Annotated in this window: 72 protein-coding genes and 2 other RNA genes (2 of these 74 only partly in view); 29 read left to right on the top strand and 45 right to left on the bottom strand. The window is 35.7% G+C overall.

Features of this window, described 5'->3' with window-relative positions:
* Both K5V07_RS06045 and bglX read right to left on the bottom strand, forming a co-directional pair.
* Positions 1-3,514, bottom strand: partial view of a two-component regulator propeller domain-containing protein gene (locus K5V07_RS06045; RefSeq protein ID WP_221916775.1) — the 5' portion only. The gene continues 647 nt to the left of window position 1, outside the view; the window shows 3,514 of its 4,161 coding nt (coding positions 1-3,514); it begins with the start codon at positions 3,512-3,514; its stop codon lies off the left edge, out of view.
* Between the two features lie 242 nt (positions 3,515-3,756).
* Positions 3,757-6,057: a beta-glucosidase BglX gene (bglX, locus tag K5V07_RS06040; protein WP_221918148.1), complete on the bottom strand. Its 2,301-nt coding sequence runs from the start codon at positions 6,055-6,057 to the stop codon at positions 3,757-3,759.
* Between the two features lie 877 nt (positions 6,058-6,934).
* Here bglX and K5V07_RS06035 point away from each other — a divergent pair.
* Positions 6,935-10,183, top strand: coding sequence for a LodA/GoxA family CTQ-dependent oxidase (locus K5V07_RS06035; RefSeq protein ID WP_221916774.1), 3,249 nt, complete (start codon positions 6,935-6,937; stop codon positions 10,181-10,183).
* 21 nt (positions 10,184-10,204) lie between these two features.
* A complete protein-coding gene (locus tag K5V07_RS06030) occupies positions 10,205-11,368 on the top strand; it encodes an FAD-dependent oxidoreductase (protein ID WP_221916773.1) in 1,164 nt (387 codons plus the stop codon).
* 90 nt (positions 11,369-11,458) lie between these two features.
* On the opposite strand, the gene K5V07_RS06025 is transcribed toward K5V07_RS06030, so the two are convergent.
* Positions 11,459-12,148 carry an SIMPL domain-containing protein gene (locus tag K5V07_RS06025; RefSeq protein ID WP_221916772.1) on the bottom strand — a complete coding sequence of 230 codons (690 nt, stop codon included), beginning with the start codon at positions 12,146-12,148 and terminating at the stop codon, positions 11,459-11,461.
* A gap of 49 nt (positions 12,149-12,197) precedes the next feature.
* On the bottom strand, positions 12,198-12,836 hold the full coding sequence (locus K5V07_RS06020; protein WP_144892077.1) for a rhomboid family intramembrane serine protease: 639 nt from the start codon (positions 12,834-12,836) through the stop codon (positions 12,198-12,200).
* A gap of 113 nt (positions 12,837-12,949) precedes the next feature.
* Here K5V07_RS06020 and K5V07_RS06015 point away from each other — a divergent pair, with 113 nt between their 5' ends.
* Entirely contained in the window at positions 12,950-13,819 is an 870-nt protein-coding gene (locus K5V07_RS06015; protein ID WP_221916771.1) for a lysophospholipid acyltransferase family protein, read from the top strand.
* Between the two features lie 86 nt (positions 13,820-13,905).
* On the opposite strand, the gene K5V07_RS06010 is transcribed toward K5V07_RS06015, so the two are convergent.
* The 3 genes from K5V07_RS06010 to glmM form a co-directional block, all read right to left on the bottom strand.
* Positions 13,906-15,390 (bottom strand): aminotransferase class V-fold PLP-dependent enzyme, encoded by a 1,485-nt coding sequence (locus K5V07_RS06010; protein ID WP_221916770.1) that lies wholly within the window; start codon positions 15,388-15,390, stop codon positions 13,906-13,908.
* Positions 15,391-15,621: 231 nt separating this feature from the next.
* Positions 15,622-16,401 (bottom strand): membrane metalloprotease, encoded by a 780-nt coding sequence (locus tag K5V07_RS06005; RefSeq protein WP_221916769.1) that lies wholly within the window; start codon positions 16,399-16,401, stop codon positions 15,622-15,624.
* A 183-nt stretch (positions 16,402-16,584) separates the two neighbouring features.
* Positions 16,585-17,973: a phosphoglucosamine mutase gene (glmM, locus tag K5V07_RS06000; RefSeq protein ID WP_221916768.1), complete on the bottom strand. Its 1,389-nt coding sequence runs from the start codon at positions 17,971-17,973 to the stop codon at positions 16,585-16,587.
* A 118-nt stretch (positions 17,974-18,091) separates the two neighbouring features.
* On the opposite strand from glmM, the gene K5V07_RS05995 reads away from it, so the two are divergent.
* Genes K5V07_RS05995 through K5V07_RS05980 form a run of 4 tightly spaced genes read left to right on the top strand, consistent with a single transcriptional unit; the run spans position 18,092 to position 22,894 of the window.
* Positions 18,092-18,676 (top strand): ACP phosphodiesterase, encoded by a 585-nt coding sequence (locus K5V07_RS05995; RefSeq protein WP_221916767.1) that lies wholly within the window; start codon positions 18,092-18,094, stop codon positions 18,674-18,676.
* Positions 18,673-20,358: a gamma-glutamyltransferase gene (ggt, locus tag K5V07_RS05990; RefSeq protein ID WP_221916766.1), complete on the top strand. Its 1,686-nt coding sequence runs from the start codon at positions 18,673-18,675 to the stop codon at positions 20,356-20,358. The genes K5V07_RS05995 and ggt overlap by 4 nt, the downstream gene beginning before the upstream one ends.
* Before the next feature lie 44 nt (positions 20,359-20,402).
* Positions 20,403-21,086, top strand: a complete 684-nt coding sequence (locus K5V07_RS05985; protein WP_221916765.1) for a DNA alkylation repair protein — start codon at positions 20,403-20,405, stop codon at positions 21,084-21,086.
* A gap of 23 nt (positions 21,087-21,109) precedes the next feature.
* Entirely contained in the window at positions 21,110-22,894 is a 1,785-nt protein-coding gene (locus K5V07_RS05980) for a chloride channel protein (RefSeq protein WP_221916764.1), read from the top strand.
* Between the two features lie 19 nt (positions 22,895-22,913).
* On the opposite strand, the gene rnpB is transcribed toward K5V07_RS05980, so the two are convergent.
* An RNA gene (rnpB, locus tag K5V07_RS05975) (RNase P RNA component class A) lies at positions 22,914-23,243 on the bottom strand.
* Between the two features lie 120 nt (positions 23,244-23,363).
* On the opposite strand from rnpB, the gene K5V07_RS05970 reads away from it, so the two are divergent.
* Complete coding sequence (locus K5V07_RS05970; RefSeq protein ID WP_221916763.1) at positions 23,364-23,663, top strand: hypothetical protein; 300 nt, start codon at positions 23,364-23,366, stop codon at positions 23,661-23,663.
* Between the two features lie 251 nt (positions 23,664-23,914).
* Positions 23,915-25,000, top strand: coding sequence for a DNA polymerase III subunit gamma/tau (gene dnaX / locus K5V07_RS05965; protein WP_221916762.1), 1,086 nt, complete (start codon positions 23,915-23,917; stop codon positions 24,998-25,000).
* 28 nt (positions 25,001-25,028) lie between these two features.
* Here dnaX and K5V07_RS05960 read toward each other — a convergent pair whose 3' ends face one another.
* Positions 25,029-25,226, bottom strand: coding sequence for a hypothetical protein (locus K5V07_RS05960; protein ID WP_221916761.1), 198 nt, complete (start codon positions 25,224-25,226; stop codon positions 25,029-25,031).
* 49 nt (positions 25,227-25,275) lie between these two features.
* On the opposite strand from K5V07_RS05960, the gene K5V07_RS05955 reads away from it, so the two are divergent.
* Positions 25,276-25,650: a DNA polymerase III gene (locus K5V07_RS05955; protein ID WP_244289553.1), complete on the top strand. Its 375-nt coding sequence runs from the start codon at positions 25,276-25,278 to the stop codon at positions 25,648-25,650.
* A 16-nt stretch (positions 25,651-25,666) separates the two neighbouring features.
* On the opposite strand, the gene K5V07_RS05950 is transcribed toward K5V07_RS05955, so the two are convergent.
* From K5V07_RS05950 to K5V07_RS05940, 3 genes are all read right to left on the bottom strand, one after another.
* A complete protein-coding gene (locus K5V07_RS05950; protein ID WP_182650966.1) occupies positions 25,667-26,557 on the bottom strand; it encodes a Ppx/GppA phosphatase family protein in 891 nt (296 codons plus the stop codon).
* A gap of 74 nt (positions 26,558-26,631) precedes the next feature.
* Positions 26,632-28,719 (bottom strand): polyphosphate kinase 1, encoded by a 2,088-nt coding sequence (ppk1, locus tag K5V07_RS05945; protein WP_221916760.1) that lies wholly within the window; start codon positions 28,717-28,719, stop codon positions 26,632-26,634.
* The gene (locus K5V07_RS05940) at positions 28,716-29,201 is read right to left on the bottom strand and encodes a histidine phosphatase family protein (RefSeq protein ID WP_221916759.1); all 486 of its coding nucleotides are present in this window, start codon (positions 29,199-29,201) and stop codon (positions 28,716-28,718) included. Before K5V07_RS05940 ends, ppk1 begins: the two co-directional genes overlap by 4 nt.
* Before the next feature lie 448 nt (positions 29,202-29,649).
* Here K5V07_RS05940 and K5V07_RS05935 point away from each other — a divergent pair, with 448 nt between their 5' ends.
* Complete coding sequence (locus K5V07_RS05935) at positions 29,650-56,388, top strand: Calx-beta domain-containing protein (RefSeq protein WP_221916758.1); 26,739 nt, start codon at positions 29,650-29,652, stop codon at positions 56,386-56,388.
* Positions 56,389-56,785: 397 nt separating this feature from the next.
* Here K5V07_RS05935 and K5V07_RS05930 read toward each other — a convergent pair whose 3' ends face one another.
* From K5V07_RS05930 to pyrR, 6 genes are all read right to left on the bottom strand, one after another.
* A complete protein-coding gene (locus K5V07_RS05930; protein WP_221916757.1) occupies positions 56,786-57,289 on the bottom strand; it encodes a CAP domain-containing protein in 504 nt (167 codons plus the stop codon).
* 161 nt (positions 57,290-57,450) lie between these two features.
* A complete protein-coding gene (gene pdxH / locus K5V07_RS05925) occupies positions 57,451-58,095 on the bottom strand; it encodes a pyridoxamine 5'-phosphate oxidase (RefSeq protein WP_221916756.1) in 645 nt (214 codons plus the stop codon).
* 40 nt (positions 58,096-58,135) lie between these two features.
* Positions 58,136-59,041: a ribonuclease Z gene (locus tag K5V07_RS05920; RefSeq protein WP_221916755.1), complete on the bottom strand. Its 906-nt coding sequence runs from the start codon at positions 59,039-59,041 to the stop codon at positions 58,136-58,138.
* Between the two features lie 70 nt (positions 59,042-59,111).
* Positions 59,112-59,444 (bottom strand): ribonuclease Z, encoded by a 333-nt coding sequence (locus tag K5V07_RS05915; protein WP_221916754.1) that lies wholly within the window; start codon positions 59,442-59,444, stop codon positions 59,112-59,114.
* A gap of 67 nt (positions 59,445-59,511) precedes the next feature.
* On the bottom strand, positions 59,512-60,438 hold the full coding sequence (locus K5V07_RS05910; protein WP_221916753.1) for an aspartate carbamoyltransferase catalytic subunit: 927 nt from the start codon (positions 60,436-60,438) through the stop codon (positions 59,512-59,514).
* Between the two features lie 35 nt (positions 60,439-60,473).
* Positions 60,474-61,019, bottom strand: a complete 546-nt coding sequence (gene pyrR, locus K5V07_RS05905; RefSeq protein ID WP_086454975.1) for a bifunctional pyr operon transcriptional regulator/uracil phosphoribosyltransferase PyrR — start codon at positions 61,017-61,019, stop codon at positions 60,474-60,476.
* A gap of 199 nt (positions 61,020-61,218) precedes the next feature.
* On the opposite strand from pyrR, the gene K5V07_RS05900 reads away from it, so the two are divergent.
* Positions 61,219-61,392: a hypothetical protein gene (locus K5V07_RS05900; RefSeq protein ID WP_176330745.1), complete on the top strand. Its 174-nt coding sequence runs from the start codon at positions 61,219-61,221 to the stop codon at positions 61,390-61,392.
* Positions 61,393-61,459: 67 nt separating this feature from the next.
* Here K5V07_RS05900 and K5V07_RS05895 read toward each other — a convergent pair whose 3' ends face one another.
* From K5V07_RS05895 to K5V07_RS05875, 5 genes are all read right to left on the bottom strand, one after another.
* A complete protein-coding gene (locus K5V07_RS05895) occupies positions 61,460-63,079 on the bottom strand; it encodes an ABC-F family ATP-binding cassette domain-containing protein (RefSeq protein ID WP_221916752.1) in 1,620 nt (539 codons plus the stop codon).
* Between the two features lie 221 nt (positions 63,080-63,300).
* Positions 63,301-65,370 carry a beta-N-acetylhexosaminidase gene (locus K5V07_RS05890; RefSeq protein ID WP_221916751.1) on the bottom strand — a complete coding sequence of 690 codons (2,070 nt, stop codon included), beginning with the start codon at positions 65,368-65,370 and terminating at the stop codon, positions 63,301-63,303.
* A gap of 98 nt (positions 65,371-65,468) precedes the next feature.
* On the bottom strand, positions 65,469-67,406 hold the full coding sequence (gene nagB, locus K5V07_RS05885; RefSeq protein WP_221916750.1) for a glucosamine-6-phosphate deaminase: 1,938 nt from the start codon (positions 67,404-67,406) through the stop codon (positions 65,469-65,471).
* 339 nt (positions 67,407-67,745) lie between these two features.
* Positions 67,746-69,326, bottom strand: coding sequence for a RagB/SusD family nutrient uptake outer membrane protein (locus K5V07_RS05880; protein ID WP_221916749.1), 1,581 nt, complete (start codon positions 69,324-69,326; stop codon positions 67,746-67,748).
* Positions 69,327-69,336: 10 nt separating this feature from the next.
* The gene (locus K5V07_RS05875; RefSeq protein ID WP_221916748.1) at positions 69,337-72,363 is read right to left on the bottom strand and encodes a SusC/RagA family TonB-linked outer membrane protein; all 3,027 of its coding nucleotides are present in this window, start codon (positions 72,361-72,363) and stop codon (positions 69,337-69,339) included.
* 278 nt (positions 72,364-72,641) lie between these two features.
* On the opposite strand from K5V07_RS05875, the gene K5V07_RS05870 reads away from it, so the two are divergent.
* The 3 genes from K5V07_RS05870 (at position 72,642) to K5V07_RS05860 (ending at position 75,999) form a co-directional block, all read left to right on the top strand.
* The gene (locus tag K5V07_RS05870) at positions 72,642-73,694 is read left to right on the top strand and encodes a sensor histidine kinase (protein WP_221916747.1); all 1,053 of its coding nucleotides are present in this window, start codon (positions 72,642-72,644) and stop codon (positions 73,692-73,694) included.
* Positions 73,684-74,391 carry a LytTR family DNA-binding domain-containing protein gene (locus K5V07_RS05865; protein WP_221916746.1) on the top strand — a complete coding sequence of 236 codons (708 nt, stop codon included), beginning with the start codon at positions 73,684-73,686 and terminating at the stop codon, positions 74,389-74,391. Before K5V07_RS05870 ends, K5V07_RS05865 begins: the two co-directional genes overlap by 11 nt.
* Positions 74,392-74,559: 168 nt before the next feature.
* Positions 74,560-75,999, top strand: a complete 1,440-nt coding sequence (locus tag K5V07_RS05860) for an MFS transporter (RefSeq protein WP_221916745.1) — start codon at positions 74,560-74,562, stop codon at positions 75,997-75,999.
* A gap of 231 nt (positions 76,000-76,230) precedes the next feature.
* Here K5V07_RS05860 and fsa read toward each other — a convergent pair whose 3' ends face one another.
* The 4 genes from fsa to ffs form a co-directional block, all read right to left on the bottom strand.
* Complete coding sequence (gene fsa / locus K5V07_RS05855) at positions 76,231-76,887, bottom strand: fructose-6-phosphate aldolase (protein ID WP_144892153.1); 657 nt, start codon at positions 76,885-76,887, stop codon at positions 76,231-76,233.
* A 152-nt stretch (positions 76,888-77,039) separates the two neighbouring features.
* Positions 77,040-77,240 carry a hypothetical protein gene (locus tag K5V07_RS05850; RefSeq protein WP_221916744.1) on the bottom strand — a complete coding sequence of 67 codons (201 nt, stop codon included), beginning with the start codon at positions 77,238-77,240 and terminating at the stop codon, positions 77,040-77,042.
* A gap of 3 nt (positions 77,241-77,243) precedes the next feature.
* Positions 77,244-78,047: an SDR family oxidoreductase gene (locus tag K5V07_RS05845; RefSeq protein WP_221916743.1), complete on the bottom strand. Its 804-nt coding sequence runs from the start codon at positions 78,045-78,047 to the stop codon at positions 77,244-77,246.
* Between the two features lie 81 nt (positions 78,048-78,128).
* Positions 78,129-78,226: signal recognition particle sRNA small type (gene ffs / locus K5V07_RS05840), an RNA gene on the bottom strand.
* Between the two features lie 87 nt (positions 78,227-78,313).
* On the opposite strand from ffs, the gene K5V07_RS05835 reads away from it, so the two are divergent.
* Together K5V07_RS05835 and hutI are read left to right on the top strand one after the other, a co-directional pair.
* Positions 78,314-79,387: a glutaminyl-peptide cyclotransferase gene (locus tag K5V07_RS05835; RefSeq protein ID WP_221916742.1), complete on the top strand. Its 1,074-nt coding sequence runs from the start codon at positions 78,314-78,316 to the stop codon at positions 79,385-79,387.
* Positions 79,388-79,398: 11 nt separating this feature from the next.
* Positions 79,399-80,637, top strand: coding sequence for an imidazolonepropionase (gene hutI, locus K5V07_RS05830; protein WP_221916741.1), 1,239 nt, complete (start codon positions 79,399-79,401; stop codon positions 80,635-80,637).
* A gap of 48 nt (positions 80,638-80,685) precedes the next feature.
* On the opposite strand, the gene K5V07_RS05825 is transcribed toward hutI, so the two are convergent.
* Positions 80,686-81,570, bottom strand: coding sequence for a hypothetical protein (locus K5V07_RS05825; protein ID WP_221916740.1), 885 nt, complete (start codon positions 81,568-81,570; stop codon positions 80,686-80,688).
* A gap of 99 nt (positions 81,571-81,669) precedes the next feature.
* Between K5V07_RS05825 and K5V07_RS05820 the strand changes: the two genes are divergently transcribed.
* Both K5V07_RS05820 and K5V07_RS05815 read left to right on the top strand, forming a co-directional pair.
* Positions 81,670-82,716 carry a formimidoylglutamase gene (locus tag K5V07_RS05820; RefSeq protein ID WP_221916739.1) on the top strand — a complete coding sequence of 349 codons (1,047 nt, stop codon included), beginning with the start codon at positions 81,670-81,672 and terminating at the stop codon, positions 82,714-82,716.
* Between the two features lie 102 nt (positions 82,717-82,818).
* A complete protein-coding gene (locus K5V07_RS05815; RefSeq protein WP_221916738.1) occupies positions 82,819-84,072 on the top strand; it encodes a DEAD/DEAH box helicase in 1,254 nt (417 codons plus the stop codon).
* Positions 84,073-84,342: 270 nt separating this feature from the next.
* Here the strand turns inward: K5V07_RS05815 and K5V07_RS05810 are convergent, their stop codons facing one another.
* The 3 genes from K5V07_RS05810 to aroC form a co-directional block, all read right to left on the bottom strand.
* Positions 84,343-85,404 (bottom strand): lipopolysaccharide assembly protein LapB, encoded by a 1,062-nt coding sequence (locus K5V07_RS05810; RefSeq protein ID WP_221916737.1) that lies wholly within the window; start codon positions 85,402-85,404, stop codon positions 84,343-84,345.
* Between the two features lie 289 nt (positions 85,405-85,693).
* Positions 85,694-86,971: a dicarboxylate/amino acid:cation symporter gene (locus tag K5V07_RS05805; protein WP_144892169.1), complete on the bottom strand. Its 1,278-nt coding sequence runs from the start codon at positions 86,969-86,971 to the stop codon at positions 85,694-85,696.
* Between the two features lie 104 nt (positions 86,972-87,075).
* Positions 87,076-88,134 (bottom strand): chorismate synthase, encoded by a 1,059-nt coding sequence (aroC, locus tag K5V07_RS05800; protein ID WP_221916736.1) that lies wholly within the window; start codon positions 88,132-88,134, stop codon positions 87,076-87,078.
* Positions 88,135-88,320: 186 nt separating this feature from the next.
* Here aroC and K5V07_RS05795 point away from each other — a divergent pair, with 186 nt between their 5' ends.
* The 4 genes from K5V07_RS05795 (at position 88,321) to K5V07_RS05780 (ending at position 91,179) form a co-directional block, all read left to right on the top strand.
* Positions 88,321-89,163 carry a UDP-2,3-diacylglucosamine diphosphatase gene (locus K5V07_RS05795; RefSeq protein WP_144892172.1) on the top strand — a complete coding sequence of 281 codons (843 nt, stop codon included), beginning with the start codon at positions 88,321-88,323 and terminating at the stop codon, positions 89,161-89,163.
* A gap of 115 nt (positions 89,164-89,278) precedes the next feature.
* Positions 89,279-89,785 (top strand): hypothetical protein, encoded by a 507-nt coding sequence (locus K5V07_RS05790; protein WP_221916735.1) that lies wholly within the window; start codon positions 89,279-89,281, stop codon positions 89,783-89,785.
* A gap of 99 nt (positions 89,786-89,884) precedes the next feature.
* Entirely contained in the window at positions 89,885-90,313 is a 429-nt protein-coding gene (locus K5V07_RS05785) for a hypothetical protein (RefSeq protein WP_221916217.1), read from the top strand.
* 14 nt (positions 90,314-90,327) lie between these two features.
* Positions 90,328-91,179 carry an IS3 family transposase gene (locus K5V07_RS05780; protein ID WP_221916371.1) on the top strand — a complete coding sequence of 284 codons (852 nt, stop codon included), beginning with the start codon at positions 90,328-90,330 and terminating at the stop codon, positions 91,177-91,179.
* A gap of 20 nt (positions 91,180-91,199) precedes the next feature.
* On the opposite strand, the gene K5V07_RS05775 is transcribed toward K5V07_RS05780, so the two are convergent.
* From K5V07_RS05775 to K5V07_RS05730, 10 genes are all read right to left on the bottom strand, one after another.
* Positions 91,200-91,655 (bottom strand): protease complex subunit PrcB family protein, encoded by a 456-nt coding sequence (locus K5V07_RS05775; protein ID WP_221916734.1) that lies wholly within the window; start codon positions 91,653-91,655, stop codon positions 91,200-91,202.
* A 34-nt stretch (positions 91,656-91,689) separates the two neighbouring features.
* Entirely contained in the window at positions 91,690-92,823 is a 1,134-nt protein-coding gene (bshA, locus tag K5V07_RS05770) for an N-acetyl-alpha-D-glucosaminyl L-malate synthase BshA (RefSeq protein WP_221916733.1), read from the bottom strand.
* Positions 92,824-92,997: 174 nt separating this feature from the next.
* On the bottom strand, positions 92,998-93,621 hold the full coding sequence (locus K5V07_RS05765) for a phosphatase PAP2 family protein (protein ID WP_221916732.1): 624 nt from the start codon (positions 93,619-93,621) through the stop codon (positions 92,998-93,000).
* Between the two features lie 53 nt (positions 93,622-93,674).
* Complete coding sequence (locus tag K5V07_RS05760; protein ID WP_221916731.1) at positions 93,675-94,157, bottom strand: ABC transporter ATPase; 483 nt, start codon at positions 94,155-94,157, stop codon at positions 93,675-93,677.
* Positions 94,158-94,191: 34 nt separating this feature from the next.
* Positions 94,192-94,818, bottom strand: a complete 627-nt coding sequence (locus tag K5V07_RS05755) for a hypothetical protein (protein ID WP_221916730.1) — start codon at positions 94,816-94,818, stop codon at positions 94,192-94,194.
* A gap of 2 nt (positions 94,819-94,820) precedes the next feature.
* Positions 94,821-95,612, bottom strand: coding sequence for a (Fe-S)-binding protein (locus tag K5V07_RS05750; RefSeq protein WP_221916729.1), 792 nt, complete (start codon positions 95,610-95,612; stop codon positions 94,821-94,823).
* A 77-nt stretch (positions 95,613-95,689) separates the two neighbouring features.
* Positions 95,690-97,021, bottom strand: coding sequence for a (Fe-S)-binding protein (locus K5V07_RS05745; protein ID WP_221916728.1), 1,332 nt, complete (start codon positions 97,019-97,021; stop codon positions 95,690-95,692).
* A gap of 10 nt (positions 97,022-97,031) precedes the next feature.
* Positions 97,032-97,991: an MlaD family protein gene (locus K5V07_RS05740; RefSeq protein ID WP_144892190.1), complete on the bottom strand. Its 960-nt coding sequence runs from the start codon at positions 97,989-97,991 to the stop codon at positions 97,032-97,034.
* Between the two features lie 44 nt (positions 97,992-98,035).
* Positions 98,036-99,142, bottom strand: coding sequence for an N-acetylmuramoyl-L-alanine amidase (locus K5V07_RS05735; protein ID WP_144892192.1), 1,107 nt, complete (start codon positions 99,140-99,142; stop codon positions 98,036-98,038).
* Positions 99,143-99,232: 90 nt separating this feature from the next.
* Positions 99,233-100,402, bottom strand: a complete 1,170-nt coding sequence (locus K5V07_RS05730; RefSeq protein WP_221916727.1) for an N-acetylmuramoyl-L-alanine amidase — start codon at positions 100,400-100,402, stop codon at positions 99,233-99,235.
* 83 nt (positions 100,403-100,485) lie between these two features.
* Between K5V07_RS05730 and K5V07_RS05725 the strand changes: the two genes are divergently transcribed.
* Together K5V07_RS05725 and K5V07_RS05720 are read left to right on the top strand one after the other, a co-directional pair.
* Positions 100,486-103,233, top strand: a complete 2,748-nt coding sequence (locus K5V07_RS05725; RefSeq protein ID WP_221916726.1) for a putative LPS assembly protein LptD — start codon at positions 100,486-100,488, stop codon at positions 103,231-103,233.
* A gap of 28 nt (positions 103,234-103,261) precedes the next feature.
* Entirely contained in the window at positions 103,262-103,642 is a 381-nt protein-coding gene (locus tag K5V07_RS05720) for a RidA family protein (RefSeq protein ID WP_221916725.1), read from the top strand.
* Between the two features lie 111 nt (positions 103,643-103,753).
* Here the strand turns inward: K5V07_RS05720 and K5V07_RS05715 are convergent, their stop codons facing one another.
* From K5V07_RS05715 to K5V07_RS05700, 4 genes are all read right to left on the bottom strand, one after another.
* A complete protein-coding gene (locus K5V07_RS05715; protein ID WP_144892200.1) occupies positions 103,754-104,605 on the bottom strand; it encodes an N-acetylglucosamine kinase in 852 nt (283 codons plus the stop codon).
* Between the two features lie 129 nt (positions 104,606-104,734).
* Positions 104,735-105,739, bottom strand: coding sequence for a type I glyceraldehyde-3-phosphate dehydrogenase (gap, locus tag K5V07_RS05710; RefSeq protein ID WP_221916724.1), 1,005 nt, complete (start codon positions 105,737-105,739; stop codon positions 104,735-104,737).
* A 72-nt stretch (positions 105,740-105,811) separates the two neighbouring features.
* Positions 105,812-106,798, bottom strand: a complete 987-nt coding sequence (pfkA, locus tag K5V07_RS05705) for a 6-phosphofructokinase (protein ID WP_086454612.1) — start codon at positions 106,796-106,798, stop codon at positions 105,812-105,814.
* A 308-nt stretch (positions 106,799-107,106) separates the two neighbouring features.
* Complete coding sequence (locus tag K5V07_RS05700) at positions 107,107-111,513, bottom strand: translocation/assembly module TamB domain-containing protein (RefSeq protein ID WP_221916723.1); 4,407 nt, start codon at positions 111,511-111,513, stop codon at positions 107,107-107,109.
* Between the two features lie 222 nt (positions 111,514-111,735).
* Here K5V07_RS05700 and tsaD point away from each other — a divergent pair, with 222 nt between their 5' ends.
* The 4 genes from tsaD to K5V07_RS05680 all read left to right on the top strand — a co-directional run.
* Positions 111,736-112,758, top strand: coding sequence for a tRNA (adenosine(37)-N6)-threonylcarbamoyltransferase complex transferase subunit TsaD (gene tsaD / locus K5V07_RS05695; RefSeq protein WP_221916722.1), 1,023 nt, complete (start codon positions 111,736-111,738; stop codon positions 112,756-112,758).
* A gap of 7 nt (positions 112,759-112,765) precedes the next feature.
* Positions 112,766-113,473 carry a 16S rRNA (uracil(1498)-N(3))-methyltransferase gene (locus K5V07_RS05690; protein ID WP_221916721.1) on the top strand — a complete coding sequence of 236 codons (708 nt, stop codon included), beginning with the start codon at positions 112,766-112,768 and terminating at the stop codon, positions 113,471-113,473.
* 10 nt (positions 113,474-113,483) lie between these two features.
* A complete protein-coding gene (locus K5V07_RS05685) occupies positions 113,484-114,122 on the top strand; it encodes a DUF4159 domain-containing protein (RefSeq protein ID WP_221916720.1) in 639 nt (212 codons plus the stop codon).
* A 483-nt stretch (positions 114,123-114,605) separates the two neighbouring features.
* A protein-coding gene (locus tag K5V07_RS05680; RefSeq protein ID WP_221916719.1) for a zinc metalloprotease crosses the window boundary here: on the top strand, positions 114,606-115,343 show its 5' portion. It continues 213 nt past the right edge of the window; 738 of the gene's 951 nt are visible here — the first part of the coding sequence; it begins with the start codon at positions 114,606-114,608; its stop codon lies off the right edge, out of view.

Below are 115,343 nucleotides of genomic sequence, written 5' to 3'. Positions count from 1 at the left end.
CGTAACCTTTTTTACCATTTTCGGCGGTAATAACTTTATATGATTTACTCAATTCCGCTTTCAGATAATTTCGTAACTCAAGATTGTCCTCAACAATCAAAACGGTATATTCTTTTGCTGTATCGGTAACAATTTCTGTTATTGACTCGTTAGCAATCTGTTCATCATCTGCCTGATATTTATTCGACTCAAACAAGAACTTATTTTTATTTTTTTCTATTTCAAAAACTTCATTCACTACTTCATTTTCCTTGTAAAAAGAATTGCCTAAAGGAAATATTACTATGAATTTTGTTCCTTCTCCCAATGTGCTTTCAACATCAATATTTCCTTTGTGAAGCTCTACAAATTCTTTTACTACTTCTAAGCCAATTCCAGTGCTTCCGTAGTAATCTTTATTAAGGTTATTGACCTGATAAAATCGATCAAAAATTCTTTTCAAATCTTCTTTGTGGATTCCTGAGCCAGTGTCTGAAATTGTTATTGAAAAGGATGGAACTTTATTTCCATTAATTAATAATGAATCCTGTGAATTTAATTCATCTATAGAAATGGTAATAAAACCATTATCAGGAGTAAATTTAAAAGCGTTTGAGATGATATTAAATATTATTTTTTCCAGCATTTTAGGATCTAACCAATCTTCAAGTTTTTCCAGTTCTGAATCGAAATCAATAGTTATGTTTCTCGCGGCTGCTTCCTCATCAAAATAGCCTATTATTTCTTGTACAAACGCAATTACTTCAATTTTTTTAACCTGAAGGAAAATTTTATTGAACTCTAATTTGTTAAAATCCATCAGCTCATTAATAAGCCTTGAAAGCCTGTCTGAACTTTTGTGTACAATTTTTAATTTATTATGTATTTCGCGCGATACGTTCTTACTTCTTAAAATATCTTCAAGAGGATTAATAATCAAGGTTAATGGTGTTCTGAATTCATGCGAAATGTTAGTGAAAAACTGTAATTTTTTATTATTTAATTTCTCTACCTGAATTGTTTTTTCTCTTTCTAAAATTATGGCTTGTTTGGCTTTGAAACGATTTTGATAAATTTTGTTGAAATATTTAATCAAGAAAAGTAATATCGCTGCATATATCAAATAAGCCCAAATGGTTTTCCACCAAGGAGGAAGTATTTTTATTTTTAGCTCTAACTGAACATTGCTCCAGGAACCATCTGCATTGGCCGATTTTACTTTAAAAACATAAGTACCAGGCTCCAAATTGGTGTATGTCGCGGTTCTGTTATTGCCTACATAATTCCAGTCTTTCTCAAAACCTTCAAGGTAATAGGCATATTGGTTTTTTTTAGAATAATTGTAGTTTATCCCAACATATTCAATCGTAAAAACAGATTGTGCATGATTGAGAACAATTTCTTTTGTTTGAGAAATTACTTTGGTTAACGGAGCATTTTCTTCATTTGGTTTTACAGATTTATTAAATAATTTGAAATCACTAAAATACAGACTTGGAGCTTTTTCTGTTTTTTTAATTTCATTTGGATTAAAATAATTTACTCCTTCGTAACCACCAAAATAAAGCTCGCCATTTCCATCTTTAAAAACCGCATTATTATTAAATTCGTTATCAACAAGACCATCATCTTTATTGAAATTGGTGCTTTGTTTCTTTTTAAAATCGAGTTTGGTTAGACCAGATCCACCGCTTATCCATAAAGATCCATTATTATCCGAAATGATAGCACGAACGGATTTTTCTTCAAAACCTGGAAAATCATCATAATTAGAAAATATCTTGCTTTTTTTTGTATAACTAAACAGTCCTTCGCCATCCGTACCTATCCATATTTTTTTATCGTTTGACTCATAAATTGATAAAATGGTCTGTATACCATTATACTTCGTTTTATCGTTGAACATTTGATCCCGCATTTTTGTAACTCTAAAACTGGAATCAGCAAGCAAGTTTACCTGATAAAGTCCTAAAATCGTTCCTACCCATAAAATATCATCAGAGTCTACAAAAACTTTTCGAATAAATGCTTGGTCCAAAGCATTTTCAGTAAATGGTTTAGTGTTGCAATGCACAAAAGTGTTGCTTTTATTGTCAAAATAATGAAGTCCTTTAATGAAAGTTCCTATCCAAATTCGCCCTCTTGAATCTTCAGAAAAACTAAAAATCCGATTCGATTTTAATCCGGCAGTATTTGTCGTATTGTAGTTTATGAATCGGGTAGTTCCATTTTTCAAAAAATAGATGCCACGATCCCAGCTTCCTACCCAAATATTTTGTTTACTATCTATAAAAATCGTCTGTATATCAACGGCATCCAGACCAGAAAAGTAGTTTTGGTTATTTTTGTTAACATGGATATAAGTTTTAGCAGAAAGATTATAAATATCAAGTCCACCACCTTCAGTACTGAGTATCAGATTACCCTTTTTATCTTTTACAATTGAAGTTACATAACTAGTCTGCAAGGAATTATCATTATTAACCAGCGACTCCAGTGAATTGAATTTATTATTAGGCTTATCAAATACGCCAAGCCCTTTATTGAAATAACCCAGCCAAAGTCTTTGTTCTTTGTCTTCGTATAATGACCACACGGAATTCGACTTTAAACTAAAATTATTGTATTTACTGTGAAGGTATTTTTTCAGTACTTCTCCTTTGTTATTTACAACTAATAAGCCATCATTTTCTGTACCACAAAGTATATAATCCTGACTGCTTTGTATAATGGATAGGATTTTATTTTTGGTAATAAAAAAATTCTCAAATTGATAATTATCTGTTTCAGGTTTAATCTTTATAAGCCCATTTTCAGTGGTTCCCAGCCATAAATATCCAAATTTGTCTATGACAAGACTTTCTATATCATCTAATAAAGGTTCTCTTTTAAACTTGTCTTTATAAACCTGCTTTACTTTTCCGTTTATATCGATCTCTAAAAGTCCGTAACTGGTTCCTAAATAAAGTATTCCCTGTTTGTTTTTTACGGAACATTTGATTAAAAAGTTTGGTTTTTCCAGAACTTTTGAGTGTATTAAAGATGCTTTTAAAGTTTTTACATGTAATTTAAATAATCCAAAACCATACGATCCTAGAATGATATTGCCGTTGTTATCCTCAGTAATGGTTTTAATAGTGATTGGCTGTTCGTAGCCTTTTACAATTGCATCCTGAATATTGATTTTAGTAAAGTTATCCAGATCCCGATTGTATAAACACAAGCCTTCATCAGTACCAATCCATAAATTATTCTTAGAATCAATAAAAGTGGCATAAATAAAATTACTGTTTACTGAACCTTGTTTTTTATCATGTTTGTATCCAAAATAATTTACCCCGTCATATCGATATAAACCTGCGCCATTTGTACCTACCCAAATAAAACCATTTTTATCCTGAACTATAGAAGAAATAGCTCTTTTCGAAGTAGTTTCCTGTATACTTCTAAATTGATAATTTTCAAATTTATCCTGTGAAAACAAACAATTTATAAGACCAAAACAGCACAGAAGAATATATTTGATATCTTTCATTTTACATTTTAATATTTATCAATTCCATTTGAAACAAACTTTACAATTTATTTATTTAACCATATCGAAAACAATATTAATAAAACTAAACAGAAAACTTACTCTTTTTTGCTGCATTACCATATTGCTAAAAACCTGAATAGATTAAGAACCTCATAAAGGTCAATCTACTCAGGCTATAAATTGCTTAAAAACAAATCGAATAATACAGACTATCTTTTTGTTTTTAAGTTCATTAGTATTTATTTTAGTTCGAATTTACTGGTAAGACCTTCATTTGAATTCCAGCCAACCATAACATTAAACAAACCCGATTCTGTCAAAAATTTACCATTGTTGTCATAAAATCCAAGTTCCTTATCTGTTAAAGTAAACTGAACGGTTTTCGTTTCTCCTTTTTTTAATGCAATAAGTTCAAAACCTTTTAATTCCTTTACGGGTCTAACCACACTGGCAAAAGCATCATTCACATACAACTGAACTACTTCCTTTCCATCAACATCTCCAGTATTGGTAACATCAACACTTAGTTCAATTTTTTCTCCTTTTTGGAAGGAAGTTTTTGCTAATTTCAGATTTTTATATTCGAAAGAAGTATAGCTTAATCCATAACCAAATGGATATAATGGTGTTTTTTCTACATCAATATAATGAGACCAAAAAACATTTTGATCTTTATTGGTTGGTCGTCCCGTATTGTACAAATTGTAATAAATTGGACATTGCCCAACGTTTCTCGGGAACGACATTGTTAGTTTACCACTTGGGTTGTAATCTCCGTACAAAACCTGAGCAATTGCATTTCCAGCTTGAGTTCCTAAATGCCACGCTTCAACAATAGCAGGAATATTTTCTTGTGCCCAAGGTAACGCCAACGGACGCCCGTTATTTAAAACTAAAATGATATTAGGATTTACTTTATAAACTTCCTCTAATAATTGCTGCTGATTTCCCGGCAGACCTAATTCAGTTCTACTGCGTCCTTCACCGCTTTGAAAACCAATTTCTCCTAAAACCATGACCACAACCTCAGACTCTTTTGCGACCTTCTTTGCGGCTTCAAATCCAGAAAAATCGGTGGTATTAATTTGGACTTCATCAACAAATAATTGTTTATTTAAAGTCACATCAGTTCCTTTTTCATAAACAAACGTATTGTTTTTGTATTGTTGCATTCCTTCAAGAACGGATACTGCTGTATTATCATCAGCAGCAATTCTCCAACTTCCGAGTGGACTGTTCTTGTCATTTGCCAAGGCACCAATTAAAGCGATTTTTACTCCTTCTTTTTTTAATGGCAACAGTTTTTCATTCTTCCCAGACGGACTTGTATTCTTCAATAAAACAATTGATTTTTTAGCCATTTCCAAAACAGCATCGTTGTTGGACTTGTTACCAATACTTGACTTTTCTCGGGCTTCATCGCAATATTTATAAGGATTATCAAACAAACCTAATTCAAATTTCACTCTAAGAATTCTACGAACAGCATCGTCGATCACGCTTTCTTTCACCAATCCTTTTTTTACCAACTGAGCTAATTCAGTTACATACACATTTGATTCCATATCCATATCAGAACCTGCAATGACGGCTTTTTGAGCCGCATCGGCTCCATCGGCTGCGTAACCGTGTGTAATCATTTCGGCTATAGAAGCCCAATCAGAAACGACAAAACCATTAAATTTCCAAGCTCCTTTTAAAATATCTCGTTGCAAAAAACTATTTCCCGTTGCTGGAATTCCGTTTAAGGTGTTGAATGAATTCATGAAAGTACGAATTCCTGCTTCGACTGTCGCTTTAAAAGGTGGCAATACACTATTGTACAACTTAGAATTACTCATATCAACACCATTATATTCTCTTCCTGCTTCTACAAAACCATAGCCTGCAAAATGTTTGGCGCAAGCAATAATAGCTGTAGTAGCGCTTAAGCTCTCTCCCTGAAATCCTTTAACTCTGGCGGTCGCAATTTTGCTGCCTAGATAAGGATCTTCTCCTGCACCTTCCATCACTCGTCCCCATCTTGCATCATTGGAAATGTCTACATTGGGTGCAAAAGTCCAGTTTAATCCCGAAGAAGAAGCTTCGACAGCAGCAATATGTGCCGAATTTTTAATGGCTTCTAAATCCCAACTTGCAGCTTCTGCTAATGGAATAGGACTTATCGTTTTATAACCATGTATCACATCAAAACCAAAAAGCAACGGAATCCCAAGACGGGTTTCTTCAACTGCCATTTTTTGCACGGCTCTTACTTCTTTAACGCCTCTAATGCTTAGCATAGAACCTACCAATCCTTTTTTTATATTATTATATTTTTCTTCGTTAGAACCTGATTCCGGTTTTGGACCTGTAACATCCCATGATCCATTGTATTGATTCATTTGACCTATTTTTTCTTCTAATGTCATTTCTTTCATCAAGAGTGAAATCCGGTCTTCAATTGGTTTATTGGCATCCAAGTGTTTTTTTGATTGGGCATATCCATTTCCTAAAACGATTAGCATTAGAAATGCATAATTCTTAAATTTTCTTTTCATCATTTTTTTAGTTTTTTGTAGCGTTGTTAAAAACACCTAGTAAAGTGTAGATTGTAATTTTTTACTATTATGTATTTTGAATAAAATAATTTTACAATCTTATTTGTACGAAATCAGTAAATTCTTAGATTGTAAATGTAGATTTCAGGGAATAGATAGCATATAACATTTGAAGCATTCTATACTACAAATGGTGTATTTACATAAATCTAAACATCATAGTGATTCCTTTTACTGGCATCAATGAACACTATTTGTGATTCGCTGTATTTTTTTAGTAGTGCTATAAATGTGAAAAAAAGTTAGTTTTAAAATTTTGAAAAAACTGTAATTGCAAGATCCATAAAGACAAGTATAAAAGAACAATTGGTTATTTAGTTTTAAAAGATACAAGTGTTTTGAATGAAATAATGAGACCTAAAGGCTATGCAAATCCTCGTTTATTTAATGTTTTCGGCTGTCAAATCTTCAAAAAACACTAACAATTTAAAGTATTGCATGCGAAATAATTTGTAACAACACTTTATACCATTAACTCTGGCTGCCCATTCCTGCTATACACTACAAGTCCGCGGGAATCGCCTTAAAAAACATAAACCCAAAACGAGCATCCGTTGGTCGCTGTTTTGGGTTTTGTTTTTATTAGGCTCCTACCCTTGCGGGCTTTTCGTTGCTATCAGGGGCAGAGTGACGAACTACTGTAGAAAACTATCAGATATTCGTTTCTTATCTCATTTTTTAAACTACAAATTAGCATTCCTTTATTTTCTTAGAATTAAAAAATTTATTCTGTTTTTTAAAAATCAAGTATTTATACGCAAGGATAAGCTTGCTAAAAATACTTACTTTGGTATACAAAAAACTAAACAATCACTTTATGACTAAAAAAGCAAACAAACCAGAAAAACCAAGCACTACAAGCACAGCTGAAAAAAAATCAGCTTTATTAAAAACAAAACCTACAGCAAATAATGTTGCCTGTTGGGATAGTGATGGCAACATAAATGTAGTGACGCAACGACTCGAGGAAATGTTTGTCGAACTTGGACAAAAAACCCGTATCGAAAGCGGACAGCAGCCAGCTGAACGTCCCGTTTTTCTAAAACAACACGGCATTGGTTACGGAACTTTTACAATAAATAAAGATATTGATCCAAAATATAAAATCGGTATTTTTGCAGGTAGCTCATACGAATGTGCTGTTCGTTTCTCTAGCGATACCAGCCCTTCTTCACCAGATTTACACTCTACTTTAGGTATTGGCTTAAAGCTTTTTGGTGTTGATGGTCCTAAACTTTTAGGTACTGGAACTAACGCTGATTTCATTTTCCAAAACATAGATCGTTTTTTTGCTCGTGATGCGCAACAAATGTGCAGTTTTACTACCGCTGGAGTTATCGACAAAGATTACGATTCGTACATCAATAAACATCCAAAGCTGGCGTCCATTCTTAACGCCATGAACAAAGAGGAAGCCAGCTGTTTGAGTGCCACGTATTGGGCAATTCTTCCTTTTAAGTTAGGGGAACAACAAATTGTAAAATACCGCCTAGTTCCCGAAGATACCTATCAGGGAGCACCTTTTGACGATAATAATTATTTAGCACTCGACTTACAGCAACGCCTCCGAACTAAATCAGCAAAATTTCGTTTTGAAATTCAGTTACGCACCAATGACAAAACCATGCCTCTAGACGATGCGCAAGCCGTTTGGAGCACAGAGGAAAGTCCGTATATAGCTATTGCAGAATTGTATTTCCCTGAACAGGACATTTGTGCAATTGGTCAACCTGAATTTGGCACAAATCTTTCGTTTAATATTTTCCGCACACTAAAAGAGCACGAACCACTGGGTTCTATTGCAGCGGTTCGAAAAGTAGTTTATGCCGCTAGTTCAGAGGTTCGACATCAAGCAAACGGACAATCGACTCAAGAACCAGAGAAAGTTAACCGCCCTTTCAAAGGCAATGTGGACGAAAATAGTGATTGCATTGTCAAAGCTGGAATTTATCCTCCCATAGGTGTTACGCGTGTAGGAAATAGTGAAAACGAGTACTTTATCGGCCCATTGGTTTCTGAGCCTCTACCAATGTCAAGCGATAATGCGTACCGCGATGCTACTGGCGCCCTAAAACGACAAGCCGCACAATTTAGAATATACGGTTTCAATGCAGCAGGAAAAGCCATCAAGGAGTTAACCGCTGAGAATTCTAAAATTGTTTGGCATTCCCATTTAGCCAATCAAAAGGCCTCTTGGTACCAATTCCAAATTGCGTTGGACATTCCAGATGCTGCTGATGCGCCACCTTCATTACTTCGAAATATTGATGTAAAAGATAGAAACTCACTCATTATTGATGGTGGTTTACAAACAATAAACAAACCAAATGTAACCTCAGGACATCCGTTTGTAGGTAAATTTCAAGAAAAACCAGTATATCTAGGCGAAATGCGCACTGATGAAAAAGGACGTTTACTTATGCTAGGTGGGCATGGAGTTTCTGAAAATTTAAAAGGAGATATTGCCATAACTTTTGCCAATAACGAAGGCTGGTATGATGATATCTCAGACGGACCTGTTACTGCGGAAGTAGAATATAATGGTGTGGCGCTTAAAGTAGATCCAGCTTGGGTTGTTTGTGCACCTCCTGATTATGCTCCTATGCAAAAATCAGTAAGAACCATGTGGGATTTAATGCGAGATGTAGCTGTAAGTTCAGGTATGATGCCACGCCCAGTTCGACCTTCATTTACTAAGGACATCTTGCCCATTTTTGAACGAATGACAAATTTACAATGGGTCAACGCAGCTTTTGCAGCAGCTTTTGGTTGGGGCGGACAATTTGACTACACCACCTCTAAATGGAAAGTAAGATTGAACGATCCTTCTTCTGCCAATATCGAAATGCGACGCACGATTTCAAATAATTTTAGAAGATACGGCACTTCAGGAGCAGAAGCACCTCAATTATGGCCTTGGCTTTATGGTGATGCCATTAGCATTCCATCAGTAGGTTCTATGAGACAAAACTCTGTTTTATCAGATTTACAATTGTCTTTTATTGACCAATGGGTCAAAGGAGATTTTGATGCTGATTACATAGACATGACGGGTTGTCCACATGTACCTGAACCCATAACTTTAGATAAATTACCCGTTGCCGAACAACCAGATATGATGACTAAAGCCGCAATGGAATTTTGTTTGGCAGATGCTTTTCATCCGGGATGCGAAATGACATGGCCTATGCGAACTGCTGGTATGTACTCTGCACCATTTAGATTACTTCATGCTCCAAAAACTCCTTTGGTTGACAGCAGTTATTATGGCCCAATGATGAATAGCGATGTGTTTACCTTAGCCAAAGGACCTTTATTAGGCGGGCAAGTTGCTGGTGGAATTAGTCGCTGGATGGCTATCCCTTGGCAAACAGACACTGCTAGTTGTAGAGATGGATATACCTCATCGTACGACCCTTATGTTCCTACGTTTTGGCCGGCTCGTGTACCCAATAATATTTTAGACGAAGAACGTTACAAGGAAGTTATAAATGACAATAATGCCGAAGAAACACGCAAGCAAGCCTTTGCTTTCCGTAAAATGTGGTTAGACGATTTACCTCTTGACGGCCAGGATCCAACCTACACGAATCAAATTAATAGTATGGTAAAATACTTTGACAAACTGGCGGTTGTACAACCTAGAAAAGGAGTCCCAAACAATGAGAATTTCCCACCTGAAATGCAAGTAGGTATTACACCTTCTCCGGAGCAAGAAGCCACTTTACTTAAAGAAGCTATCAAGGATTTAGAAAATATCTTAAAAAGCAAAAAATCATTTAGTAAAGGTGTTCAGGATACACTTAAGGCCGCAGCAACAGAATTATCACATAAAGAATTGTTTACAGAACAAGACGTATTATCTAAGGCAAAAGATCAATTGATTGCTTTAGTTGAAAACGAGTTGTCTGATGATTTTGCCTCTACGCCAAGTGTACAAAAATTACTAAATTTATTGACTTCAAAAGCTTCTGTATTGACCAAAGCCAAGCATCCTGGTAGCAATAAAATAAGCTTAGCAGGCACAGACAAAGGGAACCGTTTCAGACGTTATTCACCAAAATAATTACACAAAGGCATTTTACCAATGAATAAAAAATTGGCTACAAAAGTAGATATTGCTATTATAGGCGGTGGCATTGCAGGTTGTACTGCAGCCATCGCTTTATCTAAAAAGTATACAGTTGCTTTAATTGATAAAGCAGCACAACCTGTTGATCGTATTGGCGAATGTTTACCTCCCGCTGCACGACGCATTTTAAAACAGCTAGATCTATTAGAAGGTTTAGAAAACAAAACTTATCCTACTAACCAACAAATACAACAGCAAAACACAGGAACGCAATCGTATTGGGGTAGTGACACGAGCACAATTGTAGATCATTTGCGCAATCCAGATGGTTTTGGCTGGCAATTGAACCGAAAGGAATTTGAAGTCTATTTACGATCCAATGCAGAGGAACGTGGCGTTAACTGCCTTTTTGGACATAAACTTCAAACTGCTGCTTATGATAATGATCTGTGGACTATTGACATCAAAACCTACGAAACGACTCCAGAACCTATTGAATCATCCATAACTGCAAAATTTGTTATAGACGCTAGTGGTAGACAATCCCATTTTGCTCGAACGTTAGGTATCAAACGCGACATAATTGACAAACTTGTAGCCACTTGGGCCACAGTAGAGAATCACGAAACGATTACAATGAGCACTATTTCATCATGTGAGGAAGGCTGGTGGTACAGTGCACCATTGCCTAATAATAAAAGGGTTATTGCATTTCAAACCGATGCTGATTTAATAGAACGAACTCAAATAAAAAGTGCCGATTCCTTTTTACAATTGGCAACAGCCAATAAACAGATGGCTAGTATTCTTTCAAAAAATAAGCAACCCATACAATTTCATGGTACGGTGGCTGCTAATTCTAGTAAGCTTCATGAAGTAGCAGGAAAGCAATGGGCAGCACTTGGCGATGCTGCAGTAAGTTTTGATCCACTTTCTTCCCAAGGCATGTTTAACGCCATGGCAAGTGCGCTACAGCTTACAGATCTCCTGCAGAACTATCAAATAATTGAAGAGACAAACAAGGCTCAAGAGGCAGTATTTCAAGAGATATACACGCAACAAATGAATCACATTTGGGATTATTACCTCAAACATAAGTCTTATTTTTATGGACAAGAACAACGCTGGCCTCAGTCTGAATTCTGGAAGAGAAGACAATTAGCACCATCAAATATTTAAAAACTTTGAGTGAAAGTAAATCGTTTAATCTATTCACAAAAAAAATCGGAACTAAAATAGTTCCGATTTTTTTTTAAAGTATATGACTTTTTATTCCAATATAAAATTCACCGTAACATTAGCTGTAATATTTATTTCTCCTATTGCTAAAGTTTCTCTAGGTTCTGATGCATCCATGCGCTCCATGCTTTTCATTGAAGCATACATAGGCTGTGGGTAATAAGTTTGAGAATTATCTGAAATTACGAGTGCCTTCCCTACTTTTTGCCCTAAAACTGATACATAATCTTCAGCTTTTAATTTGGCGTCTTTCATAGCAAGCTTTCTTGCTTCTGATTGATATTGCGCTAGCTTTGAGGATTGAAATACTACGGCATCTATTCTATTAATTCCTTGTTCTACTAAACCTTCCATCAATTCATCATACTTTGATAAATCTCGTATAACAATTTCTATGGTTTGAACCGCATTGTAGCTGTGTTTCTTTTTTTCATAATCATACTGCGGATTTAAAGCTACACGTTGCGTTTTAAAATCCCCTGCCGGTATGTTCATTTTTTTTATAAACTTGATTACAGCATCAATTTTTTCATCATTTCCTTTTTTCACGTCCTTAGCTACATTCCCTTTGGTTTCAACCGAAACATTAATAGTAGCTTGGTCTGGGATAACTTTTACTTTTCCTTCTCCATTTACATTTATTTGGGGCGTAGGTTTTACTTCTTGACCATAAGACATAGAGATAAAAAATAGGCTGAATGCTACAATTGCTTTTTTCATTTTTACAAAATTTAAGGTTATCGTATTTTACTTACCAAAAGTTATGCCACTATAACTTACCTAGCTTTACCATTATAAAAAGAATTACAATAGGAATAGCTAAAATAATGACCATCATCGTATTATCTACAAACATAGTAGGTTGTTTTATTAAAGTAATTAGATAACCGCCTACAGCTCCACCAAAATGTGCCGTATGGCCAATGTTGTCATTCTTAGCGCGCATACCATAAATTGAGTACAATAAATACAAGATCCCAAAAATATAGGCAGGCATTGGAATTATAAAAAATATTCCTAACATCATATCGGGTTGCAATAAAATAGCTGAATACAATACTCCTGTAACAGCTCCAGAAGCGCCTACAGCTCTATACCCATAATCATTGTTATGAAAAACCATAGTAAGTAAACTGCCAAATATTAAACTGCCGAAATAAATTAATAAAAATGAAAAGTTACCCAGCTGCCCTAATACTACTGGAGCAAACATCCACAGGGTAAACATATTAAAAAATAAATGCATCATATCTGCATGTAAAAAACCAGAGGTAATCATTCGGATTTGCTCTCCAGCTTTGATACTTCCTACATGAAATTCATATTTTCTAAAAAAAGACAAGTCGTTAAATCCTTTATAACTAAATAATACATTAACAATTATTAATGCTAATAAAACAGTATTCATATTCCGTATTTTTTGTGATGGGTAAAGATAGTAATTCTCAAAATACTGATTCATGTGTAAGGGAAATTATATACACAATCAAAATTAAGTTATATTTGTAAAAAAAAATTTGCATGCAGTTACTTGTTTTCATATTAGCGTACCCTTTTCTTTGGTTCATCTCTATTTTACCTTTTCCTATGTTGTATGGCATATCGAATGGGGTTTATTTCTTAATGTATTATGTCATTGGTTATCGTAAAAAAGTAGTTCGTGCTAATATTGCATTGGCTTTGCCGCATCTTAACCAACAAGAACGTTTGCTTATTGAAAAGAAATCATACCATCATTTATGTGATATGTTTCTTGAAATGACCAAAACACTTACAATTTCTTCTGAAGAAATGAACCGAAGATTTGTAATCACAAACGTAGAACTCATTCAAGAATATGAAAAAAAAGGCAAAAGTATTATGCTTATAGCTTCACATTATGCAAGTTGGGAATGGTTAATCACGCTTAATCAAAAAATAAGTATTCAAGGAGTTGGTGTATATAAAAAACTAGGAAATATTTATTTTGACAAATTGGTTCGAGATATTCGATCTAAGTACAATACGCAATTAGTTCAAACCAACAAAACGATTCCGTTAATATCAGAGAATTACACCAATAATATTCAATGTGTATATGCACTTGCCAGCGATCAATCACCAAAAGCAGATCGAATATTTCACTGGGAATCCTTTATGGGTGTTGAAGTTCCTGTACATACTGGTCCTGAAATGCTATCAAAAAAGTATGATATGACAGTTGTATTTGCAAAGGTTAAAAAAATCAAACGTGGTTTTTATGAACTGACTATAATTCCTATTGCAGAAAATGCAAAAGAGCTACCTGATTTTGAAATCACACACCGTTACATCAAAGAAGTTGAAAAACAAATAATTGAAGCACCTGAATACTATTTCTGGACTCATAAACGATGGAAATATAGAAGATAAGTCTAACCGTCTTCGATTTTCAGTCTTCAGTATTGAGTCTTATTTTTGGTCTAAAGTTTTTTTACAAATAGCAATAGTGTAATTTATTAAGAGAACCAACTTGTCACAAGATTATCCTCTAGTGGCTGAGCTTCTTTATGAACAAACTCATTGCTAATTGGGTTGTAATCATAATCTAATGCCCATGTTGCATGATTTTCGGCTAACGCTTTGATTCCGTTACACACGTATTCAATTTCAGCAGTTGTGGTAGTGGGATGAATTGACATCCTGATCCATCCTGGCTTTCTAATTAAATCTCCTAGCGAAATTTCATTGACTAACTTATTAGAGGTTTCTTGGTCAACATGCAGTAAAAAATGTCCGTATGTGCCTGCACAACTGCATCCTCCACGTGTTTGAATTCCAAATTTATCATTCAATAATTTCACGCCCAAATTAAAATGCAGGTCTTCAATAAAAAAAGAAATAACACCCAGTCTATCTTGATGTTGTGGGGCTAAAATTTTAATATTGGAAATCAATCCTAATGAAGAAAAAATATAATCTACAATTTCGTGCTCCCTTTTCAAAATTTGATCTACGCCCATTTTTTCTTTGAGTTGAATGGCCAGTGCACTTTTTATAACCTGAAGAAAACCGGGAGTTCCACCATCTTCTCTATCCTCAATATTATCTATGTATTTGTGTTCCCCCCAAGGATTTGTCCAACTTACGGTTCCACCTCCTGGATTATCTGGCACTACATTTTGATATAATTTTTTATTAAAAACAAGGATACCACAAGTTCCTGGACCTCCTAAAAACTTATGTGGAGAAAAGAAAATAGCATCTAAATAAGACTCTCGATCTTCGGGATGCATGTCTATTTTTACGTATGGGCCTGAACAAGCAAAATCAACAAAACATAATCCGTTGTTTTGATGCATCATTTTGGCTACCGCATGATAAGGCGTTTTGATACCCGTAACATTAGAGCATGATGTTATGGATGCAATTTTAAAAGGTCTTTCTTTATATTTATCTAATAATTTTTCTAGATTTTCTAAACTAAAAAGTCCATCCTCAGTAGCTGGAATTACCTCAACATCAGCAATTGTTTCTAGCCAAGACGTTTGGTTTGAATGATGTTCCATGTGCGAAATAAAAACAATCGGCTTTTTTTCGGCAGGAATCGTGATAAAACTCTTTAGATTTTCAGGAACTTTTAAGCCCAATATTCTTTGAAACTTGTTTACCACACCTGTCATTCCGGTTCCATCTGTTATGAGAACATCATCAGCACTAGCATTCACATGATGTTTGATGATGTGACGTGCTTTGTGATAAGCCTTTGTCATGGCAGTCCCAGAAATGGTGGTCTCAGTATGTGTATTGGCTACAAAAGGGCCAAATTCATTCATTAATTTTTCTTCAATTGGTCGGTATAACCTTCCGCTTGCGGTCCAATCAGTGTAGACAATTTTTTGTTTCCCGTAAGGTGATTCAAATTCTTGGTTTAAACCAATAATATGATTTCTAAATTGATCAAAATAAAGTTCTAACTCCGTTTTAGTTGCTACTACATTCATGGCACTCTTAATTTACATCAAAGATAAAGGTTTTATTGTAATTTCTCCAAATTGAAATCCCTAACAGCTTTGATTTATTTAAATTGAGTCATTTTCACTTCATATTAATTCAATTGAAAGTAACATTTTAATGATTTTAATGTTGCCAACAAAAATCCAGAAAAAGTGTACTTATGAATCATAATTATTTTTCGAATTCCTGAAAATTTAAGAAAATAAATTATTTGCCTACTATCTTCCTCCATTGGCACGAAGGTCCGCAATACATTGGGAGTCAAGTTGCGGTATAGTACTTGAAGAACCCATACTACCTATTGCAGCACTCAAATCAAATGTCCAATACATTAGGCACGATTTGTTATTACAATGTTTAGGATTATCAGTGTCTTCATGATTGCTTTGCATTGCAGTTCCAAAATTTGTCAAACCTAAAATATGTCCAAATTCATGAGTAATTACTGTGGTTTCCAGCACGCTTCTATTGGGTTCAAAAGCACTATCACTCAAACCATGGAGCGTTTGTTCATAAATAACAAATGAAGTATTGCGATAAGCAGTTCCTAGTACAAATGAATTTCCGGCATCTTTATCTGATTTTCCATCTGCAAAAAAAGCCCAAACAGCAATTTGGTCTCCCGAATTGTATTTAGTTCTATTAGCATCCTCAATAGCTACTATTTCCTCGTTTGAATATGGTGCCGTTCCTGGTGAAGGGATCCCGCGTTTCACGACCGTAATACCTACTGGCTTGAAAGTTCTAGCATTTAAAAAATTAACAAAGTTTGTTATGGCCGCAGTACTAGGCTCAAAACCATTTACATAAACAACTTCAATTACCAAACTTTTAAATTTCCTATCAGATAATAAATCATTTGCAGAGCTACCGGTTTGCTGTTTGTTCAAATTTTTATCAACTGTAACAGCATCAGGACTAGAATTATTTTCATCACTTGAGCAAGAAGCAACAAATAGAAATGAACACAAAACCAGAAGTGCGGAAATTTTTTTCATAAATATAAATTTTAAATCTTTTTTATTTCGTTTTACAATTCATCTTTATTATACAACAGAAAAATCGAAAACCCTTTTCAAACTAAGTATCATCTACGAAAAAAACACATCTTTAGACTTACAATTGTATTATTTTTAAAAAACCCTTTTGAAAAATACAAAAGGGTTTAAAAATTCTATTCATTAAATACCAGCAACTGCTTTAATTTCATCTATTATTCGTTCTGCAAGTTCATCTGCTTTTTGTTGAGTAGCGGCTTCAGTATATATTCTAATAATAGGTTCTGTATTTGATTTTCTAAGGTGAACCCAATTTTCGGAAAAATCAATTTTAACACCATCAATAGTTGTGATATCTTCGTTCTTGTATTTCTCTGTCATCGCAACAAGAATAGCATCTACATCAATTTGAGGTGTCAATTCAATTTTATTTTTGCTCATGTAATATTCGGGATACGAAGCACGCAATGCCGAAACCGTCATTTTTTTGTTAGCCAAATGCGTCAAAAACAATGCTACTCCTACCAAACTATCACGTCCGTAATGAAGCTCTGGGTAGATAATTCCACCGTTTCCTTCACCACCAATAACTGCATTATTTTTTTTCATCAATTCTACTACATTCACCTCACCTACGGCACTGGCTTCGTAGTTTCCGTTATGTGCGTTTGTAACATCGCGTAAAGCACGAGAAGATGACATATTAGAAACCGTATTTCCTTGAGTTTTACTCAAAACATAATCGGCACAAGCCACTAACGTGTATTCTTCGCCAAACATTTCGCCATCTTCACAAATGAATGCCAAACGATCTACATCAGGATCTACAACAATTCCTAAATGTGCTTTTTCTTTTACAACCAGTTCCGAAATATCGGTTAAATGCTCTTTCAAAGGCTCTGGATTATGAGGAAAATGACCATTAGGTTCGCAGTAAAGTTCTACCACTTCAACGCCCATTAATTCTAATAATCTAGGAATAATAATTCCACCTGATGAGTTTACTCCATCAACAACAACCTTAAATTTTGCTGCTTTTACAGCTTCAATATCTACTAATGGTAAGTTTAAAACCTCGTCAATGTGTATGTCCATGTAGGCATCATTGATTGTGATAGTTCCTAAATCATCCACATCCGAAAAATTAAAACCTTCGCTATCCGCAATTTCAAGAATTTTAAGTCCCTCTTCACCATTTAAAAACTCCCCTTTTTCGTTCAATAATTTCAAAGCATTCCATTGTTTTGGATTATGCGATGCCGTTAATATTATTCCGCCCTCAGCTTTTTCAAGTGGTACAGCAACTTCAACTGTTGGAGTAGTTGAAAGTCCTAAATCAATCACATCAATACCCAAACCAATCAAGGTGTTTACTACTAAATTATGAATCATTGGTCCAGATATACGAGCATCACGTCCTACAACTACCGTGATTTTATCTTTCTTACTGTAGTTTTTTAACCAAGTTCCATAAGCCGATGCAAATTTCACAGCATCAACAGGAGTAAGGTTATCCCCTACATTTCCACCTATTGTACCTCGAATTCCTGATATTGATTTTATTAAAGTCATTGATATATATTTTATAAATTGAATTTTAAATTTTAAATTGCTGACAAATATAAGAATTGAAGCCTATAAAATAGAAATGAACGTAAAATTTCATTCTATAAATCTTTAAAGCAATCTCATGAATTTCCTAGCACACATTTACCTTTCTGGCGAAAATGATTTACTAAAAATTGGCAATTTCATGGCTGATGGAATTAGGGGTAGTCAATATGAAAGCTACCCGTTAGAAATTCAAAAAGGTATTGTTTTACATCGAGCCATTGATACTTTTACTGATGCGCATCCTATCTTTAGACAAAGTACAAAAAAACTTCATGAAAAATACCATCATTACGCTGGAGTGATTGTGGATGTTTTTTACGATCACTTTTTAGCCAAAAACTGGACGCATTATTCTACTGAAAAACTAGAAGATTTTGTTGCCCGTTTTTACGACTCCCTGCACCATAATTACAGCGTACTATCAGAGAAAACAAAAGGTATGTTACCTTACATGATAGATCAAAATTGGCTTGTAAGTTACCAAACAGTTGAAGGTATACATGGAATTTTAACCCAAATGGACAAACGCACTAAAAACCAATCCCAAATGAGATTTGCAAGCAATGAATTAAAAGAATTCTACAGCGAATTTGAAAATGACTTTATTCTTTTTTTTACTGAATTAATCTCATTTGTAAACCACAAAAAATCAACATTATGAAAAAATTATTTCCGTTACTTTTCCTAATTGCTATTGGATGTAAATCCCAAGAAAAAGCAGTAAATCCCACCGGACTTGTGACTTCCAAAGCAATGGTGGTTTCTGCGCGTGAAGAAGCCTCACAAATAGGAGTCGACATAATGAAAAAAGGAGGTAACGCATTTGACGCTATGGTTGCTACCGAATTAGCCTTGGCTGTAGCCCATCCGCAAGCGGGAAATATAGGTGGCGGAGGTTTTATGGTTTACAGAAAAGCAAACGGCGAAACTGGCTCTATTGATTATAGAGAAAAAGCACCTTTGGCGGCAAAAAACGATATGTTTTTAGACCAAAATGGAAATGTTATAAAAGGTAAAAGTACAGCAACAGCTCATGCATCAGGTGTACCCGGAACCATTGCAGGCATTTTTGAAGTACACAAAAAATACGGATCACTTTCTATTAGTGAAGTATTAAAACCTGTAATTGCTCTCGCAGAAAGAGGCGTAGTTGTAACACCCAATCAAGCTAAAAGTCTAGCAGATTTTAGAGCGGTTTTTATTAAAGAAAACGGACCAAACAGCTTATTCTCTCAAGTTTATAAAGCTAACGATACTATCAAATACATAGCGTTAGCGAATACTCTAAAAAGAATAGCTAACAATGGAAAAGAGGAATTTTACAGCGGAGAAACAGCAGAGAAACTGATTGCTTTTCTCACTCAGAAGAACGGCGCTATGACTCTTGAGGATTTAAAGAAGTACGAAGCAAAATGGAGAAAACCAATTACATTTGATTATAAAGATTTAAAAATAACATCTATGTCGCCACCCAGTAGTGGTGGAATCTGTTTGAATCAGATTATGAAAATGGTAGAACCTTATCCGCTTTCGCAAATGGGACACAACAGTCAAAAATCGATTCAATTGATTACCGAAGCCGAGCGCAGAGCGTATGCTGATCGTAACTTTTTTCTTGGAGATCCTGATTTTGTAAAAATTCCAACTTCTCAATTGCTTGATGCTAAGTACTTAAAAAACAGAATGAATACTTTCAGCTTTGACAAAGCCACCAAATCTTCAGATGTTGCACACGGTGAAATAACAGGATATGAAAGTGATCAAACCACACACTACTCTATTGTAGATTCTTTTGGGAATGCGATAGCCGCAACAACAACCTTAAATGATAATTATGGTTCCAAAATATATTGTGATGAACTGGGTTTTTTCTTGAACAATCAAATGGATGATTTTAGTGCAAAACCAGATGTTCCAAATCTTTACGGTCTTACCGGAAGCAAAGCCAACAGTATTGCCCCTGAAAAAAGAATGCTAAGTTCCATGACTCCCACCATCATCGAAAAAGATAAAAAACTTTACATGGTAGTAGGAACTCCGGGAGGTTCAACCATTATCACATCGGTTTTACAAACTATTTTAAACGTATATGAATTTAATTTAAGTATGCAAGAGGCAGTAGATGCACCTCGTTTTCACCATCAATGGTTGCCTGATGAAATTATTTTCGAACCAAATTCTTTCAACAAAGATTTGCTATCGCAACTCAAACAAAAAGGCTACTCTATCAATGAAAAAGACAAAGAAATCATAGGTGCTGTAGATGCCATTTTAGTTTTACCGAATGGCAAACTTGAAGGCGGTGCTGATAGAAGAGGTGACAACAAAGCGGTTGGGTTTTAAGTTGTAACTAAAAAACCGAAACAATCTTTTTAAATTCTGTCTCCATGAACTTTATCTCTACACTCGAAAACGCGTTTGAACAAAATAGAAATACAGAAAAAGCTTTTGCAATGTCGCAATACATGCGCAATAAGTTTTCCTTTTTTGGTATTCGCACCACCGAAAGAAGAGAACTATTTAAAGAAATTTGGAAACAAAATCAACAAGAAGTACACCATCATTCTGTACAAATTGCTCAAACTCTTTTTAAAAAACCAGAACGAGAATTCCATTATTGCGCCATTGAAATTATAATAAAAGAAAAGAACAAGGCTTATAGTATTTCAGATATAGAATGGATTGAAAAACTAATATTGCAGCATTCTTGGTGGGATAGCATTGATACCATAGCAAAATACATTTTGGGAGACTATTTACAGCAATTCTCCACCGAAACTGAGAACGTTATCACAAGATTTTCAAGTCAAGAGAGTATATGGTTGCATCGTAGTTTGATTCTTTTTCAATTGGGATACAAACAAAAAACGAATTCAGATCTCCTTTTTTGGCTCTGTTTAAAATACGCCAATTCCTCTGAATTTTTCATTCAAAAAGCCATCGGTTGGGCGCTACGTGAATATGCTAAAACAAATCCTGAAGCGATCCTTTTTTTTGTAAATTCGAATAAATTAAAACCTTTAAGCACAAAAGAAGCCCTTAAAAATAGTGGTTCGCTTAAAATAATGTAGCTTTGTGAATCATTTAAAAAATCATGTTTAAAAAATATATTTCAAGGTTAGAAACCGTTATTTCAGTAGCGCAATCTATATTGACTCCCAAACAATTTATCTTTTTATCAGCAGTATTAGTGGGTATTTCAGCTGCTTTTGCAGTAATTGTATTGAAAACTTTTGCACACTGGGTGTTTATTTTTGCAACGTACGTAAGTGGCATTTTAAAACTTGGTTTTCTGACTAGTATATTACCCATAATTGGAATTTTACTAACTATTCTAGTGGTAAAAAAAGTATTGGGCGGAAGCATTCAAAAAGGAACTTCTCAAATACTATATGCTGTTGCAAAAAAAGCAAGTATAATTCCTAGGAAACAAATGTATGCCCAAATTGTAACGAGCTCACTAACTGTTGGACTAGGCGGATCAGCAGGTCTAGAAAGTCCTATTGTAATTACCGGTGCTGCTTTTGGATCAAATTATGCTCAAAACTATAAATTAAGCTACAAAGACAGAACTCTTTTGATAGGCTGTGGTGTAGCTGCAGGAATTGCAGCTGCGTTCAATGCACCCATTGCTGGAGTTCTATTTGCCATTGAAGTTTTATTAGTTGATGTTAGTATAGCTGCCTTTACCCCCATCATGATTGCCGCTGCTACGGGAGCACTCGTATCTGTAATTGTATTGGATGAGGAAATTCTTTTGTCGTTCAAACAACAACAAAGTTTTGATTACCACAACATTTTATACTATGTACTTCTTGGTATTTTTACAGGATTAATAGCCGTGTACTACTCTAGAAATTTTCAAAGAGTAGAACATTTTTTTGGACGCTTAAAATTTTCTCCCTTCAAGAAAGGGCTCTTTGGCGCAAGTATTTTAGCTTTATTAATCGTCGTTTTCCCCACTCTTTTTGGTGAAGGTTATGAAAGCATCAAAACCCTTTCAGAGAGTGATCCTGGTAAATTACTAGAACACACTCTTTTTAGTGACTTTAGAAACAATAGTTGGGTGCTTTTACTATTTGTGGGTGCCACTATGATGCTCAAAGTTTTTGCAACCAGTATCACTATCAATAGTGGTGGTAACGGAGGTAATTTTGCTCCTTCCTTGTTTTTAGGTTCTTATGTAGGATTCTTTTTTTCTAAATTTCTAAACCTCACAGGACTCACAAAATTACCCGTTAGCAATTTCACACTAGTAGGAATGGCGGGAATATTAAGTGGATTATTTCATGCGCCCCTAACCGCTATTTTCTTGATTGCCGAAATAACTGGGGGTTATAATTTAATGATTCCTCTTATGATTGTGGCTTCTATCAGTTTTGCTATTTCTAAACGTTTTGAAAAACACTCTATGGATGTTAAAAATTTGGTCGAAAAAGGGCATGCTTTCACCAGTAACAAAGACACGAATATACTTTCAACATTAGAGACTAACACTATCATTCAAACTGATTTTTTAACGGTAACTCCTGATGAAAATTTGGAACGCTTGGTCGACCTCATTTCGCATTCGAATCAAGTCATTTTTGGTGTCATTGATACCCAACAAAACTTACTTGGAATCGTCCATTTTAATGATATTCGCGAAATCATTTTTAACACTTATCGTGTCAAATATACTTTGGTGAAAGAAATCATGATGGCACCTGTAGAAACTATTGCACCCTTTGACAGTATGGAACAAGTCATGAATAAATTCGAAAAGTCGAAAAAAGCATTCTTACCTGTACTTAAAGAAGGAAAATATTATGGTTTTATATCAAAGTCGGTTGCACTTGAAGCCTATAGAAGCAAACTAAAATCTATGACGATAGAGTAACAAAAAAAAGTGGAAAAAGAAAAAAAGCAGACCTATAAGCCGGATTCTGTATTTCGATTACTCAAAACCCTTATCATTTATCTAGATCCAAAATTACTCTTGGACTCAAGCTATCTACCCTTCAGCAACGGACGAGATACCCTTAAATGCTGATATACTTGATATTTCACCGCATAGAGTTTACCTGGTTTCACTACAGCATTACCTGTACATACTTTCTGTTGCACTTGTCCTAATTTCATCCGTAAAGACGAAACCGACGGGTGTTACCCGCTATGCTTCTCTGTGGTGTCCGGACTTTCCTCCCTCTCGCCCAATAAGACAAGACGACGATAAGGCGGTCTGCAACGGCAAATTTAGCATTATTAAATCTTTTTATCTCATTTTCTACCACTTACTTTAACAAGACCTTCACAACCAATTCATAATAAAACAGTTACCTTACCATCTTATCTATAAAAACAATACTATGTCAAAAATGTATCATTACGCCAGCGTTTCAAAAGCCTTAGACGAATTAAAAAAAAAAGGATTTACTGTTGATTTTAACATTAACGACCAAGACATTATACAAAACCCAAGTCATTACGAAATCCAACATATTTATAGATACGAAGGGGAATCAAATCCAGATGACGAAGCAACAGTTTATGGTATACAATCCGTTTCAGGAGAGAAAGGAGTTTTTGTAGCAGGTTACGCAGCAAATTCAGATAATGATGCTGCCAAAGTTTTACTAGATCTCACCATCAAAGATAGAAATTCTTAGTGTTTTTTATCTGTTCAAAACTTGAAAATCAAATTCTAAACATCACTTTTTATCAGGAGCTTTCTTTAGCTATTCGTTACAATCTTATCCGCCATCCCGAGGTTTCGGGACCGGCGTATAAGGATTTTCACTTCTATCTGGGCTAGGAAATTTCGTCAAAAGGAAGTGCACTTTAAAATATAAAATCTTTCAATCTTTAAATTTTTGCATCTTTAAATTAAAGCCTATATTTGCTATCCAATAAAAATGCTATGGAACAATTTGTTGTATCGGCCCGTAAATACCGTCCACAAACTTTTAAAGATGTTGTAGGACAAAAAGCCATTACAAGCACTTTGCTCAATGCTATAGAAAGCAACCATTTAGCATCTGCTTTATTGTTTACAGGTCCTCGTGGTGTGGGTAAAACCACTTGCGCACGTATCTTAGCTCGCAAAATCAATCAGCCTGGATATGATGATCCTACTGAAGATTTTGCTTTCAATGTATTTGAACTAGATGCCGCTTCAAACAACTCTGTAGATGACATTCGTAATTTAATTGACCAAGTTCGAATCCCACCCCAAACAGGGCAATATAAAGTATACATTATCGATGAGGTGCACATGTTGTCGTCGGCAGCTTTTAATGCTTTCTTAAAAACATTAGAAGAACCGCCTAAGCACGCCATTTTTATTTTGGCCACGACCGAAAAACATAAAATCATCCCTACAATACTTTCTCGTTGTCAGATATTTGATTTCAAAAGAATAACCGTAAAAGATGCCAAAGAACATCTTGCCGAAGTCGCTGCTAGTCAAGGTGTAGTTTTTGAAGACGATGCCCTGCACATTATAGCGCAAAAAGCGGATGGTGCCATGCGTGATGCCCTTTCTATTTTTGATAGAGTCGTTTCCTTTTGCGGGAAAAACTTAACCCGTCAAGCCGTTACGGAGAACTTGAATGTGCTTGATTACGAAACGTACATCAACATGACCAACTTGATTTTGGAAAATAAAATTCCAGAATTATTAATGGCTTTTAACGAAATCCTTGCCAAAGGTTTTGATGCGCATCATTTTGTATCAGGACTAGCATCGCATTTTAGAGATTTGTTAGTATCTAAAACTCCGGCTACTTTAACTTTGTTAGAAGTAGGAGAACAAGCCCAGCAAATGTATGGTGCACAAGCTCAAAAATGCAGTCAAGATTTTTTATTGAAAGGAATCGATATTACTAACGATTGTGATTTAAAATACAAATTGAGTCAAAACCAGCGATTGCTTGTAGAACTTTGTTTGATGCAACTTGCCTCTATCACTATTGATGGAGAAAAAAAAAAGTTGAGCAATATATAATTCCACCCACATATTTTAGAAAAAACGACTACTCCATAAGTGTCGCAAAAAAAATAGAAACGGCGGTAACCTCTACTTCTGCACCTGAAAGTAAACCAGAAATTCCAGCTGAGGTATTAGTACAACAGCCAGCTAAAGTAATTCCAATTCCTGTTGTAGCTACTCCCGTTTCAACCACCGGAGAACCAAAAGTCTCAGCGTTTTCACTCGCTAGTATCCGAGCCAAAAAAGCATTAGAGGAGAGCAGTAAAGGAATCGTAAAAGAAACTGTTCACTTGCCAACCGAATCTTTTACAGAGACTGAAATGTTAGTGTATTGGAACAAATATGCACAACGATTAGGCGACAAGGGATTTAAAATAATGGAATCCTTACTTCTCATAAACGATCCTAAACTCGACGGAACAACCATAACAATTGAGTTGCCAAACGAAGGATCTAAGCTAGATTTTGAAAAAGAATTACACGGATTGTTAGGCTATTTAAAAGGCCATTTACACAATCATGACATTACTATCAATGTAGTTGTCAACGAAACTATAGAAACAAAAAGAAGTTTTAACGACCAAGACCGCTACAACAGGTTGCTACAAATAAATCCAAATATAGAGCTTTTACGCACCACATTTGGATTAGATTTAGACGCTTAATTATAAAAGAAAAACGTTATATTTTACCGTAATACATGGCTTTTACAATTCCATCAGAAAGACCTATTTTGGGTACATAAATATTTCGGGCACCACTCCATTTCATAGCATTCATATAGATACGCGTTGCAGGAATAATTACGTCAGCTCGATCTGGATTTAATCCCAGTTCTGATATTCTTTGCTCATAAGATAATGAATTCAAGAAAGAATATTGTGAATTCATGTAAATGTATGACAATGGTTTCTCCTGAATTTTACCCGATAATTTAAATAATTTATTGATATTCCCACCTGAACCTATGAGTGTAACCTCGTCATATTCTTGCGTGTTGGTTTTAATCCATTTTTCAATTTCGTCCCACACTACATCACAAACCATGTTATTGAGTAAGCGCACTGTTCCTGCTTTGAAAGACCTAGAAGTTATCATTTTACCATTAGAAAATAGTGTAAATTCCGTACTCCCACCACCCACATCTACAAAAAGATAGGTTTGATCTGATTTTAATAAATGGTGTAAATCAGTTGAAGCAATAATGGCAGCTTCTTTTTTGCCATCAATAATTTCAATTTTTATATCGGCTTTTTTCTTAATGATAGCAACTACCTCTTTGCCGTTGTACGCTTCGCGCATAGCCGATGTTGCAAATGCCATATAACGCTCTACTTTGTGCACCTTCATTAGCAAGTTAAAAGCTTTCATCGCATCGCACATTCTATCGATATTCTCTGCAGAAATTTCACCCACTGTAAAAGCATCTTGCCCTAAACGGATAGGTACCCTAACAAGGGAACTTTTATTAAATTGCGGTTCTTTACCGTCTTGTTCCACAATATTGACTATTAACAATCGCATTGCATTTGAGCCAATATCAATTGCAGCGTATTTTTTTATTTGAATCATATTTCTTGTATTTGAAACTCCTGATCAAGGTGACGGATCTTATTCAGGTTAAATTGTAATTGGTAAAACAAAAACTATGCTAAATTTTCTTTCTTAGTAGCATCCTCTAGTTTTTTTTCATAATAACGGTACGTTTCTAGCTGCGCTCTAAAGATAGGATTATGGTTTCTAGGGCGGTATTTGTTATCAAATTTATGAGAATGAAACCTTGCTTTTACGTTTCCTTTCCAGCCAATATCAAAATTATCAATCAGTTCTTTTTTAATATCTTGATCATAAATAGGACAGGTAACTTCTACCCTACCATCTAGATTTCGAGACATAAAATCAGCCGATGAAATATAGACTTCTGTTTGTCCCGCATTCCCAAAAATATACACTCTTGAATGTTCTAAATAATTATCAACTATACTAATTGCCTCTATGTTATCACTCATACCAGGAATTCCAGGAATTAAGGAACATATCCCTCGTACTTCTAGTTGAATTTTCACACCGGCTCGACTGGCTTCATAAAGTTTATCAATCATGGCAAAGTCAGACAAACTATTCATTTTTAGTTTTATATGTGTTTTTCTTCCTGCCAGTGCATGAATAATTTCCCTGTCAATTAATTTTACAAACTTAGTTCTTGTGTAATGTGGGGAAACAATTAAATGTTTGTAACGATGTACTCTATAATTAATATCAAAAAACTCAAAAATTCGCATGATATCTTTCAAGATCTGCTGATGACTAGTAAAAAGTGTTACATCTGTATAAACCTTTGCGGTTGACTCGTTAAAATTCCCCGTTGAGATAAAACCATAACGTTTTATTTTATAGTTTTCTACTCTTTCGATAACACATATTTTACTGTGTACCTTTAATCCTTTAATACCAAAAATAAGTTCAATACCCTCAAGCTGCATTTGCTCAGCATAAGATATATTTGATGCTTCGTCAAAGCGAGCTTGCAATTCAATTTGAACCGTAACTTTTTTTCCGTTTTTGGCAGCATTAATTAAGGAACTAATGATTTGCGAATTTTTGGCTAAACGGTACAACGTAATTTTTATTGAAACCACTTTTGGGTCTAACGCGGCTTCTCTCAAAAACTTGGTTAAGTATGAAAAAGACTGGTATGGAGCATTCAGCAAATAATCTTTTTCGCTTATTTTTTCTAGCATACTTCCCTCTAAACTTAATCCAGGAATAGGCAACGGCGGTTTCGATTCATACAATAAATCAAATCTCCCTAAATTAGGAAAATCCATATAATCCCTTCTGTTATGATATCGACCACCTGGAATAATACTGTCTGTAGATACAATTTTCATTTTATCCAAGAAAAAATTCAATGTATCCTCTTCAATCAATTGATCGTAAATAAATCGTACTGGCTCTCCTATTCTCCTATCTTTTACGCTCAAGGAAATTTTCTCAATCATACTTTTACTCAAATCACTATCAATGTCAAGTTGCGCATCTCTAGTGATTTTTATCATGTGTGCCGAAACACTTTCATAATCAAAAATGTTGAAAATATTATTTAAATTGTGTCGGATCACATCATCCAGAAGGATTATATATTGCTTTTCATCGTGAGATGGCAAGACCACAAAGCGGTTGATGGTTTTTGGAATTTCAATGACTGCATAACGTACTTCATCGTCCTTTTTCATAACCAATTTTATAGCTAAATAACCAGAGGTATCCTTGAGGACAGGAAATTCAGCCAAATCATTCAAAATAATAGTCACCAATTCAGGACTCACTTTTTGAATGAAAAAATCTTTCAAGAAAATTTCTTGCTCAATAGAAATATCTGCTTCAGTGATGATGAAAATATTTTTTGTTTCTAGTTCACTTTCTATAATATTTAGAATTCGTAAACTTTCAGATTGTTGCTCAATAACAATCTCTGTAATATCCTTTACTAGTTGTTGTGCTGAAATTCCGCCAAGATACTTTTCACCTGTAATTCCGGTTAAGCTTAATCGTCTAATGGCTGCAAATCGAACTCTAAAAAATTCATCTAAATTATTCGAAAATATGCCTAAAAATCGCAAACGATCCAATAATGGAACCGAAGTGTCACCCGCTTCTTGCAAAACTCTTGCATTAAAAGCCAACCAGCTTTTTTCTCTATCAATATATTTGTATGCTAACGTTTTATTCATTTTAAATCTTTCGGAAATAGTATATGTTCTGTTTTAGCTTTTTTAATGGTTTTCCAATGTGGCGAATCAAACTTTAAAAAAACAAAGCCTGAAGTAGGAACGTTATCTATGGACACATCCCCGTACCGATTGACAAAATCAGTGATGGCTTCGTTGTGACCAAAAATCATCAAACTCTCTATGTCATCTTGACAAGATTCAACCACTTTTTGGAGCTGTTTTCTATCAAAGGTATAAAGGTCGTCTTTGTAAATGATACTGTCAAGCGGAAACAAAAAATTTTGTGCAAAAATTAACGCCGTATTTGTAGTTCTTTTGGCAGTACTGCACCATATAGTAAATGTTTTTGGCAACAAAGACTTGACATGACCTGCTACAAGATGAGCATCTTTCATACCATTACATGTTAAAACTCTATCTTTATCCTGAACGGGAACTTCCCAACTCGACTTTGCATGCCTAACCAAAATTAAATTTTTCATATTTTACATTATTTGGCATTTATTAACTGATTAAACTTGAACTAAAAGTAAAACCAAAGTACAAAAAAAAAACGTATTTATTTGTAAGGCAAGTTATATATTACAAATATTTGATTTTCAAAGATTTAGCAAATTAATTAACTATCACTTTATAGTTTATAAAAATCAAAAAAACAATAAATATAGATTTTAATCAATTTTTTAAAAACAAGATAAAATTAGATCTTAATTTACATAGAACAATATCATTTACCCTCAAAAACTAGTCATTTATCGGCTATTTAGGTCATTAAAAGAGTATTATTTGTATTAATTAAATAATAGTTACCTTTGTTAATAAATATTTAATAACGTAATTGCTTTTTTTACTAAGTAAAAAAGACAACTGAAATATAAAATCAAATCCTTTTAAAGAGGATTCAAGCAAAATATAAGAATATCAAAAAATATGGAAAACCATTACTTTCATTTTTCTGCGAAATTTAAAAAAAACTTATTTGGTCTTTTTTTAAATTTTATTTTTTTACTTTCTCTTACCGCCTCTTTTGGGCAAACACCCCAACCAAGTCAACGTTATCAAGGTGTAATAAAAGGTGGAGTTACACTATTTGGAAATTCATGGTATTATAGTGCACCAGCAAACAACACTGCACGACTAACTCCTGATATCGACGGTGATGCTACCACATCACTGTCCACTAGTAGTGACTTAATTTTACCTGCAGGCTCTAGAATTGAAAAGGCTTTTTTGGCTATTGAAAAAGGTCTAGATGGAGGTAATTTTACGTCTGTTAAAATCAAAACACCTGGTTCAGCAACATATACAACTTTAAACACAACAACAGCTTTAGCAAATAAAAATGTTTTAGGATCAGGATCCAGATATTATCAAGCTATTTGGGATGTTACTTCGTTAATGCCTGCAAACGGTTTTGAAAGCATAGCAGGAGGTGGACCTGCTGGACGCTATTTCCTTGCAGATCCATTGCCAGGTTCATCGAGCCTTCCTATGGGTGGCTGGTCAATAATTGTGATCTACAGTAATGCAAATTCACCTTCCAGAAATATTACAGTAGCTGACAATTGGCAATTTTTCAATAATGCAACCGTTGATTCAGATGTACTTAACGTTACTGTTCCTGCATCTGGTTCAGTCACAGCTGTTGTTGGATTAACTGGTACGTATGGCGATAGAACCTTTGCTGATTTTCTTCGTTTTGGAAGAACAACAGGGACATTAACAGATTTAGCAGATCCAAGAACTGGAGTAACAAATGACGCTTTGAACAGTAGTATTGCTATGACGGCTAATAATAATGTTTCAGCAGATGGAGGACCTCCAATGGCTGGTAATATAACTACTCGAAACCCAATTAGTGCTGGACATATTTATGGTGCTTCCGAATCTTGGGATTACGATGCTGATATTTTTAATGCTTCAGGTATTTTACCTAATTCTTTAACACCTATAAATGTCAGACTAAGACAAAGTTCAACGGGAGGAGATTACCTAGCTTCAGGTTCCTATTTTATTTCTATAGATGTAACTGCTCCTTCACTAACAAAAACGCTTTCCCCCACAACAATTATTGACGGACAAACTGCAACGTACACTTGGGTGGTTTCTAATAATGGTGGTGGTGCAGCTTTATTAACAGGATTAGGTTTTGTAGATACTTTACCCTCAAACATTAGAGTGGCGGCTACCCCTAACGTAACCATTAATTATACTGGCGGTGGAACTTTAGGAACGGTAACTGCAAATCCAAATACGGGAAGTGTTTCTCTTTCTGGATTAACGTTACCTGCAGGAGCAACAGCAACAATTACAGTAGACATTACCAATAGTCCTGGGCAACTCAATCCATCTTGTACAGGAAATCCTGGTCCTTTTACTAACAGCAACGCTAATTTCACAACTTCAGGAGGAGTCTCTACTAACGTTGTACCACAATGTTTAATTGTGCAACCTAATTGTTCTGCATATACTTTAGTTGTTAATAATCCAGCTGCAGTTTGCTCGCCAGCTACGGTAAACTTAACAGCAAATGCAGTCACTGCAGGTTCGTCAACACAAACATATACATATTACACTGATTCAGCTGCAACAAATGTTTATGCGACACCAAATGCTGCAACTGCTGGAACCTACTATATTAAAGGTACAAATTCAATAGGCTGTACGGATACAAAACCTGTGGTGGTAACGGTTACACCATTGAATACGATCGCAGCAGGTACAAGCCAAACGGTTTGTATCAACTCGGCAATAACCAATATCACGCTTGCTACAACAGGTGCTACTGGAGCTACTTTCTCTGGTTTACCAGCAGGGGTAACAGGTTCATGGGCAGCCAATGTGGTGACTATAAGTGGTACACCTACAGCTTCTGGAACGTTCAACTATACCGTAACTACAACTGGTGGATGTCCTCCTGCAACAACAACTGGAACCATTACCGTTACACCTCAAAATACGATCGCAGCTGGAATTAACAGAACCACTTGTATCAACTCGGCAATAACCAATATCACGCTTGCTACAACAGGTGCTACTGGAGCTACTTTTTCTGGTTTGCCAGCAGGGGTAACAGGTTCATGGGCAGCCAATGTGGTGACTATAAGTGGTACACCTACAGCTTCTGGAACGTTCAACTATACCGTAACTACAACTGGTGGATGTCCTCCTGCAACAACAACTGGAACCATTACCGTTACACCTCAAAATACGATCGCAGCAGGTACAAGCCAAACGGTTTGTATCAACTCGGCAATAACCAATATCACGCTTGCTACAACTGGTGCTACTGGAGCTACTTTTTCTGGTTTACCAGCAGGGGTAACAGGTTCATGGGCAGCCAATGTGGTGACTATAAGTGGTACACCTACAGCTTCTGGAACGTTCAACTATACCGTAACTACAACTGGTGGATGTCCTCCTGCAACAACAACTGGAACCATTACCGTTACACCTCAAAATACGATCGCAGCAGGTACAAGCCAAACGGTTTGTATCAACTCGGCAATAACCAATATCACGCTTGCTACAACAGGTGCTACTGGAGCTACTTTTTCTGGTTTGCCAGCAGGGGTAACAGGTTCATGGGCAGCCAATGTGGTGACTATAAGTGGTACACCTACAGCTTCTGGAACGTTCAACTATACCGTAACTACAACTGGTGGATGTCCTCCTGCAACAACAACTGGAACCATTACCGTTACACCTCAAAATACGATCGCAGCTGGAATTAACAGAACCACTTGTATCAACTCGGCAATAACCAATATCACGCTTGCTACAACAGGTGCTACTGGAGCTACTTTTTCTGGTTTGCCAGCAGGGGTAACAGGTTCATGGGCAGCCAATGTGGTGACTATAAGTGGTACACCTACAGCTTCTGGAACGTTCAACTATACCGTAACTACAACTGGTGGATGTCCTCCTGCAACAACAACTGGAACCATTACCGTTACACCTCAAAATACGATCGCAGCAGGTACAAGCCAAACGGTTTGTATCAACTCGGCAATAACCAATATCACGCTTGCTACAACAGGTGCTACTGGAGCTACTTTTTCTGGTTTGCCAGCAGGGGTAACAGGTTCATGGGCAGCCAATGTGGTGACTATAAGTGGTACACCTACAGCTTCTGGAACGTTCAACTATACCGTAACTACAACTGGTGGATGTCCTCCTGCAACAACAACTGGAACTATTACCGTTACACCTCAAAATACGATCGCAGCAGGTACAAGCCAAACGGTTTGTATCAACTCGGCAATAACCAATATCACGCTTGCTACAACTGGTGCTACTGGAGCTACTTTTTCTGGTTTACCAGCAGGGGTAACAGGTTCATGGGCAGCCAATGTGGTGACTATAAGTGGTACACCTACAGCTTCTGGAACGTTCAACTATACCGTAACTACAACTGGTGGATGTCCTCCTGCAACAACAACTGGAACTATTACCGTTACACCTCAAAATACGATCGCAGCAGGTACAAGCCAAACGGTTTGTATCAACTCGGCAATAACCAATATCACGCTTGCTACAACAGGTGCTACTGGAGCTACTTTTTCTGGTTTGCCAGCAGGGGTAACAGGTTCATGGGCAGCCAATGTGGTGACTATAAGTGGTACACCTACAGCTTCTGGAACGTTCAACTATACCGTAACTACAACTGGTGGATGTCCTCCTGCAACAACAACTGGAACCATTACCGTTACACCTCAAAATACGATCGCAGCAGGAATTAACAGAACCACTTGTATCAACTCGGCAATAACCAATATCACGCTTGCTACAACAGGTGCTACTGGAGCTACTTTTTCTGGTTTGCCAGCAGGGGTAACAGGTTCATGGGCAGCCAATGTGGTGACTATAAGTGGTACACCTACAGCTTCTGGAACGTTCAACTATACCGTAACTACAACTGGTGGATGTCCTCCTGCAACAACAACTGGAACTATTACCGTTACACCTCAAAATACGATCGCAGCAGGTACAAGCCAAACGGTTTGTATCAACTCGGCAATAACCAATATCACGCTTGCTACAACTGGTGCTACTGGAGCTACTTTTTCTGGTTTGCCAGCAGGGGTAACAGGTTCATGGGCAGCCAATGTGGTGACTATAAGTGGTACACCTACAGCTTCTGGAACGTTCAACTATACCGTAACTACAACTGGTGGATGTCCTCCTGCAACAACAACTGGAACCATTACCGTTACACCTCAAAATACGATCGCAGCTGGAATTAACAGAACCACTTGTATCAACTCGGCAATAACCAATATCACGCTTGCTACAACTGGTGCTACTGGAGCTACTTTTTCTGGTTTGCCAGCAGGGGTAACAGGTTCATGGGCAGCCAATGTGGTGACTATAAGTGGTACACCTACAGCTTCTGGAACGTTCAACTATACCGTAACTACAACTGGTGGATGTCCTCCTGCAACAACAACTGGAACCATTACCGTTACACCTCAAAATACGATCGCAGCAGGTACAAGCCAAACGGTTTGTATCAACTCGGCAATAACCAATATCACGCTTGCTACAACTGGTGCTACTGGAGCTACTTTTTCTGGTTTGCCAGCAGGGGTAACAGGTTCATGGGCAGCCAATGTGGTGACTATAAGTGGTACACCTACAGCTTCTGGAACGTTCAACTATACCGTAACTACAACTGGTGGATGTCCTCCTGCAACAACAACTGGAACTATTACCGTTACACCTCAAAATACGATCGCAGCTGGAATTAACAGAACCACTTGTATCAACTCGGCAATAACCAATATCACGCTTGCTACAACTGGTGCTACTGGAGCTACTTTTTCTGGTTTACCAGCAGGGGTAACAGGTTCATGGGCAGCCAATGTGGTGACTATAAGTGGTACACCTACAGCTTCTGGAACGTTCAACTATACCGTAACTACAACTGGTGGATGTCCTCCTGCAACAACAACTGGAACCATTACCGTTACACCTCAAAATACGATCGCAGCAGGTACAAGCCAAACGGTTTGTATCAACTCGGCAATAACCAATATCACGCTTGCTACAACTGGTGCTACTGGAGCTACTTTTTCTGGTTTACCAGCAGGGGTAACAGGTTCATGGGCAGCCAATGTGGTGACTATAAGTGGTACACCTACAGCTTCTGGAACGTTCAACTATACCGTAACTACAACTGGTGGATGTCCTCCTGCAACAACAACTGGAACCATTACCGTTACACCTCAAAATACGATCGCAGCAGGTACAAGCCAAACGGTTTGTATCAACTCGGCAATAACCAATATCACGCTTGCTACAACTGGTGCTACTGGAGCTACTTTTTCTGGTTTACCAGCAGGGGTAACAGGTTCATGGGCAGCCAATGTGGTGACTATAAGTGGTACACCTACAGCTTCTGGAACGTTCAACTATACCGTAACTACAACTGGTGGATGTCCTCCTGCAACAACAACTGGAACCATTACCGTTACACCTCAAAATACGATCGCAGCAGGTACAAGCCAAACGGTTTGTATCAACTCGGCAATAACCAATATCACGCTTGCTACAACTGGTGCTACTGGAGCTACTTTTTCTGGTTTACCAGCAGGGGTAACAGGTTCATGGGCAGCCAATGTGGTGGCTATAAGTGGTACACCTACAGCTTCTGGAACGTTCAACTATACCGTAACTACAACTGGTGGATGTCCTCCTGCAACAACAACTGGAACCATTACCGTTACACCTCAAAATACGATCGCAGCAGGTACAAGCCAAACGGTTTGTATCAACTCGGCAATAACCAATATCACGCTTGCTACAACTGGTGCTACTGGAGCTACTTTTTCTGGTTTGCCAGCAGGGGTAACAGGTTCATGGGCAGCCAATGTGGTGACTATAAGTGGTACACCTACAGCTTCTGGAACGTTCAACTATACCGTAACTACAACTGGTGGATGTCCTCCTGCAACAACAACTGGAACCATTACCGTTACACCTCAAAATACGATCGCAGCAGGTACAAGCCAAACGGTTTGTATTAACTCTGCAATAACCAATATCACGCTTGCTACAACAGGTGCTACTGGAGCTACTTTTTCTGGTTTGCCAGCAGGGGTAACAGGTTCATGGGCAGCCAATGTGGTGACTATAAGTGGTACACCTACAGCTTCTGGAACGTTCAACTATACCGTAACTACAACTGGTGGATGTCCTCCTGCAACAACAACTGGAACCATTACCGTTACACCTCAAAATACGATCGCAGCAGGTACAAGCCAAACGGTTTGTATCAACTCGGCAATAACCAATATCACGCTTGCTACAACTGGTGCTACTGGAGCTACTTTTTCTGGTTTGCCAGCAGGGGTAACAGGTTCATGGGCAGCCAATGTGGTGACTATAAGTGGTACACCTACAGCTTCTGGAACGTTCAACTATACCGTAACTACAACTGGTGGATGTCCTCCTGCAACAACAACTGGAACCATTACCGTTACACCTCAAAATACGATCGCAGCAGGTACAAGCCAAACGGTTTGTATCAACTCGGCAATAACCAATATCACGCTTGCTACAACTGGTGCTACTGGAGCTACTTTTTCTGGTTTGCCAGCAGGGGTAACAGGTTCATGGGCAGCCAATGTGGTGACTATAAGTGGTACACCTACAGCTTCTGGAACGTTCAACTATACCGTAACTACAACTGGTGGATGTCCTCCTGCAACAACAACTGGAACCATTACCGTTACACCTCAAAATACGATCGCAGCAGGTACAAGCCAAACGGTTTGTATCAACTCGGCAATAACCAATATCACGCTTGCTACAACAGGTGCTACTGGAGCTACTTTTTCTGGTTTACCAGCAGGGGTAACAGGTTCATGGGCAGCCAATGTGGTGACTATAAGTGGTACACCTACAGCTTCTGGAACGTTCAACTATACCGTAACTACAACTGGTGGATGTCCTCCTGCAACAACAACTGGAACTATTACCGTTACACCTCAAAATACGATCGCAGCTGGAATTAACAGAACCACTTGTATCAACTCGGCAATAACCAATATCACGCTTGCTACAACTGGTGCTACTGGAGCTACTTTTTCTGGTTTACCAGCAGGGGTAACAGGTTCATGGGCAGCCAATGTGGTGACTATAAGTGGTACACCTACAGCTTCTGGAACGTTCAACTATACCGTAACTACAACTGGTGGATGTCCTCCTGCAACAACAACTGGAACCATTACCGTTACACCTCAAAATACGATCGCAGCAGGTACAAGCCAAACGGTTTGTATCAACTCGGCAATAACCAATATCACGCTTGCTACAACAGGTGCTACTGGAGCTACTTTTTCTGGTTTGCCAGCAGGGGTAACAGGTTCATGGGCAGCCAATGTGGTGACTATAAGTGGTACACCTACAGCTTCTGGAACGTTCAACTATACCGTAACTACAACTGGTGGATGTCCTCCTGCAACAACAACTGGAACCATTACCGTTACACCTCAAAATACGATCGCAGCAGGTACAAGCCAAACGGTTTGTATCAACTCGGCAATAACCAATATCACGCTTGCTACAACTGGTGCTACTGGAGCTACTTTTTCTGGTTTACCAGCAGGGGTAACAGGTTCATGGGCAGCCAATGTGGTGACTATAAGTGGTACACCTACAGCTTCTGGAACGTTCAACTATACCGTAACTACAACTGGTGGATGTCCTCCTGCAACAACAACTGGAACCATTACCGTTACACCTCAAAATACGATCGCAGCAGGTACAAGCCAAACGGTTTGTATCAACTCGGCAATAACCAATATCACGCTTGCTACAACTGGTGCTACTGGAGCTACTTTTTCTGGTTTGCCAGCAGGGGTAACAGGTTCATGGGCAGCCAATGTGGTGACTATAAGTGGTACACCTACAGCTTCTGGAACGTTCAACTATACCGTAACTACAACTGGTGGATGTCCTCCTGCAACAACAACTGGAACCATTACCGTTACACCTCAAAATACGATCGCAGCAGGTACAAGCCAAACGGTTTGTATTAACTCGGCAATAACCAATATCACGCTTGCTACAACAGGTGCTACTGGAGCTACTTTTTCTGGTTTACCAGCAGGGGTAACAGGTTCATGGGCAGCCAATGTGGTGACTATAAGTGGTACACCTACAGCTTCTGGAACGTTCAACTATACCGTAACTACAACTGGTGGATGTCCTCCTGCAACAACAACTGGAACCATTACCGTTACACCTCAAAATACGATCGCAGCAGGTACAAGCCAAACGGTTTGTATCAACTCGGCAATAACCAATATCACGCTTGCTACAACTGGTGCTACTGGAGCTACTTTTTCTGGTTTGCCAGCAGGGGTAACAGGTTCATGGGCAGCCAATGTGGTGACTATAAGTGGTACACCTACAGCTTCTGGAACGTTCAACTATACCGTAACTACAACTGGTGGATGTCCTCCTGCAACAACAACTGGAACCATTACCGTTACACCTCAAAATACGATCGCAGCAGGTACAAGCCAAACGGTTTGTATCAACTCGGCAATAACCAATATCACGCTTGCTACAACAGGTGCTACTGGAGCTACTTTTTCTGGTTTGCCAGCAGGGGTAACAGGTTCATGGGCAGCCAATGTGGTGACTATAAGTGGTACACCTACAGCTTCTGGAACGTTCAACTATACCGTAACTACAACTGGTGGATGTCCTCCTGCAACAACAACTGGAACCATTACCGTTACACCTCAAAATACGATCGCAGCTGGAATTAACAGAACCACTTGTATCAACTCGGCAATAACCAATATCACGCTTGCTACAACAGGTGCTACTGGAGCTACTTTTTCTGGTTTACCAGCAGGGGTAACAGGTTCATGGGCAGCCAATGTGGTGACTATAAGTGGTACACCTACAGCTTCTGGAACGTTCAACTATACCGTAACTACAACTGGTGGATGTCCTCCTGCAACAACAACTGGAACCATTACCGTTACACCTCAAAATACGATCGCAGCAGGTACAAGCCAAACGGTTTGTATCAACTCGGCAATAACCAATATCACGCTTGCTACAACTGGTGCTACTGGAGCTACTTTTTCTGGTTTGCCAGCAGGGGTAACAGGTTCATGGGCAGCCAATGTGGTGACTATAAGTGGTACACCTACAGCTTCTGGAACGTTCAACTATACCGTAACTACAACTGGTGGATGTCCTCCTGCAACAACAACTGGAACCATTACCGTTACACCTCAAAATACGATCGCAGCAGGTACAAGCCAAACGGTTTGTATCAACTCGGCAATAACCAATATCACGCTTGCTACAACTGGTGCTACTGGAGCTACTTTTTCTGGTTTGCCAGCAGGGGTAACAGGTTCATGGGCAGCCAATGTGGTGACTATAAGTGGTACACCTACAGCTTCTGGAACGTTCAACTATACCGTAACTACAACTGGTGGATGTCCTCCTGCAACAACAACTGGAACCATTACCGTTACACCTCAAAATACGATCGCAGCAGGTACAAGCCAAACGGTTTGTATTAACTCTGCAATAACCAATATCACGCTTGCTACAACAGGTGCTACTGGAGCTACTTTTTCTGGTTTACCAGCAGGGGTAACAGGTTCATGGGCAGCCAATGTGGTGACTATAAGTGGTACACCTACAGCTTCTGGAACGTTCAACTATACCGTAACTACAACTGGTGGATGTCCTCCTGCAACAACAACTGGAACCATTACCGTTACACCTCAAAATACGATCGCAGCTGGAATTAACAGAACCACTTGTATCAACTCGGCAATAACCAATATCACGCTTGCTACAACAGGTGCTACTGGAGCTACTTTTTCTGGTTTGCCAGCAGGGGTAACAGGTTCATGGGCAGCCAATGTGGTGACTATAAGTGGTACACCTACAGCTTCTGGAACGTTCAACTATACCGTAACTACAACTGGTGGATGTCCTCCTGCAACAACAACTGGAACCATTACCGTTACACCTCAAAATACGATCGCAGCAGGTACAAGCCAAACGGTTTGTATCAACTCGGCAATAACCAATATCACGCTTGCTACAACAGGTGCTACTGGAGCTACTTTTTCTGGTTTGCCAGCAGGGGTAACAGGTTCATGGGCAGCCAATGTGGTGACTATAAGTGGTACACCTACAGCTTCTGGAACGTTCAACTATACCGTAACTACAACTGGTGGATGTCCTCCTGCAACAACAACTGGAACTATTACCGTATTAGCACCTACTGTTGCTCTAGCTGGTACAACTTCAATTGCTGAAAATTCTGGTATTGGAACCATTTTAACAGCTACTTTATCAACTGCAACTATTAGTGATGTGATTATCACAATTTCTTATTCTGGAACAGCAATTTCAGGTTCTGATTACGCTGCGAATAGTACAACTATAACCATACCTTCAGGATCAACTACTGGTACTGTAACCATTACTCCTATAGATGACAATATCAATGAAGGTTCAGAAACAGTTATTGTAAATATTGACAGCGTAACTGGAGGTTGTGCTACAGAATTAGGTACTCAATCTGCAACTGTAACCATTACTGATAATGACAATGCGCCAACAGTAACTATAGCAAATGCGAGTAATACTGAAGGTGACTACTTGAATTTTGTAGTTACTTTGAGCAACCCATCGGCTACAGACATAACCCTTATTTTAGGATTTACCAACGAAACAACAACTAACGGAGATTACACCAATACGCCAGTAACGGTAACTTTCTTAGCGGGTACTACTATAGCGACTGCATTAATACCAACTACTGCTGATACTATTGATGAGAACAACGAAACCTTCACCGTAGCTATAACTAGCTCTACAGGAACAGTTGGATCTACAACCGATACCGCTACGGGTACGATTTTCGACAATAACAATGCGCCTACTGTGGCAACGATCACTCCTGCTTCGGCTACTGAAGGAAGTGCTGCTGTATTTACTTTTACATTAAGCAACCCTTCTGATCAAGCCATTACCTATACTTTTGTATTGACTAATGGTACCGCTGGAAGTGCGGATTACACCACTACAAACGTTGATGTACTTGTTCCTGCGGGTGCAACTACTGGAACCGTATTGGTACCTACAACTACGGATGCTATTGATGAAGTAAATGAGGACTTTAGCATTGCCTCTGGAGCTGCTTCGGCTACGGGTACCATTATCGACAATAACAACGCGCCTACTGTGGCAACGATCTCTCCGGCTTCGGCTACTGAAGGAACTGATGTGGTATTCAACTTTACATTAAGCAACCCTTCTGATCAAGCCATTACCTATACTTTTGTATTGACTAATGGTACCGCTGGAAGTGCGGATTACACCACTACAAACGTTGATGTACTTGTTCCTGCGGGTGCAACTACTGGAACTGTTTCGGTACCTACAACTGCGGATGCGATTGATGAAGTAAATGAGGACTTTAGCATTGCCTCTGGAGCTGCTTCGGCTACGGGTACCATTATCGACAATAACAACGCGCCTACTGTGGCAACGATCTCTCCGGCTTCGGCTACTGAAGGAACTGATGTGGTATTCAACTTTACATTAAGCAACCCTTCTGATCAAGCCATTACCTATACTTTTGTATTGACTAATGGTACCGCTGGAAGTGCGGATTACACCACTACAAACGTTGATGTACTTGTTCCTGCGGGTGCAACTACTGGAACTGTTTCGGTACCTACAACGGTAGATGCGATTGATGAAGTAACTGAAAACTTTAGTATTGCCTCTGGAGCTGCTTCGGCTACGGGTACGATTTTCGACAATAACAATGCGCCTACTGTGGCAACGATCACTCCTGCTTCGGCTACTGAAGGAAGTGCTGCTGTATTTACTTTTACATTAAGCAACCCTTCTGATCAAGCCATTACCTATACTTTTGTATTGACTAATGGTACGGCTGGAAGTGCGGATTACACCACTACAAACGTTGATGTACTTGTTCCTGCGGGTGCAACTACGGGAACTGTTTCGGTACCTACAACTGCAGATGCGATTGATGAAGTAACTGAAAACTTTAGTATTGCCTCTGGAGCTGCTTCGGCTACGGGTACGATTATCGACAATAACAATGCCCCTACGGTGGCAACGATCACTCCTGCTTCGGCTACTGAAGGAAGTGCTGCTGTATTTACTTTTACATTAAGCAACCCTTCTGATCAAGCTATTACCTATACTTTTGTATTGACTAATGGTACGGCTGGAAGTGCGGATTACACCACTACAAACGTTGATGTACTTGTTCCTGCGGGTGCAACTACGGGAACTGTTTCGGTACCTACAACTGCGGATGCGATTGATGAAGTAACTGAAAACTTTAGCATTGCCTCTGGAGCTGCTTCGGCTACGGGTACCATTATCGACAATAACAATGCGCCTACTGTGGCAACGATCACTCCTGCTTCGGCTACTGAAGGAACTGATGTGGTATTCAACTTTACATTAAGCAACCCTTCTGATCAAGCCATTACCTATACTTTTGTATTGACTAATGGTACCGCTGGAAGTGCGGATTACACCACTACAAACGTTGATGTACTTGTTCCTGCGGGTGCAACTACGGGAACTGTTTCGGTACCTACAACTGCGGATGCGATTGACGAAGTAACTGAAAACTTTAGTATTGCCTCTGGAGCTGCTTCGGCTACGGGTACGATTATCGACAATAACAATGCCCCTACGGTGGCAACGATCACTCCTGCTTCGGCTACTGAAGGAAGTGCTGCTGTATTTACTTTTACATTAAGCAACCCTTCTGATCAAGCTATTACCTATACTTTTGTATTGACTAATGGTACGGCTGGAAGTGCGGATTACACCACTACAAACGTTGATGTACTTGTTCCTGCGGGTGCAACTACTGGAACTGTTTCGGTACCTACAACTGCGGATGCGATTGATGAAGTAACTGAAAACTTTAGTATTGCCTCTGGAGCTGCTTCGGCTACGGGTACGATTATCGACAATAACAATGCGCCTACTGTGGCAACGATCACTCCTGCTTCGGCTACTGAAGGAACTGATGTGGTATTCAACTTTACATTAAGCAACCCTTCTGATCAAGCCATTACCTATACTTTTGTATTGACTAATGGTACCGCTGGAAGTGCGGATTACACCACTACAAACGTTGATGTACTTGTTCCTGCGGGTGCAACTACTGGAACCGTATTGGTACCTACAACTACGGATGCTATTGATGAAGTAAATGAGGACTTTAGCATTGCCTCTGGAGCTGCTTCGGCTACGGGTACCATTATCGACAATAACAACGCGCCTACTGTGGCAACGATCTCTCCGGCTTCGGCTACTGAAGGAACTGATGTGGTATTCAACTTTACATTAAGCAACCCTTCTGATCAAGCCATTACCTATACTTTTGTATTGACTAATGGTACCGCTGGAAGTGCGGATTACACCACTACAAACGTTGATGTACTTGTTCCTGCGGGTGCAACTACTGGAACTGTTTCGGTACCTACAACTGCGGATGCGATTGACGAAGTAACTGAAAACTTTAGTATTGCCTCTGGAGCTGCTTCGGCTACGGGTACGATTATCGACAATAACAACGCCCCTACTGTGGCTACCATATCTCCGGCTTCGGCTACTGAAGGAACTGATGTGGTATTCAACTTTACATTGAGCAACCCTTCTGATCAAGCCATTACCTATACTTTTGTATTGACTAATGGTACCGCTGGAAGTGCGGATTACACCACTACAAACGTTGATGTACTTGTTCCTGCGGGTGCAACTACTGGAACTGTTTCGGTACCTACAACGGTAGATGCGATTGACGAAGTAACTGAAAACTTTAGTATTGCCTCTGGAGCTGCTTCGGCTACGGGTACGATTATCGACAATAACAACGCCCCTACTGTGGCTACCATATCTCCGGCTTCGGCTACTGAAGGAACTGATGTGGTATTCAACTTTACATTGAGCAACCCTTCTGATCAAGCCATTACCTATACTTTTGTATTGACTAATGGTACCGCTGGAAGTGCGGATTACACCACTACAAACGTTGATGTACTTGTTCCTGCGGGTGCAACTACTGGAACTGTTTCGGTACCTACAACGGTAGATGCGATTGATGAAGTAACTGAAAACTTTAGTATTGCCTCTGGAGCTGCTTCGGCTACGGGTACCATTATCGACAATAACAATGCGCCTACTGTGGCAACGATCACTCCTGCTTCGGCTACTGAAGGAACTGATGTGGTATTCAACTTTACATTAAGCAACCCTTCTGATCAAGCCATTACCTATACTTTTGTATTGACTAATGGTACCGCTGGAAGTGCGGATTACACCACTACAAACGTTGATGTACTTGTTCCTGCGGGTGCAACTACTGGAACCGTATTGGTACCTACAACTACGGATGCTATTGATGAAGTAACTGAAAACTTTAGCATTGCCTCTGGAGCTGCTTCGGCTACGGGTACGATTATCGACAATAACAATGCCCCTACGGTGGCAACGATCACTCCTGCTTCGGCTACTGAAGGAACTGATGTGGTATTCAACTTTACATTGAGCAACCCTTCTGATCAAGCCATTACCTATACTTTTGTATTGACTAATGGTACCGCTGGAAGTGCAGATTACACCACTACAAACGTTGACGTACTTGTTCCTGCGGGTGCAACTACGGGAACTGTTTCGGTACCTACAACTGCGGATGCGATTGATGAAGTAACTGAAAACTTTAGCATTGCCTCTGGAGCTGCTTCGGCTACGGGTACGATTATCGACAATAACAACGCCCCTACTGTGGCTACCATATCTCCGGCTTCGGCTACTGAAGGAACTGATGTGGTATTCAACTTTACATTGAGCAACCCTTCTGATCAAGCCATTACCTATACTTTTGTATTGACTAATGGTACCGCTGGAAGTGCGGATTACACCACTACAAACGTTGATGTACTTGTTCCTGCGGGTGCAACTACTGGAACTGTTTCGGTACCTACAACGGTAGATGCGATTGATGAAGTAACTGAAAACTTTAGTATTGCCTCTGGAGCTGCTTCGGCTACGGGTACCATTATCGACAATAACAATGCCCCTACTGTGGCAACGATCTCTCCTGCTTCGGCTACTGAAGGAACTGATGTGGTATTCAACTTTACATTAAGCAACCCTTCTGATCAAGCCATTACCTATACTTTTGTATTGACTAATGGTACGGCTGGAAGTGCGGATTACACCACTACAAACGTTGACGTACTTGTTCCTGCGGGTGCAACTACTGGAACCGTATTGGTACCTACAACTGCGGATGCGATTGATGAAGTAACTGAAAACTTTAGTATTGCCTCTGGAGCTGCTTCGGCTACGGGTACGATTATCGACAATAACAATGCGCCTACTGTGGCAACGATCACTCCTGCTTCGGCTACTGAAGGAACTGATGTGGTATTCAACTTTACATTGAGCAACCCTTCTGATCAAGCCATTACCTATACTTTTGTATTGACTAATGGTACGGCTGGAAGTGCAGATTACACCACTACAAACGTTGACGTACTTGTTCCTGCGGGTGCAACTACGGGAACTGTTTCGGTACCTACAACTGCGGATGCGATTGATGAAGTAACTGAAAACTTTAGCATTGCCTCTGGAGCTGCTTCGGCTACGGGTACGATTATCGACAATAACAACGCCCCTACTGTGGCTACCATATCTCCGGCTTCGGCTACTGAAGGAACTGATGTGGTATTCAACTTTACATTGAGCAACCCTTCTGATCAAGCCATTACCTATACTTTTGTATTGACTAATGGTACCGCTGGAAGTGCGGATTACACCACTACAAACGTTGATGTACTTGTTCCTGCGGGTGCAACTACTGGAACTGTTTCGGTACCTACAACGGTAGATGCGATTGATGAAGTAACTGAAAACTTTAGTATTGCCTCTGGAGCTGCTTCGGCTACGGGTACCATTATCGACAATAACAATGCCCCTACTGTGGCAACGATTGCTCCTGCTTCGGCTACCGAAGGAACTGATGTGGTATTCAACTTTACATTAAGCAACCCTTCTGATCAAGCCATTACCTATACTTTTGTATTGACTAATGGTACCGCTGGAAGTGCGGATTACACCACTACAAACGTTGATGTACTTGTTCCTGCGGGTGCAACTACTGGAACCGTATTGGTACCTACAACTACGGATGCTATTGATGAAGTAACTGAAAACTTTAGCATTGCCTCTGGAGCTGCTTCGGCTACGGGTACGATTATCGACAATAACAATGCCCCTACGGTGGCAACGATCACTCCTGCTTCGGCTACTGAAGGAACTGATGTGGTATTCAACTTTACATTGAGCAACCCTTCTGATCAAGCCATTACCTATACTTTTGTATTGACTAATGGTACCGCTGGAAGTGCAGATTACACCACTACAAACGTTGACGTACTTGTTCCTGCGGGTGCAACTACGGGAACTGTTTCGGTACCTACAACTGCGGATGCGATTGATGAAGTAACTGAAAACTTTAGCATTGCCTCTGGAGCTGCTTCGGCTACGGGTACGATTATCGACAATAACAACGCCCCTACTGTGGCTACCATATCTCCGGCTTCGGCTACTGAAGGAACTGATGTGGTATTCAACTTTACATTGAGCAACCCTTCTGATCAAGCCATTACCTATACTTTTGTATTGACTAATGGTACCGCTGGAAGTGCGGATTACACCACTACAAACGTTGATGTACTTGTTCCTGCGGGTGCAACTACTGGAACTGTTTCGGTACCTACAACGGTAGATGCGATTGATGAAGTAACTGAAAACTTTAGTATTGCCTCTGGAGCTGCTTCGGCTACGGGTACCATTATCGACAATAACAATGCCCCTACTGTGGCAACGATCTCTCCTGCTTCGGCTACTGAAGGAACTGATGTGGTATTCAACTTTACATTAAGCAACCCTTCTGATCAAGCCATTACCTATACTTTTGTATTGACTAATGGTACGGCTGGAAGTGCGGATTACACCACTACAAACGTTGACGTACTTGTTCCTGCGGGTGCAACTACTGGAACCGTATTGGTACCTACAACTACGGATGCTATTGATGAAGTAAATGAGGACTTTAGCATTGCCTCTGGAGCTGCTTCGGCTACGGGTACCATTATCGACAATAACAACGCGCCTACTGTGGCAACGATCTCTCCGGCTTCGGCTACTGAAGGAACTGATGTGGTATTCAACTTTACATTAAGCAACCCTTCTGATCAAGCCATTACCTATACTTTTGTATTGACTAATGGTACCGCTGGAAGTGCGGATTACACCACTACAAACGTTGATGTACTTGTTCCTGCGGGTGCAACTACGGGAACTGTTTCGGTACCTACAACTGCGGATGCGATTGACGAAGTAACTGAAAACTTTAGTATTGCCTCTGGAGCTGCTTCGGCTACGGGTACGATTATCGACAATAACAATGCCCCTACGGTGGCAACGATCACTCCTGCTTCGGCTACTGAAGGAAGTGCTGCTGTATTTACTTTTACATTAAGCAACCCTTCTGATCAAGCTATTACCTATACTTTTGTATTGACTAATGGTACGGCTGGAAGTGCGGATTACACCACTACAAACGTTGATGTACTTGTTCCTGCGGGTGCAACTACTGGAACTGTTTCGGTACCTACAACTGCGGATGCGATTGATGAAGTAACTGAAAACTTTAGTATTGCCTCTGGAGCTGCTTCGGCTACGGGTACGATTATCGACAATAACAATGCGCCTACTGTGGCAACGATCACTCCTGCTTCGGCTACTGAAGGAACTGATGTGGTATTCAACTTTACATTAAGCAACCCTTCTGATCAAGCCATTACCTATACTTTTGTATTGACTAATGGTACCGCTGGAAGTGCGGATTACACCACTACAAACGTTGATGTACTTGTTCCTGCGGGTGCAACTACTGGAACCGTATTGGTACCTACAACTACGGATGCTATTGATGAAGTAAATGAGGACTTTAGCATTGCCTCTGGAGCTGCTTCGGCTACGGGTACCATTATCGACAATAACAACGCGCCTACTGTGGCAACGATCTCTCCGGCTTCGGCTACTGAAGGAACTGATGTGGTATTCAACTTTACATTAAGCAACCCTTCTGATCAAGCCATTACCTATACTTTTGTATTGACTAATGGTACCGCTGGAAGTGCGGATTACACCACTACAAACGTTGATGTACTTGTTCCTGCGGGTGCAACTACTGGAACCGTATTGGTACCTACAACTACGGATGCTATTGATGAAGTAAATGAGGACTTTAGCATTGCCTCTGGAGCTGCTTCGGCTACGGGTACCATTATCGACAATAACAACGCGCCTACTGTGGCAACGATCTCTCCGGCTTCGGCTACTGAAGGAACTGATGTGGTATTCAACTTTACATTAAGCAACCCTTCTGATCAAGCCATTACCTATACTTTTGTATTGACTAATGGTACCGCTGGAAGTGCGGATTACACCACTACAAACGTTGATGTACTTGTTCCTGCGGGTGCAACTACTGGAACTGTTTCGGTACCTACAACTGCGGATGCGATTGATGAAGTAAATGAGGACTTTAGCATTGCCTCTGGAGCTGCTTCGGCTACGGGTACCATTATCGACAATAACAACGCGCCTACTGTGGCAACGATCTCTCCGGCTTCGGCTACTGAAGGAACTGATGTGGTATTCAACTTTACATTAAGCAACCCTTCTGATCAAGCCATTACCTATACTTTTGTATTGACTAATGGTACCGCTGGAAGTGCGGATTACACCACTACAAACGTTGATGTACTTGTTCCTGCGGGTGCAACTACTGGAACTGTTTCGGTACCTACAACGGTAGATGCGATTGATGAAGTAACTGAAAACTTTAGTATTGCCTCTGGAGCTGCTTCGGCTACGGGTACGATTTTCGACAATAACAATGCGCCTACTGTGGCAACGATCACTCCTGCTTCGGCTACTGAAGGAAGTGCTGCTGTATTTACTTTTACATTAAGCAACCCTTCTGATCAAGCCATTACCTATACTTTTGTATTGACTAATGGTACGGCTGGAAGTGCGGATTACACCACTACAAACGTTGATGTACTTGTTCCTGCGGGTGCAACTACGGGAACTGTTTCGGTACCTACAACTGCAGATGCGATTGATGAAGTAACTGAAAACTTTAGTATTGCCTCTGGAGCTGCTTCGGCTACGGGTACGATTATCGACAATAACAATGCCCCTACGGTGGCAACGATCACTCCTGCTTCGGCTACTGAAGGAAGTGCTGCTGTATTTACTTTTACATTAAGCAACCCTTCTGATCAAGCTATTACCTATACTTTTGTATTGACTAATGGTACGGCTGGAAGTGCGGATTACACCACTACAAACGTTGATGTACTTGTTCCTGCGGGTGCAACTACGGGAACTGTTTCGGTACCTACAACTGCGGATGCGATTGATGAAGTAACTGAAAACTTTAGCATTGCCTCTGGAGCTGCTTCGGCTACGGGTACCATTATCGACAATAACAATGCGCCTACTGTGGCAACGATCACTCCTGCTTCGGCTACTGAAGGAACTGATGTGGTATTCAACTTTACATTAAGCAACCCTTCTGATCAAGCCATTACCTATACTTTTGTATTGACTAATGGTACCGCTGGAAGTGCGGATTACACCACTACAAACGTTGATGTACTTGTTCCTGCGGGTGCAACTACGGGAACTGTTTCGGTACCTACAACTGCGGATGCGATTGACGAAGTAACTGAAAACTTTAGTATTGCCTCTGGAGCTGCTTCGGCTACGGGTACGATTATCGACAATAACAATGCCCCTACGGTGGCAACGATCACTCCTGCTTCGGCTACTGAAGGAAGTGCTGCTGTATTTACTTTTACATTAAGCAACCCTTCTGATCAAGCTATTACCTATACTTTTGTATTGACTAATGGTACGGCTGGAAGTGCGGATTACACCACTACAAACGTTGATGTACTTGTTCCTGCGGGTGCAACTACTGGAACTGTTTCGGTACCTACAACTGCGGATGCGATTGATGAAGTAACTGAAAACTTTAGTATTGCCTCTGGAGCTGCTTCGGCTACGGGTACGATTATCGACAATAACAATGCGCCTACTGTGGCAACGATCACTCCTGCTTCGGCTACTGAAGGAACTGATGTGGTATTCAACTTTACATTAAGCAACCCTTCTGATCAAGCCATTACCTATACTTTTGTATTGACTAATGGTACCGCTGGAAGTGCGGATTACACCACTACAAACGTTGATGTACTTGTTCCTGCGGGTGCAACTACTGGAACCGTATTGGTACCTACAACTACGGATGCTATTGATGAAGTAAATGAGGACTTTAGCATTGCCTCTGGAGCTGCTTCGGCTACGGGTACCATTATCGACAATAACAACGCGCCTACTGTGGCAACGATCTCTCCGGCTTCGGCTACTGAAGGAACTGATGTGGTATTCAACTTTACATTAAGCAACCCTTCTGATCAAGCCATTACCTATACTTTTGTATTGACTAATGGTACCGCTGGAAGTGCGGATTACACCACTACAAACGTTGATGTACTTGTTCCTGCGGGTGCAACTACTGGAACTGTTTCGGTACCTACAACTGCGGATGCGATTGACGAAGTAACTGAAAACTTTAGTATTGCCTCTGGAGCTGCTTCGGCTACGGGTACGATTATCGACAATAACAACGCCCCTACTGTGGCTACCATATCTCCGGCTTCGGCTACTGAAGGAACTGATGTGGTATTCAACTTTACATTGAGCAACCCTTCTGATCAAGCCATTACCTATACTTTTGTATTGACTAATGGTACCGCTGGAAGTGCGGATTACACCACTACAAACGTTGATGTACTTGTTCCTGCGGGTGCAACTACTGGAACTGTTTCGGTACCTACAACGGTAGATGCGATTGACGAAGTAACTGAAAACTTTAGTATTGCCTCTGGAGCTGCTTCGGCTACGGGTACGATTATCGACAATAACAACGCCCCTACTGTGGCTACCATATCTCCGGCTTCGGCTACTGAAGGAACTGATGTGGTATTCAACTTTACATTGAGCAACCCTTCTGATCAAGCCATTACCTATACTTTTGTATTGACTAATGGTACCGCTGGAAGTGCGGATTACACCACTACAAACGTTGATGTACTTGTTCCTGCGGGTGCAACTACTGGAACTGTTTCGGTACCTACAACGGTAGATGCGATTGATGAAGTAACTGAAAACTTTAGTATTGCCTCTGGAGCTGCTTCGGCTACGGGTACCATTATCGACAATAACAATGCGCCTACTGTGGCAACGATCACTCCTGCTTCGGCTACTGAAGGAACTGATGTGGTATTCAACTTTACATTAAGCAACCCTTCTGATCAAGCCATTACCTATACTTTTGTATTGACTAATGGTACCGCTGGAAGTGCGGATTACACCACTACAAACGTTGATGTACTTGTTCCTGCGGGTGCAACTACTGGAACCGTATTGGTACCTACAACTACGGATGCTATTGATGAAGTAACTGAAAACTTTAGCATTGCCTCTGGAGCTGCTTCGGCTACGGGTACGATTATCGACAATAACAATGCCCCTACGGTGGCAACGATCACTCCTGCTTCGGCTACTGAAGGAACTGATGTGGTATTCAACTTTACATTGAGCAACCCTTCTGATCAAGCCATTACCTATACTTTTGTATTGACTAATGGTACCGCTGGAAGTGCAGATTACACCACTACAAACGTTGACGTACTTGTTCCTGCGGGTGCAACTACGGGAACTGTTTCGGTACCTACAACTGCGGATGCGATTGATGAAGTAACTGAAAACTTTAGCATTGCCTCTGGAGCTGCTTCGGCTACGGGTACGATTATCGACAATAACAACGCCCCTACTGTGGCTACCATATCTCCGGCTTCGGCTACTGAAGGAACTGATGTGGTATTCAACTTTACATTGAGCAACCCTTCTGATCAAGCCATTACCTATACTTTTGTATTGACTAATGGTACCGCTGGAAGTGCGGATTACACCACTACAAACGTTGATGTACTTGTTCCTGCGGGTGCAACTACTGGAACTGTTTCGGTACCTACAACGGTAGATGCGATTGATGAAGTAACTGAAAACTTTAGTATTGCCTCTGGAGCTGCTTCGGCTACGGGTACCATTATCGACAATAACAATGCCCCTACTGTGGCAACGATCTCTCCTGCTTCGGCTACTGAAGGAACTGATGTGGTATTCAACTTTACATTAAGCAACCCTTCTGATCAAGCCATTACCTATACTTTTGTATTGACTAATGGTACGGCTGGAAGTGCGGATTACACCACTACAAACGTTGACGTACTTGTTCCTGCGGGTGCAACTACTGGAACCGTATTGGTACCTACAACTGCGGATGCGATTGATGAAGTAACTGAAAACTTTAGTATTGCCTCTGGAGCTGCTTCGGCTACGGGTACGATTATCGACAATAACAATGCGCCTACTGTGGCAACGATCACTCCTGCTTCGGCTACTGAAGGAACTGATGTGGTATTCAACTTTACATTGAGCAACCCTTCTGATCAAGCCATTACCTATACTTTTGTATTGACTAATGGTACGGCTGGAAGTGCAGATTACACCACTACAAACGTTGACGTACTTGTTCCTGCGGGTGCAACTACGGGAACTGTTTCGGTACCTACAACTGCGGATGCGATTGATGAAGTAACTGAAAACTTTAGCATTGCCTCTGGAGCTGCTTCGGCTACGGGTACGATTATCGACAATAACAACGCCCCTACTGTGGCTACCATATCTCCGGCTTCGGCTACTGAAGGAACTGATGTGGTATTCAACTTTACATTGAGCAACCCTTCTGATCAAGCCATTACCTATACTTTTGTATTGACTAATGGTACCGCTGGAAGTGCGGATTACACCACTACAAACGTTGATGTACTTGTTCCTGCGGGTGCAACTACTGGAACTGTTTCGGTACCTACAACGGTAGATGCGATTGATGAAGTAACTGAAAACTTTAGTATTGCCTCTGGAGCTGCTTCGGCTACGGGTACCATTATCGACAATAACAATGCCCCTACTGTGGCAACGATTGCTCCTGCTTCGGCTACCGAAGGAACTGATGTGGTATTCAACTTTACACTAAGCAACCCATCGGCGGTTGATACAACTTATACTTTTGTATTGACTAATGGAACTGCTGGAAGTGCAGATTACACGACTACAGACGTTACGGTAACGGTGCCTGCTGGTGCTACTACTGGAACCGTTTCGGTACCAACGACTACGGATACAATTTACGAAGTAAATGAGGACTTTAGTATTGCCTCTGGAGCTGCTTCGGCTACTGGTACGATTATCGACAATAACAACGCCCCTACGGTGGCAACGATCACTCCGGCTTCGGCTATTGAAGGAACTGATGTGGTATTCAACTTTACACTAAGCAACCCATCGGCGGTAGATACAACTTATACTTTTGTATTGACTAATGGAACTGCTGGAAGTGCAGATTACACCACTACTGCTGTAACTGTAAATGTTCCTGCGGGTGCTACTACGGGAACTGTAGCTGTACCTGCAACTGCAGATGCTATTGACGAAGTAAATGAGGACTTTAGTATTGCCTCTGGTACTGCTTCGGCTACGGGTACCATTATCGACAATAACAATGCTCCAACTGTGGCAACGATCTCTCCGGCTTCGGCTACTGAAGGAACTGATGTGGTATTCAACTTTACATTAAGCAACCCTTCTGATCAAGCCATTACCTATACTTTTGTATTGACTAATGGTACGGCTGGAAGTGCGGATTACACCACTACAAACGTTGACGTACTTGTTCCTGCGGGAGCAACTACGGGAACTGTTTCGGTACCTACAACGGTAGATGCTATTGATGAAGTAACTGAAAACTTTAGTATTGCCTCTGGAGCTGCTTCGGCTACGGGTACCATTATCGACAATAACAATGCCCCTACTGTGGCAACGATCACTCCTGCTTCGGCTACTGAAGGAACTGATGTGGTATTCAACTTTACATTGAGTAACCCTTCTGATCAAGCCATTACCTATACTTTTGTATTGACTAATGGTACCGCTGGAAGTGCGGATTACACCACTACAAACGTTGATGTACTTGTTCCTGCGGGTGCAACTACGGGAACTGTTTCGGTACCTACAACTGCAGATGCGATTGATGAAGTAACTGAAAACTTTAGTATTGCCTCTGGAGCTGCTTCGGCTACGGGTACCATTATCGACAATAACAATGCGCCTACTGTGGCAACGATCACTCCTGCTTCGGCTACTGAAGGAACTGATGTGGTATTCAACTTTACATTAAGCAACCCTTCTGATCAAGCCATTACCTATACTTTTGTATTGACTAATGGTACCGCTGGAAGTGCGGATTACACCACTACAAACGTTGATGTACTTGTTCCTGCGGGTGCAACTACTGGAACTGTTTCGGTACCTACAACGGTAGATGCGATTGATGAAGTAACTGAAAACTTTAGTATTGCCTCTGGAGCTGCTTCGGCTACGGGTACGATTATCGACAATAACAACGCCCCTACTGTGGCTACCATATCTCCGGCTTCGGCTACTGAAGGAACTGATGTGGTATTCAACTTTACATTGAGCAACCCTTCTGATCAAGCCATTATCTATACTTTTGTATTGACTAATGGTACCGCTGGAAGTGCGGATTACACCACTACAAACGTTGATGTACTTGTTCCTGCGGGTGCAACTACTGGAACTGTTTCGGTACCTACAACGGTAGATGCGATTGATGAAGTAACTGAAAACTTTAGTATTGCCTCTGGAGCTGCTTCGGCTACGGGTACCATTATCGACAATAACAATGCGATGATAGTAGCTGTAAATGACAATGTAGGCTTGGTTAATGGGATAACTGGTGGTGACACAGGTATCAACGTTTTAGATAATGATACCTTAAATGGAGTATTATTATCACATTCAGATGTTGTTATAACTTTTGTACCTAATGGCCCAATTACTGTAGGTTCTGACGGAAAAATCAGAGTATCACCTAATACACCAGCTGGAGTGTACACAGTTCAATATACTATATGTGAAACTATTAATCCTAGTAATTGTTCTATTGGGACTGTTACTGTGACTGTGGTAAGTGCAACTATGGTATTAACTGATGATGTTTACTCAAGTTTAAGCTGCAGTACTACAGGTATAATTGGAAATGTATTGACAAATGACACTTTCAACAACAGTCCATTATCTGCAGATAATATCAACGTAACGATACTTACTGGCCAAAATTCAAACATTCTGTTAGATAATTTAGGAAATCTTAGTATATCAAATAACATACCTACAGGACAATACGAATTGATTTACCAAGTATGCGAAAAACTAAATCCTTTAAATTGTCAAACGGCAAGAATTACAATTGTAATTAGTGACTTAGTTAGACCTACAATTGCAGCGTTACCAGCAATGACAACTGTTTCATGTGGTACAATACTTAATTTTGCACAAGCAACAGCAACTGATAATTGTGGAGCTGCAAGCTTAAGTTTTGTAGATATCACAACAGCAGGAAATTGTGCAGGATCTTATACAGTAACAAGAACTTGGACTGCTAGAGACGCTGCCGGTAATACTACAACAGCTTCGCAAATAATAAATGTTCAAGATAATCAAGGACCTATTACTGCTACCGCTTTCCAACAAAATGTAAATGTTAATTGCGATGCAATCCCAGTGAAACCTGAATTAGTCTTTACAGATGCATGTTCAAGTATAGCATCAAATAACTATACTGAAACAATTAATAACAACAATTCAAATTCATACACAATTGTTAGAGAATGGTTGGTAACAGATACATGCGGAAATACATCTAGGTTCACACAAAATGTGAATGTAACTAATGTAAATGGTTTGAAAACAATAGATAGTTCTGCGTGTAATGGTGATTCTGCTCTAATCAATTTGAGAAGTTTATTACCAACAGGAACATCTACAAATGGATCTTGGACTGATATTAATAACACTGGTGCTTTACAAGGAGATCAATTTAATCCTTTTGGTCTAAGCTTAGGAGATAAAGTATTTGAATACAAAGTAGTTGACACAACATGTCCTCAAACCTATAGAATAACGATTACAGTCAATGATGATTGTTTAGTATTAGAATGTGGAACAGTAAAAGTATTTAATGCTATATCTGTAAATAATGACGGTGTTAACGATAAATTAGTAATTGAAAACATTGACAATACCACTTGTTATCCAGAAAATAGCATCGAAATCTTTAACCGTTGGGGTGTTTCAGTTTTTGAAACTAAAAACTATAACAACCAAACTAATTATTTTGATGGATACTCTAGAGGTAGAACAACTATAAAAGATACTAACAGTCTACCTACTGGAACATATTTCTATATTTTAAACTACACTGCTATTATAGATGGTAAAACTCAAGTTAAAAAACTTAGTGGCTATTTATACATAAATCAATAAATCAATTTAATTTAATTTAATTTAATTTAATTTTAAACCTGAGGCTAACCCCTCAGGTTTTTTTTGCGATACTATCTAAAAAATAAATTAGCTAAATAGAGAGTACAAATGAATTGGTAGAAAGTCAAACAAGATATATCAAGGGGAATATTTACTTGTCTTTTATCTTAAACGTTACCTTAGTGATAACAACTGTAAAGAATTTATCTCTTCATTTTCTAAAAAACCACTGTGATTTAGAGTGATAAATGATTCAATTATTCATATTTACAATAGTAAATGCTAATTAATATACCGCCTAATAAAACTTAAATTAGACCTTAAAACAGCTGATAGTAGAAATAAAAAAGCTACCTCATAGTTATGAGATAGCTTCAAAAAAAAAAACTTAAAAAACTTAAATTCTAGCAAATAAATTTGTGAAATATTTTCTACCAGTTGTAGGATGTTCTCTAACTGCTAAACCAAAGTGAGTAAAATTACCTTCGATTACTGCTTTGTGTCCTGGACTTGCAAGCCATGCATTAAGAACAGATTGAGGAGTATTATAGTTGTAAGCTACATTTTCGCTAACTGTCTTAGCTCCTAAAGTTTTTATGATATTATCTGATCTTTCAACAAAATTATTATGATTAACAACATTATTTTCAATCATATAATTGTCATGCTCTTCAGACTTAAAAGACATATGATTAATTTTCAAAAGTGGGTTAAGACCTTTACTTACACGATAAGAATTGATTAAATCCATCGTTTCGATTTCAAAAGCACTATACGAAAAATTAGAAACTTTTTGTACAGTAGGCTCATTAATTTCTTCATCTGAACTATTAGATGAACATGACGCTGATATACAAACCACTAAACTTAGCAATAATGTACGAAGTAATTTTGTAGTCATAATGTAGTAGGTTAAACTTAAAGTCGATTGTGGGGCAACAAACTTTAAAATTAGTAATCTAATTTTATTTTCTTATTCAAATATAGATAAAAAATCCGTTATAAGGTAAATAAAATCGATGAACTACATCAATAAAACAAAATTGTAAGTTTAATTACATGTTATGGAGCAAGTCTGTCAATTTTCCAAGATTGATCATTTTGAAAAATATAACGTATTCTGTCATGTAAACGATTAGGACGACCTTGCCAAAACTCTACTTCTGAAGGACTTACAATAAAGCCTCCCCAATATTCAGGTCTTGAAATAGGAGTATTTGAAAACTCTTTTTCTAACTTTAAAAGTGTAGTTTCCAAAACTTCTCTAGATGAAACCACTTCACTTTGGTTAGATGCAATTGCCCCAAGTTTACTACCATCTGGTCTTGAGTCAAAATAATTGTCTGAAATCATTTCAGAAGTTTTAGTGGCTACTCCTTTAATAATCACCTGTCGCTCCATAGTATGCCAAAAAAATGATAAACAAACTTTATCATTCTCAATAATAGCCCTACCCTTTTCTGAATTATAATTAGTATAAAAAATGAAACCTTCTTCAGAAAATTTCTTTAATAAAACAACTCTTGCTCTTGGAAAACCATCTAAACCAATTGTTGATAATGTCATGGCATTTACCTCACTATCTCCTCCATAGTCTTCAACTTCATGAAACCATCTATTAAATAAATTTATAGGATCTTCTGGAATGTTACTTTCTAAAAGTTCACTTTTATCATATGACTTTCTATAATCACTTAAATCATTCATTATCGTATAGTTTAAATAGTTTTTTTAAATTATTTGCATTTTAAAATTCAAAGCTTTTACCGTCGTCACCCAATAATATATTTGGAAAAACAGTTTCTGCTTCTTGTTTGAACATTTCAATACTTTCATAGCGTGTTGAATAATGTCCTAGAATTAATTGTTTTGCATTAGCTTTCAGGGCAATTAAAGCAGCTTCTTTGGCAGTAGAATGTAATGTTTTTTTAGCTAAATTTTCCTCTGATTGTAAGAAAGTCGATTCGTGGTACAGCACATCTACATTACTTATAATAGGAAGTATATCTTCATTATAAACTGTATCAGAACAAAATGCATAACTAAGAGCTGGAACAGGATCAAAGGTAAGATCCTTGTTTAAAACTACACTACCGTTATCAAGGGTAATGTCTTTACCGTTTTTAATATTTTGGTAATAACAAGTATCTATAGCATAATTTTGTACTGCTTCAATATTTAATTTTCGCTCTCCTATTTTTTCTTGGAACAAAAAACCATTGGTATACACTCTATGCTTAAGCGGAATTGTTTTGACAATAACTTTATGGTCCTCAAAAATTATTTCACTTTCTAAGGATTCTAATTCATGAAAATACAATCCATAATTTGTCCAGGAGTTTGATAATCTCAGTTGTAATTTTATAATCTCTTTAATCCCTTTGGGACCATAAATATGTAAATCAGTAGTCCTATTTAATAATGAAAATGTAGATATCAAACCTACTAAACCAAAAAAGTGGTCTCCGTGTAAATGCGAAATAAAAATATGATTGATTCTAGAAAACTTCACTTTATTTTTTCGAAGCTGAACTTGTGTACCTTCGCCACAATCAATTAGGAAGAGCCTGTTGTTAATATCTAAAACCTGTGATGTAGGATTTGTAAAAGTCCTAGGAGTGGCTGCATAGCAACCAAGTATTGTTAATTTCAAGGTGTGTTTAATTCGATTATTTATACTTGCTTGAATCAATCAAAAGGTTTAAAAAACCGAATTCAATTGATTAAAAGCCTAAATCTCTTTCAATCTCTTCCATTTCAATAATGTCATGTGCCTCTAATAATGATGGAACAACAGTTAATTTTGAAGGAACTGCATTATAATCAAAATCAGAGGTCACTATTACAAATGATTTTTTTGCTTTTTTATGATCCTTTGATAAAGGCAAAAAAAGTTTTATGTCTGATATACACATACTTTCATACATCAACAAATCAATAATAATGTTATGCTTTTCAAATGTCTTGTATTGGTGTGTGATTTTCATTAAAAAAGATGTAAAGTCACCTTGTGTATCTCGAATTACTATTGTGTGTCCTTTTTGATCTATTTTCATGATATTAAATTTAAATACATTTATAAAAATCTAGTGGTACATTATTTATCTAAAGTACTGAATATAGTTATTGAATTTTTGAGGCCAATAAATAAATGACAGCCATTCGTATGGCAACACCATTTTCAACCTGATTCAAAATTACAGATTGGTGATGATCTGCTACCTCACTTGTAATCTCAACTCCTCTATTAATAGGTCCAGGGTGCATAATCACGATTTCTTTGCTTAAGGACTCTAAAAGCGTTTTATCTAAGCCGTATTGCTGAGCATATTCCCGTGTTGATGGAAAAAAATTAACATCCATACGCTCATTTTGTACGCGTAACATATTAGCCACATCACACCATTCTAACGCTTTTCTTAAATCAGATTCAACACCTACTCCTAATGAATTGATGTATCTTGGTATTAACGTTTTTGGCCCACATACTTTTACCTCGGCTCCTTGCATTTGCAAAGCATAGATATTAGACAGTGCCACTCTTGAGTGCAAAACATCACCAACTATGACAACTTTTTTACCCGCAACTTCGCCTAAACGCTCTCTTATAGAATAACTATCTAGTAAGGCTTGTGTAGGGTGCTCATGAGCTCCATCTCCAGCATTTACAATGCTTGCTTTGACATTTTTTGATAAAAAATATGCGGCACCCGGATTAGAATGTCGCATTACTACCATATCTACTTTCATAGATAAGATGTTGTTAACAGTATCTATTAATGTTTCGCCTTTTTTAACTGAGGATTGTGCAGCCGAAAAACTAATAACATCAGCACTCAAACGTTTTTGAGCTAATTCAAAGGAAAGCTTTGTTCGTGTACTGTTTTCAAAAAAAATATTAGCTATTGTAATATCTCGTAACGATGGAACTTTCTTTATCGGTCTATTAATAACTTCTTTAAAATGATCTGCGGTTTCAAATATCAAGTCAATATCATTTTTATTGATGTACTTTATACCTAATAAATGATTTACGCTTAATTCTTTCATTTCTATTTACGATTATATTTTCTGATTTGCAATTGCTATGATTCACTAGTGATTAAATAAACACCATCTTCACCATCATTTTCTTTCCAACTAACTTTTACTTTTTCATTATTGATAGCATCTACCTGTCTTCCTCTATAATCAGGTTGAATGGGTAAATTACGACTGAATCGTCTGTCAATTAAAACTAGCAATTCAATTTCTGATGGCCTCCCAAAGGATTGGATTGCAGTCAATGCTGATCTAATACTACGACCGGTAAATAACACATCATCAATAAATATTACTTTTTTATTTTCAACAATAAAGTTGATCTTAGTTTTATTGGCTTCTAATGGTTTATCCGTTCTTCTAAAGTCATCTCTAAAAAATGTAATATCAAGATATCCCAACTGGATTTCAGGAGTTTGATATTCGTCTTGCAGAATTTCTTTTAAACGTTCTGCTAAAAAAACTCCTCTTGGTTGAATTCCTACCAAAATAGTATCTGAAAAATTGAGGTGTTTTTCTATTAATTGACAAGCCAAACGGTGTAAAATGATAGTAACTTCTTTAGCAGTAAGCAATACTTTTTGGCTCATAGCGTATTTATTCTTTGGTTACACAAATATACAAATACATATTTAGCATTTTCAAATTAAATATAAACAAATACTGCATGATATTATAAAAATTAGGTTGACTTCAATTTATAATTTTATTCGATAATTATGTAACAAACATTTTTACTTTTAAATGTAAATTTACAAAATACAATAACAACATTAAAAACCTTATATCATGCAAAAAATAGCTACTAGAATCTCGTTATTATCTTTCCTTTTAATCACTTTATCAAGTTGTTCCATTGTAAAAGGAATTTTTAAAGCCGGTGTAGGTGTGGGTATTTTTTTAGTTATTGCTGTTATTGCAATTTTACTTTTTATAATCACAAAAATATTCAAAAGAAAATAATAGCACTGCAAAAAACTTAAGCTGGAATTTATATCAAAAAAAATCCCGCTAATGCGGGATTTTTTTGTTATTTAGAATACATTTTCACTCTCAATTCTTGTACTTTTTCATCATCTAAGTAGTCATCAAATGTCATGTAACGGTCTATGGCTCCATTTGGAGTAAGCTCAATTACTCTATTAGCTACAGTTTGAGAGAACTCATGATCATGCGTGGTAAAAATCACGGATCCTTTAAAGTTTTTTAATGAATTATTAAAAGCCGTAATTGATTCCAAATCTAAGTGATTCGTAGGCTCATCAAGCATTAACACGTTAGCACGTTCCATCATCATTCTAGACAACATGCATCGTACTTTTTCACCACCAGATAAAACACGACATGTTTTTAAAGCTTCTTCACCTGAAAAAATCATTTTCCCAAGAAAACTCCTAATGTTTACCTCATCACGCTCTTCTTCTGTTTTTACCCATTGACGCAACCAGTCTACTAATGAATAATCACTTTCAAAAAACGAATGATTTTCAACTGGTAAATACGCTTGGTTTGTTGTAACTCCCCAATCAAAACTACCCGAATCTGCTTTTTGATTTCCGTTCAAAATTTCATAAAAAGCAGTAGTAGCGCGAGAATCTTTTGAAAAAAGGACAATCTTATCTCCTTTGGCCATATTCAAATCTACACCCTTGAACAAAATGTCTCCGTCAATAGAGGCACTCAAGTTTTGTACATTTAAGATTTGATCTCCTGCTTCACGCTCTTGATCAAAGATAATGGCAGGATATCTTCGGCTAGAAGGTTTTATCTCGGAAATATTTAATTTACTAATCATTTTTTTACGAGAAGTTGCTTGTTTAGACTTGGCAACGTTGGCAGAAAAACGACGAATAAATTCTTCTAATTCTTGTTTCTTTTCCTCTGCTTTTTTGTTTTGTTGTGCGCGTTGCTTTGCAGCTAACTGGCTCGACTCATACCAAAACGTGTAATTCCCAGAGTAATGATTGATTTTATTATAGTCAATATCAGATATATGCGTACATACAGAATCTAAAAAGTGTCTGTCATGCGATACGACTATTACCGTATTTTCATAATTTGCTAAGAAATTTTCTAACCACGCAATGGTTTCAAAATCCAAGTCATTGGTAGGCTCATCCATAATTAATAAATCAGGATTTCCAAACAAGGCTTGCGCCAATAACACTCGTACTTTAATTTTCCCCTCAAGATCACCCATTAATGTGTAATGGTTCTCCTCAGTTATACCTAGATTTGAAAGCATTGATGCAGCGTCAGAATCGGCATTCCAACCATTCATTTCTTCAAACTGGACTTGCAACTCCCCTATCCTATCCGCATTTTTATCATTATAATCCAAGTACAGTTCGTCCATTTCCTTTTTCACAGCATACAAAACTTTGTTTCCCATCATTACTGTTTCTAGTACTGAATGTTCATCAAACATGTTGTGATTCTGGTTTAAAACAGACATACGCTTGCCAGGTTCTAAGTGAATGTGTCCCGAAGTAGGATCCATATCACCAGCGATGATTTTTAAGAAAGTAGATTTTCCAGCCCCATTAGCTCCGATAACGCCATAAATATTTCCGTGTGTAAAGGTTGTATTTACTTCGTCAAACAATATTCGTTTGCCAAACTGAACTGATAAATTATTTACTGTTAACATGAATTATAATTTTAATAATTTTTTGCAAAAGTACAAAATTCGCTTAGTTTAATTTCATTTTATCATTTTAAGTTCTCAAAAAAAAAGAGGACATCATTTAGACATCCTCTCTGATAAAAATTTCTTATAAAAAAATTAAAAATTTGAAAAAGAAATTAATACCAATTCAAAAATCAATAAAACTAAATAAACTAAACATATTAATAATTGAACAAAAAAAATTATTCTACCAAGTTCTTTAAACCTGTAAAAACAGCAAGTTCTACATCTGCATGGGCCTTAGAGTTGCATTTTTCTAGTAACTCTTTTGCTAGAGACGTATTATAATTGGGTTTCTTTTGTAACTTAAAAAGTAATTGCTCTGACAAATCATGTAATGCTTTTGACAAAGGTAAAAGAGGTTGGACCAATGGCGCATTTTGACTTAAATTGTCTAATTCTTTATGATTTTGTATCCATTTATTCAAAAACAAGTCAATCTCTTTTTCTAATGATACCTCTTTACTTTTTAAATAATCTGCTACTAATTCATTAAAAACTAAAGCATCTTCAGCATCTGGCGCACATGCATCAGCAAACAAAGTAAAGGGAGAATACATTTGATATTCAGTACCGCCCGCATTTCGGGAATAAATTTTCAGAGGCTCGCAAATTGCTGAAAATGTTTGTAAAGCAGTAGTATTTTGATTGTTACTGATATTTCTCAACAATACCTCTTTATTTCGAATATGCGTAATTCCTAATTCTTCCAATCGAAAAGAAATGTTTTTCAATCTTTTTCGCATACTTGCCAAATCAGTTACATTGGCGTCAGACCAAAGCCTTTCGGCAATAGCAGCGGTTCTAGGCCAAATTCTTGAATCGATGGTTTCAGGTGTAGCCAATTCACTCCACATTGTAGCTTCACCACCTAGAATTCTAGCTTTTTCTTCTGACGATAGTGTATTGTTTTTAGGCATTGGATCATTCAAATAATGACTTTCAACGCCTTGAACTAAATCTACATAAAAACCATTAGACAATACTGTTTTATAACCATTAGAAGCAGCAGCAATAAGAGAACTACCAGCAGCTACTCCTTCATTAGGCCCTTTCCAGGAATGAATTATGGCTTCTTTTGACATGTTTTTGGTCATAATTTCTTCCCATCCCATCAATTCTTTTTGATGCTTTTTTAACATCGGAATTAACTTCATCGTAAAATAAGTTTGTAACTCATGATTGTTGGTTAGCTTATTTTTCTTCATGAATTCCTGAATTTTAGGATTCGAATCCCAATCTTTACCTTCGTTTTCATCGCCTCCAATGTGGAAATATTTCCCTGGAAATAACGGACAAACCTCATCAAAAATTTCACTCAACAATTGATACGTCTTTGGATTAGAAGGGTCTAAAGTTGGCGTAAAAATTCCTGCATTTCTTTCTAACGAATAGGTTACTAATCCTGATGCTTTCTGGGTTGTTTCAGCAGACCCTTTATTTACAGTTATTACTTTACTTCCAATTTCTGGAAAGGCAGTCAAAATAGCTGAGGCATGTCCAGGCACGTCAATTTCAGGTACAACTAAAATTCCTCTGGCGGCAGCATATTTCACGATACCTTTAATTTCTTCTTGAGTATAAAAAAGACCATCAGAAGCTTTATCGGTTAAGACTTTATGTTTCTTCATTTCAATCCTCCAACCTTGATCGTCAACCAAATGCCAGTGAAAAACATTCATTTTCATAGCAGCCATAGCATCTAAGTTTCTTTTAATCACATCAACAGGTTGAAAATGCCTAGCAACATCAATCATTAATCCACGCCAAGTAAAACGGGGCATATCTGTTATAGATACATTTGGAAAATAGAAAGAAGTTGCATCGTTTTGAAGCAACTGCAAAAGAGTTTCCAATGCATGCATCGCACCTAAATCTGAGGAAGCGTTGATCACAATAGCATTCGATTGAACTGTCAATTGATAACTTTCATCTTCATATAGACCAATTTTCCCTGCTTTTGTGCAATTAATGTGCAATTGTGCATCTGGAAATTCATTTGTTGAAGTCACAAAACCTTGCTTAAAAAACAAGCCCGTTCTACCATCTAATCGTCTTAAAAAATTAGAAACCGCTCCAAAGATTCTTTCATTAGGTTGCCCTGTAACATTAACTTTAAAAGTAGGTTTTAAATCAAAATTTCCTGACTTAAGTTCTACTTTTTGAGGCCAAGGCATTAAATTTAAAGACTCTTTAGCAACTTGAGCAGTTGCTGATAATGTTATAAAAAACAGTATAAAAAGGTATTTCATGAGAGGTTTTGGTATATAAATATCTTACGTCAGGTTTATAATCCTGATTTTTGAGAAGAACCATTCGTCTAAATAATCAACCGAATGGATTTTAATTCTTAATAATCAAATCTTTTAAAAGCTTCAATAGCTTCATATTCTGCCAATCCTAATTCATCGTATAATTTAGCAGTATTTTTATTTCGATCTTCGGCACGTACCCAAAATTCTCTCGAGTCATTACCTTGAAACATCACACGATCCTTTTGAGATTGGTGGAATAAAATGGCTTGTCGTTTCAATAATACTTCATCTGGACTCAACGGTACAGCCATATCAATTTCATGTAAATCCCATTCATGCCAAGCGCCTCTATATAACCACAACCAACAATCTTTCATGTAAGGTTTAGCTTTTAATTGTTTTAAAGCTGCAAAAATGGCATTCAAACATACTTCGTGAGTACCGTGTGGATCAGCTAAATCTCCCGCTGCAAAAACTTGATGCGGTTTAATTTTAGCAATAATATCAGCCACAATTTCAATATCTTCTGTTCCAAGCGGGTTTTTCTTTATCTGACCTGTTTCGTAAAAAGGTAAATCTAAAAAGTGGACATTTTCATCTTTCAATCCAATGTAACGCACTGCTGCATAAGATTCTCTTCTTCTAATTAACCCTTTTAATTTTCTAACTTCTAGAGAATCAACTTGATTGTCGTTCTTATTTTTTAAGAAATCGATTACGGCTTGAAAATTAATTTTACTACTATCTTCTCCTACAAAATCATTACATACTTCAGCAAATTTTAAAGCTTCATCATCTGTTACAGCAATGTTTCCAGAAGTTTGATACACTACATGAACCTCATGTCCTTGCTTGATTAATTTTGCAAAAGTTCCTCCCATAGAAATCACATCATCATCTGGATGAGGACTAAATAGAATCACTCTCTTTTTAGCAGGATTAGCTCTTTCTGGTCGGTGTGCATCATCGGCATTAGGTTTTCCTCCAGGCCAACCCGTAATGGTATGTTGCAACACATTGAACATATTAATATTCAAATCATAAGCAGAACCTTCTTGAGCTAACAAGTCAGACATACCGTTGTTATTGTAATCTCTATCGGTAAGTTTTAATATAGACTGATTTGTTTTTTGACACAACCAAACTATTGCTTTGCTTTTTAATTCTTGGTTCCAAATGCACTCCCCTACTAACCATGGTGTTTCAAAACGAGTTAGAGACGAAGCCGCTGATTGATCCAAAACAAATGTAGCGTTTGGATGATTTTGCAAAAAAGTAGCGGGTACTTCAGAGCTAATCTCACCTTGAATCGTTCTTTTGATGATATCAGCTTTATTTTGTCCCCAAGCCATCAAAACAATTCGTTTAGAACGCATAATGGTAGAAACTCCCATTGTAATGGCGCGTTTGGGTACATTATTAATTCCATTAAAATCAGAAGAAGCATCTACTCTCGTAATATGATCTAAAGTAATGATTCGAGTACCTGAATTGATGTGTGATCCTGGCTCATTAAATCCTACGTGTCCCGTACGACCTATTCCTAATAATTGAAAATCAAGGCCTCCTGCATTTTTAATGTTCATTTCATAATCAATACAATATTGATTCAATTCTTCAATAGCCACTGTTCCGTCAGGAATATGAACATTATCAGGATGAATGTCTATATGATTAAATAAATGCTGATGCATAAAATAATGATAGCTCTGCTTGCTTTCTTTATTCATTGGATAATATTCATCCAAATTGAATGTAATCACATTTTTAAAGCTTAAGCCTTCTTCTTTATGCATACGAACCAACTCTTCGTATACTTTTATTGGAGAAGAACCAGTAGCCAGACCTAAAACACAATTCTTATTTTCTTCTTGTTTGGATCGAATTAAAGTAGCAATTTCTTCAGCAACAATTTTTGAAGCCTCTACTGAGTTTTTAAAAATTTCATTGTGAATTTTTTCAAATCGAGTTTCTTCAAATTTACCAGCACTTTTGTAACTAATATCCGGTTTTATGTCTAAAGTATTTTTCATTGTATTGTAATTTTAAATTCTTGCTAATTTTATTTTTCTCTTTATAATTCCTTTGTTTTCAAAACAATATTTGATTTTTATATTATTTACATTTAAATAATTAATGACAATTAATGTATTAAAAAAATGAAATCTTTTTTTTACTTTATTTCAAATTTAGGAGTATTACTTGGAGCAAAAAAATAAAAAAAACAAACGGTCAGAGTTTGTATACCAACGACATTGTTTAACCAATAAAGCGTTATTTAGTCAATAAATTTAGCTATTAGTCCTTAGTAATTATTCCTTAGCATAAAGCCAAAAACAAATCACTAAGGACTATTAACTATATACTAGAAACTAGAAGTTAGATCCAGTAGTATCCCACCACAATCTTGTTCCTCCATTATCTGGTCCACCTAGTTTAGCTAAACCAGTAGCTACACCACCTGGATTCCCATCTTTTTCAGATTGAACGAAGTTCACTCTACGAACACCTAGAGCAGAAGATATTTTACCACCACTAGTATTTTTAAGTACTGGAAGTAATTTAGGATATCCAGTTCTTCTGTATTCTGACCATGCTTCTTGTCCTTCTGGGAAACCTGCAATCCATTTTTGAGTTATAATTTTTTGCAATTTCACTTCATTAGTGGCGGCTGCATCCCAAGCAACAGTTACAGTATTTAGTGCAGCTCCATTATTTACTGGAAAATTTGGATCTACATAATCTTTGGCTGTTTTAGCATTATCAGCGATGTAAGCAGCTACACCAGAAACTCCGTGTTGAGCAAAAGAGTTTGTGATTCCTAATTCATACAAACTTTGAGCTGTTCCACCCATATTCCATCCTCTTAATGCTCCTTCAGCTCTTAACAAATAAACTTCGGCAGTTGTCATTAATACAATTTCTTTAGAATTAACTATTGGTCCAATTTCAGAAAAATCTACGTGATCAGCTTTAGCAGCTATCTCAATACCTGTTCTAACACCTTTGTATTGCCCCGGAAACTGCGCAGATGTTTTGAAAAACACAGGAAGTCTTGGATCTTGATATCCTCCCATAATTGACTCCATATCTGCTGACATTCTGACGTCACCCCAAGCAGCACTAATGGTAGCTATTGGGTTGTTGAAATTTGGAGAAACAATTTTAAATAAATCATCATTTGTAGTCATCACTCCAAATTTTTGAGCAATGGCTTTTTCAGCTTCAGCTTTAGCTAAAGTTGGATTTTTCTTTACAATACGCATGGCTAAACGCAAACGCAAAGAGTTTGCAAATTTTACCCATTTCTTGTAATCACCTTTATATCCTGATAGATCTGTAGTTGTAAAAGTTGAGGGTTCTGCTGCATCTACTCTTTTTGTCAAATCAGTAACTGCAAAATCCAATTCTTTGAACATCAAATTGTATACTTCTTCCTGTGAGTCATATCCAATTGTTTTATCAGTAGTTCCAAATTTTGAATAAACTATTGGTCCATAGGTATCTGTAACTCTATGCATTCCTTCCACTTTCAAAATCAAAGCTAAAGCATAAAATTGATCGTATTTCCCTTTGGCTTTTTGTTCAACAGAATAGGCATTATACATTACATCACCATAAGCAGCTCCCCATGCAAAACCATTCCATCCATCAACTAAATCATAAGTAGTATTATTGGTTCCTCCTCTAAAAGCAGTACCTGTAGCCATATAACCAGACCAAATATCACCTTGAAGCCCTTGTTGCACTTGGTATTTCCATTCTGGAGTCAAGACAATAATGTTATTAAACATAGGAGCAAAAGCACCTTTGATATTATTAAAATCTTGTTCATATTGCGCCTCAGAAATACCCGTTGGATTGGTATTAATATCTTCAAAATTGTTTGTACAACTTACTGCTGCGAGTAAGGAAACACAAATAGCTGTTTTTTTAATTGTATTTAATTTCATGTTTTTTTAATTAGAAAGTTACGTTTAAGTTAAGACCGATACTTCTTGTAGATGGCATTCCATAAACATCTATCCCTTGTAAGCCTTCACCAGTACTTAATGAAATGTTTGGGTCAAAAGGAGCATCTTTGTAGATAAATCCTAAGTTTCTAGCAATTAAAGACAAGCTTGCTGATTGTAAAAATGGTATTTTTTTAGTGTTGAATGTATATCCAACAGAAACCTCTCTTAAACTTACATTTGTAGCATCATATACATATTCTCCTGTTGCTCCAGCTCTACCACCAACTTGTTTATAATAACTTTCTGCAGGATATTTACCTGAATAAGCATTTCCGTTTGGATAAACTGCATTAATAGCTACACCTCCTGTATTTCTTGCATCACCAGTTGCTTTCGAAACACCAAACTCATCGTTTGTAGCTTCTGTCAAGCTCATTACTTCTCCACCAAATCTTGCATCAACTAATACATTCGCAAAAAACGAACCTACTTTGAATGAGTTAGAAAAACCTAACATAAAATCTGGATTAGAGTTTCCTACTTCTTCAAATTCTGTTTTTTGAATAGTTCCGTCAGCATTCAATAATACTTTACCTTGTGCATCTCTCTTAATATTTACTCCTTCAATAACACCAAATGGTTTACCTTGCTGTAATACATATCTGTAGTTATTTACTCCAGCTTCTGTCAAGATTACTTTTCCTCCTAATTCTGCTGGAATTTCTTCTACTTTATTTATATTTTTAGAATAATTTACTGTTGCATCCCAAGAGAATTTATTTCCTTTAATAATTTTACCGGTTACTACAGCTTCAAAACCTTTGTTAGAAATACTTCCTGCATTAATTCCGTAATATTTAACTCCTAATGGATTTGTTGGTGGCGCTAAAACTTGTAAATATTGGTGTTTAGTGTTTGAATTATAGTAAGACAATTCAAATCCTAAACGGTTGTCAAACATTCTCCATTCTGTACCGATTTCAATCTCAGATTTTAACTCAGGACGCAAAGAAGTTCCTGGTTGTGGAGCAACTGTAGCTGGCTTATTACCTTCAATTGTAAAACCATACGTTGGAGAAGTTACGAATGGAAAAATATCATTACCTACTTGAGCATAAGTAGCACGCACTTTACCGTAATTTACAAATTCTGGCATTTTTACCATTTCACTAAGAATGGCTGTTACCCCAACAGATGGGTAGAAAAATCCTGTGTTGTCAGTATTAACCAATGTAGAAGACCAGTCATTTCTTGCTGCCAAGTCTAAGAATAACATCTCTTTGTATCCAAAAGTTGTTGCTGCAAAAACTGATTGAACTTCTTTTCTTGAATCAACAGTTTGTAAGTTTAATGCGTTATTTACAAAATTACCCAAAGTAAACCAGTTCGCAATTTGCAAACCTCCACCAATTCCAGAATCTAATGTTGTTCTTTTATTAGCCAAAGTATTCGTGATACTTGAACCGATATTAGCATTAAAACTAAAATCATCATTAAATTTAGTATTAATCGTAGCGATTAAATCAGCATAACGTTGAGTACTCAAGTTATTGATGTCAATATATCTACCATTTATATGAGATAATGTACCTTGAGTAGTAGCAAAAACTTCTTTTGTAAATCCACTTTCAACTCTATTATAACTATATCTAGTGGCAATAGATAACCAATCTGTTGCTTTATAATCTAAAGCTAAGTTTCCATTAAAAAATTGATTCGTATCTTCAGATTTGTTTCTGTTGATTCCCCAAAAAGGATTTTGCATAATATCTCTATTAGTCATCCAATTTTGAACATTCATATTTCTAGTAGGGTTAAAAACTTCGAAATTCTTTTTATATTCGTTAAAGTCATTCCCTCTTGGCATTAAATATACACCCGTCAATGGGTTAAAGTACAAACCATTTACTGGTCTATTATTTACAGTACGTGTAGTATAATTTGCATTTGCAGCAACAGTTAATTTATCCGATAATTTACCTGATTGACGGAAACCAAAATTATTTTGTTTCAAACCATTTCCAGGAATAATCCCAGATCCTGTTGTATTTGCATAAGATAATGAAGTAGATGCCACATCAGAAGCTGTTGTGAAATTAACTGAAGAAATTTGAGTACTTCCAGTTTCAAAAAAATCTTTTACGTGATCATTTACTTTTTGCTTTGCTCCCCAAGTTTCTTCACCACCTGCAACCGCAACATAATCATTTTGGAATTTTGGTAAGTAAGCAGCTGATTCAAATGTGGATACAGAAGAAGCTTTTAATTGAGCTTTACCTTGTTTTGCTTTTTTAGAAGACAATAATACTACGCCATTTGCCCCTTGCGAACCATATAAAACCGATGCTGCTGCACCTTTCAAAACAGTCATTCCTTCATAATCATCTGGATTAATCAAAGAAACTACATCTCCTCCATCACGGTTTCCACCAGCTGTATCCCCAAAAGCATTGTTTGGTTGTCCTGCTGATCCATTATATAAAGGAATACCATCTATAACATATAATGGCTGGTTATTGCTTACAGAAGAATTACCACGAATAACTACTTTAGTAGATCCTCCAGTACCCCCAGAACTTCTTGTTACAGCAACACCTGCAATTTTACCTGCTATAGTATTAATAATGTTCGCGTCTTTTACTCTTGTTAACTCTTCACCTTTTAACTCTTGAGCAGCATAAGTAAGAGATTTTCTTGTTTTCTTAATCCCTAATGAAGTTACTACAACTTCGGTTAATGCTGTTGTAGCACCACTGTTTAATATTATTTTAATAGTATCTGCATCACCAACTACTACCGATTTCGTTTCATATCCTAAATAAGATACTACTAAAGTTTTACCCACACTTACTTGGATAGCAAAATTACCATCAAAATCAGTGGTTGCTCCTTTTGATTCTCCCTGTACTTGAACATTTGCAGAAGGAATTGGCATACCGCTGGCATCAGTTACCGTTCCTTTGAGCGTTTTTACTTGCGCAAATGAAAGTTGCGAAGCAAAAATAATCATAACGATTAATAAAATTTGTTTCATTTTTTTTAATGTATTAGTTAGTTATAATATAAAATTATCTTTAAGATTTTGTTAAAAAAAATAAATTATACCAACAGTATCGTTTTTTAAACGAACGACATCTTTTGTTCAATAATATGTTACACGAAAACGTTTTCTAATTTTCATTACATTTATATATTAATAATTAAACTATTTTTTTCTTTAAAAAGTCCCGTTTTTATTGACAAAATGATTAAAGTTGCAAAATCAAATACAAGAATCACTTGTAAACTTATTTCCTAATAGGCTCCAAAACCATGGATAAAATAAAAGATATGCAATTTGAAATCAAATTTCAAAATCATTTTTGGTTTTGGGGATTGTATTTTTTATTGAATTTTTTAAGATGGGGTGCCTACTTCAATGATTATGAATATTCATTTAAGTCAAATCTTATCGAATTCGCATTACACATACCTTTAGTCTATTTTAATTTATTTGTTTTAGTACCCAGATTTGTTTTAAGATCAAAATACCTTCATTATACATTTGCACTACTAACTAGTTTAGGATGCATTTATATTTTAAAAACGGGATTAACCTATTACATTATTTCAAAAAACATTTGGCCAGAAGCCAATAGAGACTATCAGCCTTTCGAAATCAATCATATTCTTGCTGTTTGTATTGGAGAATTATATGTTTTAGCAATGGCATCCTCTATCTACCTGACATTAACTTGGCTAAAAGAAAGAGAAAACAATAGAACTCTTAGAGAGAATCAATATAAAATAAAGCTTGAATACTTAAAAACACAAATTCAACCCCATTTTTTCTTTAACACCTTAAATAATCTTTATGCGCTTTCCTTAGAAGATTCGAAAAAAGTGCCTGATGTAATTATAAAACTTTCCAATTTGATGGAATATGTTCTTTATGATATTGAAGGAGCCAAGTTTACTCCATTACTAAAGGAATTCGACTATATACAGAATTACATTGAAATTGAAAAATTACGATTTGAAAATGTAAATGTCTTCATTAATCTAGAATCTAATTTTGACAATATAAATGTTCCTCCTTTATTATTAATCTCATTGATAGAAAATGCGTTCAAACATGGCGGAATAAATAATAAGGACTTAACCATAAAGATTAACTGCAAAATCATCAACAATAAAACACTCGATTTTGAAATAATAAATAATTTTGTACTTTCACAAAATGAAAACTCTAAAAATGGAATTGGTCTATCTAATACTAAAGAACGATTAAAATTACTATTTAAAAACAATTATCAGTTAAACCATCAAATCAAGTTTAATTACTATATAATTCGTTTACAAATACCTATAAACAATGAAGATTAAGTGCGTATTGATTGATGATGAACCATTGGCTATTAAAGTATTAATCAACTATTTCCAAAACTTTCCAGAATTTGAAGTTATAGCAACTTTTAATAATTCAATTGAAGCCTTAGATTTTTTAAATAACAACACAACAGATGCACTATTTTTAGATATAAATATGCCTCTCATGTCTGGTTTTGAGTTGATCCAATTGTATAAAAATAATTCGAATACCAAGATTATTATCACCACCGCCTTCCGAGAATTTGCCGCCGAAAGTTATGATTTGGATGTTTTAGATTATTTAGTTAAACCTATCCCGCTGCCTCGATTTATAAAATGTACATCAAAAATAACTGGTGAATTTCAAAACCGATTAGCTACAAAACAAGAGAATCATCGTGTAGATCCGTATATTTTTATCAAAGTAGATAAAAAAATGGTAAAAATTAATATTGATGAAATTCTATTCATTGAAGGAATGAAAGAATACATCAAAGTAGTTACCGCCGAAAAAACCTATATTACACATAAATCACTTTCTTCTTTAACCGAGGAGCTTCCAGAAGAACGCTTCATTCGTATTCATAAATCTTACTCCATCGCTTTGGATAAAGTAAAAACAATTGAAGGGAATAGAATACAAATAGCTTCCTATACCATACCTATAGGCAGAAATTATAGTAAAGAAGTGAAAAGTAAAATTTTAGATTAACTCCCTTAACTTTCCATATTAAAAAAAAGTCTTTTGTTGAATAAAACTGGTTGTTGGTTTAAAACTAACGAAATTTATTAGAAATAATTTTTTTTTATGTTGGTTAAGAAATACATTTACCCTATTGCAGCAAGAATTATTTTACTAACCTATTAATTAAACTAAATCATGAATTCTGAAAATTCAAAAACCAATTGGGGGCAATTTATTCCTCTAGTAACCGTCTTCTTCTTTTGGGGATTTGTCGCTGCAAGTAATGACATTTTAATCCCAGTTTTTAAAACCGCATTTAATCTTTCTCAAGGCGAAAGTCAATTAGTAGCTTTTGCATTTTACATTGCATACACTGTTGGATCTTTAATATATATGGGGGTTTCAGTTGTACTTAAAGAAGATTTAGTGAATAAAATTGGCTATAAAAATGGTCTTTCATTGGGACTATTAATCTCAGCTTTAGGAACACTTCTATTTTATCCAGCTGCTAATACTGGATCATTTACTTTAATGCTTGCTGGGCTTTTCATTGTAGGTTTAGGCTTTTCTTTACAGCAAACTGTTGCTAACCCACTTGCAATTGCCTTAGGCCCAATATCTACAGGTTCTCAGCGCCTAACATTAGCTGGAGGAATTAACAATTTTGGAACTACTATTGGTCCACTTATCGTTAGTTTTGCCATTTTTGGATCAAGTGCAAATGCCAATACAAGTGCAAGTATAGAAAGCGTAAAAATTCCTTATTTGGTTTTAGGTGTTGCATTTTTACTTGTTGCTATCCTTTTAAAATTTTCTTCTTTGCCAGACAAACCAGCTTTAGTTGAAGAAACAGAAGTTCACGATGGAGTTCCTGCAAAAAAATCGGCTTTGCAATACCCTCAATTAGTAATGGGTATGATTGCAATTTTCTTGTATGTTGGTGTTGAAGTTTCTACTGCTAGTAATTTACCTGCTTACATGGAAAGTAAATTAGGATTCCTGACAAAAGATGTAGCTCCCTATATCTCATTATATTGGGCTAGTTTAATGATTGGTCGTTGGACTGGAGCAGTCGAAGCGTTTACAAATGATATGAGTCTGCAAAAAATATTACGATTCATTGCTCCTTATTTAGCTTTTGGTGTGTTTTTAGGGGTTAATGCTATTGCAAATCATGACTTAACTCCATTTTATGTTTATGGGTTAGTGATTTTAGTTCTAATTGCTGCTGATATGGCTAGTAAAGGAAATCCAGCCCGAATGTTATTAATATTTTCAACGTTAGGAATTATTGCCACAGCAATAGGAATGACAACTAGCGGAATGATAAGTGTTTACGCATTCACGAGTGTTGGATTATTTTGTAGTACGTTATGGCCTTGTATTTTTACCCTAGCGGTAAGTGGACTTGGAAAAAACACTAGTCAAGGAAGTAGTTTCTTGATTATGATGATTATGGGTGGTGGTTTCATAAGCGTTTTACAAGGAAAAATTGCTGAAGGAATAGGAATCCAACAAAGTTATATCATTGGAATTTTATGCTTTGCTTATCTAGCTTTTTATGCTTGGAAAGTAAGTGGAATTTTAAGAGCTCAAGGTATTGATTTTGATAAAAAAGTTTCTGGAGGACATTAAGTCGTATTTCAAATAATATAAAAATCCCATTCTATGTTTATTAGAATGGGATTTTTTATTTAAACTCAAGTCGCTGAGAATGTCAATATAAAATTCATTTGATAGTTTCAAATTGTACATTTTCAGTCACTTTTGAATAAAACAAAAAACTCCCTTTTGCAGCAAAGCATAAAGGGAGTTTTCATTACTATAAAATCTTAAACCAAAAATAGTTCGTTTACGATCTCAAATCTATTTGTTTCCTTTCTCGAAATCAGCCACAAATTGCGCTAATCCAATATCAGTCAATGGGTGTTTCAATAAACCATGAATAGCAGATAAAGGACCTGTCATAACATCAGCACCAATTTTTGCACAATTTACAATGTGCATTGTATGACGTACAGAAGCAGCTAGAATTTGTGTTTCATACCCGTAGTTATCATAAATTAATCTGATTTCTTCAATCAAAGCCAAACCGTCTGTAGATACATCATCTAAACGCCCAATGAATGGAGAAACATAAGTAGCACCCGCTTTTGCAGCCAATAATGCTTGACCTGCAGAGAATACTAAAGTTACGTTAGTCTTAATTCCTTTATCCGAAAAATATTTAGCAGCCATTACACCCTCTTTTGTCATTGGCAATTTTACCACAATTTGATCGTGTAAATCAGCTAATTCCTCACCTTCCTTTACCATTCCTTCGTAATCCAAAGCATTAACTTCGGCACTCACATCACCATCAACTAGATTACAAATATCAACGTAATGCTTTAAAATATTGTTTTTTCCTGTAATACCCTCTTTAGCCATTAAGGAAGGATTAGTTGTTACGCCATCCAAAACGCCTAATGCTTGCGCCTCTTTAATCTGAGCTAAATTAGCCGTGTCAATAAAAAATTTCATAATTGTTTTATATTTAATTGTGTGTTTCTAATTCTTTGGGCGTGACCCAAGGGTCGGGCTTTTCGTTACAATCTTTTATTTTTTAAAGAAAAAATAAAAGGATTTCCACTGCAATCCCTCACGCAAATCCCGTGCAAAATTACAATTTATAACTACTTAAGAGAATTCTTTTTATTCAATTCTTTTAATTCATCTCTAATTTCTTCTAAAACAGAAAGTGATTCTTCTCGATAAAGCTCAGCATTATTAATTTTATCACTTAATGATTTAAGTATATAAAACACCGTAAAAAAGACACCCGCAATAACTAATACGCTAAAAATCAGTGGTAAAAACTCAGAAATAATACTCATAGACTAAAGTTTATAATGGTTCATCAATATTTTTTCATATACTTTATCAGGAAGAATTCTCTTTAAAACTACCGAGAATTTTTGAATAAAAGCCCCTATTTTATAATGAATTTTTGGATTGGGAGTTTGTATAATTTTATAAACCGCTTCGGCCATTTCATTTGGATTTCTTCCGCTATCCACGTGCTCGTCCATTGTTTTCAACGTATTTCTATATGGAATTTCATAAGCTGATCCTGCTACTACAGGAGCGTGAAATCGTCCAGAGGCAATATTTGTAGCATAATCTCCTGGAGCTACATTTGTAATATGCACCCCAAAGGACTTAACCTCCATACGCAAAGACTCAGTAATTAATTCAAGAGCCCCTTTTGAAGCGGAGTAAATTCCTCTGTAAGGCAATCCCATGTAACCTGCTATAGATGTCACATTAATGATCAAACCTGCTTTTTGAGAACGCATCTGCGGCAACACAGCTTTCATGACTTCAATAGGACCAAAAAAATTAGTCTCGAAATTATTCTTCATTTCTTGCATCGGAATATCTTCCAATGGTCCCGTAATGCCTACACCAGCGTTATTAATCACAACATCCAATCTTCCGGAAGTTTCAATAACTTTGGCAACAGCCGCACGAATAGAATTAGCATCCCTTACATCTAAAGCTACTAATGGAAAAACTGAATCTACTATACGTTCTGGATTTCTACTAGTGCCATAAACAGCGAAACCTTTCTGCTGTAAAAACTCTCCAATAGACTTCCCTATTCCTGAAGAACCTCCTGTAATCAAAACTACCTTACTCATCAACTTTATTTTTACATTAGGATTGGTCAAAAATAAAAAAATCTTCCCTAAGGAAGACTACATTTACTAAAAAGAAATAAAAAATGGCAAGCGACCTACATCGCACCGCTCAACCACGTACCCTTGCTATGTTCCCATCCTGGGGGAGTCTGCAGGAGCTGGTCGTGTAGGACTTGCCGGTGCAAATATACAATCTTTTTATATTTTTGCAAGTGCTTTACTCATTAAAAATAACGTTGTATATTAGTGCAACAAAAAAAACGATTATGAAAAAATATAACTTGCTATCTGTCATTTTATTAGGAATAGCTCTTAACAGTTGCAACGAAACAAAAAAAGATCAAAATAGTTTATTTAGCATTGATAATTCTAAATTTAAACTACAATACACCACAAATGAATCACTAGATGTAAACATAGTAAACAGCAATACTAAAACAATTGACAGCATTGCGTTCTATGTTAACGATAAAAAAATAGCTTCCTCTAAAGGAAATTCTCCTTTTAAAATAGATTTTAAAGACCAAAAATTAGGATTCCAAAACGTAAAGGCCATAGTGTTTTTCGAAGGGCAAAACTCAGAAGCTACCACAAGCGTTGAATTAGTGTCTGATATCCAACCAAAATTATTAAAATACACCGTAGTAAACACCTATCCGCACGACACTGCTGCCTACACTCAAGGATTAGAATTTTATAGGGATACGCTGTATGAAGGAACCGGAAATGGTTCAGGCCCATCAGGAAAAAGAGGAATCTCCAGCTTAAGAAAAACAAATTATAAAACTGGAGAAGTGTATAAAAAAGTAGAATTGGCTGATCAATATTTTGGCGAAGGAATTACAATTCTTAACAACAAAGTATATCAATTAACATGGCAAAACAATGAAGGATACGTGTACAACGCGGATACTTTCAAAAAAGAAAAAACAATGCCCTATTATAAAAATATGGAAGGTTGGGGACTAGTTAATGACGGTACCCATTTATACATGACTGATAGCTCAGAGACCATTCACATACTAAATCCAGAAACTTTTAAACCTATTGACCAAATTCATGTGTACTCTTTAAATTCTAAAGTAGAAGGCGTTAACGAACTAGAGTGGATCAATGGTAAAATCTACGGAAATGTGTATCAAAAAGATGCTATCGCTGTGATCAACCCAAAAAACGGAGCGGTTGAAGCTATTATAAATCTTGCGGACTTAAAGAAAAAAATCACTCAATTACCTGACACGGATGTTTTAAACGGAATTGCTTACAACCCTAAAACAAAAACCATTTTTGTGACAGGGAAAAATTGGGACAAAATGTTCGAAATTAAAATCACTGAATAACTTCATTATAAATGACAACATTAATTGTTAATATTAAAGAGTTGCTTCAGGTTCGGGATTCTTCCGTTTTGAAAGTTTCTGGGGCTGATATGGCTGTTTTACCCACAATAAAAAATGCCTATCTTGTTATAGAAAACGGCCTGATATCTGATTTTGGCGCTATGGAAGAGTTGCCTCAAACAACACCTAATAAAACCATTGATGCAGCGGGAAAAATAGTTTTACCGTCTTGGTGTGACAGCCATACGCATATTGTGTATGCAGGAAACCGTGAACAAGAATTTGTTGACCGAATTAATGGCATGACATACGAAGAAATTGCAAATCGTGGTGGTGGAATCTTAAATTCGGCTAAAAAACTAAATGAAACCTCAGAAGAAGAACTCTATCAACAATCAAAAGGACGCCTTGAAGAAGTCATGCAATTAGGAACCGGAGCTGTTGAAATTAAATCAGGATACGGCTTAACCGTTGAAGGAGAATTAAAAATGCTTAGAGTTATTCAGCGATTAAAACAAAATTATCCTGTTACAATCAAAGCTACATTTCTAGGTGCACATGCTTTCCCATTAGAATACAAAGAAAATCACAAAGGCTACATTGACCTAATAATCAATGAAATGATTCCTACCATTGCAAAAAATAAACTGGCTGACTTCATTGATGTATTCTGTGAAACTGGTTATTTTACTGTTGAAGAGACCCAACAAATTATGGAAGCCGGAATTAAATTTGGCTTAAAGCCAAAGATACATGTCAATCAATTCAATTCTATAGGCGGAATCCAAGCGGGAACGCAATACAGGGCCCTTTCAGTTGATCATCTTGAAGTCATGACTCCTAATGATATTGAAGCTTTAAAAAATACTGACGTTATGCCCGTAGCATTACCGTCATGTTCGTATTTTTTGAGTATTCCGTACACACCTGCTCGCGAAATGATAAGTGCGGGACTACCGCTTGCTCTTGCTACAGATTTTAATCCAGGATCAACGCCATCTGGAAACATGAACTTTGTAGTTGCTACAGCCTGTATAAAAATGAAAATGACACCCGAAGAAGCTATCAACGCAGCCACAATAAACGGTGCATACGCCATGGATTTAGCTACCACGCATGGAAGCATTACAAGAGGCAAAGTCGCAAATTTAATTATTACAAAACCGGTTTCGTCCTATTATCAATTGCCATACGCTTTTGGGAGTAATCTTATAGAAACTGTTATAATTGCAGGAGAAATAATTTCATAAAAAAAGAGGAACCCTTGAGTTCCTCTTTCCTATTATATGGTTGATATTTTATTTTAAAGTAAAACTAGTTTTAGAAACCAATTGATCTTTATCAAAAATATTTACATAATAAGTTCCTTTTGGAAAATCTTTTCCTCTTACACTTTCAGTAACATCTACAGTTTTGTTTTCGTAATTAATATTTGAAATAAAACTGTAAGTCAAAGAATTATCTCCAAAGTTTTCTGTTTTCTTATCTCCAATAACGTTGTTTTTACTGTCAATTACTTGAACATAATATGCTTTAGTTCCTGACTGAGCAACTTGGTTCTCAGCAATTGTATAGCTTATTCTCAAAACATCAGCTCTACTTGCTTTATCTGTTGAGATTTCTTTACCAGAGCTTTTTAATTTGAATGCAGAACCTCTTGTATTTAACACTGTTAATTTAGCTGCTTTTTCAACCACTTTTGTCAATTCTTCGTTCTGGCCAGCAAGTGCCTCGTTGTACTTTTTTGACTCACCAAGAACCACCGCTGTACTATCACGCTGAGAAGTAAGAGTGGTATTTGCCTTTTTCAAAGACTCATTATCCGCCATCAATACTTTCATTTTACCTTGTAAAGCATTAAATTGAGTTTTGTATTTTGATAATGAAGCTACATCGCCTTTAGACTTACTTAAGTCTGTCATTAATGCTACAACTTTATCTCTCTCTAAAATAAGTTCGTCAGACATAGACGTATTCTCTGAGATGGCAGCATCGTAAGTCATTTTTAGTTCTTGTAAATCTTTCATTACCGACTCCTTTTCGGTTAATGTAGTATCTAACTCTGTTTTTACCACTTCAGCATCAGAAGTGATTTTAAAAATATATACTAAACTACCTACTAATAAAATAGCTAATATCGCTACAACCGCTTTAAGGCTTGAACTGCTTTTGGGATTTTCCATTTCGAATTTAATTTTTTGTTTACAAATTTAACATTATCTGCTCAAGTACTAACGTATGTTAATGCAATTATATTATTTTTGAGAAAAAAAATTTTTCTGATGGAAAAAATAATACCGTTCACAATAAAGGATCTTGCTAAAATTACGAACCACAGAAGTGGAGAGATAAAATTTGGTGAAAAAATGATCACTATCCCAAAAGATACTGACTCACTGGATTTTATAAAAAATTGCGAAGCTCGATATGTACTTTTTGGAATTCCTGAAGATATAGGTGTGCGAGCCAATTATGGCAGACCAGGAGCTGCTTCTGCTTGGGACAGCGCCATAGCTAGTATTGCTAATATTCAACACAATAGGTTTTGCAAAGGAAGTCAAATTGTAATTTTAGGACAACTAGACGTAGTACATTTGATGAAAGAGGTAGCAAACCTTGATTTTAATGACATTGATGACCGTTCTAAACTAAGTCAGTTAGTCACTAAAATAGATAAAGATGTTTCCCACATAATTTTTAGTATTGTAAAGTTAGGAAAAATCCCTATTGTAATTGGAGGCGGACATAATAATTCATACGGAAACATCAAAGGAACTGCTCTAGCAAAAGGCAAACCGATAAATGCCATTAACTTTGATGCGCACTCTGATTTTAGAATCCTAGAGGGAAGACATAGCGGAAACGGTTTTTCATATGCTTTTGAAGAAGGTTTTTTGAAAAAATATTTCGTCTTTGGATTACATGAAAATTACACCTCAAAAAATGTATTGGATACTATTAAAAAACTAGACGATAGAGTTCGGTATAACACCTATGATAGCATCAGCATCAGGAGAGAAAAAGATTTTACACAAGAAATGATGCATGCTTTAGAGTTCATTAATGACGAACCATTTGGTATCGAAATTGACTTAGATGCCATACCTAACATAGCTTGTAGTGCTATGACAATGAGCGGTTTCTCTGTAGAACAATTGCGACAGTTTATTTATTATTATGGAAAACGCCGTAATGCCGCTTACATTCACATTTGCGAAGGCGCACCAGATTTGGGTGAGGATAAAAACAATCATCTGATAGGTAAATTAATTGGGTATCTAGTAACTGATTTTATAAAAGCCAATGGTTCCTTGCTACCTAACATTTAATAAAGTAACCTTTATTTTATAGAAAAAAGCGACCAAAAATATAAATACTATCTTTGCCACGCTGTTTACTTTATAATTACAGCCCAATTAATACCCAAAATTATGTTATTCGAAGAGTTATCATTATCAAAAAGCATACAAAAAGCCGTTTTTGAAGAAGGTTATTTAAACCCAACTCCTATTCAAGAACAATCTATTCCAATAGTCTTATCTGGACGCGACTTAATAGGTTGCGCACAAACTGGAACTGGAAAAACTGCGGCATTTGCAATTCCTATTATTCACCAGCTGCATCGAATTGTGGGGTCTTCAAAAAAAGCCAAACAAATTCGTGCTCTAGTTGTGACTCCTACGCGCGAGCTTGCCGTGCAAATAGGCCAAAGCTTTGAAACGTATGCCAAATATACTAATCTAACTCAGCTAACCATTTTTGGAGGTGTTTCTCAAAATCCACAAGTAGATACTTTAAAAAATGGTATCGATATTTTAATTGCTACACCGGGAAGATTGCTAGATTTACACAAACAAGGGTTTATTGACTTAGATCATCTTCACACATTAGTTCTTGACGAAGCAGATCAAATGCTTGATATGGGTTTTGTGAATGATGTCAAAAAAATAGTAAAGCTTACGCCAAAAAACAGACAAACTTTGTTTTTTTCGGCTACGATGCCAATTGCCATTCGAGAACTTGCCGAAATGTTTTTAACAGATCCTGAAACCGTAACTGTTTCACCTGTTTCCTCAACCGCCGAAAATGTGGAGCAAAGAGTGTACTTTGTAGAAAAAGGGGAAAAAAGAAATTTATTATACCACTTAATCAAGAACGAAAACTTGACAGATGTTTTGGTTTTCTCTAGAACAAAACATGGTGCTGATAATGTAGTCAAAGCGTTGCGCAAAAACAATATTCCAGCCGAAGCTATACATGGAGACAAGTCCCAAAATGCGAGACAACGTGTTCTTGATGCTTTTAAAAACAAAGAAATTGGTGTTCTTGTTGCTACTGATATTGCTGCCAGAGGAATTGATATTGATCAACTTCCAGTAGTAATCAATTTTGACTTACCAAACATTCCAGAAACCTACGTACACCGTATAGGGAGAACAGGACGCGCTGGTAATGGCGGAATTGCCATTTCTTTTTGCGGTAAAGACGAACATACGTATTGGAAAGAAATTCAAAAACTGATAAAAGTAGATGTTAAAACTGTTAATGATCACTCCTTTCATTGGCACTCAGGAAGCCCGGAATCGGCACCAGCATCACAACAAAAAAATTCCAATAGAAGCGGTGGAGCTCACAAATCAAGAAAATCAGCTACATCAAAACAAAATAAAAAACGCTGGTATTAGGTAATTGCAACAACTTAAAAAAAAGTAGTAAAATTTTTGAGAGCGATTTGTGGATTAACTTTGTATGTACTACAAAGATGATCGTACTAGCCGTTGAATTTAATTCTGCTTCGACCATCGAGATAACAACAAAAGCAACCCATTTACGAGTTGCTTTTTTGTTTATTGACATGTTTCTATTGCTATAATTTATAAGTAAGGGCAAGATGCTTGTACTAGCCGTTAAACTTAATTCTGCTTGTGCCAGTTGTTGGCACTTCACTTAGATCGCTAAATTTCACTCAACATATCTTTAAACCATAACAATTCGTCTGTTGTATAATTATTTTTATACATGCTATATTTACTTAGGTAAGCATTATCCCCTTTTTTCTGCAAACAAACTAACTCAAACCCCTCATTCATATAATTCGGACCAAATTTGATTTTTGATTCTTCAATGAATTTTAATGCTTCTAAGTATCGATTTGTTTTGATATAGAACAAGACAATCTGATTATATGCATTAACTTCTTCGAATTCAGCAATTATTTCTTCAAATAAAGTTTCGGATGATTCATATCGCTCCATGTCGTACAATAGCCAAGCTTTTTCCAACTGGGAATCAATAAATTTATTGTTAAGAGACATAGATTTGTCATAGTAAAACAGTCCTTTCTCGAAGTCATTAAGATTGTAATGATTTATATATCCTAAAAAGTAATAGGCTTCTTCTGTTTCAGTTTTCTTAATTGAGCCGTTAAATATTTTCAATGCGTTTTCCGTATCACCGCAGTTTAAGTATGCATTTCCTAAAAAGTTTAGTATCTCTGAATCAATATACGTTTGAGGTAGTGAGATTATGTGTTGGATAATATCAGAACAATTTGTAATTAAGTTTAATCGGTAAGCCCTAGCCAAAATAGCTTCATAAAAAATCTCGTCAATTGCAATCGCTTCCTCAAGATATCCCCATGCTAAATAGTCAATTCCTTTTTTTTCGTACAACTTGAACAGCTCGAGTCTCAACCATTTATTTTTTTTATCCTTATCAACTATTAAGAGCTTTTCTAGCGAGTTAATCAGTGTGTCTATTTCACCATTTTTATTTGAATCAATTAAGCATTTAGTCATTAGAAAAAAAGAATCATTTTCAAGGTTTTTTGGTTGTTCAAAAAAATCTAATTCCTTAACAGCAAATTTAAATTGACCAGCTTTAAATAAAGCAAAAATGTAATAAACTTTTAACTCTGAAATGTTTTTATGCAAATCTGAAACATTTTTCAAATAGTCTAAATCCAATTCTACGTTATCAGTTATATATCTTTCTATTTCATAAATTATTGTTTCCATTCTGCTAAAATTAAAAATTAATTTTGTCGAATCACTGCTATTTCTTTAACCTCCCTACTGACACGATCAAAAACTCTTTAAAGGCTTGTGCGAGCATCTTACACGTACCAACAAATCTAATAAATTCAAATCAATCTTTAATATAGTATGGTCATTGTATACATATTATATACACTACTGAATTTCCAATCTCAAGACGTAAGCTAGGTATTAGTTAGTTGAAACAACTTAAAACAAAAAAAGCAGTAAAAATTTTTACTGCTTTTTTTTATATCAATAAGTGAACTTACTATAAAGAAACCACTTCATCAGCATCATCACTTCCCTCCCATTTCCCTACTACAGAAGTTGCTAAAGCGTTTCCTAAAACGTTAGTCGCACTCCTAAACATATCACAAAAATGATCAATTGGTAAAATTAGAGCAATTCCCTCAATAGGAATATCAAACATTCCGCAAGTTGCGGCAACTACTACTAAACTGGCTCTTGGCACACCAGCAATACCTTTACTAGTAAGCATTAAAACTAACAACATCGTCATTTGAGTTCCTAACGATAAATCTATACCATACGCTTGCGCAATAAATATACTGGCAAATGTCATGTACATCATACTTCCGTCAAGATTAAAAGAATATCCTAATGGCAACATAAAAGATACGATTCTGTCTTTTACCCCAAAGCGTTCTAGCTCCTCAGTAAGTTTTGGGAAAACAGCTTCACTACTTGTTGTTCCAAAAGCAATAATTAACGGACTCACAATACGTTTTAACAATACAGTCATTCTTCCTTTAAGAAAAATATACCCTACAACTCCTAAAACGATCCATAAAGACGAAATACCAATCAAAAAAGAACCAAAGAACTTGAAATAGGTAATGGCTAATTCTTGAAAATCACGCACTGCAAATACTCCTGCAATGGCACCAAATACACCAATAGGTGCAAACTTCATTACAAAATTTACCATTTTTAAAACAATATGTGATATTTTGTCAAATGCTGTAATCACTGGCTTAACGTGATCCCCTAATGAAGCAGCCGCTAATCCAAAAAAGATCGAGAAAATTACAATCTGTAAAATTTCATTCGTAGCCATCGCTTCAAAAATACTTTTAGGAACAATATGTTCTATAAAATTATCGAATGATATGTTTTGTGTTTTTGCAGTCACTTCTGACACTGCCGCTAAATCTACATTGGATAAATTAAGTCCTATTCCTGGTTTCAAAACGTTCACAAAAAACATTCCAAGCAACAATGAAATAAATGATGCTGTAAAAAACCAAGCCATCGCTTTACCGCCAATTCTTCCAACAGCTTTAATATCTCCTAATTTTGCAATACCCACAACAAGTGTAGTAAATACTAAAGGCGAAATAATCATTTGAACCAAACGAATGAAAACTGTAGCCAAAATTTTAATTTTACTACTAAAATTTTGTGCATCTTCTGGAGTTATACTATTATGTATTATAATCCCTAATACGGCTCCAAGAACCATTGCTATCAATATTTGCCCGGTTAATCCTGAAAAAAATGAAGTCTTTTTTGTAGTATGATCCATTAAATTATTTTTAATTACTTGATATTTAGTTACATTGTATTTAGCATAATAATCCATATTTCATGAAATACGATGCTCTTTTTTTTCAATTTATGGAGCTTGCTTTAGTACGTTTTATTTATCAAATAAAAGTCTGCCAAAACAATCGCAGCCATTGCTTCTACTATAGGTACTGCGCGCGGCACAACGCAAGGGTCATGACGGCCTTTTCCTGTCATAGCAGTTATATTTCCTTGATTATCTAAAGATTCTTGCTCTTTCATGATTGTGGCAACAGGCTTAAAAGCAACTCTAAAATAGATATCCATACCATTGCTGATACCGCCTTGAATTCCTCCTGAAAGATTGGTTTTTGTGGTTCCATCAGTATTGTACAAGTCATTATGCTCGCTACCTTTCATTTTTGCTCCTTCAAAACCACTACCAAATTCAAAACCCTTCACCGCATTAATTGATAACATAGCTTTACCTAACTCGGCATGTAATTTATCAAAAACAGGTTCGCCTAAACCCACAGGAACGTTTTGAATTACACAAGATACCACACCTCCTACTGTATCCCCTTCTTTACGGATACCTCGAATGTAATCTTCCATGATGGCAGCAGCTTGTTCATCTGGACAACGTACCGGATTATTTTCAATTTTAGAAAAATCTAATTCTTGGTATGGTTTATCGAGAGCTATTGGTCCTACTTGAGACACGTAAGCATTGATTTTAATTTCGGGTAACATTTGTTTGGCAATAGCACCAGCAACAACTCTAGAAGCCGTTTCACGTGCAGAACTTCTTCCACCTCCACGATAATCACGTACACCATATTTCTTTTCATATACGTAATCAGCATGGCTAGGCCTGTAATTATCTTTTATATGAGAATAATCGTCCGATTTTTGGTTGGTATTTGGAATAACAAAACCAATAGGCGTACCAGTAGTTTTACCTTCAAAAATTCCTGATAAGAACTGAACTGCATCTGGCTCTTTACGTTGGGTAACAATAGCTGACTGCCCCGGTTTTCTTCGAGACATTTCAAATTGTATAGCATCTAAATCTAAAGTAATCCCAGAAGGGCAACCATCAATTATACCACCCAATGCATCACCATGAGATTCTCCAAATGTTGTGATTTTAAACAATGTTCCAAAACTATTTCCTGCCATTTCATTTTGATTTTGAACAAAAGTACCATTTTACTTCAAAGTTCAAAAGTTTAGTGTTTAAAGTTTTAAGCAAGTTCTTAGATTTATTGTTATTAAATTAATATTGTATCGCTAATCTTAACTTTTAATTCAATGTTACTTAATTTATTTTTAATTGTTTTGTTAAACTTCAAAAAATAAAAAACCTTGAAAAAAAGAAAAGTAGAAGTGGTTGTCATATCCGATGTGCATTTGGGCACTTTTGGTAGTCATGCCAAGGAACTCCTTAATTATTTATCCTCTATTAAACCTAAAATACTAATTCTAAATGGAGATATTGTTGATATCTGGCAGTTTAGAAAATCATATTTCCCAAAATCACATTTAAAGGTTATTCAAAAAATCATCAGTTTTGCCTCAAAAGGGACAAAGGTGTACTATATTACTGGAAATCATGATGAAATGTTACGCAAGTTCAGTGATATCTCCTTAGGGAATTTTGCATTGGTAGATAAACTCATTTTAACATTAGATTCAAAAAAATTATGGGTTTTCCATGGGGATGTATTTGATGCCTCTGTGCAACACTCTAAATGGATTGCAAAATTAGGCGGTTTAGGCTATGATTATCTTATTTTGATCAATCGGTTTGCAAATTGGTGTTTAAAAAAACTAGGGAAAGAGCCGTATTCGTTTAGTAAAAAAATAAAAGCTAGTGTAAAAAAGGCGGTAAAACACATTTCTGATTTTGAGAAAACTGCAACTGAATTAGCCATTGAAAAAAAATACGATTACGTTATTTGCGGACATATTCACGAACCAAAAATCATCAAAAAAGAAACCAAAAGTGGCTCTACACTCTATCTAAATTCTGGAGATTGGATAGAAAACCTCACATCTCTTGAATACAATAATAAAAGGTGGAAATTATTTCATTATAGTGAGATGAATTTTGAGGAAGATGATAATCTTTTTGAGATGGAGGACCTCATAGAGACTCAATCTATTGCGAATAAAAAAATATTTGTAAAGCAAAATTTGGTTAAATAGCACATTAAGACCTTTAAACAACTTGATGTGGAAATTATGAAACTTTTACATAAAATTTTACAACGCAATTAACAAGTAAATAAATAAATTTGCTAAATAATTAAAACAAACAAAAATGAAAAAGATTATTTTATCTGCAGTAATGTTAGTAGCATTATCATTTACAGCACAAGCACAAGATATTTCAAAAAACGCTTTAGGTCTTCGTTTAGGAGATAGTGATGGTTTTGGTGGAGAAATTTCATACCAAAGAGGTCTTGGCGACAACAACCGTTTAGAATTAGATTTAGGTTTTAGAAACAGCAATAACGTTGATGCTTTTAAACTTACAGGTTTATACCAATGGGTTTGGAACATTGATGGTGGTTTTAACTGGTATGCTGGTCTAGGTGGTGGATTAGGAAGCTGGAGTTATGATAATAATTTCAATAATAACAATAACATCGATGATAGCGGTACATTTGCTTTTGTTGCTGGAAATTTAGGTCTTGAATATAACTTTAAAGAAGCTCCTATTCAATTAGGTCTTGATATTAGACCAGAACTTTACTTTAATTCTGATAATTTTAGAGACGATAGTTTTGCTCCAGATTTAGCATTAAGTATTAGATACAGATTCTAATCAACAGATTCATAAAAAAAGAGGCTATTTATTCGTAAATAGCCTCTTTTTTTTATTGAATGTCCCGTCCTGAAATAGCGATACACAAAAACAATCGTTATGGAAGAATACACGAATTATGTAAAGCGCACCCAGCGAGATTACAGCATGTCCTTAAAACTTCAAATCGTTAGAGAAGTTGAGCAAGGTAGTTCATCAATTACCCAAATTAGAAAACAATATGGCATTCAAAGCCATGCTACAGTTCTGGGCTGGTTACGAAAATTTGGTAACTTTGATTGGGAAAACCAATCCCCTTTGAATATGGCAAAGTCACCCGAACAAAAAATTATGGAACTTGAAGCCCAAGTCAAGCTATTAGAAAAACAAAAGGCTCTTTTAGAACGACAAGCTTACGTTGCAGATAAAAAAGCAATCTTGTTTGACATGATGATTGATTTAGCTGAGAAAGAATATCATATCGATATCCGAAAAAACTCTGCACCCGAACAATCGCCCGCTTTAGAGCAAAAGAACAAAAAACAGTAGCGTTTACCTGTTATTTGTTCGGGATAGACAGACAGGTTTATTATCGAAAGACTAGAAGAATAGCATCCAAACAAAACAAAGCCAAAGAAGTGATTTTGATGGTGAATAATATCAGGAAGACAATGCCTAGAATAGGTACTCGAAAACTATATTATCTTTTGTTGGATAAACTTCAATTAATGAAAATTGGAAGAGATAAGTTCTTTGATATACTCAGAGCCAATCATTTATTGATACATCCTAAACGAAGTTATCATGTAACGACTAACTCACATCATCGATTTAATAAACATCAAAATCGAATTCTAGATTTAGAAATTAACAGACCAGAGCAAGTTTGGGTCTCTGATATAACCTATATAGGAAAAAGAGATAATCCTTGCTATTTAAGCTTAGTCACAGATGCTTATTCTAAAAAGATTATGGGATATTATGTTGCCGATAACATGAACACAGAAAGCAGTTTGAAGGCTTTTAAAATGGCTCTTAAACACAGAAACAACAAAAACTTACCATTGATACATCATTCAGACAGAGGGATTCAATATTGTGCTAATGACTACCAAAAGCAACTTAATAAAAATAAAATTCTATGCAGTATGACACAAAACTCTGACCCTTATGAAAATGCAGTGGCAGAAAGGATCAATGGTATTTTAAAACAGGAATTTAGGATTGACAAATACAATCAAAAAGCAGAAATCATGCAAAAAATTGTAAAAGAAGCTATTGATATCTATAATGAAATCAGACCTCATTATTCTAATTACATGCTTACTCCAAATCAGATGCATCACCAAAACAAAATTAAAATGAGAACCTATAAAACAAAAAACAGTAGCAAACCAGAGCTTGCTACTGTCTAAAATTGTACTTTTATTTTTTATTAATCCTGTATCACTTTTTCAGGACTAGACAGAAAAATAATTTCTTTTTTCGAGTTAATCTTCACCACACAAAAAGGGTTTGTCAAGGCTTGTGTAACCATTCCGCCTGGCTCAGGTGCCATTTCTTTTACCTTAATTATAATTTGAGTAGGTGTTTCTACTACGCTCTCAACATTTATACTGTAACCGCCACTTGTTTTTTGACCCATATTGAGAATCACAAAATTCGAGTTTTGTAAATCTGTAGGTTTAATGCTGTTTTTAAGATTTTCATCTTTTTGAATCATTTTTATTTCATTTGGCTCTGATAAAATTTCATAAAACCGAATAGCAGCACCTCCATAAGTCTGTTCTGTTAGTACTTCATATAACTTTTTTGAATCAGCTATTGCTGGCTTACCTGTTGCACATGAAAACAAACTTATCATCATAACACCCATAACTATTTTATTCATGTTTTAAAAATTTAGATTTCCAATACCACTTTGATTATTTGTATTTGTTAATAGCTTTTAGATACAAAGCTTCGTACAAGGGTAAAATGTTTTTGATATCAAATTGTTTAGCAACTTCAAAGGCGTTTTCTTTAAACACTGCTAATGTTTTTTCATCTTTTAGTATTTTCAACGCATTAAGAGCCATTTCGTCCGTATTTCCCACATCACTTAAATATCCCGAAACACCATCAAAATTCACCTCGGCTAATCCACCAGAATTACTAGAAATAACTGGAACATTACAAGCCATTGCTTCAAGTGCCGCAAGTCCAAAACTTTCCGTTTGTGAAGGCAACAAAAACAAATCTGTGAGACATAAAATCTTATCAATTTCATTACTGTTACCAAAAAATATCACCTTATCCTGAATACCAAGTTCTTGACAAAGAACCTCTGCTTTTTCTTTTTCGGGACCGTCACCCACCATCATAAGCTTCGCAGGAATCTCTTTTTGAATGTTATAAAAAACTTTAATCACATCAGGAATTCGTTTTACTTTTCTAAAATTACTAATATGGGTAATGATTTTCTCATTCTCTTTAGCCATGATTGACCGTTGGCAAGGAAAATTAGTATCGGTTTTATTTTTATCCAACTCTATAAAATTAGGAATGACCTCAATTTCATTTTTTATGTTGAATAATTTTAAGGTATCGTCTTTTAAACTCTGAGAAACCGAAGTTACAAAATCAGATTTATTGATACTAAAAGTTACAGCAGGTTTATAAAAAGGATGGTTACCTACAAGAGTTATATCAGTACCATGCAGTGTAGTTACCATAGGAATATTTATTCCCTCGTCCTTTAGCATTTGTTTTGCCATATAACCTGCATAAGCATGCGGAATAGCATAATGCACATGCAACAATTCTATTTGATGCAACTTTACCATATCTACCAGTTTACTGGATAGCGCTAATTCATAAGGCTGATAATGAAACAAGGCATATTCAGGTACATTAACCTCATGGTAATGTACATTTGGACTTAGCAATGCAAGACGCACCGGTTGTCTATAGGTAATAAAATGAATTTCGTGACCACGTCTCGCTAGTTCAAGACCAAGTTCTGTGGCTACTACGCCACTACCTCCAAAAGTAGGATAACAAACAATTGCAATTTTCATGAAAACTATTTAATACAACGAAAGTAAGTAAATTTGAATTGAGTTTCCTGAAATTAATGTTAATTACCATTCATTAAAGTAACTTATTCAAAAAAAGAAGTGGAAGTTTAAAAAAATGAAAAAGAAATGTCTACGGAAAAAAAATAAATAAGTACTATTAAATAAAAGGGCTTTTTATTTAACACCTTCTATTTTTCTAAACTTTTTCTTATTCAACCATTTATTAATCTTAAAGGTAGCAAAAGCAGATCCAGCACCAATAAGCGCACCTGCTGCCACATCACTGGGATAATGAACACCTAAATGCATTCTAGAATAACCCACACTACTTGCCCATAAAAAAGAAGGTACAATGACATACCATTTAGGATACGCCATACTTAATGAGGTTGCAGTAGAAAAAGCAATAGAAGTATGACCTGAAGGAAAAGATGTACCCGTAGATGTTACAACTGGAACAATATCTGAATAAGTGTCAAACGGGCGTGCTCTATTAACAGCTACTTTTAATGCTTTTGTAATAAAAGCATTTACAAGAAATGCTTCGCCAATAAAAATTGCTTTATGTTTAAGTGTACTATCTTTCTTTATTAACCCAATAGAATACATCAGTACTGGAGTTGCAATACTTACTGGTACGGCACTATTTGTAATATTGTTAAATTGAGAATCAAAATTTTGATTGCGTTCAACGTGTATAGCTCTTAAAACTTTTATATCTAGATTTTGAGAAAATAAGTTGCTAAAACCTATCAAAAAAAAGAAACAATATAGAATTTGAATTCTTGCTTTCTGCATTCAACGTTTTTTTAATATTTAGTTTTAAAGACTATAATTAAGTAAAAGTATTTTTAAAAAAAACGACTGTGCCAACTATCCATAGCAGCAACTTCCCAAGATTCATTAAATTCTTCAATAGTGTTTACCAGGTTATTAAAAACTACAGTGTTTTCAGTAACCGCTTTGTCTTTCACCATTTTTTTGAAATCAATTAGCGTTTTATGAGCAATGTGTTCTCCTAACTTAAAAGTCACATTCATTTTATCTAATAAATCAACCGTATATTTTTGTTCTAATGATTGAATGAACTCTACAGAAGCGTCTATGGAGCAACCTGTAGCTGCTTGTACTTCTTGATTTACAGCAATAATTATAAACCTATTGTACTTTAATAGATAAGAAGATTCTAAACTAGTTCCATGTGCTGCCCATTGCTCTAAGAAAGATTGTAATGAAGTTTCTATTTCAGCAAATTCAGCATCAGAGAATTTTCTATTGGATTGATAAATCCAAATTCTAGAATCTTCGGGTAAGTTTTCAAAAGGGACGTACATATAATTGTATTTGTAATTTCAGGGCAATTAGAATTTATTGACGCTGTATATCTGTTAAAATTTTAAAATATTTGAATTTATTTGTTGCTACATCAAAAAGTTCAATCTCAGTGTAACCAACTTTTACAGAATCTTTAACTTTAAGTTCATTATTAGTCAATACAGATGCTGTTTCAAAGTAATCCAATAATAAAAAACTATAAGCTCTTCCGTTTTTATCTTTTACCAATAAAGAAACAAATTGATCTTTTTTAATAGCGGTAACTTGACCTTCTATAAAAACATCCGCGGGTTCATCAACTACAAGTTCATCTTCACTTTCATCACCAATATCTTTCTGAGTTGATTTGCCTAACTCTAGAATAATTTCGGGGCAGTTGACTAACATTTTTAGTGCTACTTTCTCGCCCATTTTTCGCATTCCTTCTTGATCATCAAACTGAATCTTATCCTCTTGCTTGAATTCATTTATATGACTCGTATAACTTTGAATCATACACAACCCTACTTGAGTTTGTAATTCTTTCTTATCTAGTTTTTGATAATCTAATTTTTTTGTTACAAGACAAGCACAAGTTTCTTTACCAATAATGTCATACATGTCTTGAGAAAAAGAATTTGTACTGAAAATTAAAACAAGTGCTATAATTATTTTTTTCATCATTACAAGTCTTGAGCATTGGCAATAAGCTCAGCTATATCCATTACCTTGACATCACTTTCTCTTTCTTTGTTTTTGATACCATCTGTCATCATCGTATTACAAAATGGACACCCTGCGGCAATAATATCAGGAGCTGTCTCTAATGCATCCTCTGTTCTCTCAATATTAATTTCTTTATCTCCATTTTCAGCATCCTTAAACATTTGTGCTCCACCCGCACCACAGCAAAGTCCATTAGCTTTTGATCGTTTCATTTCAACAAGAGCTGCATCAAGTTTCGTTATTAAATCTCTAGGAGCTTCGTAAACGTTATTGGCTCTACCCAAATAACAAGGGTCGTGAAAAGTTATACGCTTTCCTTTAAATTGACCACCTTCAATAGTAAGTCTACCATCATCAAGTAGCGATTTCAAAAATTCTGTATGATGTATTACTTCATAATGTCCTCCTAGTTCTGGATACTCATTTTTGAGCGTGTTAAAACAATGAGGACAAGCAGTAACTATTTTTTTTGCTTCATAACCATTCAAAACTTCAATGTTCATCATGGCTTGCATTTGAAACAAAAACTCGTTTCCAGCTCTTTTTGCCGGATCTCCTGTACAACTCTCTTCGGTTCCTAAAACAGCAAAAGAAACATTAGATCTATTTAAAATCCGAACAAAAGCTTTCGTAATTTTTTTTGCTCTATCGTCAAAACTTCCTGCACAGCCCACCCAAAATAAAACTTCTGGCTGCTTTCCTTGAGCTAACATTTCGGCCATGGTTGGCACTATTAAATTTTCTGACATACTTTTTTATTAATTCGGTTATATGATAATTTGTGTTTGTATTAAAAAAATACAATAATGAAATCCGTTACAATGGATTATTCATTTTTCCAATTTAATCTATCTTGTTGGTTGTATTGCCATGGTGCACCATTGTTTTCAATATTGGTCATCATAGCATTTAATGGCATTGGTGCAGCACTCTGTTCCATTACTAAATAACGTCTCATATCCATAATAATAGATAAAGGACTGATGTTTACAGGACACTCTTCAACACAAGCGTTGCATGAAGTACAGGCCCATAGTTCTTCTGCAGTAATATAATCATTCAACAACGATTTATTATCTGGTATGAAAACACCTTTATTCGCATCTATATTTTTTCCTACTTCCTCAAGACGATCTCTAGTATCCATCATGATTTTTCTAGGAGATAATTTTTTACCTGTATTGTTTGCAGGACATGAAGAGGTACATCTTCCACATTCTGTGCAGGTATAAGCATTTAACAACTGAACCCAGTTTAAATCTTGCACATCACTAGCACCGAATTTACTTGGAACCGCATTTGGATCTACTGGTGCTGCTGCAAAAGGATCGGCATTAGGATCCATCATTAATTTAACTTCATTGGTAACCGATTGTAAATTATCAAATTTACCTTGTGCATTCAAGTTAGCAAAATACGTATTTGGAAAAGCCAATAAAATATGAAGATGCTTTGAAAAATAAAGATAATTCATGAAAATCAAAATCCCAATGATATGCACCCACCAGAAACCTTCTGATAATAGCATCACTAATTCATTTGAAAGTCCATTAAAAATAGGCTCAATAAACTGACTCACTGGAAAAGATCCTGCTTTTATAAAATGTCCGTAACCTCCTGGAACGTTTTGTAAATGCAAATCAGAAGCGTTCATTAATAAAAATAATGTCATCAACACCACTTCAAAATACAAAATGTAATTAGCATCACTTTTAGGCCAGCCTTTTAAATCTGAACTTACAAATCGCTTTAATTTAATAATATTTCTTCGGCTCCAAAAAGCAAAAACAGCCACTAAAACTAAAACAGCAAGTATCTCAAATGAAGCAATTAATACATTATAAGTAGTTCCCAAGAAAGCAAAAACTCTATGTGTACCAAAAAGTCCATCAATAATAATTTCTAACAACTCAATGTTAATGATTACAAAACCAATGTAGACTATAATGTGTAAAATCCCTGCTACTGGTCTCCTTACCATTTTTGATTGTCCTAGTGCTATCATGGCCATATTAGTCCATCTTGCTTTGGGATTATCCGTACGATTAACATCAGTTCCTAAATTGATATTCCTTCTTATTTTTTTGATACTTACAAAAAAATATCCGAAACCTATTGCCAATATTATGGCAAATAAAATATTGTCTAAGTAGCTCATTTTAATATATTTACTTTATTTGAATAGAATCTTTTTGTGCTCCTACGTATGGCTTGTTTTTCTTTCCAAACACTGATATATTTACATATCTAGTAGGATACAATCTAATATCTTGAAGAAGTAATTCCAACTCTTTGGTAGAAGTTTTAATATTTTGATAAAAAGATTCGTCTTTTAATAATTTCCCTATTGTACCATTTCCAGACTCTAAATTACGCATAATTCCATCTACACGTCCTAGAGTAGTATTTAGGTTCTTCACTGTTTTACCTAAATCAGCTTTGTTTAAAGAATCTGAAATTTTTGAAAAGTTGACTGAAACTTTATTCAAGTTAGTAACAACACCGTTTATTTGTGTTTTGTTTGTAGCTAATAAATCATTCACACTAGTTGAAAGTTTATGAAACTCAGCCACTGTTTGACTCAATTCAGCAAGAGTCAATTTGATATCAGCTTGACCTTTTTGATCTAAAACATTATTCAATCCAGAAATTAGTTTATCTGTATTACCTAATAATTTTTCAAGTTTATCTTGCAAAGGCGCTAATTGATCCCCTACTTTATCGGTTAAACCAAGCTTAATTCCACTTTGAAAAAACTGACCTTCAACAGCTAATTCTTTATCATTAAAATTAGGCATAATCGCTATTTGCTTTCCGCCAATAAAACTTGGCTCATACAATGATGCAACACTACTTTTTGTAATAGGAAAATCAGTTTTCAACTGTAACTCTACAAGCAATTTACCTGTATTCGCATTAATAGTAATACTGTTTACTTTACCTATAATCAAGCCATTAAGAGTTACTGGAGCCGATGATGTAAGACCTTCAACACTATTATATTCAACAAAAAAGGTTTTGTAATCTGTAAACAAGTCTTTTCCTTTTAAAAAACTGTAACCCCAAATAAAAAGTGATATAGATGCAATTACTAAAATTGCAGTTTTAATTTCTCGTGTTATTTTCAAAATTCAAGTATTTTTTACAAATTTAATATAAAATATTTGACTTGTTATAATAATTTAAGCGCTTCTTTAATACTAATGTTTTTTCCGTTCTGAAACGCTACAATATAAGCAGTTGTATATCCTTTTAATTGAACCTTTTTTAAATTTTCTTTTGCTATTGCATACGTATTTGCTTCTCCATAGAAATAAGTGAACAAAGATCCAGAACTTGATTGAACTGAAACGTCTTTCAAACCTTTAAAATTTTGAGGCTTTAAATCCAACTTTTTATTGCCAGATGCAAATTGTATTTTAAAAACAACATTAGTTTTAGATGGTTTCGAATTTATATCTGACAAAGGCGCCTTAACTGTTATTTTTTTATTTACAGAGGAGGATTTCGTTTTTGAAACTTCTTTCAAATCATCATTGTCATTTGAAGAACTTGTATCAAAGTATTCTTTTTTGTAAGCTATTATGGCAGATGCAATTGCTTGGGCCATGTTTTTTTGTCCTTCCGCCGAGTTGAGATAAGTCCCCTCATTTTTATTGCTTAAAAAACCAAGCTCAATTAAAACACTTGGCATGTATGCAGCATCCAACACCCACAATGGAGTTTGTTTGATACCTCGAGATTTTCTGTTGAGTTTGTGTATAAAATTACCTTCTATTTTTGATGCCAATCGAATACTTCGATCTAAGTAATCTTCTTGTAAAATTTTTAAACCTATTAATGTTTCTGGATTTTTTGGATCAAAACCTTTATAGCTTCTTTTATAATCCTTTTCTAAAAGTATAACTGAATTTTCTTGTTTGGCAATTTCAAGATTTCCTTTGCTTCGGGTCAAACCCATTACAAATGTTTCTGTCCCGTATGGAACTGGATTATTTACTGAATTACAATGAATGGAAATAAACAAATCTGCATGCAGACTATTTGCTTTGTGAGGTCGGTCTTTGAGTTCAATAAAAACATCTGATTTGCGGGTATGAATTACCTTAATATCTGGATCTTCATTCAACTGCTTTTCGAGTTGCAAAGTCGTTTTTAGTGCAATTTCTTTTTCTATAAATCCATGGTAGGAATTTCCAGGATCTTTACCTCCGTGGCCAGCATCAAGGATAACAATAAATTTATTTTTAGATTGAGAAAAAACAGCTATGCTTGCCATTAGAAAAAAAACGACACATTTTGTTTTTATTTTTAAAACGCTATGCAAAATATATAGGTGTAAAATTATTAGGATCCTTTTTTGGAGGATTTATTTAAGGGCATCTTTAATACTGACTTTCTCACCATTTTTGTAAGCAATTAAAAAAGCAGAGCTGAAACCTTTATCTTTTGCGATTTTCAAATCTTTCTTAGCTGCTTCATAATCCGTTGTATTTCCATACAAATATTTAAAATATTTATTTTCGGTAATTACAGAAATAGCATCTAGCCCTCTAAAAGTTTTTGAACTTGTATCTAAGTTTGTCAAACTAGCCATCAATTGGACTTTATAAACTGTTGATGCATTATCATTAGCCGCGGGTAAAACAGCTGCAGGATTAACTCCAGATTGTATATTTAGTGTAGTTGGCGTTTCGATAATTTCATTAATAGGTTTTTCTATTTTGTCTTGGGGTAATACTTCTTGTGTATTTTCAATTTCATTAGTCCCATAATATTCCGCTTTATAGCTAATAATTGCATCCGAAATAGCTTTTGCTATCTGGTTTTGACCCTCTTCAGAGTTTAAAATATTACCTTCTATGGTGTTTGAAATAAACCCCATTTCAATCAAGACCCTAGGCATATAGGCTTTATGCAATACCATAAAAGGAGCCTGTTTCACCCCTTCTCCCCGTATTTTTTTTCCTAAATTTTCAAATGCATCCTCCACTTTACTAGCAAGTGAAATACTGTTATCTAAGTATTCTTCTTGCATGAGGGTCATACCAATCATGGTTTCAGGTGAGTTAGGATCAAAACCTTCATATTTTTGTTTATAGTCCTTTTCCAAAGTAATTACAGAGTTCTCTTTCTTGGCTGCCTCTAAGTTTGATGAAACTTTACTCAAACCCATCACATAGGTTTCAGTTCCGTCAGCAAGAGTGTTTCTATTTGCATTACAATGTATGGATACAAATATGTTTGCGTTAAATCGATTTGCAATATTGGCTCTTTCAATCAAATCAATAAACACATCTGTTTTTCGAGTATAATTGACCTCCATATAAGGAGTTGATTCTAAAATTTTACCTACTTTTAAAACAACCGCTAATGCAATATTTTTTTCGATCCTACCTTCATAAACTGCCCCAAAATCATGTGCACCATGACCCGCATCTAGCGTTACCTTAAAGTTACTTGATTGACTAAAACCTAAAACGGAATTCATCAACAAAATAAAAGATACCAATAATTTATTATTACTTGAAAAAGACATGTTGTGATACGTTAATTTAATTAAAAGACTACAGTTATAAAATTATTAATTTGACTATTTTTGACCAAAAATAATCTGTAAGTTTGACTCCTCAAAAAATAGGCCATCATTTTACAAAAATAGCATTTAAACCTTTGCATACAAACTTATTTAATATCGTTTTAATATCTATTATCCTATCAATAGGTTCAGCTACAACATACGCGCAAGATATCAATAAAAAGAAGCCGAATGTAAAAGCTCAAAATAAAATTGATTCCGAACCCAAATCATCTTTTACAATTAAAAAGGATGATAATCTTGCTGTAAAAAAAGTAGACACTATTAAGATTGATACTGTAAAAAGCAAGAAAGTATTTTTGAACGGGAAAGTACGTTACAAAGCTAGTAATTATGTCAAAATTGATCAAAAGAGAAAATTAATCACACTAAACGATCAAGCGGAATTATATTATGAAGATGTAGAACTTAAATCTGGTATAATTGTACTTGATTATGAAAAAAATGAAGTCTATGCAGGAAGATTAAAAGACTCCGCAGGTGCTTACATTCAATATCCTAATTTTAAGCAAGGTGCCAATGTAGTAGAACCCGATTCTATTCGGTTTAATTTTAAAACAAAAAAAGCGCTAATTTGGAATTCTCGTTCAGATCAAGGCGAATTCAAAATCAAAGCTGCAGTTACTAAAAAAGAAAATGACTCCGTATATTTTTTAAAAGGCGCCCGTTTTACCACTTCAAAAGATGTAGACAATCCTGAATATTATTTCCAAACCAATAAAGTGAAATTTATTCCCGGCAAAAAAGTAGTTACTGGATTAACTAATATGGTTATTGCAAATGTGCCTACTCCTATTGCGCTGCCTTTTGCGTTTTTTCCTATGAGCAAGGAAACCAGCATTTCGGGTTTAATATTACCTAGTTACAACGACTCTAACAACCGTGGTTTTTCTTTGCAAAACTTAGGTTACTATTTTGCCTTGAGCGATAATTATGACTTAACCGTATTAGGAGATTATTATACCAATGGTAGCTATGGGATGCGTTTTGAGTCAAGCTATGCCAAAAGATACAATTACCGTGGTAACATCAATGTGCGTTTTGAAAATTTAATCAATAGTGAAAGAGGGTATCCTGACTATTCTAAACAAAACATTTACAACATCCAATGGTCCCATTCAAAGGATACAAAATCCAGTCCAAATTCTACTTTTTCAGCTTCTGTGAATTTAGGAAGCAGCAAATATTTCCAGCAGTCCATTAATCAAGTTAACATAGGATCAAACCTAAACAATACACTTAGTTCTTCAGTATCTTATTCCAAAACATTTACTTCAGTACCACAAGTGCGTATGTCATTGACAGCTACACATTCTCAAAACACACAAACAGAGGAAATCAACATGACCTTACCTACTCTACAATTAAGCGTAGACAGAATGTATCCTTTTGTAGGTAAAGACGGAGTGAGAAAAGGTTTTTTTAAGAATATCAATTTACAATACAACCTAAACGGTAGAAATAGTATCGTAACTAATGACTCTTTATTTTTTAAACCCCAGATGTTTCGTGATGCAAAAATAGGTTTTCAACACAGCATCCCGTTGAGTACAAATTTTAAATTATTCAAATATTTTAGTGCTACTACATCAATGAATTATGAAGAAATTTGGTATATAAAAACGATTAACAAAAGCTTTGATATAGAACAAAATCGAGTAGTTGATAGAACCGTTAATGGTTTTGACGCTTTTAGAACCTATTCTTTCTCATCAAGTGTAGGAACAACAATATATGGAACGTTCAATTTTGGTGAAAACAAAAAAATAAAATCAATTCGTCACGTAATGAGGCCCTCCATTTCTTATGGGTACACACCAAGTTTTGAAAAATATTACGATACTTATGCTGCCGATGGTTCAGGAAAAATGCAAAAATATACCCGATTTGAAAACGGAATTTATGGTGCACCAGGATTAAACAATTCTAATATTTTAGGTTTTGATTTAAGCAATACGCTGGAAGCAAAGGTAACAGACAAGGACAGTACTAAAGTGGAGTCCAAAAAAATAATGCTACTTAACAACCTTAACTTTTCTACATCATACAACATGAATGCCGATGGTAAAACAACATTAGCATTAGCACCAATTCGAGTAAGTGGTGGTACAAATTTACTAGATAATAAAATGAATGTCAATTTTGGAGCCACTCTTGATCCTTACGCTATTGATAATTCGGGTAACCGAATAAATGTGTTCAACATCAATAACGGTGGTAGTCTTTTTAGAATGACGAGCTCTAATATGACTATAAATTATGCCATTACAAGTCAAGGAAAAGACAAAACAAAGAAAGATAAAAATTCATTAAGCAAACGAAATGGTGGTAGAGAAGACGATTTATTTGGGACTAATGTAGATCTTGGCGATAGCCGTAGAAGTTTATTTGACGAGGATGAAGAAAATGAAGAAGAAAACACAGAATCTGAGTTTTTTAATTCCAAATTACCTTGGGACATGACATTTGCTTATTCCCTAACGTATGGAAACAATAATCGAGAAAATGAAATCATAGGAAACTCAATTATGATATCTGCCAATGCTGACATAACGCCCAAATGGAAAGCTGGTGTATCAACAGGATATGATTTTGTTCAAAAAGGAGTTACGTTCACTCAGTTGCGTTTTGAGCGTGATTTGTTAAGCTGGCGAATGGATTTTAACTGGTCCCCTTTTGGTACAAATGCAAACTGGGGTTTCTTTATCGGGATAAAATCTGGTGTATTAAGTGATATCAAATGGGATAAACGTAGTACTATAAACAGGTAACTTTAAAACTAATTCAAATTAATGCCACATGAAAAAAATAATTTTCACTAAAAATGCTCCTGCTCCAATAGGTCCTTATAGCCAAGCTGTACTAAAAGGGAATACACTTTATACTTCTGGTCAAATTGCTTTAGATCCATCAACTGGAGAACTAATAACATCGTCAATTGAGGCTGAAACCGAGCAAGTAATGCAAAACATGAAAGCAGTTCTTGAAGCAGCAGAAATGACATTTGAAAATGTTGTTAAAACAACTATTTTCATCATGGACATGAATGATTTTGCTCAAATAAATACGGTTTACGGTTCCTATTTTGACGAAAAATCAGCTCCTGCTCGTGAAACTGTCCAGGTAGCTTGTTTACCAAAAAATGTTAATGTAGAAATTTCAATGATTGCCATATTGTAATATAAATTTACAGTGTTTAAAACTGTAAATTGAATATAAAAAAAGTCATTACTAATTCTTAAAAAAGCATCGCTTTGCAAGAATTAGTAAGGACTTTTATATAATGTGGCTCTATTTATTTAAATTGTGATAAGCGATTAAGCCATCAATAGGTCTTCTTAAAACATTACCCAATTGTAGTTCATATTTATCAAAAGTTTCCTGTAATTCTTCTTTTAAGTAAAAAGCAATAGAACCTACAAAATGAACTTTTACCTCTTTACAATTATCAAATTGCTTGATATAATTTTTAACAAAAGATTTCATTCCCTTGAAAATTATTTTCCTGCAAAACTCTGTCTCTTTATGCTGAATTAAAAACTTTGCAAAAGTAGCTAGATAAGCGTTAGGATTAGGCTCCTTATACAACTTGCTTTTTATAGCATCTGGATCTAAGTCATACTCTTTTTCAAATTCAACAGCCAATTCTTTTGGCATTTTGTTAAAGTAATACTTTCTAATTAATTCTTTCCCAAAAACATTTCCACTGCAATCATCCATAGCAATATAACCTAGAGATTGTACTTTTTGATGCAACTCTTTACCATCAAAGTAACTACAATTTGATCCTGTTCCTAGTATAGACACTATTGCTTTTTCTCCTTTTGGAGTAGTAGCATAAACAGCTGCATAGGTATCTTCTTTAACATCAATGATTGCGTTAACAAAATAGTTTTGAAAAACTTGAGAAAGTGCTATTTTCATCCTTTCAGTACCACAACCTGCACCGTAAAAGAATAAATGAGTAGCATTCTTTTTATTGTGTAAAATATCAAAACGATCGTTCAATCTTTCAATAATTTCATCTGGTTCTAGCACTTCGGGGTTTAACCCAAGTGTTTGTGTTGTAAATAAAATTTTACCATTGTCATCTATCGCAATCCAATCGGCTTTAGTAGATCCGCTATCAACTATTAGTCTCATTTTTTTTTAGTTTATTGGTGTGTGTTACCCGTTTAATATCAAGTTATAACCATTTAATTTCTATACCAAAGCAACAAAAAATAAAATCCCGTTACAGCATGATAACGGGATTTGTAAATATATAAAGAATTATTTTAACCCTGCAATGTGCACAGATAAATCAATTAACTTACTAGAATAACCATACTCATTGTCATACCAAGAAACTATTTTGAAAAAAGTAGAATTCAATCCAATTCCAGCAGTTGCATCTACAATTGAAGTTCTTTTATCAGAAATAAAATCTTGAGATACTACAGCGTCTTCAGTATAGCCTAATATTCCTTTCATAGTTGTCTCAGATGCATTTTTTAAAACTGCCATAATCTCTTCGTATGAAGTTTCTTTAGCAACTTTTACCGTTAAATCTACTGCAGATACATCAACAGTAGGAACACGGAAAGCCATACCAGTTAATTTTCCATTCAATTCAGGAATAACTTTTCCTACTGCTTTTGCAGCGCCTGTAGAAGATGGTATAATGTTAACACTTGCAGCACGTCCGCCTCTCCAGTCTTTTTTTGATGGACCATCTGCTGTCATTTGAGTTGAAGTGGTAGCATGAACCGTTGTCATTAACGCCTCTACAATTCCAAAATTATCATGAATTACTTTAGCTAATGGTGCAAGGCAATTGGTAGTACAAGATGCATTAGAAACCACTAAATCTGATGCTTTTGCGGTTTCATGATTTACTCCCATTACAAACATTGGTGCATCTGCAGATGGAGCAGAAATAATAACTTTTTTAGCACCTCCTTTAATATGCTCACTAGCAGTTTCTATAGTTGTAAAAATACCTGTACATTCAGCAACTACATCAACATCTACTTCATTCCATTTCAAATCAGCTGGATTTCTTTCGGCAGTGATACGGATGTTTCTTCCGTTTACATATAATTTTCCTTCTTTCACTTCAACAGTACCGTCAAAACGACCGTGAACTGAATCATATTTCAATAAATAAGCTAGGTGATCTACATCTAATAAATCGTTTATTGCTACTACCTCTACATTATCTCTATTAAAAGTTTCTCTAAAAACGATTCTTCCAATTCTACCAAATCCGTTAATTCCTAATTTTACTTTTGACATTTTAATTTAATTTTTTTGTTTATTTTTCTTTTCTACCTAAAGTCTAATTTCCTCACAATAAACTTTAATTAACTATGTCGACATAATGTCTGATACTCTTAATAATTCTCTATCAATCATGGATTCTCCTTTAATAGCTTGTTCCAAAGGCGTCAATGTTACTTGATCATTTTGCAACCCTACCATATAACTCGATTTACCTTCTAGTAACGATTCAACTGCTTTTACACCTAACCTACTTGCTAGAACTCTATCAAAACAAGAAGGGGATCCTCCACGCTGCATATGACCTAAAACAGAAACTCGAACATCATATTCTGGTAAATTAGCCTCTACGTAATCCTTAAGTTCAAATACATTTTTACCAATTTTATCACCTTCGGCAATGACTACTATACTTGATGATTTTCCAGAAGCCTTACTTTTCTGTAAAGATTCGAGTAATCTATCTAGTCCTAAATCTTCTTCAGGAATCAATATCTCTTCTGCTCCAGCACCTATACCTGCATTTAAAGCAATATGTCCCGCATCTCTACCCATCACCTCAACAAAAAACAAGCGGTTGTGTGAACTTGCTGTATCTCTTATTTTATCAATAACATCAACAACTGTATTTAATGCTGTATCATAACCTAAAGTATGACTCGTACCGAATATGTCATTATCTATAGTTCCTGGGATTCCCATTACTGGAAAATTAAATTCTGAATTAAATAATAATCCACCCGTAAAAGTTCCATCACCTCCTATTACAACCAGTGCATCTATACCTGCTTTGGTTAAATTTTCATGTGCCTTTTTTCTACCTTCTGGGGTTTTAAATTCTAGGGAACGCGCAGATTTTAATATGGTTCCTCCTTTATTTACAATATTGTTTACACTACGAGGTCCCATATCTTTAAAGTCTCCTTCAATCATACCTTGGTATCCTCTATAAATCCCTATACATTCTATGTTATGGTAAGCACAAGTTCTAACTACAGATCGAATTGCTGCATTCATTCCTGGGGAGTCTCCACCTGAAGTAAGAACACCTACTTTCTTAATTGTTTTTGGCATTTTTATAATATTAAAGTGTAAAACTAACAAACATTAACCACTTATGAGACAGTGTTTTTTATTAATTAAAAGGCTGTCTTAAATTCAAACGTTTTCGTTGATAAGTTTTTTTAAAACACTATTAAATTACGCTATTAATTAGTAAAAGTGAAAATTTATTCACTTTTAGTAAAATATTAACGTTTTAATGCTAAATAAAATAAAGGATTGTAATTCAGATATTTCTAATGAAATTCAAATAATTTGGACTCCTGCTCATAAAAAATAAGCAGTTGTAGCAAAGTATAATTTACAAGTATGATTCTTGTTTAATACTCCTCTGGCAGAAGGCCTTCTTGATTTTTCTTAATTGGTTCTGGAGTTTTTTTCTTGGATTTAGAAAAATTAATATAATCTGGAGCCATTTCAGAATCTTGATCCTCAGATTGAGATGCTCCTACTTTTTCTATTTTAAGGTTTTTAAAGATTTTATTTACCAACTCTTTAAAAGTATCAAAATCTACTTCATAAGACACCCCTAAACCTTGGGTATAACCAATACCTTGACCTACATAATTGATGTCATTTTCTTTATTAAAAAGTCTGAGATTAAGAGTCCCATCTTCGTTAACACGATAAAGCACCTCAACATCGCCTACAATTGCAGACTCATTAATTCCTCCAAACGGAACTCCTAACTTGCCATTTATTGTAATACGTTCGTTTATTTTAGATGAAATTGTAGCAACAAATCTACCATCCGTTTCTTTTCCTAATCGCCTGTCAGCTCCAATAAAATTTAGACCTACTTTAAATTTTTCATCATCAGAGCGAATGATTCCACCCAAAATACTTGAAGCCGTTTCAAACAAACTCCCTGAAAAATCTGATTGATTTACACCTTCAGGACTTAAAAAACCACCCGATGACAATAAATACAAAGCTTGCGTTTGTCTTACATCCTTATCATTTAATTTATACTGAATTTCCGATTTCAAAACAGTACTTACCGTAGGGAATTCGATATTGAAATCAGGCTCAGGACTTGTTAAATCTCCTCGCACGCCTATCACAACCTCTACTGGAACTTTTGAATTAAAAGACGCGTTATCTAATAAAACTGCTGGATTTGCCGTTGTTTTATAAATAGCTTCAAGGTTAAGTTGTGCTTTCATAGGATTACCTTCCCATGTTATTGACCCACCTTTTTTTACTGCAAACTTTTTATCAATAAGACCTCCATATTTAAAATTGTAAGTTCCTTCATATGCCTGAAAATCTCCCCACATGTTAAATTTACCAAGGGTATTAATTTTAAATAGTAAAGACCCAAAACCTTTACCTTTCATACCATGACCTGTATTTCGATCGAGTATCACTTCAACCTCAGCATCTGGCGTAATGTCAAAATCAAATTCAAGTTCTAAACCGTTGTAATTGCGTGTGTTTTCAACAATCCCGTTTTTAATGTTGTATTTTTCTTTTTCTGTAACAAAATGAATAAATACATTATCACTTACACTTTCGGCATTATTAATCGGAATTTTAACAGCTGTACCTTTTTCTGATTTGGCATCAACTTTTATAAATAAACTATTGGTAGGCCCTTTAATTGTTGCGCTACCATCAATAAAAGCAGTGCCGTAGTATGCTGCATCTTCGCTATCTTTTGTATCTAATGCTACTAATCTTTTTGAATTTATGGCCAAGTCTAATTTCCAATCTGAAAAATTATTGTGTCCGATATACCCGTTTAAATTTCCTACTGTACCATATTTAGTATCTGTTAAGGTATTGTTCCTAAACAAAAACTTCTCATTTGTCAAATCTATTATGGTATTGTCACTCAAACCATAGTCCACGTTAAGATATGGAATTGTCAAACCTGCTTTGTCTAAAAATAATCTTCCGTTAATTGTAGGATTTTGTAAGTTGCCCTCAATACTTGCATTACCACCTACAGTACCTCTTATATTGGATAAAACATCACCACCTAGGGAATTAAGCGTTGCAATATTAAACTTATCAAATTTTAATTTTAAGTCTAAAATGGTTTCTTTATTGACAATTTCAAAATTCCCGTCGGCATTAAATGATTCTAAATTTTCGTTTTCTAAGTTTGAGTTTATGGTGAATTTTTTAAAAGTTTCATCACCCTCAACATCAAATTTCAAAACACCCAAATCTGTTTTGTTGACGTTTAATTTATCAATGACTATTGAAGCAGTAGGCTGGTAAATATTTTTATTTTGTTTAAAATCTATCTCACCATTTATATTTCCTTGTACAACTAGTTTATTGTTTGTGGGGGTGATTTGGTTCAAGTTAACATCCTTAAAACTTAATTTCAAATCCTTAAAATCACTCCCTTTTAGATTTCCATCCAATGCTATAGACTGATTTTCATGAGAAAGTACCAGCCTATCAATGTCAAAATTCTCCAAAGATTTATCAAAAACAATTTGATTATCAGGCGTTTCATTTTCGTTTAAAAACCACAAATAATCTTTAAACTTGACTTCAGATTTACTGATACCTACAACATTATTATTGTCCTTGTTGATAGTATGATACAAGTTTAGATTGTAATAATCTTCGGCTTTGGGACCACCTTTAAACTCAGATCTAAAAAACAAAGTATCCTTGTGTGTCACATTGATAAGACTAAAATCTCTTATTTTATAATACTTGGTTTTTATACTATCAAGCTCAACAAATGCATTATAAAGCGGATTTTTATTATCAACAGCTACTCTTATATTATCAAATGTTATGTTTGAAGCTGTTATTTGCGGGGAATTAAAATCTAATTTAAATTCATGATCATCTGAACTGATATTACCCTTGACAATTGTATTGGCTCCGATGGCAATATCTGGGTAAAAAATCTCAATTATTTTATTGTAGATAGAAAAATTAAAATTTAAGAACTGACCTTTTTTAACCTTTATCGGTTTAAAATTAGTGTATAAACTTCCTAACGAATTCTTTACTAAATTTTGCAATTGATTGAATTCATATCTTCCTACAATTTCTCCCTGAACAATATCCGGAGAATTCACAGTTATAGTTCTTACTTTATTATCATCAAAAGTTGAATTGATAGTAAAATCATTAAAAACATAAGTGTCTTTTGCATTTTTATAAGATGTTTTATTGATAAAAACAGTTCCCTCAAAATTTTCTATTGAATTCCCAGATGCTTGTACTTCAACATCACCTTTGAAAACAGAAACAGGATCATTCATCAATTTCAATTTTTTCAAATCGGCATTGAGAACATTAATTTGAAAATCATATTTACTATCTTTTTTACTTAAATCTAAAGCGCCATCAAAAGTCATTTTCAAATTTGGATCATCAATCTGGATGTCTCCAATGTAATTAGGACTCGCAAGATTACCGTTTAAAGTAATATTTGTATAATTATAACCTTTAAACTCTATTTGGCTTACTTGACCATTCACCGCAGTGTTCAAATACTTTTGATTAAACCCTTGACCATCTACATCAATATCAAGAGAAACTTTACCTAAATCTTTCTGATCAATCATGGTACCTAAATCAAAATTATCTAAGATTACAGTACCAATGTAGGATGCTTTATCAATTTCGTTAATGTTATTGATGTACAAATTTGAAGTTACTTTCCCTAATGCTGTTATCATAGAAAAATCAGCTTCAACGGCTGTAGTTGTAACAGATGCAGTCCCTTCAGTACTAAAACGTCCTAATTTTTGTAAAGAAGTAGGCAGTTTATTGCCTAAAATGTTCGGCAGAATTACAACTAAATCATCATAAGTAGAAGTCAATTTATCAAACTTAGAAAACATTGAAAATTGTTGTCCTTTTCTAGCAAATAAATTCTTGAAATTGATGTCACCTATTAACTGTGTTTTTCGCTCATCAATTAAATTTAACTTAGAAAACTGTAAATCATTTAGCGTTCCCTTGATCTTTGATTTTAAAGTAAATCGCTGGTTTTTACCTAATTCTTTATAAAAATATCGAATATCATTTGATGCAATATTAGCTGCATCTAATTGAATATCAAATACTACTTTATCATTAAAATTAGAAAAATCTTCAATTTTGTATTTAAGAATAACTTCTCCTTTGAGTGAGGATTCCTTGGTTTGCAAATCTAGTTTTTCAAGTTTGATATTTTTTTTGGAATATGAAAATTTCGATTTCAGATTTTTAACATACAATCCTCTAAAATCTAGAAAGGACATCATATTAATACTGGTAGAAACTTCTGGTCCAAAAATTAAAAAATCAGTAACCGATGCATTCAATTTTGTAAAATCTACATTTTTTGGTGTTTCTCTGTTTTCATCAATTAATATAAATCTTCCATCGTAAATTTGTAAGGTATTGGCTTTCATTAAAAATTTTCGATTGGAACGTTTTCCAGTCTCAAATGATTTAATAAACTTATCCATGTTCGTCTCTTTTTCACCCTTGTATGTTTTTAGGTTAAAAAGTAATCCGTAAACATCCAGATTATCAAAAATAAGATCTCCATTCAGCATTTTTTTGCCTTCAAGAATAGTGGTAGCAATACGCTCCGAATATATCAAAGTATCCTTTCGGTGGTCTCTTATTAATACATTTTTAAATTTAACTCCTCCAAAAACTGAAATTGAAACACCTTCAACATTTATATTTGTACCATAATCTTTATTCACAGTATCCGTAAAATAACGTGCTATCCTAGTTTGTACGGCAGGCATAGTTAGAGCAATACCCGCAACAAGCAGCAGAACTAGTAGCCCAAGCAACACTCTAAAAACTATTTTAATTACTTTTTTGATACTTAATTGAATTTATTCATTTAAAATTTAATTTTGCTTTTGCAAACACAACTTCCTTTGCTAAAAATTCTCTAATTTTGAAAATTACAAATGTGATCCGTACGACGCGTACAAATTGTAACTCAAAATTCATACCCATTTATGCAAAATCCTGAGGTTTTTATACTTGCAATAGAAAGTTCTTGCGATGATACCGCCGCTGCAGTTTTAAAAAACGACAAAGTACTATCAAATGTTGTAGCAAACCAACTTATTCACAATCAGTACGGGGGTGTAGTTCCTGAACTTGCCTCTAGAGCTCATCAACAAAACATTGTTCCTGTAGTAGATGCTGCACTTAAAAAAGCAAATATACAAAAAGAACAGCTATCTGCAATTGCATTCACACAAGGTCCTGGCCTTATGGGCTCCTTACTGGTAGGAAGTTCTTTTGCAAAATCATTGGCTCTAGCCTTAAACATTCCGCTTCTTGCAATAAATCACATGCAAGCTCATGTTTTAGCGCATTTTATTGATGAAGAAGGATTTGAAAAACCAAGCTTTCCATTTTTAGCATTAACGATTAGTGGAGGTCATACTCAAATTATAAAGGTCGAAGATTATTTTAACATGACCATAATTGGCGAAACGACTGATGATGCTGTAGGCGAAGCATTTGATAAAAGTGCCAAAATCCTTGGTCTGCCCTATCCTGGCGGTCCTTTAATAGATAAATATGCTCAGCTAGGAAACCCAAAAGCATTTCCATTTACCAAACCTAAGGTGGCTGGATTAGATTTTAGTTTTTCGGGATTAAAGACGGCAATTCTCTATTTTATTCAAAAGAAAACAGCCGAAAATCCAAATTTTGTAACTGAAAGCCTAAACGATATTTGCGCATCAATACAGCATACTATTATAGAAATTTTAATGGATAAAATTAAACTTGCTGTAAAAGAAACAGGTATTAAACAAATTGCAATTGGTGGTGGCGTATCTGCTAACTCAGGAATAAGAACTACTTTAAAGGAAACGGAAAAAAAATACGGTTGGAAAACCTATATACCAAAATTTGAATACACAACCGATAACGCTGCAATGATAGGAATTGTAGGATATCAAAAATATTTATCACAAACATTTGAAAACTCTAATGTAGTTTCAAAAGCTAGAATACAATTTTAAAAAAACTATGCAATTATTTTACAACCCTACAATAGATGAAAACACTCAAAATTTTTCATTTGACAAAGAAGAAAGCAAACACATAATAAAAGTTTTACGCAAGAAAGATGCAGATATTCTTCATGTTACTAATGGTAATGGTTTATTATTTACAACACAAATAACATTAGCATCAGACAATAAATGCAATGTTGATATTATTTCGTTTATACAAATAGCACCTTCAACTTTTAAACTTCATCTTGCAGTTGCTCCAACCAAAATGAACGACCGTTACGAATGGTTCCTTGAAAAAGCAACCGAAATTGGAGTTCATGAAATCACACCTGTTTTTTGTGATCGATCAGAACGAAAAAATTGTAATAAAGAACGTTTTGAAAAAATAGTGTTAACCGCTATGAAGCAATCAAATGCCGTTTTTTTACCAAAAATAAATGATGCAATATCTTTCAAAGATTTTATAAAACTCAATTCTTCAGGTGTAAAAATCATAGCACATTGCGAGGAAACCGAAAAAAAATCATTGAAAAATATTTTACAAAAAAACGTAGATTATACCATTTTAATAGGTCCAGAAGGAGATTTTTCAGAAAAAGAAATTCAACTAGCACTCGAAAACGAATACACTCCTGTGATGCTTGGCGAAAAGCGATTGAGAACTGAAACTGCTGCCATTGTTGCCTGTCACAGTGTTATTTTCACAAATGAAAACTAAGATCAATTCCATGAAACATTTTTTTTATTTCATAATCCTTTTTAGCTCCAGCTTGTTTGCGCAGGAAATTGCATTAGTAAAATACAGCGGCGGTGGAGATTGGTATGCAAATCCAACTTCATTGCCTAATTTAATTAAATTTTGCAACAGCAATATCAATACCCGCATTAAACAAAAACCAGCTACTGTTGAAACATCAAGCCCTGATTTATTGTCATATCCTTATATTCATTTAACAGGGCATGGAAATGTAGTTTTTAATGATACCGAAGTCAGTAATCTTAGAAATTATTTAGTAGCAGGTGGTTTTTTGCACATTGATGACAACTACGGAATGGATCAATACATTAAAAAAGAAATAAAGAAAATTTTCCCAAATACAAATTTAGTAGAAATACCAGCCACACATCCCATTTTTCAAAAACCATTTACTTTCCCGAATGGATTACCCAAAATTCATGAGCATGACGGCAAAAGACCACAAGCTTTTGGAATATTTATTGAAAATAAACTTGTTCTATTGTACACCTATGAAAGTGACCTAGGTGACGGATGGGAAGATCCTGAGGTAAACAACGATCCAAAAGAAGTACGCGAAAAGGCGCTAAAAATGGGCGCCAATATCATTCATTACATTTTTAATAATTAATCCTGTTTTTTATTAATTAGGGCAAAATACATGGAATTCATAATAGGCATCTAAATTAAATATCTATCTTAATTTAGATGCCTATTGTGTATTCATAAATCAAAATACACTCCTTTATATACTTGCTGCACAGTCTATAACACAACAAGAACTTTTTTGTGTAAAAAAGATCCCTAAATTTCATGCCTTCTAAATAACAAATTAGATATTTCTTATTAAATTAATGAATATTTAACCAATATGATATTTTACTTCCTAAATTGCTTTCGTATTCTTAGATTTAAATTAATTTTTCACATTTTTTAAAGAATTTGATATCAGAAAATTCATGATTTTAAAAAAAATTAAAATATACGAACGCTTGTAAAACAAAGGATTAAGATTTTTTTTTTAATATTTTTTTGAAATAATTTTTTTTTACAAAATAATGTTATAAAATTGTTAAATAATTAACCAAAACTATCAATATTTAACAAACGTCCTATGAAAAAAATTATTTTATCTGCATTAGTATGTATGATGCTTTTTTCTTGTCAAAATGACACAACAGAAACAACAGCGCAAAATGCGTCTGCATCTATTAGAAGAGGTTGTGCATCACAAGAAGTATTAGCTGCTCAAATGAAAGCAGATCCTACTCTTGCGCTAAGAATGAACAAAATTGAAGAGTTTACAAAAAATGCCATGACAAAAGGAAGATTAGTTAATGGTAAAATTGAAATTCCTGTTGTAGTGAATGTATTGTATAATTCTGCAGCCGAAAATATTTCATTGGCACAAATTCAATCTCAAATTGATGTATTAAATGCAGATTTTAATGCAACTAATGCAGATTTCAGCAGTACCCCTGCTTTATTTTCTGGAGTTGCAGCTAATGTTGGAATCACTTTCGTTTTAGAAACAGTAAACAGAAAATCTACTTCTAAAACATCTTGGGGAACTAGAGATGCAATGAAAAAAACAAAACAAGGAGGTTTAGATCCTACTTCACCTACAACAAAACTTAACATGTGGGCTTGTACAATTGGTGGTGGAATCTTAGGATATGCTCAATTTCCTGGGGGAGCTTCTACTACTGATGGCGTTGTAATCGATTCTAAATATTTTGGTTTATCTGGTTCAGGTGCTTATCCTTATAACTTAGGAAGAACTGCAACTCACGAAGTTGGTCACTGGATGAACTTACGCCACATTTGGGGTGATGCAACTTGTGGAAGCGAT

Source organism: Flavobacterium sp. CHNK8, from assembly GCF_019774515.1.
GTDB classification, from domain to species: Bacteria; Bacteroidota; Bacteroidia; order Flavobacteriales; family Flavobacteriaceae; genus Flavobacterium; species Flavobacterium tiangeerense.
Note: the sequence above shows the minus strand (reverse complement) of the source record. Positions and strands in the feature narration are given on the sequence as shown.

Coding starts and splice junctions, on each gene's coding strand:
- bglX (WP_221918148.1), bottom strand. CDS start 6,057: ATGAAAAGAAAATTTAAGAATTATGCATTTCTAATGCTAATCGTTTTA.
- K5V07_RS06035 (WP_221916774.1), top strand. CDS start 6,935: ATGACTAAAAAAGCAAACAAACCAGAAAAACCAAGCACTACAAGCACA.
- K5V07_RS06030 (WP_221916773.1), top strand. CDS start 10,205: ATGAATAAAAAATTGGCTACAAAAGTAGATATTGCTATTATAGGCGGT.
- K5V07_RS06025 (WP_221916772.1), bottom strand. CDS start 12,148: ATGAAAAAAGCAATTGTAGCATTCAGCCTATTTTTTATCTCTATGTCT.
- K5V07_RS06020 (WP_144892077.1), bottom strand. CDS start 12,836: ATGAATACTGTTTTATTAGCATTAATAATTGTTAATGTATTATTTAGT.
- K5V07_RS06015 (WP_221916771.1), top strand. CDS start 12,950: ATGCAGTTACTTGTTTTCATATTAGCGTACCCTTTTCTTTGGTTCATC.
- K5V07_RS06010 (WP_221916770.1), bottom strand. CDS start 15,390: ATGAATGTAGTAGCAACTAAAACGGAGTTAGAACTTTATTTTGATCAA.
- K5V07_RS06005 (WP_221916769.1), bottom strand. CDS start 16,401: ATGAAAAAAATTTCCGCACTTCTGGTTTTGTGTTCATTTCTATTTGTT.
- glmM (WP_221916768.1), bottom strand. CDS start 17,973: ATGACTTTAATAAAATCAATATCAGGAATTCGAGGTACAATAGGTGGA.
- K5V07_RS05995 (WP_221916767.1), top strand. CDS start 18,092: ATGAATTTCCTAGCACACATTTACCTTTCTGGCGAAAATGATTTACTA.
- ggt (WP_221916766.1), top strand. CDS start 18,673: ATGAAAAAATTATTTCCGTTACTTTTCCTAATTGCTATTGGATGTAAA.
- K5V07_RS05985 (WP_221916765.1), top strand. CDS start 20,403: ATGAACTTTATCTCTACACTCGAAAACGCGTTTGAACAAAATAGAAAT.
- K5V07_RS05980 (WP_221916764.1), top strand. CDS start 21,110: ATGTTTAAAAAATATATTTCAAGGTTAGAAACCGTTATTTCAGTAGCG.
- K5V07_RS05970 (WP_221916763.1), top strand. CDS start 23,364: ATGTCAAAAATGTATCATTACGCCAGCGTTTCAAAAGCCTTAGACGAA.
- dnaX (WP_221916762.1), top strand. CDS start 23,915: ATGGAACAATTTGTTGTATCGGCCCGTAAATACCGTCCACAAACTTTT.
- K5V07_RS05950 (WP_182650966.1), bottom strand. CDS start 26,557: ATGATTCAAATAAAAAAATACGCTGCAATTGATATTGGCTCAAATGCA.
- ppk1 (WP_221916760.1), bottom strand. CDS start 28,719: ATGAATAAAACGTTAGCATACAAATATATTGATAGAGAAAAAAGCTGG.
- K5V07_RS05940 (WP_221916759.1), bottom strand. CDS start 29,201: ATGAAAAATTTAATTTTGGTTAGGCATGCAAAGTCGAGTTGGGAAGTT.
- K5V07_RS05935 (WP_221916758.1), top strand. CDS start 29,650: ATGGAAAACCATTACTTTCATTTTTCTGCGAAATTTAAAAAAAACTTA.
- K5V07_RS05930 (WP_221916757.1), bottom strand. CDS start 57,289: ATGACTACAAAATTACTTCGTACATTATTGCTAAGTTTAGTGGTTTGT.
- pdxH (WP_221916756.1), bottom strand. CDS start 58,095: ATGAATGATTTAAGTGATTATAGAAAGTCATATGATAAAAGTGAACTT.
- K5V07_RS05915 (WP_221916754.1), bottom strand. CDS start 59,444: ATGAAAATAGATCAAAAAGGACACACAATAGTAATTCGAGATACACAA.
- K5V07_RS05910 (WP_221916753.1), bottom strand. CDS start 60,438: ATGAAAGAATTAAGCGTAAATCATTTATTAGGTATAAAGTACATCAAT.
- pyrR (WP_086454975.1), bottom strand. CDS start 61,019: ATGAGCCAAAAAGTATTGCTTACTGCTAAAGAAGTTACTATCATTTTA.
- K5V07_RS05900 (WP_176330745.1), top strand. CDS start 61,219: ATGCAAAAAATAGCTACTAGAATCTCGTTATTATCTTTCCTTTTAATC.
- K5V07_RS05895 (WP_221916752.1), bottom strand. CDS start 63,079: ATGTTAACAGTAAATAATTTATCAGTTCAGTTTGGCAAACGAATATTG.
- K5V07_RS05890 (WP_221916751.1), bottom strand. CDS start 65,370: ATGAAATACCTTTTTATACTGTTTTTTATAACATTATCAGCAACTGCT.
- nagB (WP_221916750.1), bottom strand. CDS start 67,406: ATGAAAAATACTTTAGACATAAAACCGGATATTAGTTACAAAAGTGCT.
- K5V07_RS05880 (WP_221916749.1), bottom strand. CDS start 69,326: ATGAAATTAAATACAATTAAAAAAACAGCTATTTGTGTTTCCTTACTC.
- K5V07_RS05875 (WP_221916748.1), bottom strand. CDS start 72,363: ATGAAACAAATTTTATTAATCGTTATGATTATTTTTGCTTCGCAACTT.
- K5V07_RS05870 (WP_221916747.1), top strand. CDS start 72,642: ATGGATAAAATAAAAGATATGCAATTTGAAATCAAATTTCAAAATCAT.
- K5V07_RS05865 (WP_221916746.1), top strand. CDS start 73,684: ATGAAGATTAAGTGCGTATTGATTGATGATGAACCATTGGCTATTAAA.
- K5V07_RS05860 (WP_221916745.1), top strand. CDS start 74,560: ATGAATTCTGAAAATTCAAAAACCAATTGGGGGCAATTTATTCCTCTA.
- fsa (WP_144892153.1), bottom strand. CDS start 76,887: ATGAAATTTTTTATTGACACGGCTAATTTAGCTCAGATTAAAGAGGCG.
- K5V07_RS05850 (WP_221916744.1), bottom strand. CDS start 77,240: ATGAGTATTATTTCTGAGTTTTTACCACTGATTTTTAGCGTATTAGTT.
- K5V07_RS05845 (WP_221916743.1), bottom strand. CDS start 78,047: ATGAGTAAGGTAGTTTTGATTACAGGAGGTTCTTCAGGAATAGGGAAG.
- K5V07_RS05835 (WP_221916742.1), top strand. CDS start 78,314: ATGAAAAAATATAACTTGCTATCTGTCATTTTATTAGGAATAGCTCTT.
- hutI (WP_221916741.1), top strand. CDS start 79,399: ATGACAACATTAATTGTTAATATTAAAGAGTTGCTTCAGGTTCGGGAT.
- K5V07_RS05825 (WP_221916740.1), bottom strand. CDS start 81,570: ATGGAAAATCCCAAAAGCAGTTCAAGCCTTAAAGCGGTTGTAGCGATA.
- K5V07_RS05820 (WP_221916739.1), top strand. CDS start 81,670: ATGGAAAAAATAATACCGTTCACAATAAAGGATCTTGCTAAAATTACG.
- K5V07_RS05815 (WP_221916738.1), top strand. CDS start 82,819: ATGTTATTCGAAGAGTTATCATTATCAAAAAGCATACAAAAAGCCGTT.
- K5V07_RS05810 (WP_221916737.1), bottom strand. CDS start 85,404: ATGGAAACAATAATTTATGAAATAGAAAGATATATAACTGATAACGTA.
- K5V07_RS05805 (WP_144892169.1), bottom strand. CDS start 86,971: ATGGATCATACTACAAAAAAGACTTCATTTTTTTCAGGATTAACCGGG.
- aroC (WP_221916736.1), bottom strand. CDS start 88,134: ATGGCAGGAAATAGTTTTGGAACATTGTTTAAAATCACAACATTTGGA.
- K5V07_RS05790 (WP_221916735.1), top strand. CDS start 89,279: ATGAAAAAGATTATTTTATCTGCAGTAATGTTAGTAGCATTATCATTT.
- K5V07_RS05785 (WP_221916217.1), top strand. CDS start 89,885: ATGGAAGAATACACGAATTATGTAAAGCGCACCCAGCGAGATTACAGC.
- K5V07_RS05775 (WP_221916734.1), bottom strand. CDS start 91,655: ATGAATAAAATAGTTATGGGTGTTATGATGATAAGTTTGTTTTCATGT.
- bshA (WP_221916733.1), bottom strand. CDS start 92,823: ATGAAAATTGCAATTGTTTGTTATCCTACTTTTGGAGGTAGTGGCGTA.
- K5V07_RS05765 (WP_221916732.1), bottom strand. CDS start 93,621: ATGCAGAAAGCAAGAATTCAAATTCTATATTGTTTCTTTTTTTTGATA.
- K5V07_RS05760 (WP_221916731.1), bottom strand. CDS start 94,157: ATGTACGTCCCTTTTGAAAACTTACCCGAAGATTCTAGAATTTGGATT.
- K5V07_RS05755 (WP_221916730.1), bottom strand. CDS start 94,818: ATGAAAAAAATAATTATAGCACTTGTTTTAATTTTCAGTACAAATTCT.
- K5V07_RS05750 (WP_221916729.1), bottom strand. CDS start 95,612: ATGTCAGAAAATTTAATAGTGCCAACCATGGCCGAAATGTTAGCTCAA.
- K5V07_RS05745 (WP_221916728.1), bottom strand. CDS start 97,021: ATGAGCTACTTAGACAATATTTTATTTGCCATAATATTGGCAATAGGT.
- K5V07_RS05735 (WP_144892192.1), bottom strand. CDS start 99,142: ATGGCAAGCATAGCTGTTTTTTCTCAATCTAAAAATAAATTTATTGTT.
- K5V07_RS05730 (WP_221916727.1), bottom strand. CDS start 100,402: ATGTCTTTTTCAAGTAATAATAAATTATTGGTATCTTTTATTTTGTTG.
- K5V07_RS05720 (WP_221916725.1), top strand. CDS start 103,262: ATGAAAAAAATAATTTTCACTAAAAATGCTCCTGCTCCAATAGGTCCT.
- K5V07_RS05715 (WP_144892200.1), bottom strand. CDS start 104,605: ATGAGACTAATAGTTGATAGCGGATCTACTAAAGCCGATTGGATTGCG.
- gap (WP_221916724.1), bottom strand. CDS start 105,739: ATGTCAAAAGTAAAATTAGGAATTAACGGATTTGGTAGAATTGGAAGA.
- pfkA (WP_086454612.1), bottom strand. CDS start 106,798: ATGCCAAAAACAATTAAGAAAGTAGGTGTTCTTACTTCAGGTGGAGAC.
- K5V07_RS05700 (WP_221916723.1), bottom strand. CDS start 111,513: ATGCCTGCCGTACAAACTAGGATAGCACGTTATTTTACGGATACTGTG.
- tsaD (WP_221916722.1), top strand. CDS start 111,736: ATGCAAAATCCTGAGGTTTTTATACTTGCAATAGAAAGTTCTTGCGAT.
- K5V07_RS05690 (WP_221916721.1), top strand. CDS start 112,766: ATGCAATTATTTTACAACCCTACAATAGATGAAAACACTCAAAATTTT.
- K5V07_RS05685 (WP_221916720.1), top strand. CDS start 113,484: ATGAAACATTTTTTTTATTTCATAATCCTTTTTAGCTCCAGCTTGTTT.